The 112315-nt window shown below is 64.1% G+C and carries 106 protein-coding genes and 1 tRNA gene (1 of these 107 cut by a window edge); 47 read left to right on the plus strand and 60 right to left on the minus strand.

What is annotated here, in order from left to right:
• Positions 1-160: 160 nt before the first annotated feature.
• From ABID58_RS24745 to ABID58_RS24755, 3 genes are all read left to right on the plus strand, one after another.
• The gene (locus tag ABID58_RS24745) at positions 161-1006 is read left to right on the plus strand and encodes a CmcJ/NvfI family oxidoreductase (protein WP_354035320.1); all 846 of its coding nucleotides are present in this window, start codon (positions 161-163) and stop codon (positions 1004-1006) included.
• 101 nt (positions 1007-1107) lie between these two features.
• A complete protein-coding gene (locus tag ABID58_RS24750) occupies positions 1108-1422 on the plus strand; it encodes a septal ring lytic transglycosylase RlpA family protein (RefSeq protein ID WP_148753077.1) in 315 nt (104 codons plus the stop codon).
• A gap of 49 nt (positions 1423-1471) precedes the next feature.
• Positions 1472-2641: a Gfo/Idh/MocA family protein gene (locus ABID58_RS24755; RefSeq protein ID WP_354035321.1), complete on the plus strand. Its 1170-nt coding sequence runs from the start codon at positions 1472-1474 to the stop codon at positions 2639-2641.
• Positions 2642-2830: 189 nt separating this feature from the next.
• On the opposite strand, the gene ABID58_RS24760 is transcribed toward ABID58_RS24755, so the two are convergent.
• Entirely contained in the window at positions 2831-4141 is a 1311-nt protein-coding gene (locus ABID58_RS24760; protein ID WP_354035323.1) for an ABC transporter substrate-binding protein, read from the minus strand.
• A gap of 469 nt (positions 4142-4610) precedes the next feature.
• Here ABID58_RS24760 and ABID58_RS24765 point away from each other — a divergent pair, with 469 nt between their 5' ends.
• The 4 genes from ABID58_RS24765 to ABID58_RS24780 all read left to right on the plus strand — a co-directional run bounded on the left by ABID58_RS24765 (position 4611) and on the right by ABID58_RS24780 (position 9413).
• On the plus strand, positions 4611-5741 hold the full coding sequence (locus ABID58_RS24765; RefSeq protein ID WP_148755974.1) for a sugar ABC transporter substrate-binding protein: 1131 nt from the start codon (positions 4611-4613) through the stop codon (positions 5739-5741).
• A 63-nt stretch (positions 5742-5804) separates the two neighbouring features.
• Positions 5805-7352, plus strand: a complete 1548-nt coding sequence (locus ABID58_RS24770) for a sugar ABC transporter ATP-binding protein (protein ID WP_354035325.1) — start codon at positions 5805-5807, stop codon at positions 7350-7352.
• Positions 7345-8457, plus strand: coding sequence for an ABC transporter permease (locus tag ABID58_RS24775; protein WP_148755976.1), 1113 nt, complete (start codon positions 7345-7347; stop codon positions 8455-8457). Before ABID58_RS24770 ends, ABID58_RS24775 begins: the two co-directional genes overlap by 8 nt.
• Positions 8454-9413: an ABC transporter permease gene (locus ABID58_RS24780; RefSeq protein ID WP_354035326.1), complete on the plus strand. Its 960-nt coding sequence runs from the start codon at positions 8454-8456 to the stop codon at positions 9411-9413. The genes ABID58_RS24775 and ABID58_RS24780 overlap by 4 nt, the downstream gene beginning before the upstream one ends.
• A gap of 33 nt (positions 9414-9446) precedes the next feature.
• Here the strand turns inward: ABID58_RS24780 and ABID58_RS24785 are convergent, their stop codons facing one another.
• The 10 genes from ABID58_RS24785 to ABID58_RS24830 all read right to left on the minus strand — a co-directional run bounded on the left by ABID58_RS24785 (position 9447) and on the right by ABID58_RS24830 (position 21035).
• Entirely contained in the window at positions 9447-10346 is a 900-nt protein-coding gene (locus ABID58_RS24785) for an SMP-30/gluconolactonase/LRE family protein (RefSeq protein WP_148755978.1), read from the minus strand.
• A 192-nt stretch (positions 10347-10538) separates the two neighbouring features.
• Positions 10539-11777: an ABC transporter substrate-binding protein gene (locus ABID58_RS24790; protein ID WP_354035328.1), complete on the minus strand. Its 1239-nt coding sequence runs from the start codon at positions 11775-11777 to the stop codon at positions 10539-10541.
• Between the two features lie 41 nt (positions 11778-11818).
• On the minus strand, positions 11819-13300 hold the full coding sequence (locus ABID58_RS24795; RefSeq protein ID WP_354035329.1) for an ATP-binding cassette domain-containing protein: 1482 nt from the start codon (positions 13298-13300) through the stop codon (positions 11819-11821).
• Positions 13300-14226, minus strand: a complete 927-nt coding sequence (locus ABID58_RS24800; protein ID WP_148755981.1) for a branched-chain amino acid ABC transporter permease — start codon at positions 14224-14226, stop codon at positions 13300-13302. The genes ABID58_RS24795 and ABID58_RS24800 overlap by 1 nt, the downstream gene beginning before the upstream one ends.
• Before the next feature lies 1 nt (position 14227).
• Positions 14228-15103, minus strand: a complete 876-nt coding sequence (locus ABID58_RS24805) for a branched-chain amino acid ABC transporter permease (protein WP_354035330.1) — start codon at positions 15101-15103, stop codon at positions 14228-14230.
• A gap of 92 nt (positions 15104-15195) precedes the next feature.
• Entirely contained in the window at positions 15196-16440 is a 1245-nt protein-coding gene (locus tag ABID58_RS24810) for an ABC transporter substrate-binding protein (protein WP_354035332.1), read from the minus strand.
• 228 nt (positions 16441-16668) lie between these two features.
• Positions 16669-17847, minus strand: a complete 1179-nt coding sequence (locus ABID58_RS24815; RefSeq protein ID WP_354035333.1) for an NAD(P)/FAD-dependent oxidoreductase — start codon at positions 17845-17847, stop codon at positions 16669-16671.
• The gene (locus ABID58_RS24820) at positions 17814-18932 is read right to left on the minus strand and encodes a D-alanine--D-alanine ligase family protein (protein WP_354035335.1); all 1119 of its coding nucleotides are present in this window, start codon (positions 18930-18932) and stop codon (positions 17814-17816) included. Before ABID58_RS24820 ends, ABID58_RS24815 begins: the two co-directional genes overlap by 34 nt.
• 50 nt (positions 18933-18982) lie before the next feature.
• Positions 18983-19726, minus strand: a complete 744-nt coding sequence (locus tag ABID58_RS24825; RefSeq protein WP_354035337.1) for a 3-deoxy-manno-octulosonate cytidylyltransferase — start codon at positions 19724-19726, stop codon at positions 18983-18985.
• An 85-nt stretch (positions 19727-19811) separates the two neighbouring features.
• A complete protein-coding gene (locus ABID58_RS24830) occupies positions 19812-21035 on the minus strand; it encodes an SMP-30/gluconolactonase/LRE family protein (protein WP_354035338.1) in 1224 nt (407 codons plus the stop codon).
• 244 nt (positions 21036-21279) lie between these two features.
• Between ABID58_RS24830 and ABID58_RS24835 the strand changes: the two genes are divergently transcribed.
• The 5 genes from ABID58_RS24835 to ABID58_RS24855 all read left to right on the plus strand — a co-directional run bounded on the left by ABID58_RS24835 (position 21280) and on the right by ABID58_RS24855 (position 26103).
• Positions 21280-21525 carry a hypothetical protein gene (locus ABID58_RS24835; protein ID WP_354035491.1) on the plus strand — a complete coding sequence of 82 codons (246 nt, stop codon included), beginning with the start codon at positions 21280-21282 and terminating at the stop codon, positions 21523-21525.
• A gap of 722 nt (positions 21526-22247) precedes the next feature.
• Positions 22248-23810, plus strand: coding sequence for a 2-isopropylmalate synthase (locus ABID58_RS24840; RefSeq protein WP_148755988.1), 1563 nt, complete (start codon positions 22248-22250; stop codon positions 23808-23810).
• A 224-nt stretch (positions 23811-24034) separates the two neighbouring features.
• On the plus strand, positions 24035-25036 hold the full coding sequence (locus tag ABID58_RS24845) for a TRAP transporter substrate-binding protein (RefSeq protein ID WP_354035340.1): 1002 nt from the start codon (positions 24035-24037) through the stop codon (positions 25034-25036).
• A gap of 227 nt (positions 25037-25263) precedes the next feature.
• Positions 25264-25860, plus strand: coding sequence for a Spy/CpxP family protein refolding chaperone (locus ABID58_RS24850; protein ID WP_354035342.1), 597 nt, complete (start codon positions 25264-25266; stop codon positions 25858-25860).
• A 167-nt stretch (positions 25861-26027) separates the two neighbouring features.
• Positions 26028-26103: transfer RNA gene (locus ABID58_RS24855), tRNA-Lys, on the plus strand.
• Between the two features lie 207 nt (positions 26104-26310).
• On the opposite strand, the gene ABID58_RS24860 is transcribed toward ABID58_RS24855, so the two are convergent.
• A complete protein-coding gene (locus tag ABID58_RS24860) occupies positions 26311-27069 on the minus strand; it encodes an SDR family NAD(P)-dependent oxidoreductase (RefSeq protein ID WP_354035344.1) in 759 nt (252 codons plus the stop codon).
• 164 nt (positions 27070-27233) lie between these two features.
• Here ABID58_RS24860 and ABID58_RS24865 point away from each other — a divergent pair, with 164 nt between their 5' ends.
• Genes ABID58_RS24865 through ABID58_RS24890 form a run of 6 tightly spaced genes read left to right on the plus strand, consistent with a single transcriptional unit; the run spans position 27234 to position 33099 of the window.
• A complete protein-coding gene (locus ABID58_RS24865; RefSeq protein WP_354035345.1) occupies positions 27234-28493 on the plus strand; it encodes an extracellular solute-binding protein in 1260 nt (419 codons plus the stop codon).
• 2 nt (positions 28494-28495) lie between these two features.
• A complete protein-coding gene (locus ABID58_RS24870) occupies positions 28496-29437 on the plus strand; it encodes a carbohydrate ABC transporter permease (protein WP_354035346.1) in 942 nt (313 codons plus the stop codon).
• On the plus strand, positions 29430-30278 hold the full coding sequence (locus ABID58_RS24875) for a carbohydrate ABC transporter permease (RefSeq protein WP_354035348.1): 849 nt from the start codon (positions 29430-29432) through the stop codon (positions 30276-30278). The genes ABID58_RS24870 and ABID58_RS24875 overlap by 8 nt, the downstream gene beginning before the upstream one ends.
• Before the next feature lie 22 nt (positions 30279-30300).
• The gene (locus tag ABID58_RS24880) at positions 30301-31398 is read left to right on the plus strand and encodes a Gfo/Idh/MocA family protein (protein ID WP_354035349.1); all 1098 of its coding nucleotides are present in this window, start codon (positions 30301-30303) and stop codon (positions 31396-31398) included.
• A gap of 10 nt (positions 31399-31408) precedes the next feature.
• Entirely contained in the window at positions 31409-32053 is a 645-nt protein-coding gene (locus ABID58_RS24885) for a ThuA domain-containing protein (protein ID WP_354035351.1), read from the plus strand.
• Entirely contained in the window at positions 32050-33099 is a 1050-nt protein-coding gene (locus ABID58_RS24890) for a LacI family DNA-binding transcriptional regulator (RefSeq protein WP_354035352.1), read from the plus strand. Before ABID58_RS24885 ends, ABID58_RS24890 begins: the two co-directional genes overlap by 4 nt.
• Positions 33100-33136: 37 nt before the next feature.
• On the opposite strand, the gene ABID58_RS24895 is transcribed toward ABID58_RS24890, so the two are convergent.
• The 4 genes from ABID58_RS24895 to ABID58_RS24910 form a co-directional block, all read right to left on the minus strand.
• Entirely contained in the window at positions 33137-34126 is a 990-nt protein-coding gene (locus ABID58_RS24895) for a Gfo/Idh/MocA family protein (protein ID WP_354035354.1), read from the minus strand.
• A 10-nt stretch (positions 34127-34136) separates the two neighbouring features.
• Positions 34137-35186, minus strand: a complete 1050-nt coding sequence (locus ABID58_RS24900; protein WP_354035356.1) for a Gfo/Idh/MocA family protein — start codon at positions 35184-35186, stop codon at positions 34137-34139.
• Between the two features lie 9 nt (positions 35187-35195).
• Positions 35196-36275 (minus strand): N-acetylglucosamine-6-phosphate deacetylase, encoded by a 1080-nt coding sequence (locus ABID58_RS24905; protein ID WP_354035358.1) that lies wholly within the window; start codon positions 36273-36275, stop codon positions 35196-35198.
• Between the two features lie 65 nt (positions 36276-36340).
• Positions 36341-37123, minus strand: a complete 783-nt coding sequence (locus ABID58_RS24910; protein ID WP_354035359.1) for a glucosamine-6-phosphate deaminase — start codon at positions 37121-37123, stop codon at positions 36341-36343.
• A gap of 131 nt (positions 37124-37254) precedes the next feature.
• On the opposite strand from ABID58_RS24910, the gene ABID58_RS24915 reads away from it, so the two are divergent.
• From ABID58_RS24915 to bamA, 6 genes are all read left to right on the plus strand, one after another.
• Positions 37255-38289 (plus strand): LacI family DNA-binding transcriptional regulator, encoded by a 1035-nt coding sequence (locus tag ABID58_RS24915; RefSeq protein WP_148756001.1) that lies wholly within the window; start codon positions 37255-37257, stop codon positions 38287-38289.
• A 60-nt stretch (positions 38290-38349) separates the two neighbouring features.
• On the plus strand, positions 38350-39726 hold the full coding sequence (locus ABID58_RS24920; protein ID WP_354035360.1) for an extracellular solute-binding protein: 1377 nt from the start codon (positions 38350-38352) through the stop codon (positions 39724-39726).
• 65 nt (positions 39727-39791) lie between these two features.
• Positions 39792-40679 (plus strand): carbohydrate ABC transporter permease, encoded by an 888-nt coding sequence (locus tag ABID58_RS24925; protein ID WP_354035362.1) that lies wholly within the window; start codon positions 39792-39794, stop codon positions 40677-40679.
• Positions 40676-41533 (plus strand): carbohydrate ABC transporter permease, encoded by an 858-nt coding sequence (locus tag ABID58_RS24930; RefSeq protein ID WP_354035364.1) that lies wholly within the window; start codon positions 40676-40678, stop codon positions 41531-41533. Before ABID58_RS24925 ends, ABID58_RS24930 begins: the two co-directional genes overlap by 4 nt.
• A gap of 40 nt (positions 41534-41573) precedes the next feature.
• Positions 41574-43142, plus strand: a complete 1569-nt coding sequence (locus tag ABID58_RS24935; RefSeq protein WP_354035366.1) for a GMC family oxidoreductase — start codon at positions 41574-41576, stop codon at positions 43140-43142.
• A 116-nt stretch (positions 43143-43258) separates the two neighbouring features.
• Positions 43259-45775 (plus strand): outer membrane protein assembly factor BamA, encoded by a 2517-nt coding sequence (gene bamA, locus ABID58_RS24940; RefSeq protein ID WP_354035368.1) that lies wholly within the window; start codon positions 43259-43261, stop codon positions 45773-45775.
• On the opposite strand, the gene ABID58_RS24945 is transcribed toward bamA, so the two are convergent.
• The 6 genes from ABID58_RS24945 to ABID58_RS24970 form a co-directional block, all read right to left on the minus strand.
• On the minus strand, positions 45772-47004 hold the full coding sequence (locus ABID58_RS24945; protein WP_354035370.1) for a Zn-dependent hydrolase: 1233 nt from the start codon (positions 47002-47004) through the stop codon (positions 45772-45774). The genes bamA and ABID58_RS24945 overlap by 4 nt on opposite strands.
• A complete protein-coding gene (locus ABID58_RS24950) occupies positions 46997-47782 on the minus strand; it encodes an ABC transporter ATP-binding protein (protein WP_354035371.1) in 786 nt (261 codons plus the stop codon). Before ABID58_RS24950 ends, ABID58_RS24945 begins: the two co-directional genes overlap by 8 nt.
• The gene (locus tag ABID58_RS24955) at positions 47779-48552 is read right to left on the minus strand and encodes an ABC transporter permease (protein WP_354035492.1); all 774 of its coding nucleotides are present in this window, start codon (positions 48550-48552) and stop codon (positions 47779-47781) included. The genes ABID58_RS24950 and ABID58_RS24955 overlap by 4 nt, the downstream gene beginning before the upstream one ends.
• Positions 48553-48622: 70 nt before the next feature.
• Positions 48623-49567: an ABC transporter substrate-binding protein gene (locus ABID58_RS24960; protein WP_148756008.1), complete on the minus strand. Its 945-nt coding sequence runs from the start codon at positions 49565-49567 to the stop codon at positions 48623-48625.
• 106 nt (positions 49568-49673) lie between these two features.
• Positions 49674-50402 (minus strand): histidine utilization transcriptional repressor HutC, encoded by a 729-nt coding sequence (gene hutC / locus ABID58_RS24965; RefSeq protein WP_148756009.1) that lies wholly within the window; start codon positions 50400-50402, stop codon positions 49674-49676.
• A complete protein-coding gene (locus ABID58_RS24970) occupies positions 50399-51757 on the minus strand; it encodes a formimidoylglutamate deiminase (protein WP_354035373.1) in 1359 nt (452 codons plus the stop codon). The genes hutC and ABID58_RS24970 overlap by 4 nt, the downstream gene beginning before the upstream one ends.
• Positions 51758-51855: 98 nt before the next feature.
• Between ABID58_RS24970 and hutI the strand changes: the two genes are divergently transcribed.
• Genes hutI through hutU form a run of 3 tightly spaced genes read left to right on the plus strand, consistent with a single transcriptional unit; the run spans position 51856 to position 56322 of the window.
• On the plus strand, positions 51856-53070 hold the full coding sequence (gene hutI / locus ABID58_RS24975) for an imidazolonepropionase (RefSeq protein ID WP_354035375.1): 1215 nt from the start codon (positions 51856-51858) through the stop codon (positions 53068-53070).
• Positions 53067-54626 (plus strand): histidine ammonia-lyase, encoded by a 1560-nt coding sequence (hutH, locus tag ABID58_RS24980; protein ID WP_354035376.1) that lies wholly within the window; start codon positions 53067-53069, stop codon positions 54624-54626. Before hutI ends, hutH begins: the two co-directional genes overlap by 4 nt.
• Before the next feature lie 25 nt (positions 54627-54651).
• Positions 54652-56322 (plus strand): urocanate hydratase, encoded by a 1671-nt coding sequence (gene hutU, locus ABID58_RS24985; protein ID WP_354035378.1) that lies wholly within the window; start codon positions 54652-54654, stop codon positions 56320-56322.
• Between the two features lie 9 nt (positions 56323-56331).
• Here hutU and blaBJP read toward each other — a convergent pair whose 3' ends face one another.
• Both blaBJP and ABID58_RS24995 read right to left on the minus strand, forming a co-directional pair.
• Complete coding sequence (gene blaBJP, locus ABID58_RS24990; protein ID WP_354035380.1) at positions 56332-57222, minus strand: BJP family subclass B3 metallo-beta-lactamase; 891 nt, start codon at positions 57220-57222, stop codon at positions 56332-56334.
• A gap of 68 nt (positions 57223-57290) precedes the next feature.
• Positions 57291-57437, minus strand: a complete 147-nt coding sequence (locus ABID58_RS24995) for a hypothetical protein (RefSeq protein ID WP_354035381.1) — start codon at positions 57435-57437, stop codon at positions 57291-57293.
• A 50-nt stretch (positions 57438-57487) separates the two neighbouring features.
• Between ABID58_RS24995 and ABID58_RS25000 the strand changes: the two genes are divergently transcribed.
• Positions 57488-58804: an alpha/beta hydrolase gene (locus tag ABID58_RS25000; protein WP_354035383.1), complete on the plus strand. Its 1317-nt coding sequence runs from the start codon at positions 57488-57490 to the stop codon at positions 58802-58804.
• 15 nt (positions 58805-58819) lie between these two features.
• Here ABID58_RS25000 and ABID58_RS25005 read toward each other — a convergent pair whose 3' ends face one another.
• Entirely contained in the window at positions 58820-59674 is an 855-nt protein-coding gene (locus tag ABID58_RS25005; protein WP_354035384.1) for a hypothetical protein, read from the minus strand.
• A 163-nt stretch (positions 59675-59837) separates the two neighbouring features.
• On the minus strand, positions 59838-60110 hold the full coding sequence (locus ABID58_RS25010) for a hypothetical protein (protein ID WP_354035386.1): 273 nt from the start codon (positions 60108-60110) through the stop codon (positions 59838-59840).
• Positions 60111-60350: 240 nt separating this feature from the next.
• Between ABID58_RS25010 and ABID58_RS25015 the strand changes: the two genes are divergently transcribed.
• The gene (locus ABID58_RS25015; protein WP_354035388.1) at positions 60351-61160 is read left to right on the plus strand and encodes an ABC transporter substrate-binding protein; all 810 of its coding nucleotides are present in this window, start codon (positions 60351-60353) and stop codon (positions 61158-61160) included.
• Here the strand turns inward: ABID58_RS25015 and ABID58_RS25020 are convergent.
• Entirely contained in the window at positions 61134-61832 is a 699-nt protein-coding gene (locus tag ABID58_RS25020; protein ID WP_148756019.1) for an ABC transporter permease, read from the minus strand. The two genes, ABID58_RS25015 and ABID58_RS25020, sit on opposite strands and share 27 nt — an antisense overlap.
• Before the next feature lie 896 nt (positions 61833-62728).
• On the opposite strand from ABID58_RS25020, the gene ABID58_RS25025 reads away from it, so the two are divergent.
• The 4 genes from ABID58_RS25025 to ABID58_RS25040 all read left to right on the plus strand — a co-directional run bounded on the left by ABID58_RS25025 (position 62729) and on the right by ABID58_RS25040 (position 66928).
• A complete protein-coding gene (locus ABID58_RS25025) occupies positions 62729-63580 on the plus strand; it encodes a 3-hydroxybutyryl-CoA dehydrogenase (protein WP_148756020.1) in 852 nt (283 codons plus the stop codon).
• A gap of 136 nt (positions 63581-63716) precedes the next feature.
• Positions 63717-64181 (plus strand): group III truncated hemoglobin, encoded by a 465-nt coding sequence (locus ABID58_RS25030; RefSeq protein WP_354035390.1) that lies wholly within the window; start codon positions 63717-63719, stop codon positions 64179-64181.
• Between the two features lie 228 nt (positions 64182-64409).
• Positions 64410-65063 (plus strand): QcrA and Rieske domain-containing protein, encoded by a 654-nt coding sequence (locus ABID58_RS25035; RefSeq protein ID WP_148756022.1) that lies wholly within the window; start codon positions 64410-64412, stop codon positions 65061-65063.
• 140 nt (positions 65064-65203) lie between these two features.
• Positions 65204-66928 (plus strand): methanol/ethanol family PQQ-dependent dehydrogenase, encoded by a 1725-nt coding sequence (locus tag ABID58_RS25040; RefSeq protein WP_354035391.1) that lies wholly within the window; start codon positions 65204-65206, stop codon positions 66926-66928.
• Positions 66929-67017: 89 nt separating this feature from the next.
• On the opposite strand, the gene ABID58_RS25045 is transcribed toward ABID58_RS25040, so the two are convergent.
• From ABID58_RS25045 to xoxF5, 7 genes are all read right to left on the minus strand, one after another.
• Positions 67018-67278 carry a hypothetical protein gene (locus tag ABID58_RS25045; protein WP_354035393.1) on the minus strand — a complete coding sequence of 87 codons (261 nt, stop codon included), beginning with the start codon at positions 67276-67278 and terminating at the stop codon, positions 67018-67020.
• 52 nt (positions 67279-67330) lie between these two features.
• Positions 67331-69643, minus strand: a complete 2313-nt coding sequence (locus ABID58_RS25050) for a xanthine dehydrogenase family protein molybdopterin-binding subunit (protein ID WP_354035395.1) — start codon at positions 69641-69643, stop codon at positions 67331-67333.
• Between the two features lies 1 nt (position 69644).
• Complete coding sequence (locus tag ABID58_RS25055) at positions 69645-70097, minus strand: (2Fe-2S)-binding protein (RefSeq protein ID WP_148756026.1); 453 nt, start codon at positions 70095-70097, stop codon at positions 69645-69647.
• Positions 70098-70708: 611 nt separating this feature from the next.
• The gene (gene gfa / locus ABID58_RS25060; protein WP_148756027.1) at positions 70709-71269 is read right to left on the minus strand and encodes an S-(hydroxymethyl)glutathione synthase; all 561 of its coding nucleotides are present in this window, start codon (positions 71267-71269) and stop codon (positions 70709-70711) included.
• A gap of 33 nt (positions 71270-71302) precedes the next feature.
• Positions 71303-72412 carry an S-(hydroxymethyl)glutathione dehydrogenase/class III alcohol dehydrogenase gene (locus ABID58_RS25065; protein ID WP_354035396.1) on the minus strand — a complete coding sequence of 370 codons (1110 nt, stop codon included), beginning with the start codon at positions 72410-72412 and terminating at the stop codon, positions 71303-71305.
• A gap of 61 nt (positions 72413-72473) precedes the next feature.
• Positions 72474-72962: a c-type cytochrome, methanol metabolism-related gene (locus tag ABID58_RS25070; protein WP_354035493.1), complete on the minus strand. Its 489-nt coding sequence runs from the start codon at positions 72960-72962 to the stop codon at positions 72474-72476.
• A 111-nt stretch (positions 72963-73073) separates the two neighbouring features.
• A complete protein-coding gene (gene xoxF5, locus ABID58_RS25075; RefSeq protein WP_354035397.1) occupies positions 73074-74879 on the minus strand; it encodes a lanthanide-dependent methanol dehydrogenase XoxF5 in 1806 nt (601 codons plus the stop codon).
• A gap of 515 nt (positions 74880-75394) precedes the next feature.
• On the opposite strand from xoxF5, the gene ABID58_RS25080 reads away from it, so the two are divergent.
• Positions 75395-76363: a helix-turn-helix domain-containing protein gene (locus ABID58_RS25080; RefSeq protein WP_148756030.1), complete on the plus strand. Its 969-nt coding sequence runs from the start codon at positions 75395-75397 to the stop codon at positions 76361-76363.
• Between the two features lie 48 nt (positions 76364-76411).
• Here the strand turns inward: ABID58_RS25080 and ABID58_RS25085 are convergent, their stop codons facing one another.
• The 4 genes from ABID58_RS25085 to ABID58_RS25100 all read right to left on the minus strand — a co-directional run bounded on the left by ABID58_RS25085 (position 76412) and on the right by ABID58_RS25100 (position 79907).
• Complete coding sequence (locus ABID58_RS25085) at positions 76412-76837, minus strand: hypothetical protein (protein WP_354035399.1); 426 nt, start codon at positions 76835-76837, stop codon at positions 76412-76414.
• Between the two features lie 102 nt (positions 76838-76939).
• Positions 76940-77863, minus strand: coding sequence for a substrate-binding periplasmic protein (locus ABID58_RS25090; protein WP_354035400.1), 924 nt, complete (start codon positions 77861-77863; stop codon positions 76940-76942).
• The gene (locus ABID58_RS25095; RefSeq protein WP_148756033.1) at positions 77860-78204 is read right to left on the minus strand and encodes a c-type cytochrome; all 345 of its coding nucleotides are present in this window, start codon (positions 78202-78204) and stop codon (positions 77860-77862) included. The genes ABID58_RS25090 and ABID58_RS25095 overlap by 4 nt, the downstream gene beginning before the upstream one ends.
• Before the next feature lie 38 nt (positions 78205-78242).
• Positions 78243-79907, minus strand: coding sequence for a methanol/ethanol family PQQ-dependent dehydrogenase (locus tag ABID58_RS25100; protein ID WP_354035401.1), 1665 nt, complete (start codon positions 79905-79907; stop codon positions 78243-78245).
• A 334-nt stretch (positions 79908-80241) separates the two neighbouring features.
• Between ABID58_RS25100 and lanM the strand changes: the two genes are divergently transcribed.
• The 4 genes from lanM (at position 80242) to ABID58_RS25120 (ending at position 82128) form a co-directional block, all read left to right on the plus strand.
• The gene (gene lanM / locus ABID58_RS25105) at positions 80242-80634 is read left to right on the plus strand and encodes a lanmodulin LanM (RefSeq protein WP_354035403.1); all 393 of its coding nucleotides are present in this window, start codon (positions 80242-80244) and stop codon (positions 80632-80634) included.
• A gap of 170 nt (positions 80635-80804) precedes the next feature.
• Positions 80805-80885 carry a pyrroloquinoline quinone precursor peptide PqqA gene (gene pqqA / locus ABID58_RS25110; protein WP_012029362.1) on the plus strand — a complete coding sequence of 27 codons (81 nt, stop codon included), beginning with the start codon at positions 80805-80807 and terminating at the stop codon, positions 80883-80885.
• A gap of 24 nt (positions 80886-80909) precedes the next feature.
• Entirely contained in the window at positions 80910-81815 is a 906-nt protein-coding gene (locus tag ABID58_RS25115) for a DUF6662 family protein (RefSeq protein ID WP_354035405.1), read from the plus strand.
• A gap of 103 nt (positions 81816-81918) precedes the next feature.
• Positions 81919-82128 carry a hypothetical protein gene (locus ABID58_RS25120; protein ID WP_148756037.1) on the plus strand — a complete coding sequence of 70 codons (210 nt, stop codon included), beginning with the start codon at positions 81919-81921 and terminating at the stop codon, positions 82126-82128.
• A 9-nt stretch (positions 82129-82137) separates the two neighbouring features.
• Here the strand turns inward: ABID58_RS25120 and ABID58_RS25125 are convergent, their stop codons facing one another.
• From ABID58_RS25125 to ABID58_RS25145, 5 genes are read right to left on the minus strand one after another with little or no spacing between them, the layout of a single operon-like run.
• Positions 82138-82485, minus strand: a complete 348-nt coding sequence (locus ABID58_RS25125) for a hypothetical protein (protein WP_148756038.1) — start codon at positions 82483-82485, stop codon at positions 82138-82140.
• Between the two features lie 26 nt (positions 82486-82511).
• Positions 82512-83306: a pentapeptide repeat-containing protein gene (locus ABID58_RS25130; RefSeq protein ID WP_354035406.1), complete on the minus strand. Its 795-nt coding sequence runs from the start codon at positions 83304-83306 to the stop codon at positions 82512-82514.
• 48 nt (positions 83307-83354) lie between these two features.
• A complete protein-coding gene (locus ABID58_RS25135; RefSeq protein WP_148756040.1) occupies positions 83355-84095 on the minus strand; it encodes an ABC transporter ATP-binding protein in 741 nt (246 codons plus the stop codon).
• Positions 84085-84822 (minus strand): ABC transporter permease, encoded by a 738-nt coding sequence (locus ABID58_RS25140; protein WP_354035407.1) that lies wholly within the window; start codon positions 84820-84822, stop codon positions 84085-84087. The genes ABID58_RS25135 and ABID58_RS25140 overlap by 11 nt, the downstream gene beginning before the upstream one ends.
• A 1-nt stretch (position 84823) precedes the next feature.
• Positions 84824-85771, minus strand: coding sequence for an ABC transporter substrate-binding protein (locus ABID58_RS25145; protein WP_354035494.1), 948 nt, complete (start codon positions 85769-85771; stop codon positions 84824-84826).
• Between the two features lie 120 nt (positions 85772-85891).
• Here ABID58_RS25145 and ABID58_RS25150 point away from each other — a divergent pair, with 120 nt between their 5' ends.
• On the plus strand, positions 85892-86251 hold the full coding sequence (locus ABID58_RS25150; protein ID WP_354035408.1) for a hypothetical protein: 360 nt from the start codon (positions 85892-85894) through the stop codon (positions 86249-86251).
• A 14-nt stretch (positions 86252-86265) separates the two neighbouring features.
• Here the strand turns inward: ABID58_RS25150 and ABID58_RS25155 are convergent, their stop codons facing one another.
• Positions 86266-87075: a quinoprotein dehydrogenase-associated SoxYZ-like carrier gene (locus ABID58_RS25155; RefSeq protein WP_354035409.1), complete on the minus strand. Its 810-nt coding sequence runs from the start codon at positions 87073-87075 to the stop codon at positions 86266-86268.
• A gap of 97 nt (positions 87076-87172) precedes the next feature.
• A complete protein-coding gene (locus tag ABID58_RS25160) occupies positions 87173-88051 on the minus strand; it encodes a quinoprotein relay system zinc metallohydrolase 2 (RefSeq protein WP_354035410.1) in 879 nt (292 codons plus the stop codon).
• Positions 88052-88229: 178 nt separating this feature from the next.
• Here ABID58_RS25160 and ABID58_RS25165 point away from each other — a divergent pair, with 178 nt between their 5' ends.
• On the plus strand, positions 88230-89108 hold the full coding sequence (locus ABID58_RS25165; protein ID WP_502916430.1) for a substrate-binding domain-containing protein: 879 nt from the start codon (positions 88230-88232) through the stop codon (positions 89106-89108).
• Positions 89105-89662: a PQQ-dependent catabolism-associated CXXCW motif protein gene (locus ABID58_RS25170; protein WP_354035411.1), complete on the plus strand. Its 558-nt coding sequence runs from the start codon at positions 89105-89107 to the stop codon at positions 89660-89662. The genes ABID58_RS25165 and ABID58_RS25170 overlap by 4 nt, the downstream gene beginning before the upstream one ends.
• A gap of 167 nt (positions 89663-89829) precedes the next feature.
• On the opposite strand, the gene ABID58_RS25175 is transcribed toward ABID58_RS25170, so the two are convergent.
• From ABID58_RS25175 to ABID58_RS25200, 6 genes are all read right to left on the minus strand, one after another.
• Complete coding sequence (locus tag ABID58_RS25175; RefSeq protein WP_148756488.1) at positions 89830-90129, minus strand: copper-binding protein; 300 nt, start codon at positions 90127-90129, stop codon at positions 89830-89832.
• Between the two features lie 136 nt (positions 90130-90265).
• Positions 90266-90880: a hypothetical protein gene (locus ABID58_RS25180; RefSeq protein ID WP_354035413.1), complete on the minus strand. Its 615-nt coding sequence runs from the start codon at positions 90878-90880 to the stop codon at positions 90266-90268.
• Complete coding sequence (locus ABID58_RS25185; protein WP_148756486.1) at positions 90877-91725, minus strand: lanthanide ABC transporter permease protein PedC; 849 nt, start codon at positions 91723-91725, stop codon at positions 90877-90879. Before ABID58_RS25185 ends, ABID58_RS25180 begins: the two co-directional genes overlap by 4 nt.
• Positions 91722-92528 carry a lanthanide ABC transporter ATP-binding protein PedB/LutE gene (locus tag ABID58_RS25190; protein ID WP_148756485.1) on the minus strand — a complete coding sequence of 269 codons (807 nt, stop codon included), beginning with the start codon at positions 92526-92528 and terminating at the stop codon, positions 91722-91724. The genes ABID58_RS25185 and ABID58_RS25190 overlap by 4 nt, the downstream gene beginning before the upstream one ends.
• The gene (locus tag ABID58_RS25195; protein ID WP_354035415.1) at positions 92525-93508 is read right to left on the minus strand and encodes a YVTN family beta-propeller repeat protein; all 984 of its coding nucleotides are present in this window, start codon (positions 93506-93508) and stop codon (positions 92525-92527) included. Before ABID58_RS25195 ends, ABID58_RS25190 begins: the two co-directional genes overlap by 4 nt.
• Positions 93493-94674 carry a lanthanide ABC transporter ABC transporter substrate-binding protein PedA1 gene (locus ABID58_RS25200; RefSeq protein WP_354035416.1) on the minus strand — a complete coding sequence of 394 codons (1182 nt, stop codon included), beginning with the start codon at positions 94672-94674 and terminating at the stop codon, positions 93493-93495. Before ABID58_RS25200 ends, ABID58_RS25195 begins: the two co-directional genes overlap by 16 nt.
• 127 nt (positions 94675-94801) lie before the next feature.
• Here ABID58_RS25200 and ABID58_RS25205 point away from each other — a divergent pair, with 127 nt between their 5' ends.
• The gene (locus ABID58_RS25205; protein ID WP_354035417.1) at positions 94802-95305 is read left to right on the plus strand and encodes a DUF3280 domain-containing protein; all 504 of its coding nucleotides are present in this window, start codon (positions 94802-94804) and stop codon (positions 95303-95305) included.
• Between the two features lie 33 nt (positions 95306-95338).
• Here the strand turns inward: ABID58_RS25205 and fghA are convergent, their stop codons facing one another.
• Positions 95339-96184 carry an S-formylglutathione hydrolase gene (gene fghA / locus ABID58_RS25210; RefSeq protein ID WP_354035418.1) on the minus strand — a complete coding sequence of 282 codons (846 nt, stop codon included), beginning with the start codon at positions 96182-96184 and terminating at the stop codon, positions 95339-95341.
• Positions 96185-96272: 88 nt separating this feature from the next.
• Positions 96273-96893, minus strand: coding sequence for a response regulator (locus tag ABID58_RS25215; protein ID WP_354035419.1), 621 nt, complete (start codon positions 96891-96893; stop codon positions 96273-96275).
• A 204-nt stretch (positions 96894-97097) separates the two neighbouring features.
• Between ABID58_RS25215 and ABID58_RS25220 the strand changes: the two genes are divergently transcribed.
• Together ABID58_RS25220 and ABID58_RS25225 are read left to right on the plus strand one after the other, a co-directional pair.
• A complete protein-coding gene (locus tag ABID58_RS25220; RefSeq protein WP_148756479.1) occupies positions 97098-98456 on the plus strand; it encodes a histidine kinase in 1359 nt (452 codons plus the stop codon).
• A gap of 165 nt (positions 98457-98621) precedes the next feature.
• Complete coding sequence (locus ABID58_RS25225; protein ID WP_354035421.1) at positions 98622-101087, plus strand: TonB-dependent receptor; 2466 nt, start codon at positions 98622-98624, stop codon at positions 101085-101087.
• A gap of 23 nt (positions 101088-101110) precedes the next feature.
• On the opposite strand, the gene ABID58_RS25230 is transcribed toward ABID58_RS25225, so the two are convergent.
• From ABID58_RS25230 to ABID58_RS25245, 4 genes are all read right to left on the minus strand, one after another.
• Positions 101111-102829, minus strand: a complete 1719-nt coding sequence (locus tag ABID58_RS25230; protein ID WP_354035423.1) for a S8 family serine peptidase — start codon at positions 102827-102829, stop codon at positions 101111-101113.
• A gap of 76 nt (positions 102830-102905) precedes the next feature.
• Positions 102906-103364 carry a hypothetical protein gene (locus tag ABID58_RS25235; RefSeq protein WP_148755778.1) on the minus strand — a complete coding sequence of 153 codons (459 nt, stop codon included), beginning with the start codon at positions 103362-103364 and terminating at the stop codon, positions 102906-102908.
• A gap of 80 nt (positions 103365-103444) precedes the next feature.
• On the minus strand, positions 103445-104203 hold the full coding sequence (locus ABID58_RS25240) for a hypothetical protein (protein WP_148755777.1): 759 nt from the start codon (positions 104201-104203) through the stop codon (positions 103445-103447).
• A 529-nt stretch (positions 104204-104732) separates the two neighbouring features.
• Positions 104733-105824: a M48 family metalloprotease gene (locus tag ABID58_RS25245; RefSeq protein WP_354035424.1), complete on the minus strand. Its 1092-nt coding sequence runs from the start codon at positions 105822-105824 to the stop codon at positions 104733-104735.
• 309 nt (positions 105825-106133) lie between these two features.
• On the opposite strand from ABID58_RS25245, the gene ABID58_RS25250 reads away from it, so the two are divergent.
• The 3 genes from ABID58_RS25250 to ABID58_RS25260 all read left to right on the plus strand — a co-directional run bounded on the left by ABID58_RS25250 (position 106134) and on the right by ABID58_RS25260 (position 109486).
• Complete coding sequence (locus tag ABID58_RS25250; protein WP_354035425.1) at positions 106134-107597, plus strand: GH1 family beta-glucosidase; 1464 nt, start codon at positions 106134-106136, stop codon at positions 107595-107597.
• 72 nt (positions 107598-107669) lie between these two features.
• On the plus strand, positions 107670-108902 hold the full coding sequence (locus tag ABID58_RS25255) for an acetyl-CoA C-acetyltransferase (protein WP_148755774.1): 1233 nt from the start codon (positions 107670-107672) through the stop codon (positions 108900-108902).
• 281 nt (positions 108903-109183) lie between these two features.
• Positions 109184-109486 (plus strand): HU family DNA-binding protein, encoded by a 303-nt coding sequence (locus ABID58_RS25260; protein WP_008139488.1) that lies wholly within the window; start codon positions 109184-109186, stop codon positions 109484-109486.
• A gap of 75 nt (positions 109487-109561) precedes the next feature.
• On the opposite strand, the gene ABID58_RS25265 is transcribed toward ABID58_RS25260, so the two are convergent.
• The 3 genes in view from ABID58_RS25265 to ABID58_RS25275 are tightly spaced (at most 8 nt apart) and all read right to left on the minus strand, a layout consistent with a single transcriptional unit that may run on beyond the window.
• Positions 109562-109717 carry a hypothetical protein gene (locus ABID58_RS25265; RefSeq protein WP_354035427.1) on the minus strand — a complete coding sequence of 52 codons (156 nt, stop codon included), beginning with the start codon at positions 109715-109717 and terminating at the stop codon, positions 109562-109564.
• 4 nt (positions 109718-109721) lie between these two features.
• Positions 109722-112103 carry an endopeptidase La gene (lon, locus tag ABID58_RS25270; protein ID WP_354035428.1) on the minus strand — a complete coding sequence of 794 codons (2382 nt, stop codon included), beginning with the start codon at positions 112101-112103 and terminating at the stop codon, positions 109722-109724.
• 8 nt (positions 112104-112111) lie between these two features.
• On the minus strand, positions 112112-112315 hold the 3' portion of the coding sequence (locus ABID58_RS25275; RefSeq protein ID WP_354035430.1) for an Hsp20/alpha crystallin family protein. Its footprint extends 180 nt past the window's final position; only the last 204 of its 384 coding nucleotides appear in the window; its start codon lies beyond the right edge, outside the window; its stop codon occupies positions 112112-112114.

The raw sequence follows: 112315 nt of genomic DNA on the forward strand, positions 1-112315 counted from the left end.
GCGCACGACAATCATCGCGGCAATCATCACCTCGCCGCGACACCGACTCGCCATCCTGATTGTCGCGCGCTTCCCACCCAGATTGTCGCGCTATAACCTCCCTTGCGCCGCGCCCCACTCCGTCAAAAATCACTCAGACGACCACATCGGGAGACCGGCCATGGGCCTGCAAGAAACAAAAATCGAATCGCTTCCCTTCGTCACAGCTGAACTCAACTACCTCGCGCCGGTATCCGGCAAGCCGCGCACTTATGCCTTCGATCCGCCGCCGGGCGAGCCGAAGAGCACCTCGCTGCCGGAGCCGCATCAGGTCCCGATTTTCGATGCGCGGCTGATTGCGGACAATGTCTCGCTCGATCGCGAAGGTTTTGCGCTGGTACGCCATCCCAACCAGGTGAAGGACTTTTATAACGACGAGGAAATCCGCACCGTCTACTACCCCGCCGTCGAGGCCTTCCTGCGCGCGACACTGAAGGCCGATCGCGTTTTCATATTCGACCACACCGTGCGCAAGCGCGTCGAGGGTGCTCCGGATATTCGCGACGGTGGCCCACGCCAGCCCGCGACGCGCGTCCATGTCGACCAGACCGCCGTCTCCGGCGCCAACCGTGTACGCGAGCATCTGCCCGACGAAGCCGAGGAGCTGCTCAAGGGCCGCGTCCAGGTGATCAATCTCTGGCGGCCGATCCGCGGTCCCTTGCGCGATTCACCGCTCGCGATGGTCGATGGCACCACGGTTTCTCCCGACGATCTCGTCGCCTCAGACCTGATCTATCCCAATCGTCGCGGCGAAACCTATTCGGTAAAATACAAGCCGAACCATCGCTGGTTCTATTTTCCGGAGATGACGGCGGACGAGGCGCTGCTGCTCAAATGCTATGATTCAGCAACCGACGGCCGCACCCGTTTCGCTCCGCACACCGCCTTCGTCGATCCGACCACGCCGGCCGATGCTGCGCCCCGCGAGAGCATCGAGGTGCGCACGCTGGTCTTTCACAAACAGTAACAATGTGTGATGGCACTGCCGGGCATCGCCCGGCAGTTCCCGGAACCAAGTGGAACCGGGCGGCGTTGCCGCGCGGGCCAGGGCCAATCAGGAGCGGTGCCGTGCGAGCGCAGCCGACACTATTGTATTGTCTGACCACTTTCTCGCTTTCTGCATTTTCCATCGCCCACGCCGAAAGCGGACTTGCCTCATATTACGGATACGGGAAGGCCGCGAGGAATGGCGAGCTGACCTGCGCGCACCGGACGCGTCCGTTCGGCAGCGTGCTCAGGGTGTCCTACAGCGGGCGGACGATTCAATGCCGCGTCAATGATCGCGGTCCCTTCATCCGCGGCCGCATCGTCGATCTCTCGGTGCCCGCCGCCCGCGCGCTCGGCATGATGAGCGCAGGCGTGGTGCGGGTCTCGGTGGAATAGGCTTGCAAGCGCGCTATAGTGCCGCCCAAAGCAAGGGGCGGGGAGCGCTATGGCAAGGATCAAGGTCGGAGTCGTCGGCTGCGGCTTCGTGTCGGAGCTGCATATGCATGCGTTCCGGCGCGTCTACGGCGTCGACGTCGAGGTTGCGGCGGTCGCTGCGCGCGGCGATCACGTCGTCGAATTTGCTGCCCGTCATGACATCCCGCGGGTCTATCGCAGTTTTGCGGAATTGATCGCAGACCGCGCGCTCGATGTCATCGATATCTGCACGCCACCCAATCTTCATGCCGGGATGATCGTCGCCAGCATGCAAGCCGGCAAGCACGTCATCTGCGAAAAGCCGTTTGCCGGCTATTTCGGCCGTGAGGGCGACCAGCAGCCGATCGGCAAGCACGTGCCGAAGGCGCTGATGTACGAACGCGTGCTGGAGGAGATGAACGCCACCCGGGCCGCGATCGAGCGCACCGGCAAACTCTTCATGTATGCCGAGGACTGGATCTACGCGCCAGTCGTGACCAAGACCGCCGAGATCCTCAAGGCGACCAAGGACAAGATCCTGTTCATGAAGGGCGAGGAGAGCCATTCCGGCTCGCACGCGGCGCATGCCGCGCAATGGGCGATGACCGGCGGCGGCTCGCTGATCCGGATGGGCTGCCATCCGCTCTCGGCCGTGCTCTATCTCAAGCAGGTCGAAGCGAAGGCGCGTGGCGAGACCATCAAGGTTGCAAGCGTCACCGGCGATGTCGGCAACGTCACGGCTGGTCTCAAGCCGGAGGAGCGGACCTACATCAAGGCCAATCCGGTCGATGTCGAGGATTGGGGCACGCTGACGGCGACCTTCTCCGACGGAACCAAGGCCACGGTGTTCTCCGGCGACATGATCATGGGCGGCGTGCGCAATCTGATCGAGACCTACACCAGCGGCGGCTCGTTGTTCGCCAACATCACCCCCAACACGCATCTGATGAGTTACCAGACCAGCGAGGAGAAACTCGCAGGCGTCTACATCACCGAGAAGGTCGACCGCAAAACCGGCTGGCAGTATGTCTGCCTCGAGGAGGAATGGACGCGCGGCTATCTCCAGGAGATTCAGGATTTCATGGAATGCGCCGCCACGGGACGCCAGCCGCTGTCGGACCTCGCGCTGGCGTACGAGACGATCAAGGTGAACTATGCCGGCTATTGGGCGGCGGAAGAAGGGAGAAGGGTGGTGTTGTAGGGCACCGGCAGCGCCGCGATGTCACCTCGCCCCGCTTGCGGGGAGAGGTCGGATTACATCGACGATGCAATCCGGGTGAGGGGGACTCTCCGCGAGTCCAACTGCCACCGTCCTTGGGGAGGCAGCCCCTCACCCCAACTCTCTCCCCGCAAAGAGCGGGGCGAGGGAGCGCAGTCCCGCTGCGGCGCCTCACGCCCCGTAGGTCGAGCCCTTCGGCAGCGGAAACACCGGGTCTTGTGTCCGAATATTTGTGGGCCACACCACCGAGATGTGCTCGCCCGCGTTCTGCATCACCACCGGCGTCGAGCGTTCGTTCTGGCCGGAGAGCGGCGTGCCCGGCGGGAAGAATTTTACGCCGTATCCCTGGATAGTGCCGCCGGCGGGGATATCGACGTCGAGCGCGGCCTTGCGAATGGCCTCCGGCTCGAAGCTACCATACTTCTCTTTCGCCACCGGCAGCACGTTGTTGAGCAGCACCCAGGTCTGGTTGAAGCCCATCGAGCAGTGCGGCGGCACGTCGGTCGCGCCGGTCTTGGCCTGGTAGCGCGCGACCATGGTCTTGATCAGATCACCGATGCCGGGCGCGAGCTTTGCCGGGTCCAACAGTTGTGCCGGCACCGGATCGATGTTGCAGAAATTATCGATGTCGGCGCCGAAGGTGGCGCGCAGCTTGTCCAGCTGGCTGTAGCCGGCGCCGGCGCCGAACAGCATCTTGAAGCGCAGGCCGCTCTCGCGCGCCTGGCGCAGGAACAGGGTGATGTCAGGGTTGTAGCCGGCATGCGAGATCACGTCGGCTTTGGCGCGCTTGATCTTGGTCACGAGCACCGAGAGATCGGGCGCCGAGGCCGAATAGCCTTCCTTCAACACGATCTGGAGCCCGGCCTCCCTGGCATAGGCCTCGTCCGCGGCGGCGACTCCGACGCCGTAAGGGCCATCCTCGTGGATCAGTGCGATCCGGACGTCCTTCGGCTCCATGCCGAGCTTCGCCTTGGCGTGCTCGCTCATGAAGCCGGCAAAGGCCTGGCCGTACTGGTCCGAGTGGATTTGCGCGCGAAACACATATTGCAGGTTCTTGTCCTTGAACACGGCCGTCGAGACCGCGGTTGTGATCCAGAGGATTTTCTTCTGCTGCTCGACCTTCGCGGCCATTGGCACCGCATGCGCGCTGGAATAGACGCCGTTGATGATGTCGATCTTCTCCTGGCTGATCAGCCGTTCGGCTTCGTTGATGGCGACATCAGCCTTGCTCTGGGAGTCGGCCGCAACCGGCACGATCTTGGTCTTGCCGCCGATGCCGCCCTTCTCGTTGACGAGATCGATGGCGATCTGGGCGCCGACCGAGGAGGCGACCGAGCCGCCGGCGGCAAATGGTCCGGTAAGATCGTAGATCAGGCCGATGCGCAAATTCTCGGCTTGCGCCTGGGCCCGGGTCCAATCGAGGCTGAGTGTGGCGGCGGCAGCCGCCGTACCCTTCAGCAGCTGCCTGCGTGAAGTCGGCATCCTATCCCTCCCTCCGAACCGTCGTTTGCGACTGGTTTTATGTTTTTTGGCGAGTATTTGGAGGGCGCTCGTGAAAGTCAACATGCACCGCACCAGGCAGATCGCGGCCGTGCGTGGATCAGATCGGCATTTTTCCCTGAGTATCATTCTTTTTGTGGAGCGCTCAGGAAGAGACCGCTCCGCTGTCCCTCACCACGGATCGTTCCGTTGCCTGCATCATGCGCGGACGCGAACATCCGCTTGTCGCGCGTGTGCTTTCAGCTTCGGCCCGACGCGACGTCGTCTCCCGCAATCGTGATGGTCTCGCTCCCGCGCGCTCGCCGCAGGCCAGGCTTACGACCGGCATTCGGCTTGTGCGCATCGGAGATTGCGTGCCATCCTAGCGGGGTAAATTGCACGGGAAGCCCAATTCCCGGCTTGGCCATCGTGCCGCGTTAAGGGTCGAAACAAAAGCTCAGGGAGAAGAGACATGGTGTGGACGCTTCGTTTTGCGGGGCTCGCTTGCGTTGGCCTGTTGCTGTCCCCGGTCAGTGCCTTGGCAGGGCCGAAGGTCGTGTCCGGTCCGGGCGCCGATCCGGGTTGCTTCAAGCCCTGGTCCGCCCAAACCAAGTTCTTCCAGTGGGACAAGAAGCCTGGTCCCTACAAGATCGCGCTCGTCAACGGCTTCGTCGGCAACACCTGGCGCATCCAGATGGTGAAGACTGCAAAGGCCTTCGCCTCGCAGCCGGGCATCAAGGAGAACATCAAGGAGTTCAAGGTCGTCTCGACCGGAACCGATGTTGCAGCGCAACTCGGCGCGATGGAGGACTTCATCAATCAGGGTTTTGACGCCATCGTCACCATCGCGGTGGCCCCCGATGGCTTCGACCGCATTATCCGCCTCGCCGACAAGAACAATGTGGTCGTGGTGCCCTTCGACAACGTCCTCGACACCGACAAGGTGATGATGGTCAACGAGGACCAGAAGGAAATGGGCCGCATGTCGGCGAAGTGGCTCATCGATGAGAGCGGCAAGAAGGCGGGCGACATCCTCGAGGTCCGCGGCCTGCCGGGCAATTCGGTCGACCGGGACCGCCATCTCGGCTTCCGCGAGGTCATGGAAGCGCCGGGCAACAGCTTCAAGATCACCGAAGTGGTCGGCAATTGGGATACCGGCACCTCGCAGAAGGTGACGGCGGACGCGCTCGCGGTGCACGGCCATTTCGACGGCGTGTTCACGCAAGGCGGCTCCGACGGCACCGTGCAGGCGATGATGTCGGCAAAGCACCCCTTCGTCCCGATGTCGGGCGAGGGCGAGAACGAGTACCGCAAGCAGATCGCCGATCACGCCAAGGACGGGCTCAAGGGCATGTCCTATGGCCAGTCTCCGGCGCTGGTCGCCATCGCCACCAAGGCGGCGATCTCTGCGCTGCAGGGCAATGTGATGCCGCAGCTCATCTCGATCCCGATCCCGGTCGCGACCTACAAGGATCTGAAGCCCGGCACCAACTACTGGCCGGACCTCAACGCAAACTTCTTCGCGCCGAACCAGTTCGCGCCCTGCGGCGTCAATTTCACGGCGCCGGAGATCATGTCGCAGAGCGAGAAGAACACCCAGTGAGCGCACCGGAGATGTCCCGGTTGCGGCCCGGCCTTGGCCGGGCCGCCACCGCGTGAGCCCGCCATGCCGGACGCTACTCTAAGCCAATCCGCCTTCCTCACCCTGTCCGGAATCTCCAAGCGTTACGCCGGAGTGCGGGCGCTCGAAGGTGTCGACTTCGCATGCGAGCGCGGCAAGATCCACGCGGTGCTGGGCGAGAACGGCGCCGGCAAGTCGACGCTGATCAAGGTCATCGCCGGCGTCGTCCAGCCCGATACCGGCACCATGCGGCTCGGCGGACACGATGTGACCTTCGCGACACCGTCCGCCGCCAATGCAGCCGGCGTCGTCTGCATTTTCCAGGAATTGTCGCTGATGCCCGACCTCTCGGTCGCGGACAACATCTCGATCGCGTCGCCGCCGCGCCGCTTCGGCCTCATCGACGCGCGGGCGCAGCGCCGCCGCGCCGAGGAGCTGCTGGCCGAGATCGGATGCGAGGACGTCAATCCCCTGATGCGCGTGCGCGACCTGCCGCTGTCGCGCCGCCAGGTGGTGGAGATCGCCAAGGCGCTCGGCAAGAAGCCGCAGCTCTTGATCCTCGACGAAGCCACATCGGCCCTCACCAGTGCCGACGTCGAGAAGGTGTATGCCATGCTGGCACGGCTCAAGGCCGAAGGCGTTGCCATTCTCTACATCTCGCACCGGATGCACGAGGTCGAGGCGTTGGCCGACCGTGCTTCCGTGTTCCGCAACGGTCGTCATATCGAGACCTTCGACCAGGGCAGGAGGTCGACCGCCGATATCGTTCAGCTCATGATCGGGCGCGACATCGCCACCCAGTATCCGCCCAAGCCCGCGCGCGGATCGACGAAGCCGGTGCTGACCATCGAGAACCTGAGCTGGGACAAGCGCCTGGATCGCATCTCGCTCCGCGTCGGCGCCGGCGAGATCATCGGCCTCGGCGGGCTGGATGGCCAAGGGCAAAAATCCTTGCTGCTCGCGCTGTTCGGCGTGCTGCGTGGCGTCTCCGGGCAAATCACCGTCGAAGGCCGCGAGGTGCGTCCGGGCTCGCCGGCGGCGGCGAAGTCGGTCGGCATCGCGCTCGTGCCGGAGGACCGCAAGACCGAAGGCCTGATGCTGCCGATGTCGATATCGGACAATCTGGTGATCGCCTCGCTCGACGCGATCTCGACCGGACCTCTGGTCGACCGCGCGCGCGAGACCGATGCGATCAAGCGCGCCATCGCGCGGCTGCAGATCAAGATCGGCGCGTCCGGCGACGCCGTCGCCACGCTCTCCGGCGGCAACCAGCAGAAGGTCGTTCTCGCCAAATGGCTGATGACCGATCCCAAGCTCATCCTGCTCAATGATCCCACGCGCGGCATCGACGTCGGCACCAAGCAGGAGCTTTACCGGCTGATGCGCGAGCTCGCCGACCAGGGCGCTGCCATCCTGTTCTACTCGACCGACTATGACGAGCTCATCGGCTGCTGCGACCGGGTGGCGATCATGTATGACGGGCGCATCGTGCGCGAGCTTGAAGGTGATGAGCTCACCGAGACCAACATCATCGCCAGCGCGCTCAACATCGACGCCGCGACGCCGGACACATCCGGAGCCGTCCATGCTTGACGATGTCGCTATCAGGATTCGCCAGAACATCGGCATCGTCACCGCCGTCCTGTTGTTCTCCATCCTTTATCTGCTCTACAACCTCGCCCACCCCAAGGGCTTCTCGTCGGCGGTTCTGGTGCAGAACGGCGACGAGATCTTTGCACTCGCCATGCTGGCGATGGCGCAGACCGTGCCGGTGCTGGCGTCGGGGCTGGATCTCTCGGTTGGCGCCGTCATGACCATGGTGGGGTGTTTCGCGAGCTACCTGCTCACGGGAGCGGCGGGGGGCAGCCCGTTGCATCTCGAGATCTTCGGCCTGCATCTCGGCCTTGGTATCTTTCCCGGCGGCGTGAGCGGCATCCTGCTCGGGATCGTCATATGTCTTGCGACCGGCGCACTGGCCGGCTTCGTCAACGGCTGCGTCGTCGTTTATGGGCGCATCCAGCCGATCATTGCGACGCTTGCGACCGGGGCGGTCTATATCGGCATCGCGCTGTTCCTGCGGCCGACGCCGGGCGGCAAGATCGACGAGGATCTCAACTGGGCGCTGACCAACTCGCTCGGGGATTTCGCCGCGACCGTCCATATCTTCGATGATGGCGGAGCCGGCTGGTTTGCGCCGGTGGCCTGGATCCCGGTGCCGTTCGTGCTGCTCGTCCTGATCGCGCTCCTGGTCTGGGTGCCGTTCCGCCGCTCCGTGCTTGGCCGGGCCGTCTATGCGGTCGGCTCGGCCGAAGGCGCAGCCTACATGTCCGGCCTTCCGATCGAGCGTGCCAAGATCGCGGCCTTCACGCTCGCCGGCTTCTTCGCTGGCTGTGGCGGCCTGTTCCTCGCCATCCAGACATCCTCAGGCAATGCCGACATCCCGCAGGCCGGCGCCTACACGCTCAACTCGATCGCCTCCGTCGTCATCGGAGGGACCTCGCTACTCGGCGGGACCGGCAGCGCGATCGGCTCGATCTTCGGTGCGATGGTGCTGCGCGTCATCTCGTTCTTCTTCCGCATCTTCGACATCGCCCCGCTGTTGCAACCGCTGTTCGAGGGCCTGATCCTGCTGGCGGCGGTCAGTATCGGCGCGCTCGGCGTGCTGCGCGTCAAGAATACGCTGGAGCTGTTCCGATGAGTTCGGCCTCCCTCAGTCTCTCTCGCGATGACCGCCCGATCCTGATCGCGGCCCTGTTCATCCTCGTCATCCTGGTGGCGGGAACGATCTATACATTTGCGCGCTTCGGCAGTGCGCCGCTGCTGTCACCGGCCTATCTGCTGCAGCAGCTCCAGATCGGCGCCTTCCTCGGCATCGTGTCCGCGGGGATGATGATGGTGATCCTGATCGCCCAGATCGACCTGTCGGTGCCGTGGACGCTCGCCGCGGCCGCGATGATGGCGACAACGATCGGCGGCTCGCTCGCGATTCCGGTCGGGCTTGGGGTCGGGCTTCTGGTCGGTCTCGTCAACGGCATCGGGGTTGCCTATCTGCGCGTGCCCTCGATGATCTTCACGCTTGGCGTCAACGCGGTGATGCGCGGCCTGATGGTCGCCCATACCGGCGGCTACGCGCCGCAGACCGGCGCCACCGACCTGATGCGGATGCTCGCCGGCGACCGCACGCTCGGCATTCCCAACGCCTTGTTCGTCTGGATCGCCGTGTCGGTACTTGTCACGATTGTTCTGCAGCGCACGACGCTTGGCCGCTACGTCTATGCCATCGGCAACAAGGAGGCGGCCGCGTATCTGGCCGGCGTCGATACCCGCCGCATCACCGTGATCTGCTTCGTCCTGTGCGGTGTCGCAGCCGCGCTCGCCGGCGTTCTGCTCGCCGGCTACTCCACCAAGGCGTATCAGGGCATGGGGGATGCCTATTTGCTGCCGTCGATCGCGGCGGTCGTGATCGGCGGCACCAACATCCTTGGCGGCCGCGGCCGTTATCTCGGGACACTGATCGGCGTCGTGCTGATCGTGCTTCTCAACAGCGTGCTGTCGATTATGGACATGCCCGAGGCCGGCCGCCAGGTGATCTATGGCCTCGTCATCATCTTCATGCTGCTGGTCTACGGGCGCGGCGAACGTATCACGAGTTGACGCGACACGTTCTGCTGGGTCGCGATCGTTCCCCTACACCGCCGCCCGTGTATTGAGGTAGATCGAATACAGCGAGGTCTGTCCGCAGATGTAGAGGCGGTTGCGGCGCGGGCCGCCGAAGCAGACATTGGCGACGATCTCGCCGATCGGGACCGTACCGAGATGCGTGCCATCCGGCGCATAGCAGAACACGCTGCGCCCCGCCGACGTCCAGATGTTGCCATGGATGTCGCAGCGGAAGCCGTCATAGAGCCCGTCCGGGCAGGTTGCAAACAGCGAGGCTTCCCCGACTGTTTGCCCCTTGACCTGATAAGACCAGATCGTCGGCGGCAGCCCGCGGACATGAGTCGCGCCGGTGTCGGCGACATAGAGTCGGGTTTCGTCCGGCGAGAAGGCTAGCCCGTTGGGCTGCACCCGGTCGGAGACGACGCGCGTGATGACGCCGGAGCTGCCGTCGATCCGGTAGACGTTGGAGGCGCCGATCTCGGACGGACTTTGTTGCCCTTCATAGTCACTGTCGATGCCGTAAGTCGGATCGGAGAACCAGATCGAATTGTCCGACTTGACCACGACGTCGTTGGGCGAATTCAGCCGGCGGCCCTCGAACGCATCCGCCAGCACGGTGATCGAGCCATCGTGCTCGGTACGGGTGACGCGCCGCATGAAATGCTCGCAACTGACCAGCCGCCCCTGGCGATCGGTGGTGTTGCCGTTTGAATTGAAGCTCGGCGCGCGGAACACCGACACCGATCCGTCGGTCTCGTCGAAACGCATCATCCGGTTGTTCGGAATGTCGGACCAGATCAGGTAGCGCCCGGCCGGAAAATAGGCGGGGCCTTCGGCCCAGCGGCAACCGCTGGTGAGTTTCTCGAGATTGACATGGCCGATGACGAGCCGCTCGAAGCGAAGGTCGTGCGCGACATAAGGGAGCATGGGTCCTCCTTGATGGCCGCAGATTCTTGGAGCCGCCTGCGTGCGTCCTTACTGTGATCGACCCTGCCGAATTTGCAAGTGTGCTTCGCGTCAAGGGCGCATCGAGCGAGAGATGAAATGCCCGGGACATCTAGCGCGAAGACGCGCTTCTGCCCGGGCATCACATCGTTGCGGTGGCCTTGTTCCGCTTTCTTACTGCGACAGCTTCACAAAGTTCGGAAACTTCAGCTTGCCTTCCGCGATCTTCTCCGGCCAGACCACGACCTGCTTCTGGTCCTGCCACTGGAAGACGAGGCCGGTCACCGCGCCCGCGCCGGACTTGATGCCGTGGGTGAACTCGTCGTCCTTGCCGTAAAACTTGATCTGGCCGATCGTGCCCTCGAGGTCGGTCTTTTCCATCTCGGCGACCATCTTGTCGGGATCGGTCGAGCCGGCGCGCTTGATCGCGTCGGTGATGATGTAGACCTCGTCATAGGCGGTGTAGCCGGTATAGGCCGGCGGCGTGCCGAACTTGGCCGCGAAGGCCGCCGCGAACGGCTTCGTCTTGGAGGTGACGGCAACATCAGGCGTCGCGACGGCCAGCGACGGCACGCCGTCGGCGGCGCCATTGGTATCCTTCCAGAAGGTCGGGCTCAGTGCCTGCGCGCTGATGCCGAACATCGGGATCGGCACCTGCTGGTTCTTCCACTGCACCGTCGGCTGCACGCCGACATGCGAGATGCCGGTGACGATCACATCAGGCTTCTTGCCTTCGATGTTATTGAAGATCGGCGTGAAGTCGGTGGTATCGGGCGAGAAGCGCACATGCTCGACCACCTTCAGTCCGGCCTTGGGCAGGCAGGCCTCGTAGCCGACATCGAGCGGCTTGGTCCAGGCGGCGTCCTCGCTCATGATCGCGACCGTCTTGAACTTGAGCTTGTCGACGAGGAGATCCTTGGCGGCGTCGCAGACGATCTGCGCTTGCGCGGCCGAGGTCAGGTAGCCATGGAAGGTGTACTTATTCTTCTCATAGTCGTTGTGGATCGCCTTGGTGATCTCGTTCGAGGCGGCGCCGGGCGTGATCAGCGGCATCTTCAGGCGCGCCGCCCAGGGCTCGAGCGCGAGCACGACCTCGCTGATATAGCTCGCGATCACGGCGGAGACCTTGTCCTCGCTCACCGCACGCTGGAAGGCGCGCACCGAATCGGCCGAGGAGCTCTTGTTGTCATAGGTGACGATCTCCACCTTGCGGCCGAGGATGCCACCCTTGGCGTTGATCTCGTCGGCGGCAATCTGTGCGCCGCCGGGCGTGGCCGCACCCGCGATCGACTGCACCTCGGCGATGACGCCGATCTTGATCGGATCGTTCGACTGCGCGGAGGCGGGCGCGGCGAGGCACAGCGCCAGCGCGGAGGTGAGGAGGTGAGAGCTCAAAATGCTCGATGATCGCATGGTCGTTTCCCTTTCGCTTGTTTGTTGTTGATATGCGCGAGCTAAAGAAAATCGGCGCCGGCCTCGGCGGCGAAGCGGCCGGGATCGCCCTCCCAGACGATTCTTGCGTGCTCCAGCACATAGACGCGGTCGGCATGAGGCAGAGCGAAGGTCACGTTCTGCTCGCCGAGCAGCACCGTGATCGACGTGGTCTGCCGCAGCTTCTCCAGCGCCTTGGACAACAGCTCGAGGATGACGGGCGCGAGGCCCAGTGTCGGCTCGTCCAGGATCAGGATCTGCGGCTGCATCATCAGCGCGCGTCCGATCGCGAGCATCTGCTGCTCGCCGCCGGACAGCGTCTGCGCCAGCTGGCCCTGGCGCTCCTTCAGGATCGGGAATAGCTCGAACAGCCAGGCGAGCTGCGCGGCGCGCTTGTCATCGGTGAGATGTTGCCCGCCGAGATCGAGGTTTTCGCGCACACTCATCTCGCCGAACAGTTCGCGTGATTCCGGACATTGCACGAGGCCGCTGCGGGCGATCTTGGCCGGGCTGGTGCCGCGGAGCTTTTCGCCGCCGCGGATGATCTCGCCGCTATAGGGCAAGAAGCCGGAGATGGTGTTGAACAGCGTGGTCTTGCCGGCGCCGTTGAGGCCGACAACCGAGACGAACTCGCCTTCATGGATGTGGATCGAGACATTCTCCAGCGCCTGCGCCTTGCCGTAATGGACGCTGACATTCTCGACCTGGAGCAGCGGCACCTTGTCCTTGAAGCCGGTCTCGGGCCGTGCATGGGTCGCGATGGCGCCGCCGAGATAGACCCGGCGCACGGTCTCATTCTTCATGACGTCGTCGGCCTTGCCGGTGACGATTTCCTCGCCGAGATACATTGCGAGCACGCGGTCGACCAGCGCCGCGACGCTTTTGACGTTGTGGTCCACCAGCATCACCGCGCGGCCCTCGTCGCGAAAGCTACGGATCAGGTCGGAGAAGACATCGACCTCGGCGCGAGTGAGGCCGGCGAAGGGCTCGTCGACCAGCACCACTTTTGGGTCCCGCGCGATTGCCTTGGCGAGCTCGAGCCGGCGTAGATCGGCGAAGGGCAGCGTCGGCGGCCGGCGGTTCATGACGTTGCCGAGCCCGACGCGATCGGCGATCCATTTGGCGCGATCGAGCAGCGTCTTGTCCGGAAACAGCATGAACAGGCTGTCCGGCAACAGCGCCACCATGATGTTCTCCAGCACCGTCTGCCGGTTCAGCGGCCGCGAATGCTGGAACACCATGCCAAAGCCTTTGCGCGCGATCCTGTGCGCGGGCAGGCCGGCGACGTTCTCCCCCTCGAACACGACTTCGCCCGCGGTCGGGCGCTCGATGCCCATCACGCTCTTCATCGCGGTGGATTTGCCCGAGCCGTTCGGCCCGATCAGGCCAAAGATCTCGCCGCCATTGACCTCGAAGCCGAGGTTCTTCACCGCCGTCAATCCGCCGAAGCGCTTGGTCAGGCCGCGGACTTCGAGCACGGGACGGTTTGAAAGCCTCTGGTCCATTACGAGCGAGCCTCGCGCGAGAGGGCCGCTCCGAGGAAGCCGCCGGGGAAGAACAGCACGACGAGCAGCGCGACCGCCGAGACGATGAAGGTCGCGAGCTCGCCGGTCGGGCGCAGGAATTCGCCGGCGACGATCAGGAAGATCGCGCCGAGTGCGGCGCCGAGCACGGTGCGGCGGCCGCCGAGCACGGCCGACACGATCACGTTGACGCCGACCGCGACGTCGACGACGGTGCCGACCGAGGCGGTGCCGAAGTAAAACACCAGCAGCGCGCCCGACAGGCCTGAGAAGAACGCGCTGACGATGAAGGCGGCGAGCTTGTGCTTGACGATGTTGAAACCGAGCGCGCCGGCCTGCACCGGATCCTGACCGCTGGCTTGCAGCACGAGCCCAACCGGCGATTGCGACAGGCCATAGAGGATCGCCGCCGAGATCGTCATGAAGCCGAGCGCGATCCAGTAATTGGCGCCGGCGCTGATGGTGATGACGTCGGGGATGGTCAGCCCGATCTCGCCGCCGGTGAGGTCGGCGAACACGACGATGAAGTTCTGCAGCATCAGGACCGCGACCAGCGTGGTCAGGCCGAAATACGGCCCGCGCACGCGCAGCGCCGGCAGCGCCAGCACGAGGCCGGCGATGACGGAGGCGAGCGCGCCCAGCACGATGCAGAGATAGACCGACCAGCCGAACTGGGCATTGAGGATGCCGGCAGTGTAGGCGCCGACGCCGATCAGGAAGGTCGGTCCGAAATTGACCTCGCCCGCGAAGCCGAACAGCAGGTCCCAGGCCATCGCGAACACCCCGAAATAAAATGCGACGGTGAGGAGCCCGAGCACGTAGCCGGAGACATAGAGCGGCAGCGTAGCTGCGATGATCACGAGCGCCAGCGAGACGAAGAACAGGCGCGAGGTAAAGAAGCCGGCCATCTCAGCGCCTCCCCAGCAGGCCCTGGGGCCGGATGTACATCACGAACACGAGCAGCAGCAGCGCCGGAATGGTGCGATAGGCCGGCGAGACCAGATAGGCCGTCAGCGTCTCGAGATAGCCGACCACAAAGGCCGCGATCAGCGAGCCGGAGACGCTACCGAGGCCGCCGAGCACGACGATCGAGAATGCGCTCGCGGTCAGCGGACCCACGCTGTAGGAGCTCACCCCTAAGAACATGCCTAGCAGCACGCCGGCGATGCCGGCGAGGATGCCGTAGATCGCCCACACCACGATGTAGATGTTGGTGAGCTCGAGCCCGAGCAGGGTGACGCCGCGCGGGTTCATCGAGGCCGCCAGCACCGCCTTGCCAGTGCGGGTGCGGTTCACCAGCAGCCACAGCAGCGCGATGACGAGGCAGCACACGATCGCGGTAAAGATCTCGTTCTTCGGCGTGCGGACGCCGAGGATCTCGACGACGCCCTCGACGATCGGCAGCACGGTCTTGGCGTTGTTGGTGAAGAAATAGGCGATCAGCTCCTGGATCATGATGCCCCAGAGCAGCGTTCCCGTGAGGACGAAGATCTCCTTCTCCTCGTTCGGGATGCGCCGGGAATCCTGGATCGGCTTCACCACCGCAAAGTAGGTGGCGAACGCCGCGAGCAGGGCGACGCCCACCCCGATCAGCGCGCCGGCATAGGTGCCGACATTGAGCACGCTGGCGGCGGCCCAGGCCGCCACCGCTGCCGCCACCATGATGGCACCGTGGGAGAGATTGAGCACGCCCGAGACGCCGAAGATCAGTGTGAAGCCGGTGGCGCCGAGAGCGTAGAGAGCGCTGATGGCAAAGCCATCGATCAGAATCTGGAAAGCTCGCATCTATGATTGGCCAGGAGTCTCACTAGAGGAAAAGGTGCTGCGGAGGGCCGCAAGTGGAAGCTCCCGGGAAGTGATCCCGGGAGCATGTCGGATCAGTTGCTGAGCTTGATGAAGCTCGGGAACTTGATGTCGACCTTGGCGACGTCCTTGGGCCAGACCGCGCTCTGCTTGCCGTCCTGCCATTGCAGCATCAGACCGGTGATAAGGCCCTTGCCGTATTTGATCGAATGCGTGAACGGATCGTCCTTGCCGTAGAACTGGACGCGGCCGATCGTACCTTCCCAGTCGGTCTTCTCCAGCGCCTCGACCAGCTTGTCGGCATCGGTCGAGCCGGCGCGCTTCACGGCGTCGGCGATGTAATAGACCTCGTCATAGGCGGTGTAGCCGGCATAGGAGGGATAGTTGCCGAACTTCTTCTTGAAGTTCTCCGCGAACGGCACCGACTTCGGCGTCACCGCGACGCCGGGCCCGGAGACGCCCTGATAGAGCACGCCTTCGGCGGCCTGGTTGGTGTCCTTGCCGAAGGTTTCGTTGGTCGCCTGCGAGGAGATGCCGAACATCGGGATCGGCACCTGCTGGTTTTTCCACTGCACCGTCGGCTGCACCCCGACATGCGAAATGCCGGTGATGATCACGTCGGGCTTGGCGCCCTCGATCTTGTTGAAGATCGGCGTGAAGTCGGTGGTATCGGGCGAGAAGCGGATGTGGTCGAGCACCTTCAGCCCGATCTTGGGCAGGCATTCCTCGTAGCCGACATCGAGCGGCTTGGTCCAGGCGGCGTCCTCGCTCATGATGACCGCCGTCTTCATGTGCATCTTGTCGACGAGCAGGTCCTTGGCGCCGTCGCAGACCGAGAGCGCCAATGCCGCCGAGGTCAGATAGCCGTGGAAGGTGTACTTGTTCTTCTCGTAGTCGGCGTGGACGCTCTTGCTGATCTCGTTGGAGGCGGCACCCGGCGTGACGAACGGCGTCTTTAGCCGCGAAGCCCAGGGCTCCAGCGCCAGCACCACTTCGCTGATATAGCTGGCGATGACCGCGTTGACCTTGTCCTCGTTCACCGCGCGCTGGAACGCGCGCACCGAATCTGCCGAGGAGGAGTGATTGTCGTAGCCGATGATCTCGATCTTGCGGCCGTCGACGCCGCCATTGGCGTTGATCTCGTCGGCGGCGAGCTGCGCCGCCTGCGGGATCGATGCGCCGGCGATCGCCTGCGCTTCCGCGATCACGCCGATCCTGATCGGATCGGCCGCAAAAGCCGGGCCTGACGCTGCCAACAATGCGCCGATGGCGACCGCACCAAGTGCACTTCGCAATGCACCAGAGAGTGCTTTATTCATGTTGTTCTCTCCCTTGAACCAAGCTTCTTTGAGCTATTGGGCGGGACTATAACGACGAGAGAATCCCCGGCAAGTGAAACTGTATTCAGGATTGTACGTTGGGGACTAAAGTCTAGCGCTTGCGCAAATATCGGGCAGAGCGGATCGATATTCCGCGCGCAGGCATGCAGATTTCGGCGGCGGGCATGCATGAGCATCCGGGGCCACAAGAAAGGATCGCTGAGCTGCTTAGCGCGCTTGCAGCAGCGATGGATCGAGCGGCACGAGCCGGGCGGGATCGAACGGCGCGAGATCCATCTGGCGCGTTCCGCCTTCGGCGATGAGCTGCGCCATGGCCTCGCCGGTCGCGGGCGCATTCAGGATGCCCCACACATTATGTCCGGTCGCGACGTAGAGACGGTCGCTCTGCGGCACCCGGCCGATCAGCGGCAGGCCGTCCTCGGTCACGGGACGGAAGCAGGCCTGCTGCGCGATGATCTTGTCAGGGCGAAACAGCGGCGACAGCCGCTCCGACATGGCTTGCAGGCGCGCAATCGCATCGCGGTCCGGCGTCACGGCCGCCGGATCGAGCGGCAGCGGCGCGATGTCGGACAGCGCCGTGATATGCGTGCTGCCGTCGGTGCGTGGAAAGACCTCGATCGACACGGCGCCGCCATCCGTCTCGCATTCCAGGAACAACGCATCGGCCGGCACGTTGGAGCCGAGGTCGTAGACGATGCTCGGGCTACGCTGGCCATAGACAGCGGGCAGGCTCATCCATTGCGCCGCGAGCAGCGACCATGGTCCCATCGCAATCACGATGGCATCCGCTTCGATGGTGCTGCCTTCGACCTCGACACCTTTCGCGCGCGTCCCATGCGGATCGCGAACGATGCCGGTGAGGCGGCCGGGGCGAAGCTTGGCGCCTTGCGCGAGCGCCGCCGTCATCACGGCCGACGTGAACTTTCGCGGATGAACGATCGCGGTCGTCTCGGTCGTGCCGATGCGCTGTGCGATGACGATGCCATCGCTGAGCCAGCCAAGTGCGGATGGCGCAGTCCGCCGCGGATCGCCATCGGGCGCCACGTAGCCGCCATATGCGCTCATCGGGCGGTAGCCCCAATCGCCCGCGATCTCTTCCGGCAGCTGCGCGTGAAGCGCAAAGCTGCGCCGCGCCAGCGCATCGAGCGGCGTGCCCGCACACCAGTCACATGCCAGAAAACCGCCGGCCTTGCCGGAGGCCGCGGCCGCCACTTCCGTCCGTTCGACGACGATGACATCGACGCCGAGGCGGCGGAGGAAATAAGCTGTGCAGACCCCGATCACGCCGCCGCCGCAGATCACAACGCGCATGGCTTTATCCCTGACCTGGGGCCTACCGTTGAGGAGACAACCTAGCTCGAATAGCCGCGTTCCAGGGCATGACACTGCTGGTATCGCTCCAGCGCCAGATGGACGAGGCGCGTCAGCAGCTCTCCATACGGCACGCCCGAGGCCTCCATCATCTTCGGATACATGCTGATCGACGTGAAGCCGGGCAGGGTGTTGATCTCGTTGAAGCAGAATTCGCCGGTTTGCCGGTCGAGAAAGAAATCGACCCGCGCGAGGTCGCTGCATTCGAGGGCCGCGAACACTTGCACCGCGAGCGCGCGCACGCGCTCCATCTGCGCCGGGTCGAGCCTGGCCGGAAGATCGACGCGGGCGCCGTCGGGGTCGAGATATTTGGCCTCGTACGAATAGAATTCGTGATGGGCGTTCGGATTGAGCTCGCTGGCGACGCTCGCAAACAGCGTCTCGCCATCAAGCACCGCGACTTCGATTTCGCGCGCGTCGATGCCCTGTTCGACCAGCACCTTGACGTCATAGCGAAAGGCATCATCGAGCGCCGTGCCGAGTGCATCCCACGTCTTGACCTTGTGAATGCCGACACTGGAGCCCATGTTGCACGGCTTGACGAACACCGGGAGGCTCAGCCCCTCGACCGCCTTGGCGAGAGACGCGAAGCGGTCCGCAGCGAAGGCCCTGCGGGTGAGCACGCGATAGGGCGCGACCGGAACGCCGGCGAATTCCGCGAGCCGCTTGGCGACGTCCTTGTCCATGCTGACGGCGGAGGCGAGAACGCCCGACCCGACATAGGCGACCTCGGCCAGCTCCAAAAGGCCCTGCATGGTGCCGTCCTCGCAAAGCGGACCGTGCATGACCGGAAACACGACGTCGATCTCGATCGGGCCGGTTGCGCCTTCGGCAATCGGCATGAGAACGCCGCGTCCATCGGCTCCGCGGGCGAGCCGCATCTCGGGCGCATCGGGCAGGATCGGCAAGGCCGCCTGCGCCGGATCGATTCCAGCAAGATCGTTCCATTGCCAGCGACCCGTCTTGTCGATGGAGACCGGGATCACCTCAAAACGCGCGCGCTCGAGATGCCTGAGCACGGAGGCCGCCGATTTCAGCGAGACCTCATGCTCACCGGACCTGCCGCCATAGAGAACAACGACGCGAATTTTGTCTGCCATGGCTCAATTATCACGCGCCCTGTCTGGAAGTCACGTGTTGCCTGCGGAGACTAGATCGACCTGACCGTCAAAAGTTCTCGGGCGCGCTCGAGATCGGCCAGCGTGTCCAGGCCTAACGGCTCCGTCTGGATCACCTTCGCGTCCATCCGCATGCCGTGCTCGATCGCTCTGAGCTGTTCAAGGCTTTCGCGCTGCTCGAGTACGCCGCGTGCGAGGCTGACATATTTCGTCAACGCCTCGCGCCGATAGGTGTACATGCCGACGTGATGATAGTGCTTCCCCGCTCCTGAGGGGATCACGGCCCGGCTGAAGTAAACCGCGCGACCGATGGTTTCTCCCGGGTGGATCGCAAGGGCGATCTTCACAACGCTCGGTGCCTGAAGCTCGATCGGATCCTCGATCTCGGTGGCCAGCGTGGCAATTGAACAATCGGCATGCCGGGACAACGGCTCCATTGTCGCACGTATCGTCGCCGGATCAATGGTCGGCAGGTCACCCTGAAGGACAACGACGACATCGTATGCCGCTTCCGCGTCGATCAACTGCAGTGCCGCGTGCGCACGATCCGACCCCGTCGGGAGGGTTGGGTCGGTCAGGACGGCCCGTCCGCCCAAATCGTCGATGACCTCCACGATGGCTTGATCGCCACAGGCAACGACGACCGGGCCGATATCGGCCTCGAGACCTCTTCGCCAGACGTGGGCGATCATTGGCTGACCGTTGATATCCGTCAGCGCCTTGCCTGGGAGCCTGGTCGAACCAAGCCGGGCGGGTATGATCACGATCGGACGCATCGAAACCTTCCGCTCCCTGAATGGGCAAATGTCTGAGGCGCCAGCGGGGCACGCCGGCGCCTCGTCGCAATTCAGATCACACCGCTCAGCCCGGCCCCGCACCTTGCGTCGCGGTGAACACCGCGTAGAGCGACTGGCTCGCGGCCATGAACAGGCGGTTGCGCTTCGGTCCGCCGAAGCAGATGTTGCCGCAGACTTCCGGCAGTCGAATGCGGCCGAGCAGCTTGCCCTCCGGCGACCACACCGTCACGCCGTTATAGCCGACCGCGCGACCGGCATTGCTGGAAGCCCAGACATTGCCGTTGACGTCGCACCGCACGCCGTCGGGTCCGCACTTCACGCCGTCGATCACGCAATCGGAGAAGCTCTTCAGGTTGGACAGCTTGTTGTCGCTGCCGACATCGAACACGAAAATCTCGCCCTTGCCGCCGGGGCCGGTGTCGCCCGGTCCCTTGCCGGTCGAGACGACGTAGAGCTTCTTGAAGTCGGGCGAGAAGCACAGCCCGTTCGGATCGGGCACCTGCTCCTCGGTGACGACGAGATCGACACGGCCGCTTGGATCGATGCGATAGCAATTGGTCGGCAGCTCGCGCTTGCCAGGTGTAAAGCCGGCCGGCTGTCCGATCCGCGGGTTGAGCTTGCCGGGCGCATTGCTCGGTCCGCCCGCCGCATCGGGCTCACCTTCATAGAGCTGGCCGCCATAGGGCGGATCGGTGAACCAGTAGCTGCCGTCGGGATGCGCGACGACATCGTTCGGCGAGTTCAGCCTCTTGCCGTTGTAATTGTCGCACAGCACGGTGGCGGTGCCGTCATGCTCGTAGCGCGTCACCCGCCGGGTCAGATGCTCGCAGGAGAGCTGACGGCCCTGGAAGTCGAACGAGTTGCCGTTGGAATTGTTGGAGGGCGCGCGGAATACGCTGACGCGGCCGTCGTCCTCGCTCCAGCGCATCTGCCTGTTGTTGGGAATGTCGCTCCAGAGCAGATAGCGGCCTTGGGCGCTCCATGCCGGGCCTTCCGCCCAGAGCACGCCGGTGTAGAGCCGCTTGATCGCGGTGTTGGGTTGCGCGAGATCGTTGAAGGACGGATCGACCGCGATGATATCGGGGTCCCAGAAATAGGTGGTCGGTGCGCCGCGGGGGCCGAAGTCGCGCGGCGGTGTGGTGATCGTTGTCGGCGGGGCGGCAGGTCCGGTCTGGGCTCGCGCGGTGCCTGTTCCGGCCATGGCGGCCGCGGCACCGAGCGCAAGTCCCTGCACCAGCGTTCGTCGTGAAAGCGCAACATCCTGCTCACGCTGCTGTTGGCGTGTCATTCGCGTCCTCCCGGGTCATGTTCGGCTAGCCGGTTGATCCGGCCGAGCAAGTGCAAGGTTAGTCCCATTCATCCCCGGTTGCGAGGGCGGCCAGGAATATGTGTGAACCGCTGTTCGGCCCGGTGTGACGCGACAATTCGCGTGCCTTTGGGGAATTAACCGAGCCCCAGTTTGGGCCCCGTCAAGCCTTGACGTCGCCTCTATTGCTGCGCAGAAAACCTTGGGAGAAAGGCCGCAGCAAATGGTGCAGGGTGTCATTACATTGATCGTGTTGCTCGGGATCGCGTATGCGGCCGGCTATTTCACGCGCGATTTCCAGTCCCGCAAACGGCGTGCATTGGCTCGCCGCTCGGGCGGCTACAGGCAACCGGACTGGCTTAGCCCCACCGTTCCCGCCAACACCAACGAAACTCCGTCCCCCGCCCTCGGTGAACTCGGCCAGATGCTGGATCGCTGGGAAACCAGGGCCCGCTCGCGTCGCACGGGGTAGCTTTCTAGAGACAACAAGCTCGACCGTCATCCTTGCGTGACCGCGACGCGGTTGTCGCTGGAGGTATGCGCCCTAACAATGATGGTGAGCATGGCCCGCACTCACAAAAGCAATTCCGGCATTGCGAGCGAAGCGAGGCAATCCAGACTGCCCGTCGCTGAAAGACTCTGGATTGCTTCGCTTCGCTCGCAATGACGTTGAGGAAGTTGCGCGCAACACCTCCTATCGTCGTCCTCCCGAAAGCAGGACTGACTATCCAAGGCGGAAGTTTGGTGAAGACCGGTCGTTCAGACCGTCAGCCATCGATAGACCTTCGCGGCATGTTCCTGGCTTTCGCCGGGATGACACCGTGAAGCGGTGGGTCACCCATACTGACCATCTTTTGGCGTTGCAGTTGCGGCCATTTCTCGTCTAGAAACGACGCACTGAGCCTCCCGGCAACCAACTGTCAACGGTTTTGCCCGAGGATTTGGGGCTCAAAAGGGTCTGGCAATGCTGATTCGCGGCCAAATCGATGGGATTTCGAGGGAGGTGGCTCTGGCCGCCGCCACGATCCCGGCCGCGCTGCTGCCCACCCTCCTGATCGGCGGGCTTCTTCTTACTTGCCCCTGAGGGCCGGCTGGGCGCCACGCGCCTGGGCGCTCAGGGGTTGGTCGAGATCACCGGACACCTTAAGCGCCCAGCAGAACTGTCGGCGCGAAAGCTCAAAAGGAAATTTGATAATGGCCCCCGCGAACAAGTCCGATAAGGACCGCGTCATCATTTTCGACACCACACTGCGCGACGGCGAGCAGTGCCCCGGCGCCACCATGACTTTCGAGGAGAAGCTCGAGGTCGCGGAACTGCTGGATGATATGGGCGTCGACGTCATCGAAGCCGGCTTCCCCATCACCTCCGAAGGCGACTTCCAGGCGGTGAGCGAGATCGCCCGCCGCTCCAAGAACGCCGTGATCGCCGGCCTGTCGCGTGCGCACCCGGCCGACATCGACCGCTGCGCTGAAGCCGTGAAATTTGCGAAACGCGGCCGCGTTCACACCGTGATCGCGACCTCGCCGCTGCACATGCGGGTGAAGTTGAACAAGACCCCGGAGCAGGTGCTCGAGACCTCGGTCGCGATGGTCGCGCGCGCCCGCAACCAGATCGACGACGTCGAATGGTCGGCCGAGGACGGCACCCGCAGCGAGATGGATTATCTGTGCCGCATCGTCGAAGCCGTGATCAAGGCCGGCGCCACCACGGTGAACATCCCCGATACCGTCGGTTACACCACGCCCGACGAATACACCCACTTCATGAAGACGCTGATCGAGCGCGTGCCGAACTCCGACAAGGCGGTGTTCTCCGTGCACTGCCATAACGACCTCGGCATGGCCGTGGCGAACTCGCTGGCCGGCGTGGTCGGCGGCGCGCGCCAGGTCGAGTGCACCATCAACGGCATCGGCGAGCGCGCCGGCAACGCGGCGCTCGAAGAGATCGTGATGGCGATCAACGTCCGCAACGACAAATTCCCGTTCTGGAACAAGATCGACACTACGCAGCTGACCCGCGCCTCGAAGGTGGTGTCGGCGGCGACCTCGTTCCCGGTGCAGTACAACAAGGCCATCGTCGGCCGGAACGCGTTTGCGCATGAGAGCGGCATTCACCAGGACGGCGTGCTGAAGGACGCCTCGACCTACGAGATCATGCGGCCCGAAATGGTCGGCCTGAAGCAATCCTCGCTGGTGCTCGGCAAGCATTCCGGACGCCATGCCTTCGTGCACAAGCTGGAGGAGATGGGCTACAAGCTCGGTCCGAACCAGCTGGAAGATGCGTTCACGCGGATGAAGGCGCTCGCCGACCGCAAGAAGGACATCTACGACGAGGACATCGAGGCGCTGGTCGACGAGGAGATGGCGGCGTCGCACGACCGCATCAAGCTGACCTCGCTGACCGTGATCGCCGGCACCCATGGCCCGCAGCGCGCGACCATGAAGCTCGACGTCGACGGCCAGATCAAGATCGAGGAGGCCGAGGGCAACGGTCCTGTCGATGCCGTGTTCAATTGCATCAAGCGCCTGGTGCCGCACGAAGCCAAGCTCGAGCTGTACCAGGTCCATGCGGTGACCGAAGGCACCGACGCGCAGGCGGAGGTGTCGGTGCGGCTGTCGCATGAGGGACGTGCGATGACGGCGCGGGCGGCGGATCCGGATACGCTGGTGGCGTCCGCAAAAGCCTATCTCGGCGCGCTCAACAAGATCGTCATGAAGCGCCAGCGCGACACCGTGACGACGGCCGCGGCAAGCTGAGAACGTAGGTCGTCATTCCGGGGTGATGCGAGGCATCGAGCCCGGAATCTCGAGATTCCGGGTTCGGTCCTGCGGACCGCCCCGGAATGACATCGCTGGTGGTGGCGAATAGCTGCCCTGCTAACGGCCAATAGCGGCTCAATGTGTGAGCCGCTATTGATGCTCCCGGCTCGAGGATAGGAGCGCCCGTATTGGGCAGCCCAAGAGAATAACAGGGAGAGATTATGCGCACCTTCGCGATCGCGGCATCCGTCGCGGCATTGGCCTTGACCTTTGCCGGCCCCGCCAGCGCCGACCCGATCATCATCAAGTTCAGCCATGTCGTCGCGACCGACACCCCGAAGGGCAAGGCGTCCGAGAAATTCAAGGAGCTCGCCGAGAAGTACACCGGCGGCAAGGTCAAGATCGAGGTCTATCCGAACTCGTCGCTCTACAAGGACAAGGAAGAGCTCGAGGCGCTTCAGCTCGGCAGCGTGCAGATGCTGGCGCCGTCCAACTCCAAGTTCGGCCCGCTCGGCATCCGTGAGTTCGAGGTGTTCGATCTCCCGTACATCCTTCCCGACCTGAAGACGCTGCGGAAGGTGACGGAAGGCCCGCTTGGCGCGCGGCTGCTCAAGCTGCTGGACTCCAAGGGCATCACCGGCCTTGCCTATTGGGACAACGGCTTCAAGCAGATGAGCGCCAACAAGAAGCTGGTGACGCCGGCCGATTATCAGGGCGTCAAGTTCCGCATCCAGTCCTCGCGCGTGCTGCAGGCGCAGTTCAAGGCGCTCGGCTCGCTGCCGCAGGTGATGGCGTTCTCGGAAGTCTACCAGGCGCTGCAGACCGGCGTGGTCGACGGCCAGGAGAACACCTGGTCGAACATCTATACCCAGAAGATGCACGAGGTGCAGAAGTACATCACCGAGACCAATCACGGCTACATCGGCTACGTCGTGATCGTGAACAAGAAGTTCTGGGACGATCTGCCGGCCGACATCCGCGACCAGCTGTCGAAGGCGATGAAGGAAGCGACCGACTTCAACAACGCGCAGTCGCAGAAGGAGAACGATGACGCGTTCGCCGAGATCAAGAAGAGCGGCAAGAGCGAGATCATCAAGCTCACGCCGGAGCAGGACGAGGCGATGCGCAAGGCGATGGAGCCGGTCTACAAGGATGCGGCGAGCCGCGTCGGCCAGCCGCTGATCGACGAATTCCTGAAGGAATCGAAGAGCACGACGAACTAGCACGACGAACCGAGCGCACGTCGAGCGAATCCAAACGAAATATGAAGGTGGGCTTCCGTGCGGGCTGCACGGAGGCCCTTTTTGTTGCGAATGATGTCCGGGCGGTGGCTGAACGGACGTTCAAGTGAATTATACCTCTGAAAGAACGCCCTCCCTGTCCAAGTTGTAAGTTGCACCTTGGCCTCGCGACCCTCATCTTCAGGACATCCTTCCAGAGGAGGTACGTCATGAGGAAGTTCACAATCGCCGCCATCGCCGTGCTCAGCATCGCCGGGTCGGGCGCGGTCTATGCCCAATTTCATCGCCCGTGGATGGAGCACTTCCGCCACATCCGCATGAACCCCGAAGACCGCGCCGCCTTCGTCGACGCGCGGATCGCCGCCGTCCATGCCGGGCTGAAGCTCAACGCCGACCAGGAGAAGCTGTGGCCGCCGGTCGAGGCCGCCGTGCGCGACTTCGCCAAGCTGCGCATCGACCGCGCCAATGCGCGGATGAATGCCGGCCCCGGCGATGCTTCGAAGGATGCCGACAAGCCGGAGGATCCGGTCGCCCGCCTGCGCCAGCGCGCCGAGGACATGAGCGCCACCTCCGCGGCCCTGAAGAAGATCGCCGATGCCGCCGATCCGCTCTACAAGACCCTGGATGACGGCCAGAAGCGGCGCCTCGCCGTCTTGACCCGCCACCGCGGCCCGTTCGGCGGCGGCGAGGACGGCCCGCCCCACCGCTTCATGGAACGCGGCATGGACCGCATGATGGAGCGTGGCATGGACCACTTCCGCGGCGGCGACCGCGACGGCGGCCCGGATCGGGAAGGGCGCCTGTGAGCGCACCGGGATTCCCCGGGTATTAACCTCTGAGAAGCCGCTGGAATCCGGCGGCTTTTCGCATTTCCGGGGCTGTGGAAGAACCTTGGAAAACATGCGCCACATCGCTTGCCAGACCCGGATCGCTTTGCTAAACGACCGGCCTCGCAAGGCATTGACCGCCTTTCGGGCGCATAGCTCAGTTGGTAGAGCAGCTGACTCTTAATCAGCGGGTCCCAGGTTCGAGCCCTGGTGCGCCCACCAAGCATTCCAAAGACTTACGACGGGGTCGCGTAGAACGGTGAGAGAACGTTCGACCACGCGTTGAGGGTCAATCGGTCAAACGTTTGAGAATTACACCCTCAGTGGTCGGTGTTGCGCTAGCTCGCCGCGCGATTGCAGGCTTACGTGCTGCGTTGGCAGCAGCACTATCGCGCGGAGTAGCCCGAACAACGGCGCATACTCAAGGCATCACACCCAGCCACCATCGACGATATAGTGCTGGGAGGTGCAGGCGGAGGCCTCGTCGGAGGCGAGGAACACGGTGAATTTCGCGACCTCGTCCGGCACCAGCCTGCGCTTCAGGCACTGTCGCTGCTGAAGTTCGATCTCGCCCGCCGGCGTCATCCATTTCTCGAGCTGGCGCTCGGTCATGATCCAGCCCGGCGCGATCGCGTTCACGCGGATATTGTAGGGACCGTAGTCGCGCGCCAGCGAGCGCGTCAGGCCGATCACGCCCGATTTGCTGGCGGTGTAGGCGGCCATGCCGCCTTGTCCGGCGATCCACGACACCGAGCCGAAATTGATGATGGCCCCGGCATTCGCAGCCTTCATGTCCGGCAGCACGGCTTGCGACGCAAAGAACTGGTGCTTCAGATTCACCGCGACGCGCTCGTCCCAATATTCCGGCGTCATCTCCTCGGTCTTGTGCCGTTCGTCATGGGCGGCGTTGTTGATCAGGATGTTGATCGCGCCGTGCACCTTGCGTGCCGCCGTCACGCCAGCCCGCAGCGCGGGGATGTCGGTGAGGTCGACGTGTTGGAAATGCGCGGCCAGACCCCGATCGGATAGCTCGCGCGCCAGGCGTTGCCCCTCCTCGACCTTGATGTCGAAGAATACGACTTTGGATTTCTGCTCCGCGAAGCGCCGCACGATCGCAGCGCCAATTCCCGCTGCACCTCCGGTGACGAGCACGACCTTGCCGGCGAGGTCGGAATAGGTGGCAGCCATGGGCACCTCAGCTTGTTTTGGGCAACGCGACGGGCCGCCCCCGATTCTTTTCCAGACCTTAGCCATTCCTTCCGTGAGGTGCATAGGTCAGATTTTCAGTTGCGTACCTCAGAAACTGAGGGCAGGATTGCAGCCAACGAATAAAAGCCGGTTGGGAGGATGTGATGAGACTGCTCGAGAAGCTGGGACTCGCCGCGACTGCATGCTTGCTTGGCGCCAACGTCGCCGCAGCCGACACCACGGTGAAATGGCTCCACATCGAGGTTAATCCAGCCCAGGTGAAGATCTGGGAGGAGGTCGCACGCAGCTATGAGGCGTCGCATCCGGGCGTCAAGGTCGAGATGCAGTTCCTCGAGAACGAGGCCTATAAGGCCAAGCTGCCCACCATCCTGCAATCCAAGGACCGGCCGAACATCATCTACAGCTGGGCCGGTGGCGTCCTGAAGACACAGATCGAGGCCGGTGTCCTCGACGACATCACCGATCAGGTGAAGGGCTATAGCGACAGCCTCACGCCGGCGGCACTCGCCGCATTCACTAGCAATGGCCGCGTCTATGGCCTGCCCATCGCGCTGTCGCAGGTCGGCTTCCTCTGCAACAAGGAGCTGATGGCCAAGGCGAAGGTTGATCCCGCCGGGATCAAGAGCTGGGACGATCTGCTCGCCGCGGTGAAGACGTTGAAGGCGGCCGGTGTTACGCCGATCGTGGTCGGCGGCGCCGACAAATGGCCGCTGCACTTCTACTGGACTCATCTTGCAGTGCGCGTCGGAGGCAAGGCGGCGTTCGATGCGGCGCTGCGCGGCGAGAATGGCGGCTTTGCCGGCGAGACCTTCCAGAAATCCGGAGAGCTGTTCAAGCAGCTCGTTGATCTGCAGCCGTTCCAGAACGGTTTTCTCGGCTTCAAGAACCCGCAGGCCGTCGGCTATTTCGGCGATGGCAAGGCCGCGATGACGCTCGCGATCTCGACCGTCTATAATTTGCAGCGCGCGCTTGCCGCCGACAAGGTCGGATTGAGCGAAGACAAGATCTGCTGGTTCGATTTTCCGGTCGTCGCGGGCGGCAAGGGCGCGCCGACCGATACGCTGGGCGGCATCACCGGCTGGCTGATCACCAAGGACTCGCCCAAGGAAGCGGTCGATTTCCTGAAGTACTTCATCTCGAAGGACGTGCAGACGCGGCTTGCGGCGGGCAACTACATTATCCCCGTGGTCCAGGGCGCGGACGCCGGCCTCAACAATTCCTTCATGAAGCTGATCGCAGCCAATCTCGCGAAGTCGAACTACCACCAGAACTTCTATGACCAGAGCCTCGGCCCCTCGGTCGGTCGCGTCGTCAACGATGTCACAGCGGAGATCGCCGGTGGCAGCATGAGCCCGCAGGACGCAGCCAAAGCGATCGAAGCGGCGCGGAAGCAGGGCAACTGACGATGACGCGGCGGATCGCGATCGTGTCGGCGGTGGGCGTTACCGGCGAGACGGTCCCGCAGGCCACGACACGCGGCCCGAGCTGGGACGGACGCTTCACCGTCCTGATCCTGTTCCTGCCGCCGGCATTGCTGCTGTTCACGCTATTCGTGGTGCTGCCGATCGGCCAGGCGGCCTGGTATTCGGGCTTCAACTGGAATGGATTCGGCCGGCCGACCAACTGGATCGGCTTCGACAATTACCGCTTCGTGCTGGAGACACGCGCTTTCTGGCTCGCGCTGCGCAACAACGGACTGATCATCGCAGTCTCGCTCGCGGTCCAGCTGCCGCTGGCGCTCACGCTGGCCCTGATGCTCGCCGAGCGCTTTCGTGGCGCGGTGGCGCTGCGCATGCTGTTCTTCATGCCCTACATCCTGGCCGAGATCGCGACCGGGTTGATCTTCTCTTTTGTTTACGACGGAGACTACGGACTGGTTGCCTCGATCTGGCGCACATTCGGCGCCGAGGCGCCGCATCTGCTGGCCTCGACCGACACCGCGATGCTGGCGGTGCTGATCGTGATCGTCTGGAAGTACTTTGGCTTCCACATGATGCTATTCATCGCGGCGCTCCAGAGCCTCGACAAGAGCCTGATCGAGGCGGCGCGGATCGACGGCGCGACGCGCTCGCAAGCCCTGCGCCATGTGGTCATCCCCTTGCTCTATCCGACGATCCGGCTCTCCGTGTTCTTCGCCGTCGTCGGCTCGCTGCAGCTGTTCGATCTCGTCATGCCGCTGACGCGCGGGGGGCCTGCGGATTCCTCCAACACGATGGTGAGCTTCCTCTACAACAACGGCATCTCGCGCATGCGGGTCGGCTATGGCAGCGCCATCGGCGTCATCCTGTTCGTGATCTGCGTGACCTTTGCCTTCACCTACAAGCGATGGTTCATGCGCGATGAGTAGTGCCGAGACCACCCGCGCGCCGTTCGATCCCGCCGTGCTGTTCAAGGCGGCGTTCCTCACGGCTGTCGCCATCTTCGTGCTGGTGCCGCTGCTTGCGACCTTGCTCGGCGGCTTCAAATCGCTCGGCGAATTGCGGGTGAATCCATTCGGCTGGCCCACGCACTGGGAATGGCAGAATTATGCCGACATCCTGTTCTCCGGCCGTTACTGGCAGCTCTTGCGCAACTCGCTGATCATCTCGACGCTCACGGTGACATTGACCCTGATCACAGCCTCGATGGCGGCGTTCACCTTCGCCCATGTCAAGTTCTACGGCTCGTCGATGCTGCTGAGCTACCTGACGCTCGGCCTGCTGTTTCCGGCGGCGACCGCCGTACTGCCGTTGTTCATCAAGGTGCGCGATCTCGGACTGCTCGATACTTACTTCGGCGTCGCGCTGCCGCAGGTGGCCTTCAGCCTTGCCATGAGCGTGCTGCTGCTGCGGCGCTTCTTTAGGGATATTCCCCATGAGCTGCTCGAAGCAGCGCTGGTCGATGGCTGCAGCTATGTCAAATTCTTCCGCTACGTGACGCTGCCGCTGTCGCGGCCGATCCTGGCGACCGTCGGCACCATCACCTTCGTCAACAGCTGGAACGCCTATCTGCTGCCGCTGGTGATGCTCAACACCGATGCGCTCTATCCCTGGCCGCTCGGCATCATGGTTTACCAGGGCGAGTATTCGTCCGAGTGGCACCTGATCCTGGCCTTCATCACCCTCACCATCCTGCCGACGATCATTCTGTTCCTGCTGGCACAGAAGCACATCGTCGCCGGCCTCACTGCAGGCGCGGTCAAGGGATGAACGGTATCTCACGGAGATCACAATGAGAAAAGTCGGCGTCGGAATCATCGGCTGCGGCAATATCAGCACCGCCTATCTGAAAGCGGCCCAGCGCTTTCCGGTCATAGAGATCAAGGCGCTCGCCGACATGCGCAGCGACGCGGCCGAGCGTCAGGGTGCCGCCTTCGGGCTGCCGGCGATGCGGGTCGACCAGCTGCTCAAGCGCGACGACGTCGAGATCGTCATCAATCTCACCGTGCCGCTTGCCCACACCGACGTCAGTCTTGCGGTGCTGAATGCCGGCAAGCATGTCCATTCCGAGAAGCCGCTCGGCATCAACGTCGCGGAGGCCCGCAAGGTGATGGACCTCGCCGCGCAGAAGGGCCTTCGCGTCGGCTGCGCGCCCGACACGTTCCTCGGCGGTGGGCACCAGACCGCGCGCAAGCTGATCGACGACGGCGCTATCGGCACGCCGGTGGCGGGCAGCGCCTTCTTCGGCTGTCCCGGCCACGAGCGCTGGCATCCGGCGCCGGGATTTTATTACTTGCGCGGCGGCGGACCGATGCTCGACATGGGGCCGTATTACATCACCGATCTCGTGCAGCTGCTTGGCCCGGTGGCGAGTGTGATGGGCTCGACCGCGCGCCCGAAATCCGAACGTCTGGTCACCAGCCAGCCGATGAACGGCACCTTGATCCCGGTCGAGGTTTCGACCCATGTCGCGGGCACGCTCGAATTCGAGAGCGGCGCGGTCGTCTCGATCGCGATGAGCTTCGATGTGCCGAAGCACCGGCACGCGCCGATCGAGATATTCGGCGACAAGGGCAGCATGCTGGTGCCGGACCCGAACCGCTTCGGCGGCGAGGTGCAGGTCGCGAAGACCGGCGGCGAATGGGAGACGGTGCCGTTGACACACGGTCATGTCGAGGGCGAATTCCGTTCCATCGGCGTCGCCGACATGGCCTCCGCGATCCTGAACAACCGGCCGCATCGTGCCAGCGGCGCGCTCGCCTTCCATGTGCTGGAGGTGATGGAGGCATTCCAGACCTCCGCCGACGAAGGGCGGCGCATCAAGATCGAGAACCGCGTCGAGCGGCCGGCGATGCTGCCGGCCGGGCGTGAAACCGGACAGATCGACTGAGGGAATGACCATGCGCAAGGCATTGATTGTATGGGGTGGCTGGCCGGGACACGATCCCGATCTCTGTGCCTCAATGATCCGCGGCTGGCTGAAGGCGGAAGGCTTCGAGGTCCGGATTGAAACGACGACGGAGGCATTCGGCGATCCTGCGATCCATGATCTCTCGTTGATCATCCCGATCTACACCATGTCGAAGATCGAGAAGGCGGACGCGCTCAATCTCTGCGCGGCGGTGCGTGGCGGCGTCGGGCTCGCCGGCCATCATGGCGGCATGTGCGATGCGTTCCGCGAGTCCGTCGACTATCAGTTCCTGTGCGGCGGGCAATGGGTCGCGCATCCCGGCAACATCATCGACTACAAGGTCGACGTGACGAAGCCGGATGATCCCGTCATGAAGGGCCTGAAGAGCTTCGAGCATCGTTCCGAGCAGTACTACATGCATGTCGACCCCGCCATCGAGGTGTTAGCAACGACGACCTTTACCGGCGAGCACGCATCCTGGATCGACGGCGTGGTGATGCCGGTGGTCTGGAAGAAGCGATACGGCGCGGGCAGGGTGTTCTATTCCTCGCTCGGCCACCGCGCCTACGAGTTCGACGTACCGGAGATCCGGACGTTGATGACCCGCGGCATGCTGTGGGCGGCGCGCGAATGACAGCTGGCGCGACGCAGCCGGCGGTTCGCGCCACGCTGGAGGACGTCGCACGTGCGGCGGGCGTTTCGCTTGCCACCGTCGATCGCGTTGTCAACCGGCGCGAGGGCGTGCGCGCCAAGACCGTCGCGCGTGTCGAGGCCGCCGTCGCCAAGCTCGGCTACCGCGCGGACGTGGCGGCCGCACGGCTCGCACGCGGGCAGAGTTTTCGCTTCGCCTTCGTGCTGCCATCCGGCAGCAACAGCTTCATGACCAACCTGACTGAGCAGGTCCAGCGCACCGCGGACTGGCTCGCCGGCCAGCGCGGCTTCATCGATATCCTCCATGTCGACGTGTTCGATCCAGATGTGCTGGCCGGCGCGCTGGAAAACCTGTCGCCGGCCTATCAAGGCGTCGCCGTCATCGCGCTCGACCATCCAAGGGTGCGTGCCGCGATCGACGAGCTCATCGCGCGCGAGGTCGCCGTGGTGACCCTTGTGTCGGACGCGCCGAGCTCGCGCCGCCTGCATTATGTCGGTATCGACAACCCGGCCGCGGGGCGGACTGCATCGACGCTGATGGGGCGCTTCCTTGCCGGGCGCGAGGGGACGGTCGCCGTGATCGCGGGATCGTTGTCGCTGCGCGATCACACCGAGCGACAGTTTGGCTTCCACCAGATCCTGTCCAGCGAGTATCCGAACCTGCGCGCGCTACCGGTCATCGAGGGGCGCGACGACAGCGAGCGAACGCGCCAGCTCACCGCGGCGTTGCTCGCGCGTCATGCCGATCTCCGCGGCATCTATTGCTGCGGTGCCGGAAACCGTGGCATCGCCGATGCGCTCGAGGCCTCCGGCCGCGCGCGCGAGGTGGTCTGGATCACCCATGAGCTGACGCAGTACACGCGGCGTTTCCTGGTCCGCGGCACGCTCGATGCCATCATCAACCAGGACCCGGGCCATGAGGCACGGTCTGCGGCGCGCGTCCTGCTCGCGCATTGTTCCGGCGAGCCGATCAGCCCCGATCAGGAGCGCATCCGCATCGACATTTTTCTGCGGGACAATCTGCCGTAACGTCGGGCATCGTCGCGGCAACTCCTGGTCTTGCGCCTCAACTCCACCGTATGGGTTTGCCGCCTTGCTTCGCACTTTCCTCGGCGAGGATCGCGATGCGCGTGGCGCGCAGGGCATCCTTCGCCGAAATCTGCAGGGCTTCGCCGCGCGCGAGGTGATCGAAGGCGAAGCCGGCAGGCGGGGCGCCCGGGGGAAGGTCGACGTCGTGTCGAGGGCGTGTCGCCGTTTCAACGAGGAGCCTGTTTTCCGCGAAGAGAACGTCCGCGCGCCCGCGTGTCCCTGAGATACGCATGGCATAATCGCCATGGCGGGGAGAAGCTTCCGGCTGAATCCAGTCCACTTCGATCGAAAATTGCGGGCCGTTGTCGCATGCGAGGATGGCGCGTCCCAAAGCGGGAAAGCTCGTCGTGCCGGCCGCCGGGGTGGGCGAGACCCAGCCGCTGATCGTGCCGCTGGTTTGCCCTGTCAGCCAAAGTGCAAGATCGATGTCGTGGACCGTCAGGTCGGCGAGGATGCCGCCATAGGTCGATGGCTCGAACATCCATGCCGGACGACGGCTTGGCACGAGCTTGTGCGGCCCGGTCGAGTTGATCGATACGATGTCTCCTAACTCGCCACCTTCAAGAACCGAGCGGAGCGCGAGCGTGACCGGATAGAAGCGCTTCTCGAGCAGAAGCGTCAGCAGGTTGCGCCCGGCAAGGGCGTTCTCAATCAGGGCGAGCTGGGGAAGCGTCACCGCCATCGGCTTGTCGACGATCGCAAAAATATTCCGGCGCAGCAGTTCGGCTACGATCGGCGCTCGAAGACCGAACTCAGTGAAAACAGCCACGGCCTGGACCTTGTGCGCCTCCAGCAATGCGACCGGGTCGGCGTAGCCGGGAGCCTGTGTGCGTCGCTCGAGCTCGGCGAGGCGCGCGGCGTCGTGATCGGCGACCGCAGCGATCCTGACGTCGGTCCTGACAGCGATCTCCGAGAGCACGTATTCGACATGCGGATGAGCCGCACCAATGATGGCAATGTCGAGCATGGAAGAGGCATCACCTGGCATTGAGGGCCATCTCCGGCAAGACGTCGTTGGGGGTGACGGCCCGGCCTTCCGCGGCCGAGCGATAGATCGCGGTGACGACGCGCGTAGCCTCCAACCCATCCCTGAACGGAGTGGCGGGTGCCCGTCGCTCCCGGACCGCCTGGACGAAGTCGCGCCATTGCGCGATATGCCCCTCGATTCCGATCGCCTTGGGATCGTTGGCGGCACTTCCTGGTCCCGTCGCGCTCGCAGGCTGTGGGATATCGGGAAAATCCCAGCGGACGATGCGGTCGTGTGCAAGCTCGCAGCTGCCCCGATCGGTGAACAGGCGCAGCATGGCCGGCCGCCCCGGCGGAAGTGCCGTGCTCGTCACGATCACGCCCAAAGTGCCGGATGCGAAGGACAGCAGCGCCGCCGTCGTGTCCTCGATCGCGTGAGAATGTCCGAGCGTCGCAGTCTTGCCTTGAACGCTCGCCACTGGTCCGAACAGCCAAAGCATCAGGTCCAGATTGTGGACGCCCTGGTTGAAGAGCGAGCCGCCGCCGTGACCGGCTTCGGCGCGCCACGGCTTCTCCGCATAGTAGGCGTCGGAGCGATACCAATGGATCGCCGCCTCGATCAGGCGCGGTTGTCCGAGGCTGCCTGCGTCGAGCTGCTTCTTGATCGCCAAATGTTGCGGTTCGAGCCGGCGCTGCGAGACCACGCCGCAGGTCAGCTGCGAGCTCTCGGCCGCACGGACCAGCGATGCGGCCTCGGCGGGATCGACGCAGAGGGGTTTCTCGACCAGCACATGTCGTCCGGACCTGATGGCGGCAAGTGCTGCGTCATGATGAGCGCCGCTCGGAGTGCAGACAACGACGGCGTCGATGTCTGCACCGGCCAGCATGGCGTCGGTGGTTGCAAATGCCGGAACAGGCGCGCCGTCGATGCATGCGGCAATCTGCTCGGGGGTACCGCCGGCGACAGCGGCCAAAACTGTCTCGTCGAGCGCCCTGATCGCCCGCGCGTGTGTTTCACCGATCGCGCCTGGACCGACCAACCCGATGCGAAGTTGGCTCATCTCAATTCCTCAATGCTTGGCTGGAAACGGCTGACCAGCGACATAGACGGTCTCGGGAATGATGGACCCGTCGTCTCCGAGACGAAATCGAAGCAGATCCGCCGGCGCGCCGACTGTCAGAGCTGGCAGCTGGAATGGTGTGCGTGGATTGATCGTTGCCAGCCTGAGTGCCTCGGCCAGCGTCAAGCCGGCCATTCGCCTGGCCGTCGCGACCCCGAACGGAAGGCTGGCTGCTGCGCCCGCCAGAAACGGCGTGCCGGCGACCTCCAGCCGGCCGTTCGCCTTCAGCTCGACGCGTCCGCCCACCGGCACGTCATAGATCGCCGGCGGACATCCCGCGAGCGCGACGGCGTCTGAAACCAGCATCGATCGTTCGAGGCCCTTTGCGCGCAGCATGGCCTTGAAGGTCTCGGGCGGAAGGTGGTGGCCATCGGCGATGAAGCTCGCCCAGAGCCTGTCTTCCGCCAACTGCGTCCAAATCGGATTGGGGTGCCGCGGCAGCTGGGCCGCGATGCCGTTGCCAAGGTGCGTCGACAACATCGCTCCAGCCTCGACCGCGGCGGAGATCTGAGCTGTCGTAGCATTGGTATGGCCGAGCGCGACATGAACTCCGCGCGAGCGAAGCCCTCGCACATAGTCGGCCGTCTCCGGCCAGTGCGGTGACAAGGTCACCAGGCCGACGAGGTTTCCGCTGGCGGCTTGCCAGGCGTCGAACTCAGCGAGATCCGGTGGTCTGACGTGTTCGGCCGGGTGCGCGCCGCGAGGACCGTCCTCCGGTGCGATATGAGGCCCTTCAACATGGACGAAGGGGATCGCGTGCCTGACCAGCGGATCGCTGTCGCGCGCCTGTGCGATCGCCTTCAACGCATCGATGAGCGCAGCGCGTGATGCCGTGATCAACGTCGGAGCAAAACGCGAAACGCCGCTGCCATGGACGGCGAGGGTGAGATCGCGAACCGTCTGCGGATCGGTGCCGCCATTGAGGTCATGGCCGCCGAAGCCGTTCAATTGCAGATCGAACAGTCCGAGCGACAACCAATGCCCGTCATCAGGGCCGCCGGGGGCGATGTCTGAAATATGGCCATCCATAAATGTGATCGTGCGAGGTTGCCCGGTCTCCGGATCGCGACCCCAGACCTGCGTCGTAACCACGCTCATGCGCGTGCCGGTGCTTGCAGTGAAAGCCGTAGTGGTGCGGAATCACGGTCGAGATACAGCGTGCATCGCGGATGCGTACGCAATGCGCTCGCCGGACAGGCAGCACCTATCGGGCCGTACAGGGACTGCTCGACGGCGGCGCGCTTGGCCGCGCCGGGCACTACGCAAAAAAGCTGATGAGCGTCCAGCAATCGGGGAATCGTCAGGGTGATCGCGTGTGTCGGAACGTCGCCCAGAGTCGCAAAGCACTTGTCGTCAACCTGCTGCTGACGGCAGATCGCGTCGAGCTCGACGATCTTGACCTGCCTGGTGTCGAGCAAATCCGCGACGGGCGGATCGTTGAACGCCAGATGCCCGTTGACGCCGATGCCGAGGCACACGATGTCGATCGGAGCCTCGGCCAGAAGGGCGGTGTAGCGCGCCGCCTCGTGGTCCGGATCTAATTCTTGTCCGATCAAATGGGCGGCGCCCAGAGGGACGCGCGAGAAGAAATGGCGGGTCAGCCACACTCCGAAGCGCTCGGGTGCGTGCGCCGGAAGCCCGAGGTATTCGTCCATGTGGAACGCGATCACGCGTCGCCAATCGACATCGCGCTCTGCTGCCAACGCGTCCAGCATCTCTGCCTGGCTCGGAGCGGCGGCGAACACCATCCTCACCCTGTCTTGCCGCGCGAGGCGATCGCGCAGCGCGGCTGCGATGTCCAAAGCCGCAGCCCGGCCCATCGCATCCCGCGTCTCTGATATCGCGATCCCTGGAGCGACCGAAGCCATCATGCTCATCCGTGGTTCTTGCCGGGGCCTGTCACTCCGTGCGATCGAGGATGTAATGCAATCGGTTGCATGTCAAGCTTGCGCCCCGGCGACGATCAAGGCATGTGTAGTATCGAGATCCCGCATAGGAGACGCCCCCGGTGAAACGCGATTCCGACGGCAGGGAGCAGCGTGCCAAGATCGCGCCGACCATCAGTCAGGTCGCAAAGATCTCCGGGGTCTCGCGTGCAACCGTATCGCGCGCCTTCACGCGCCCGGGAATGCTGAGCGAGGAGACCGTCCGGCGCGTCAAGGCTGTCGCCGACAAGCTGGGATATGTGCCCAACCAGGTCGCGCGCGCACTTTCGACCGGGCGGCATGGCAATGTCGCGCTCATTGTCTCCGACGTTGCGAATCCGTTCTTTCCACCTTTGATCAGAGCGGCCCAGCTTCATGCCGACAGGGCGGGACTGTGCGTCTTTCTGGGCAATTCGGACGAGGATCCCGCCCGTGAGGAGTTGCTGCTCGGCCGCTTTATCGGCCAGGTGGAAGGACTTGTCCTCGCCTCGTCCCGCCTGGACGAAGCGCAAATCCGGATCTATGCGGCGCGCCGTCCGTTGGTGCTGATCAATCGCGATATCGAGGGAATTACGCGGGTCTTGATCGACACGGCACCAGGCGTTGCAGCCGCGATCGCACATCTTGCCGAGCTCGGGCATCGGCACATCGCCTATGTCAGCGGCCCCACGACGTCATGGTCCAACCAGCAGCGGCGCAACGCGGTCCGCAAGGAGGCGGCGAAACGCGGGCTCAAGGTGATCGCCATTCCGGCCCGCCCGCCGTCCTACGACACCGGCCGGCTTGCCGCCGCCCCGATCGTCGCCAGCGGGGTGACCGCGGCCATCGCGTTTGACGATCTCGTTGCCCAGGGTCTGCTGGCGGGGCTTGCTGCCCTCGACGTCGACGTGCCCAGATCGTTCAGCGTCGTCGGCTGCGATGATGTCCTCGGCGAAACCACTTACCCGCAGCTCACGACAGTGTCGGCGCGCTGCGCCGATGCCGGCGACGTCGCGGTCGGCCTCCTGCTCAGCCAGATGAGCGGTGGCGCGTCGGGCGAAATCCGCCACAAGCTGAACTCTCATCTCGTCGTTCGCGCGAGCACCGGTCCGGCGCCGGCGAAACGAAAAAGCCGCTGACGATTTGGTCAATAGCCTTCGAAAGCGGCAACGGATCGCAATTGACACGCAACCGGTTGCATGACAGCCTTTGATCGGGATTTATGTAGTTCTGGGAGCGGGGACATGGCCTTCATCGCGACATCGGTTGGCACGTTCGGATATCCAGCCTCTCCCGGGAAGAAGCGTCATGCATGGCTGTCGGCTGCTCGATGGCTGGCGGTGGCTGTCGCCCTGCCAATGCTGGCGTCGCCGGCGTCAGCGGAGAAGCTGACCATCTGGAGCGGCTGGCCCGACCTCGTCCCATTCTATAAGCGCGTCGGAGACCAGCTGAAGGCGAAGTATCCCGATCTCGACATCAGCGTCGAGGCAATCGCCTTGCGTGAGCATGAGAAGCGGCTGGCGCTGTCGCTTCCATCCGGCGCGGCCGGAGACGTCATCGAGATGGAGGTCGAGGCGGCGCGATATCTGGAGGCCGGCCTGATTCCGGAGCCGCCGGCCTCGATCGTGGAGTTCGTCAAAGCCAATTACGACATGACGCGCGTGAAGACCGCCACTTATGAGGGCAAGATCTACGGCGTCCCGTTGTTCCAGGGGCAGGGCGCGCTGTTCTACAACACCGACATGTTTGCCAAGGCCGGCCTTAATTCGCCGCCCAAGACGATGGCGGACTATACGGCCTATGCGCAGAAGCTTGTCCAGCGTGACGCGTCCGGTGCGCCGACGGTCAGCGGCTGGAGCCTGCGTCTCAGCGGTGGTGGTTCAGGTATCGCAGAGAAGTACTGGACGATCCTCTATAATTTCGGCGGGACGTTGCTGGAGGAGAAGGGCGGGAAGTGGCGCGCGGCCTATGCGAACGAGGCCGGCCGCAATGCGCTCAAGCAGTATCTCGACAACGTCGTGACCTATCGGACGGTGTCGCCTGAGATGAAGGCGGACGCTGAAGCCTTCGAGCTCGGCCAGACCGCGATGTTCATCCGGGAGTCCTGGGTGATCGGCGACATCGCCAAGAAGGCGCCCAACCTCAAATACGCGACGGCGCCGTTGCCGAAGGGAACGTTGATGGTGCCGGTGGACCTCTACGTTCCCAACAAGGGGCCGAAGAGCCAGATCGCCTGGGATTTCGTTCAGAAGGCCAATGAGCCGGAGAATCTGCTTTGGCTGCTCGAGAACACGGCGTGGGTGCCCAATCGCAAGGGGCTCGACTACTCTGCGGTCCTCGGCAAGATCCCCCAGCTCGGCGCGTTTGTGAACACGCCCGCCGACCACGTCTTCTTCGCCGTTCCGGCGATCAGTCCGGCGAGCGAAATCCTCACCCGGCTCGCGGCTCGGCTCGAGAAGGCATTCACCGACAAGTCGCTGGCAGGAAACGATGCCGGCATCGATGCTTTCCTGAAATCTGCGGCTGAGGAGAGCGACAAGATCCTTGCCCGGGAAGATCTGCTGGCCAAACCGTGAGATCGCAGTCGATGGTCGCGACCACACAGTTGCAGCGCTAGCCGGCGGCCGCTCCGGGAGACTCCATGCGTTCCAAGCCGAAATGGCTATTTCCGGTTCTGGCGCTGCTCCCGGTTCTCGGCCTCTACGCTTGCCTGCGGATCTATCCGATCGCCGAGACACTGCGTCTCAGCCTGTTCAAGTGGAACATCATCTCGCGGCGCAAGCCGTTCGTCGGACTCGACAACTTTGTCGAGTTGATGAGTGATCCGCTGTTTCTCGAAGCGATCTTCAATACCACCATCGTTGCCTTCGGCGTGCTGGTGATCACCATCCCCGTCGGGTTAGCACTCGCCGCGCTGATCAACAGCCGGCAGGGGCTGCGGCGCAGTGGCTTCTACGAAACCTCGATCTTCCTGCCGCATGTCGTGTCGCTGGTGCCGGCGGCGATGGCCTGGAAATGGATCTTCGATGCGCGGCTCGGGCCCCTCAACGCCCTGATTGGATGGTTCGGAATCCCGGCCCAGGCCTGGTTGTTCGACCCTGCCTTATCGCTGGTGTGTCTGATCGTTCTGTGCTCCTGGCAGTCAATTGGCTACGCGGTCCTGATCTTTCTGGTCGGATTGAAGAACGTTCCGGAGGCGCTGTACGAGGCGGCGCGCTTGGATGGCGCATCCGCTCTCCAGGCATTCCGTTACGTCGCAATACCTCTGTTGAGACCGGTGATGCTGTACGTGTCGGTGATCACGCTGATCTCGTCGTATAACATTTATGCGCAGGCCTTCGTCCTGGCCTCGGACGTCCAGGGCGCGCCGGGGCATCTCGTTCGCGTCCTCGTCCTCGACATGCTCGAAAACAGCTTTCGAAATTACCGGGTCGGCTATGCCGCGGCCGAAGCCGTGGTCCTTCTCGTGATCGTGCTCGTCCTGACCGGCGCGCAGTTCAGGCTGTTTCGGGATCGGAGCCGCGCGTGAGCGATCCAGACCATCCGTCCAGCGATGTTGACCGGAACACGCCTGCCGGCCTCGCGATCGACGTCGTTCTTTTCGCTGTCGGCCTGATGATGCTGCTGCCGCTCGTCTTCCTGATCAGCAACGCGTTCAAGACGCCGCCGGAGCTGCTGGCCTGGCCACCAACCATCATTCCGGACCGGCCGACGCTGGAGAACATCCTCGGCGTGCTGCACGAAACGCCACTGCTTCATTGGATCGGCAATACGCTCATCTTTGCAGGGATTTCGACGGCCAGCGTCGTCACCACCTCCGCCATTGCCGGCTACGTGCTCGGCAAGTTCGATCTGCCTTGGTTCCCTGCCGTCTTCGGCATCATCATCGCGACATCGGTCGTTCCCTTTGAAGTGTACATGATCCCGCTCTACCTGAACGTTCAGGCTGCAGGCATGCTGAACACGCTGCCCGGACTCCTGGTCGGTTATCTCGTGATGAGCTTCGGCATCTTCCTGGTGCGGCAATATGTGACGACGTCGATTCCGGACGAGCTGCTGGAGGCCGCGCGGGTGGATGGGGCAGGCGAGGGATGGATCTTCCTGCGGATTGTGATCCCGCTGATGCGGGGCCCGTTGGGAGCGCTGGCCGTGCTGGCGTTCTTTCAGGCCTGGACCGCGTTTGCTTGGCCGCTCGTCGTGACGACCAACAAGGATACCTATACGCTCGAAGTTGGGCTGGCGCTGTTTCAGACCGGCTTCACGGTGGATATCGGTCATCTCAGTGCGGCCGCGGCGCTCGCTCTCGTTCCCAGCGCGCTATTCTTCTCGCTGATGCGTCGAAATTTCGTGCGTGGCGTGGCTGGAACGGGTTTGAAGGAATGATCGCCACGTCCGATTGGGCCGTGATAGGAGCGCACAGGACGTGATTGAACAGGAATACGATACGATCATCATCGGCGGAGGTTCTGCTGGAGCGACGCTGGCTGCGCGCCTGACCGAAGATCCATCGCGTCGTGTGCTGCTGCTCGAGGCGGGGCAGGATCTCCGCACCGCGACCACGCCGGAACACATTCGCATCCCGAACCCCATGCGCGCCATCGGTGACGACGACTTCCGCTGGCCGAAGCTGTTGGCGCGACGCACCGAGCGGCAGCAGCCGCTGTTGCTCTGGCGTGGCCGCGCCATGGGCGGCAGCTCGACGATCAATGGCCAGATCGCAATCCGAGCCGTTCCCGACGACATCGACCGCTGGGCGGCTGCAGGCTGCACTGGCTGGTCGTGGGACCACCTTCTGCCCTATTTTTGCAAGCTCGAAACGGACAGGAATTTCCCCGACGCACGCTATCACGGCGATCGCGGTCCGATCCCGGTGTATCGCGCTCCGATCCCGGATTGGGGTAACGTCGACCGCGCTCTGCGCGCGTCGGCGCTTGGCCTTGGCTATGGCTGGTGCGAGGATCACAACGCGCCAACCGGCACCGGCGTCTCGCCCTACGCCATCAACAGCGAGGGCGGCTTACGAATCTCCACCAATGACGGCTATCTGGAGCCGGCGCGTGATCGCGCCAATCTCGACATCGTCGGTCACGCGCTGGTCGACACCATTACCTTCGAAGGCAACCGGCTGCACGCCAACGGCGTCCAGGTTCGCGTGAACGAACAATCCTACGCGCCCCGCGCGACGCGTGACGTTATCCTCTGCGCCGGCGCCATCCATTCGCCGGCCATCCTGCAGCGCTCCGGCATTGGGCCCGCCGCCCTGTTGGAGGGGCTCGGCATCCCCATCCGCGCGGACTTGCCGGTGGGCGAGAATTTGCTGGACCATCCGATCGTGAACGCGCTGCTGCATTTGCGCGAAGGCAGCCAGGCCAGCACGCTGATGCACCGGCACACCAATTGCTGCCTGCGCTACTCGTCCGGCCTCGCAGGCGCCGGCGACAACGACATGATCATGATCGCCGGCAATCTTGCGCGCTCGTCGCAATCGATGGCCGATGTCACGCTGGGACGGATCGCCGTTTCCGTCTATCAGGCTTTCAGCCAAGGTTACGTTCGCATCGTCACGACGGACCCCGAGGTCGATCCGGCGGTCGAGGAGCGCATGCTGTCCGACCCTCGCGATCTCCAACGCCTGCGCGACGGCGTCCGACGCCTGCGTGATATCTGCCTGCAGCCTGCGCTAACCGATATCGCTGACCGCGTCGACTATGGCGCCAGCGGACGCTCCATGGACGAGCCGTTCAGCGACGCCGAGTTGGATGATTGGCTGTTCGCCGAGTGCAGCGACGCGCAGCACGCCAGCGGCACCTGCAGAATGGGCGCACCGGACGATGCACGTTCAGTCGTCGATCACGAATGCCGGGTGATCGGATGCACGGGATTGCGCGTGATCGATGCCTCGATCATGCCGGAAGTGCCGCGCGCCAACACTCATTTGACCACGGTCGCCATCGCTGAGCGCATGGCAGATCGGTTGAAGGGCGTAATATAAGACGCACGTTGCGGCTCAATCAAACTTAATCCGCAGAAACAGTACAGCAATCTGAAAGCCACACCGCGGCCATAGCTTTCCCGTTTCAGAGCAGTCAGGTGCTCTTGAGGTGTGGAATGTCGTTTTTGCGGGCCTGGCTTGTCGCGGTGGTCGTGGGTGGCGTGTCGATTGCAGCCTCACTTCCGCTGGTGCTGTTGCCGCAGCCGGCCGCGGCGGCGCAGGCCACGGATACGATCGTGGTCGAAGGCAATCGCCGCGTCGAGGCCGAGACGGTTCGCTCCTACTTCAAGGCCGGCCCCAACGGGCAGTTCGACCAGGTGGCTCTCGACGACGGCCTCAAGGCGTTGATCGAGACCGGCCTGTTTCAGGATGTGAAGGTTATCAGGGCCGGCGGCCATATCGTGGTGTCGGTGGTGGAAAACGCCGTGATCGGCCGCATTGCGTTCGAGGGCAACAAGAAGATCAAGGACGAGCAGCTCTCGGCCGAAATCCAGTCCAAGCCGCGCGGGACTTTCTCGCGCGCGATGGTGCAGTCCGACACGCTGCGGATCGCCGAGATCTATCGCCGTTCGGGCCGCTACGACGTCCGCGTCACGCCAGAAATCATCGAGCAGCCGAGCAACCGCGTCGATCTCGTCTTCACGGTCGAGGAGGGCGCCAAGACCGGCGTCAAATCGATCGAGTTCATCGGCAACAGCGCCTTCTCGTCCTACCGCCTCAGGGACGTGATCAAGACGCACGAATCGAATCTGCTGAGCTTCCTCAGCAGCGGAGACATCTACGATCCGGACCGGGTCGAGGCCGACCGCGACCTGATCCGCCGCTTCTATCTCAAGAACGGCTTTGCGGACGCGCAGGTCGTGGCGGCGCTGACCGAATATGATCCGGACAAGAAGGGCTTCCTCGTCAGCTTCAAGATCGAGGAAGGCCAGCAATATCGCGTCGACACGGTCGACTTCCGCTCCAGCATCGCCAATTTCGACGCGACCACGCTGCGCAACTTCTCGCGCGTCAATGTCGGCTCGCTCTACAATGTCGAATCGGTAGAGAAGTCTACCGAGGAGATGCAGATCGAGGCCTCGCGCCGCGGCTACGCGTTCGCCGTGGTGCGGCCGAGCGGCGACCGCAATTTCGAATCACACACCGTCTCGGTGGTGTTCAACATCGACGAAGGGCCGCGCACCTATATCGAGCGCATCAGTCTGCGGGGCAATACCCGCACGCGCGACTACGTGATCCGTCGCGAGTTCGACCTCTCCGAGGGCGACGCCTACAACCGCGCCCTGGTCGACCGCGCCGAGCGCCGGTTGAAGAACCTCGACTATTTCAAGAGCGTCAAGATCACCACGGAGCCCGGCTCGTCCAGCGACCGTGTGATCCTGATCGTCGACATGGAGGAGAAGTCGACCGGCGACTTCTCGGTCTCGGGCGGCTACTCCACGACCGACGGCGCGCTTGCCGAAGTCTCGGTCTCCGAACGCAACCTGTTCGGCAAGGGGCTTTTCGGCAAGGCGTCGGTGACTTACGGCCAATATGCCCGCGGGGTATCGCTGTCGTTCGTCGAGCCGTATTTGCTCGACTACCGGATCGCGCTCGGATTCGACACCTACTGGCGTCAGCAATTGTCGAACAGCTATACGAGCTACGGGGTGACGACGCTGGGCTTCTCGCCGCGCCTGGGCTTCGCGTTGCGCGAGGACCTGTCGCTCCAGCTCCGCTACTCGCTCTATCAGCAGAGCATCACGCTCGCCAGCGCCTACAACAATTGCAATAACAACGCAGCCAACACATCGCGGGCCTTCAACCCGACGCCGGCCTACATCCAGAATGTCCTGGGCGGGGTTGATCCGACGAATTCCACGAGCTCGGGCCTCTACGGTTACGGTTGCTATGGCGATGGCGAAACCAGCCTGCCGGTCCGAAAAGAACTGGCGAGCGGCCCGACCTGGACCTCGGCGCTGGGCTACACGCTGACCTACAACACGCTCGACAACACCAAGAACCCGACCGACGGCCTGCTCGTTGACTTCAAGCAGGATTTTGCCGGCGTTGGTGGCGACGTCACCTATCTGAAGACAGCGCTGGACACCAAGTATTACACGCCGCTGGTCTCCGAGATCGTCAGTGTGATCCATCTTCAGGGTGGCGTCCTCAGCAAGATCGGCGACAACGATCTGCGCATGCTGGATCACTTCCAGATGGGCCCGAACCTTGTGCGCGGCTTCGCCTCCAACGGCATCGGTCCGCGCGACATCACCTATGCCAGCTACGGCGCCACGGGCGATGCGCTGGGCGGCACGAAGTACTGGGGCGCGTCCATGGAGCTGCAGATGCCGTTCTGGTTCCTGCCCAAGGAGGTCGGCCTGAAGGGCGCGGTCTATGCCGATGCCGGCTCGCTCTGGGGTTATCAGGGACCGACCTCGTGGACGGCCACCGGCGAGGTCAATACCAAGGCCTGCCCGACCTGTGGACTGCAATATGACGACAGCAGCATGGTGCGCTCGTCAGTCGGCGTCGGCCTGATCTGGGCTTCGCCGTTTGGACCGCTGCGCTTCGACTACGCCGTGCCGCTCACGAAGGGCAAATACGACGTGGTGCAGGAGTTCAGGTTCGGCGGCGGAACGTCGTTCTAGCCGGCCAAAATCCGCCGGCATGCATCAACAAACACCTGCGCGCCCATGACGATGTCGGCATCGGCGGTGTTCTCGGTCCAGTGGTGGCTGATGCCGCCGATCGAGGGCACGAACAGCATGCCTGCGGGCATGATAGCCGCGAGCATCTGCGCGTCGTGGCCGGCGCCGCTCGGCATGCGCACCGATCGTCCGTCCGCCACGGCCTTGCTCGCCGCCTCGATCGCATCCTGGAAGCGGGAGTCCATCATGGCAGGTGCGCCCAAGCGGATCCGCTCCACGGTCACGGTACAGGGGCCTTTGGCATTGGCCTCGTCCGCCAGCGTTCGCAGCAGCTCTTCGAGCCGCGCGATGACGGCCGGGTTGTCATCGCGGATCTGAAACAGCATTTCGGCACCGCCGGGAATGATGCTCGGCGCGCCCGGATCGAGCGTGATGCGGCCGGTAGTCCAGACCGTACGCGGTCCGCACGCAGCCGGGAAACGCTGGTCGACCGCCACGCAGAATTTAGCCAGCGCGAGGCCGGCATCCTTGCGCACGGCCATGCGCGTGGTGCCTGCGTGGTTCTGCTCACCGGTGAAATTGATGCGGTATTGCCAGATGCCGACGATGGAGGTCACGACGCCGATCGCGAGCCCGCCGCTCTCGAGCGTGTCGCCCTGCTCGATATGCGCCTCGAGATAACCGACGTGCCGTCCCGGCTCGGCAGCGATGCGCGCGCGTCCGGCAAGCCCCATGTCGGTCAGCGCGTCGCGCATGGTGCGGCCATTGGTGCGGTCCCGCGCGGCGTCGATCTCCGCCTCGGTCACCTGCCCGACATAGGAACGCGAGCCGAGGAAGCTGCCGAAATGACCTTCCTCGTCGCACCACGCAGCCACTTCGACCGCGCCTTTCACGGAGGGATCCGTGTTGAGCACGCGCGCCGCCTCGAGCGCATAGACGACGCCGAGCGGGCCATCGAGCCAGCCGGCATAGTTCTGGCTTTCCAGATGCGAGCCCGCCAGCAGCTTCGGTCCAGCCTTCGCGCTGGTGCCGAGGATATTGCCGATGCCGTCGATCGCACCAGTGAGGCCGGCTTCGGGCAGCTTCTGCACCAGCCAGTCCAGCGATTGCTTGTGCGGCTCGGAGAAGGTCGGCTTGTGCACGCCGGTCTTGTAGGCGCCCAGGCTACGCAGTGCATTGAGATCGGCGAGGACGCGCTCGCCATTGGCGCGTGGCTTGGTGTCAGGCATGTTCGGCAACCTTCAGCGCCTCGGTGCGGATCTCTTCGACCAGGCGTTCCTTGAGCTGGACGAATTCCGGCGTGGTCTTGATCTTGTAGGAGCGTGGATGCGGCAGGTCCACATTGATCTCGGCCTTGATCCGGCCGGGACGCGCACTCATGACGATGACGCGGCTGCCGAGGAAGATCGCCTCCTCGATGTCGTGGGTGACGAACAGCACCGTCTTCTGGTCGCGCTCCCAGATGCCCAGCAGCATTTCCTGCATCAGGGCGCGGGTCTGGTTGTCCAGTGCGCCGAAGGGCTCGTCGAGCAGCAGAATTTTTGGGTCGTTGGCAAGTGCGCGTGCGATCGCTGTGCGCTGCTGCATGCCGCCCGAAAGCTGCTTCGGCCAGTGGTTCTCGAAGCCGGACAGTCCGACCTGGCCGATGAAGGCGTCGGCGATCTTGTTGCGCTCCGCCTCGGACACGCCACGCTCGCGCAGGCCGAAGGCGATGTTCTCGCGCACGGTGAGCCAGGGAAACAGCGTGTAGGACTGGAACACCATGCCGCGATCGGCGCCGGGGCCGGTGACCTCGCGCCCGTCGAGCGTGACGCGCCCGCTGGTCGGACGGTCGAGGCCGGCGACGATGCGAAGCAGCGTGGACTTGCCGCAGCCCGAGGGACCGAGGATCGTGACGAAGTCGTTGTTGCCGATGATGAGGTCGGTCGGCTCCAGCGCTCTGGTCGGCGCGTTGCCGTGGCGTGCCGGGAAGATTCGCGAGACCTGCTCGATCTTCAGCGTGGTCATGCGAGCCTCCATGGAAACAGCCAGGCGTTGAACGCCTTGAACATGAAGTCCGAGAGGAGGCCGATCAGCCCGATCACGATGATGCCGAAGATGATCTGGCCGGTATTGAGAAGCGCCTGGCTGTCGGTGATCATGTGGCCAATGCCGGAGGACGAGCCGATCAGCTCGGCGACGATGACGTAGGTCCAGGCCCAGCCCAGCACCAGCCGCAGGATTTCCGCAATCTCAGGGGCGGAGGAGGGCAGCAGCACGCGGCGGATGATGCCGCGGTCGCTGGCGCCGAGCGTGTAGGCGGCTTCCACCAGATCGCGCCGCGTCGTGCCGACGGTGACTGCAATCATCAGGATGATTTGGAACACCGAGCCGATGAAGATGACCAGCAGCTTCTGCAGTTCGCCGATCCCGGCCCACAGGATTAACAGCGGGATGAACGCCGAGGCAGGCAGATAGCGCGCAAAGGAGACGAACGGTTCGAGGAAGGCCTCGATCGGCTTGTAGGCGCCCATGAGGACGCCGAGCGGCACTGCGATGATCGCGGCCAGCGCAAAGCCGCCGACGACGCGCCAGATCGTCATGCCGATGTCATACAGGAAGCCTTGCTTGGCCAGGAGGTCATAACCTTCCTGCACCATGGTCAGCGGATTGGCGAGGAAGGTCTTCGATACATGGCCGCCGAAAGTCGCCCAGGACCAGAGGGCGACGAACAGCACGAAGAACGCGAGGCCGTAGGCCACGCGCTGCTTCGATGTCACGGAATCCAGGGGACGCATCAACTATCTATCCGAATGGTCGATCAGGCTCCGGTCCCGCCTCGCGGCGGGACCGGCAGCTCGTTGAAGCTTACTTGATGAAGCTCGCGTCGTAGAGGTCTTCGACCTTCGGTGCGGCCTTGATGATGCCGATCTCGAGCAGAAGCTCGGCGGCATCCTTGTTGAAGGCGAGGAAGTCGCCCGCGAAGAACTTCTGGTTCGCGGCCTTGTCCTGCCAACGCAGGTACTTTGCCGAGTTGCCGAACGCCTCGCCGGTCTGCTTCACGTCGGCGCCCATGATCTCATAGGCCTTGGCCTGGTCCTTGGCGATCATCTCGAGCGATTCGAAATAACTGTCGGCCAGCGCCTGCGCTGCCTTCGGGTTCTCGGTAAGGAATTTCGGCGTGCAGCCGAACGTGTCCATCACGATCGGGTAGTCCAGCGTGGTCGCGATGATCTTGCCCTTGTCGGGTGCGGCGCGCACGGTCGACAGATACGGCTCGTAGGTCATCGCGGCGTCGTTCTGGCCGGAGACGAAGGCCTGCGCGGCCGCGGCCGGCTCGAGGTTCACGACGGTGACGTCCTTCACCGTGAGGCCGTTCTTCTTCAGCATCCAGGCCAGCGCGAAATAGGGCGAGGTCCCAGGCGCGGAAGCCGCAACCGTCTTGCCCTTCAGCTCCTTGATCGACGTGACGTCGTTGCGCACGGCCATGCCGTCGGCGCCAAAGCTCTTGTCGAGCTGGAAGATCTGCTTGGTCGCGACGCCGTTGGCGTTCCAGGAGATCCAGGTCTCGACCGTCGTCGCTGCGCACTGGACGTCGCCGGAGGCAATCGCGAGGTGGCGGTCCTTCTGCGGGATCTTCTTGATGGTGACGTCGAGGCCGTTCTTCTTGAAGATGCCGGCTTCCTTCGCCAGCGTCAGCGGCGCGAAGCCGGTCCATCCGGAGATGCCGACACCGACCTTGACGTCGTCGGCGAGCACGGGAGTGGCGGCCGTAAGCGCAATGATTGTCGCAAATACTTTCGAACTACGCATGATTGTCGTCCTCTTGCCGATCGATGGATTGACGTCCTGTTGATCTCTGTCGGTCTGTGGGGACCGTTGCCCGAAGCGTTGCACGATTTGTGCCGACATCGTTCTCTCAACCTCCCTTGAATCGGGCGACAAGGCGGTGAGAGTCACCGGGATAGAGCAGGCGCACCGCGGTGATGGTGCGCGCGCTACGCCAGGTATAGCGGTCGATCACCAGGCAGGGCGCGCCGACGGCGATGTCGAGCGCCTCCGCGGTGCGATCATCCGCGACAATGGCGCTGATCGTATGCTCGGCCTCTGTCCACGGGACATGATGAAGCAGCCACGAGCCCGGCGGCTCGCGCGAGAAATCCGCCGTTGCAGCATTCGGCACAGAGGCGAGATCGATCAGCCGGTCCTCGACCGCAAAGGGCACATTGTCGGCGCTGTGACGGCAGGCGATCGAGACCACCTTGCCGGCTTTCTTGACGCCAAGACGCTCGCGGTCGGCAGCGGTCGCGGCGCGCAGCTTGCGGCTGATCAACTCGTAGCCGTAACCGCGCCCGAGTGCGGTGATCTCGGCGCGGATGTCGGCAATCTTGAGCACCGCCGACTGGTGCTGCGGCCGCCGCACGAAAGAGCCGGCACGGCGGCGCCGCTCGATCAGGTCGGCCTGGGCCAGCTCCGACAGCGCCTTGTTCACCGTCATGCGCGAGCAGCCGTAACGTGCGACCAGCTCGTGCTCGAAGGGAATGCGATGGCCCGGCGGCCATTCGCCGGTCAGAATCCGCTTTTCGATATCGGCGCGGATCCGCTTGTAGAGCGTCGGCTTGTCGGCAGCATCAGTTGCGAGGCTCATGCGACGAGCCTCCGCACCGATGCGTTGAAGCGTTCGCGTGCGGACCGGCGCAATTGGTGCTGCCCGCCTTCAACGACCTTGTTGCCGCCGGCCCAGACGCAATCGATCGCGCCGTGGCCTGCCGCAAAGATCCAGCCGTCGATCACGGCGTCGCGCGTGCGTCCCGCCAGCGACGGATGCGCGGCGTCGAGCGTGACGATATCGGCACGCACGCCCGGCGCGAGGCCCGCAGCCGGCTGCGCCAGCGCCCGGGCCCCGCCCGCAAGGGCATCGTCGAACAGCGTGCGCCCCGTCGAACGGCCGACGCCGCCGGACAGCACGTTGCGCGCGCGATGCTTGAGCCGCTGGCCATATTCAAGCTGGCGCAGCTCTTCGGCGACGCCGACGAGCACGTTGGAATCGGTGCCGACACCAAACGCGCCGCCAGCGTCAAGAAATTCGCGTGCCGGAAAGATGCCGTCGCCGAGGCTCGCCTCGGTGACAGGGCAGAGACCTGCCACCGCGCCGGTCTTCGCGAATGCGCTGACTTCTACATCCGTCATGTGGGTCGCATGAATGAGGCACCAGCGTTGATCGACCGGGGCATGCTCAAGAAGCCATTGCACCGGGCGTCGTCCCGACCAGGCCAGGCAGTCCTCGACTTCCTTCACCTGCTCAGCGGCATGAATGTGTACCGGCCCGCCTTCGGCGAGTGGAATGATCGCCGCGAGCTCGTCCGGCGTCACCGCGCGCAGACTGTGCGGCGCGATCCCGATATTGGCGCCCGGCAATGCCGCAATGGCCTTGCGCGAGGCAGCCATCAGTGTGGCGAACTGATCGACCGAGCAGATGAAGCGGCGTTGACCATCGTGAGGCGCGGCGCCGCCGAAGGAGCCGTGCGCATAAAAACTCGGCAGCAGCGTCAGGCCGATGCTTGAGGCTTCAGCAGCCCCTGCAATGCGCGCGGCCATCTCGGCGGGATCGGCGTAGGGCGAGCCGTCGCGATCGTGATGCAAATAATGGAACTCGCCGACGCGGGTAAAACCCCGCTCCAGCATCTCGACATAAAGCAGTGTCGCGACAGCGGCAACATCGTCCGGCGTCATCGCTAGCGCAAAGCGATACATCGTCTCGCGCCAGGTCCAGAATGTATCGGCCGAGTCGCCGCGCAGCTCGGCAAGTCCCGCCATGCCACGCTGGAAAGCGTGGCTGTGCAGGCTCGCAAGTCCCGGAAGCGCGATGGCGTGGCGCTCGTCGCCCGCGGCCGGCGCTACGCCCGGCGTCACCTCCGCGATCGCGCCGGCGGCGATGACCACCTGCACGTCATTGGCCCAGCCCGAGGGCAGGAGCGCGGAGGCGAAATGCAGTCGGGACATGATGACACGCCGGCTGGACAGAACCGGCTTACGATTATATGTCTAGACATATAAGTCAAGCATCCCAGGGCGCAGGGACTTCGCGAAGGGACAGTGGCATGGCAGAGCGCTTCGACCGGATCTGGCACAACGCCCGGCTCGCCACGATGCGGCCCGACCGTCCCGATCTCGGCGAGATCGAGCATGGCCTGATCGCCATACGCGACGGCCACGTCGTCTATGCGGGCGCGGCCGCAAACTTTCCGGTGGATGCGGACGCCGTCCAGCGGATCGATTGCGAAGGGCGCTGGATCACGCCGGGCCTCGTCGACTGCCACACCCATCTCGTCTATGGCGGCAACCGCGCGCACGAGTTCGAGCTGCGCCTGAAGGGCGCGAGCTACGAGGAGATCGCGCGTGCCGGCGGCGGCATCGTCTCGACGGTGGCCGCGACGCGCAAGGCGAGCGAAGCCGAGCTGGTCGCGAGCGCGCTGTTGCGGCTCGATGCGCTGATCGGCGAGGGTGCCACCACGGTCGAAATCAAGTCCGGCTATGGGCTCGACACCGAGACCGAGATGCGCCAGCTCTCGGCCGCCCGCAGCCTCGGCCGTCAACGGAGGGCCTCGATCCGCACCTCGTTCCTCGGCGCGCACGCGCTGCCGGTGGAGGCCGACGGCGACAAGGATCGCTATATCGATCTCGTCTGCAACGAGATGCTGCCGACCATCGCAAAGGCGGGCCTTGCCGATGCCGTTGATGCGTTCACGGAAGGCATCGCGTTCTCGGCGGAGCAGACGGCACGGGTGTTCGAGGCGGCAAGGGCGCTTGGGCTGCCGGTCAAGCTCCATGCCGATCAGCTCTCGAACCTCGGCGGCGCTGCGCTCGCTGCAAAATTCTCCGCGCTCTCCGCCGATCATCTGGAGCATACCGACGAGGCCGGCGCTGCGGCGATGGCGAAGGCCGGAACGGTGGCCGTGCTGCTGCCCGGCGCCTTCTACTTCATCCGCGAGACGCAAAAGCCGCCGGTCGAAGCCTTTCGCAAGCATGGCGTTCCCATGGCGCTCGCGACCGACTGCAATCCCGGCAGCTCGCCACTGACCTCGCTGCTGCTCGCCATGAACATGGGTGCGACGCTGTTCCGGATGACGGTGGCCGAATGTCTCGCCGGTATCACCCGTGAAGGCGCGCGGGCACTCGGCGTGCTCGATGAGACCGGCACGCTTGAGGCCGGCAAATGGTGCGACCTCGCGATCTGGGACATCGAGCGTCCCGCCGAGCTCGTCTACCGCATCGGCTTCAATCCGCTGCACCGCCGGGTGTGGAGGGGCCAATGATGGAGCCGCGCGCAGCGATCGTCGTCAAGCCGGGAACGGTGAGCCTCCACGACCTCGCGCGCGTGCTGGCAGGTGCGCCCGTGATACTCGATGCCGCGTTCTGGCCGCGCGTCGAGGCGGCCGCGGAGATCGTTGCGAAGGCCGCGCAGGCCGCTGCTCCCGTCTATGGGATCAACACCGGCTTCGGGAAGCTGGCGTCGAAGCGGATTCCGCCGGACCAGACCGCGCTGCTTCAGCGCAACCTCATCGTCTCGCATTGCTGCGGTGTCGGCCCGGCGACGCCGGAGCCGATCGTGCGGTTGATGATAGCGCTGAAAATCGTCTCGCTCGGGCGCGGTGCCTCCGGCGTACGCCGCGAGGTCATCGAGCAGCTCCAGGCCATGCTGGCGCGGGGCGTGTATCCGCTGGTGCCACAGCAGGGCTCGGTCGGCGCCTCCGGCGATCTCGCGCCGCTTGCCCACATGACGGCGGTGATGATCGGCGACGGGCAGGCGATCGTCGACGGCAAGGCGGTGCCGGGCAGTGAGGCGCTCGCCGCGGCCGGCCTTGCGCCGTTGACGCTCGGCCCCAAGGAGGGCCTCGCGCTGATCAACGGCACGCAGTTCTCGACTGCCTATGCCATTGCCGGCGTGCTGCGCGCATTTGGCCTGCTGCGCGCCGCCCTTGTCACCGGCGCGCTGTCGGTCGATGCGGCGATGGCCTCGACGGCGCCGTTCCGTCCCGAGATCCAGGCGCTCCGCGGTCATCCCGGGCAGATCGCCGCGGCTGCGACCCTGACTGCGCTGCTCGACGGCAGCGATATCCGCCTGTCCCATCTCGAGGGCGACGAGCGCGTGCAGGATCCCTACTGCCTGCGCTGCCAGCCGCAGGTCGCGGGCGCCGCGCTCGACCTGATCACGCAGGCCGCGCGCACGCTGATCACCGAGGCCAACGCTGTCACCGACAATCCGCTGGTGCTGGTCGAGACCGGCGAGATCGTCTCCGGCGGCAATTTCCACGCGGAGCCGGTGGCCTTTGCCGCCGATACGATCGCGCTGGCGCTGTCGGAAATCGGCGCGATCAGCGAGCGGCGCATCGCGACGCTGGTTGACCCCGCGCTCAATTTTGGCCTGCCGCCGTTCCTCACCCCCGATCCCGGAATCAATTCCGGCTTCATGATCGCCGAGGTGACGGCCGCCGCACTCTACGCCGAGAACAAGCAGCGTGCGGCGGCCTGCTCGATCGACTCGACGCCGACCAGCGCCAACCAGGAAGACCACGTCTCCATGGCCGCCCATGCCGCGCGGCGGCTCTCCGACATGGCCGACAATCTCGCCGCGATTTTAGGCATCGAGCTTCTGGTCGCAGCCCAAGGCATCACGCTGCGCGCGCCGCATGCGACCAGCGCGCCGCTCGTCGCTGTCATCGCGGCGCTGCGTGAGCAAGTGCCCGCGCTCGGCGCCGACCGCTACATGGCCGGCGATCTCGCCAAGGCCGCCGCGCTGATTGAAACCGCCGCGCTGCCGGCCGCGGCGCTCACGGCGCTTCCAATCGATCCGTTCCCAAAACTTGACTGAACAAGACTCGTCTGAAGAGGTCTTCATGAACCGCCGACTGGACAATGACCGCACCATCCGCGCCCCTCGCGGCAGCGACATCAGCGCCAAGAGCTGGCAGACGGAAGCACCGCTCCGTATGCTGATGAACAATCTCGATCCTGATGTCGCGGAGCGCCCGAGCGAGCTCGTCGTCTATGGCGGCATCGGCCGCGCCGCGCGCGACTGGGAGAGCTTTGACCGGATCGTCGCGTCGTTGCGCACGCTGGAAGCCGACCAGACGCTGCTGGTTCAGTCCGGCAAGCCGGTTGGCGTGTTCCGCACCCATGCCGATGCCCCGCGCGTGCTGATCGCGAACTCCAACATCGTGCCGCATTGGGCGACGCTCGATCATTTCAACGAGCTCGATCGCCTGGGCCTGATGATGTACGGCCAGATGACCGCGGGCTCCTGGATCTATATCGGCAGCCAGGGCATCGTGCAGGGCACCTACGAGACCTTTGTCGAGGTCGGCCGTCGTCATTATGGCGGCAGCCTTGCCGGCAAATGGATTCTCACCGCCGGTCTCGGCGGCATGGGCGGCGCGCAGCCGCTGGCGGCGACCATGGCCGGCGCTTCGATGCTTGCGGTCGAATGCCAGCCGAGCCGCATCGAGATGCGCCTGCGTACCGGCTATCTCGATCGTCAGGCCGCAACGCTCGACGAAGCGCTGGCGATCATGGCGGAGGCCGCGAAGACGAAGAAGGCGGTCTCGGTCGGCCTGCTCGGCAATGCCGCGGAGATTTTTCCGGAGCTGGTGCGTCGCGGCGTCAAGCCCGACATCGTCACCGACCAGACCAGCGCGCATGATCCGATCAACGGCTACTTGCCGAAGGGCTGGTCGCTGGCCGATTGGGAAGCCAGGCGGGCGTCCGATCCGAAGTCGGTGGAGCGTGCGTCGAAGACATCGATGGTCGAGCACGTTCAGGCCATGCTGGATTTCCACGCGCTGGGAATCCCGACGCTCGACTACGGCAACAACATCCGCCAGATGGCGCAGGATATGGGTCTCAAGAACGCCTTCGACTTCCCCGGCTTCGTGCCCGCCTATATCCGTCCCCTGTTCTGCCGCGGCGTTGGGCCGTTCCGCTGGGCCGCGCTCTCGGGCGATCCCGAGGACATCTTCAGGACCGACGCCAAGGTCAAGGAGCTGATGCCCGACGACAAGCATCTGCACAATTGGCTCGACATGGCCAGGGAGCGCATCAAGTTCCAGGGCCTGCCGGCGCGGATCTGCTGGGTTGGCCTCGGCGATCGTCATCGCCTCGGCCTTGCCTTCAACGAGATGGTCGCGCGCGGCGAGTTGAAGGCGCCGATCGTGATCGGCCGCGACCATCTCGACAGCGGCTCGGTGGCAAGCCCGAACCGCGAAACCGAGGCGATGAAGGACGGATCGGATGCCGTGTCCGACTGGCCCTTGCTCAACGCGCTATTGAATTGCGCCAGCGGTGCGACCTGGGTCTCGCTGCATCACGGCGGCGGCGTCGGCATCGGCTATTCGCAGCACGCCGGCATGGTGATCGTCGCCGACGGCACGCCGGAGGCCGCCAAGCGCATCGCGCGCGTGCTCTGGAACGATCCGGCCAGCGGCGTCATGCGCCATGCGGATGCGGGGTACGACATCGCGATCGACTGCGCCCGTGACAAGGGGCTAGAGCTGCCGAGCCTGACGAAGTAGCGGCAGCCTTCACTTCGCCAGTTGAAGCGCGGCCGTCTGCTTGGCGAGCTGCTTGTCGAAATCCTCCGACAGGCCTGTGGCGTAGGTCGCGAGCTCTCCGGGCTTGACGAACGGATTTGGCGTCTGGCTCTTGATCTGCTGCGCGCGCTTGTCCTGCATGCCGTAGACCTCGGGATGCGGCCCGAGCAGCACGTCGATCTTCATCGCCTTGGCCTTGGCGAAGGTCGCGCGGTAGTCGTCGACGATGCCGGGATAGGTCGGCTGGCCGACCAGCCGGTTCAGCGCCACGGTGCCGCTGCAGAAGAACAGCACCCGGCGGTCCTGGTCGCCGTCCTTCACCGTCATCTCCCAGCTGGTGCAGCCCGGCGAATGGCCGGGTGTCTCATGCGCCGTCAGCGTGGTGTCGCCGAGCGTCACCTTGTCGCCTTCCTTCACCGTGCGATCGACCTTCACCGGGGCAAATCCGAGGTCCGCGTTCTTCTCGTCGCCCGGATAGTAGCCGCCTTCGAGCAGCGGCTTGTCGCGTTCGCCCGCGACAAGCTGCGCGCCGCTGTCCTTCTTGATCTCGGCAAAGCCGCCGGTGTGATCGAGATGGGCGTGGCTGTTGAGGATGTATTTGATGTCGGCGACCTTGAAGCCGAGCTTGGCGATGTGGTCCTTGATCATGCCGGTCGACTGCGGCATCGCGGTGTCAATCAGGATCAGGCCCTGCGACGTCTTGATGACATAGACGGCGATGCCGTCGGTGCCGACATAATAGATGTTGTCGATGAGCTGGAATGGCTCGAACGGCGCTGTCCACTTCACCATGACCGCCGCCAGGAAGTCCTTGATGGTCTGGGCCTGCGCGGCAGGTGCGAAGAATGCCAGCGCGCACAGCGCGGCCGCGAGCTTTCTCATGGATTGTCCTCCCGGTTGTTGTTGTCGTTGCGACCGCAGGTGACGCCCGCGGATCGACCAGGCGCACGCTAAATGCTGCGCGGTGGGGCAGCAACGGCCTGATGCTCGAAAAATTCTGCGTCATGCGCGGAATAACGGTCGCTGTCCGGTTTGAGCATGGCGGCGATTGCTGCACTGCGCCGATCGCGTTTGACCGCGTGCGGGCCGGCCGCCATACTTTGCCTCAAGACGAGCCAGCAAGGACTCGTCAGCACCGGGAGCTGAAATGACCAAATCATTGTTCGTCCTGACGGGGGCGCTGATGTCCCTCGTCTGCTTGGCTTCGACAGCCTTCGCGCAGCCGGCCTGCGTGACCCAGAACATGGCCGTGCCGCCGGGCGCCAACACCACCGACAAGGCGGCGCCGTTCTTCATCGACACCACCGGCCTCGATTTCAAGACCACGCCGCCGACGCGCGATCCCTCCAATCCCAACTATCCGCGTGCGACCGAGCTGCCCGACGGCACGCTGCCGCCACCGGGTGCGGAAGGCAATTTCATCATTGGCCCCACCCACAATCCCGCGCCCGAGACCATCGCGAAGGAGGGCGTGCCGCGCGGCACGACAAAATCATTCACGCTCTCGTCGAAGGACAGCACGATCTACAATCCCGGCCTGATCCGCGACGACGTCGCCGGCTGCACCAATTCCTCGATCATGACGACCGTGACCGCGCCGGACGACAAGTCGAACATGATCGTCACCACCAGCCATCCCGGCATCTGGTCGCGCACGATCGACGTCTATGTGCCGGCGCAATACGTACCCGGTACCGAGGCGCCCTTCATCGTGATCGGCGACGGCGGCTCTGCCGCCTACAAGGATCTCCCGGCCACACTCGACAATCTGATCGCGCAGCGCCGCGTGCCGCCGATGATCGCGATCCAGATCGGCAATGGCGGGCAGGATGCGCAGGGCAGCCAGCGCGGCCGTGAATATGACGCGGTGTCGGGGGCCTACGCGCAGTTCGTCGAGCGCGAGGTGCTGCCGCTCGTCGAGCAGAACGCCGGCGTCAAGCTCACCAGGAACCCCGAAGGACGCGCCACCATGGGGCTGAGCTCGAGCGGCGTGGCAGCCTTCACCATGGCCTGGTTCTATCCCGATCTCTATCATCGCGTGCTGGCGTTCTCGCCGACCATGGTCAACCAGCAATGGCCGCATGATCCGTCACTGCGTGGCGGCGCCTGGGAATATCACAGCGCGTGGACGGGACCGGCGGGCCCGAACCTGATCTCGAAGGCGGGCGTGCTGACGCCGGCCGAACCGCCTGGCGTGCCGCTGATCGTCGCCGCGCCGACCAAGCCGATCCGCTTCTGGTATTTCGGCGGCGACCAGGACCTGTTCTATCCCAACCCAACCATTCCCGACGGCATGCACGACTGGACCTTGTCGAACGCCGTGATGGCGAAGGTGCTGGCGGCGAAGGGTTACCACTACCAGTTCCTGTTCGTGCGCAATGCCAAGCACGTCGATCGTCCGACGATCGCGCAAACGCTGCCTTCGGCGCTGGAGTGGGTCTGGAAGGGCTATCCGATCCCTTGAGTCATCGCAGAAGGATCAGGCGAGGGCGGCCTGACGTTCCCGCACCGCCTCGCGGGTGCGATCGGCGCCACGCGGCTCGGCGAGCCGGGTGAAGCTGCGCTGGCCGGCATGCACGGGGGCCTCGACAATCACGCCTTCGCAGACGATCTGGCCGCCGAGCATCCTGAATTCGAGCTTGTCGTAGCGCGGCATCGTCTCGCCGGGCTCTGGCGGCAGCAGTCCGATGCGCCCCTGGATGTTCAGCGTGGCATCGCCGGTGCCGTGAAGCCGCGGATTCCACATCCTGATCCCGGTCCCGGCCCAACGTTGCCGGATCAGCGCGGCGCGATCGGCGGGCTCCACGGCCATTGCACGAGCCTTCGGCGCGTCGGCGATCGTCTCCTCTGCGACAACGGCTGCGACGGGCGTCTCATCGACGGCAACCGGTTCGGGCTCCACGGAAGCGACGGATGCGGGTTCGTCTTCCGTGACGAGCTCGGAGGGCTCGACCGAAACCGTCTCCGTCGCGACAGGCGCGATGAAGACCAGCTCCTCAAGGACCGGCTCGACATTGGCCGGAAGTTCCGCAGATGCCTCGCTGATGATTAGGGGCTCAGGCGCCTCGATGGCTTCGACTTCGACAGTCGAGACCGGGACCTCTTCGACGACGTCGGGTTCAACATCCGTCGAGTGTTCCGCAGGCGGATCACTGCTGATGACTTCGGGCGCGTCGACCGTCCCGCTCGCAACACCAACCGAAGAGATCGAAGCTTCTTCCTCGATGACCGACTCTTCATCCGCAGCGCTATGCACCACCTCGAGACTGCCGCTGTGCGGCAGAGGCCGTAGCCGGTTGAACGCCCATTTCACCGCAGGAATGCGGCTCAGCAACGATATCAGTCTCGAAAGCACTGGGAGTTGTCCAAGAGATACTCAGGCCGTAGGCAATCGCTGATTCGCCAGCAATGTGAAAAACTGCCCCGGCCGTCACACCCCTGTCAATCTAGGCGGGACCAATTGCAGAACATCTGCACAGTCTCGCGCGCCGCGGCGTTCATTCGAAATGCATCGATGCGAGTGGATCTTGGTTGCGATCGGGCTGGTGCGTTGGCGCAAGCGGGATGGCCGCGCGCTCGGTCTTGCGGATGTGTGGATGTGCGAGGGCGTGCTTGCGGACGAGCGCCATGGTGAGCGCTTCGCATTCCGCCTGTTCGCCGCGCCACGCGCAGTCGATGCTTGATGACTGTTCCGGCCAGGCCCGCGCCGGGCCGGCGATCGCAAGCGACAAAATGATCCGCAAGGCGGCGACGATGCTTGTCTTTGTCATGGGACGCTCCAAACCGTTCTATCGAATGGATCGGGCGAAACGGACGATATTCCGCGCTACCACATCATCGTGCGGCAGCTCACGCGAGGTTCAACGGCCGTGAGGCAGGCGTGAAGGCGTTCCCTTCGCGAACCGGTCCGGCGCGCGATCTGCTCGACCTGCCGACGACGCCGAACGTCGGGCTTTCCTACGTCATCCTTCCCGACTAATTTGAAAGTCCATGGGCGTAAGGACGACGCAATGAAAAAGCTTGCCGCCATCGCAGCGGTTCTGGTCTGGTCGACATGTGCACTGGCGCAAGACCGCAGCATTACCGTGGCCTCGACGACATCGACGGAGCAGTCGGGGCTGTTCGGCTATTTGCTGCCGCTGTTCTCGACGGCCGAAGGCATCGAGGTCAAGGTCGTGGCCGTGGGCACCGGCCAGGCGCTGGACATCGGCCGGCGCGGCGATGCTGATGTGGTGTTCGTCCATGACAGGCCCGCCGAAGACAAGTTTATGTCCGAGGGGCAGGGCGTGAAGCGTTTTGACGTCATGTACAACGATTTCATCATCGTCGGCCCAAGGAGCGATCCCGCAGAAATCGCCGGTGGCAAGGACGTCGCTGAGGCCCTGCGTAAAATCGCGGCGTCAAAGGCGCCGTTCATTTCGCGCGGCGACAAGTCCGGCACGCATGCGGCCGAGCTGAGATTGTGGAAGGAGGCCGGCGTCGATGTCGCGATCGGCAAGGACGGCTGGTACCGCGAGATCGGCCACGGCATGGGCCCGGCACTCAACATGGCGTCGTCGTCGAGCGCCTACCTTCTGTCGGACCGCGGCACCTGGCTGTCGTTCAAGAACCGCGGCGAGCTTGCGATCCTGACCGAGGGCGACAAGCGGCTGTTCAATCAGTACGGCGTCATGCTGGTCAATCCGGAAAAGCATCCGAACGTGAAGGCGATGGACGGGCAAGCCTTCATCGACTGGCTAATCTCGCCCAAGGGGCAGGACGCGATCGCCGGCTACAAGGTCGGCGGCGAGCAGCTATTTTTCCCCAATGCGTCCCACTAGCAGAAAGGCGAGTGTCGAGACCGCCACGCTGAGCGCGAGCAGGATCAGCCCGAGCCCGAGTGCCAGCGGCAGGTCGCCCTTGCTGGTCTCCAGCGCGATCGCGGTGGTCATCGTGCGGGTAAAGCCACGAATGTTGCCGCCAACAATGATGATGGCGCCCACTTCGGCGATGGCGCGTCCGAACGCCGCGAGAAAGGCTGTCAGCAGCGAGGTCCGGCCGAGTGCGAACAGCAGGCCGATGCTGCGCAGCGTCGATAGTCCGTCGATCCGCGCAAGGTCGCCATATTCCGCCCACAGCAGGCTCGCCGGCCGGTGCACCAGCGCGACCACGATCGGGGTCGCCAGCAGCGTCTGTGCGATCACCATGGCCGCCGGCGTGAACAGCAGGCCGGCGGCGCCGAGCGGACCGGATCGCGACAGCAGAAGATAGAGCGCCAGTCCGACCACGACCGGCGGCAGGCCAAGCAGCGCATTGGTCAGCACGATGACGACCTGCCGCCCGCGGAAGCGGGTGATCGCAAGAAAGGCCCCGAACGGCGCGCCGATCAGCAGTGCGACGATGCTGGCCGTCAGGCTGACGCGCACCGAGAGGGCGACAATGCCGACCAGCTCGGGATCGGCTTCGCCAATCAGCGTGAAGGCAGCAACGACGGATCGTGCGAAGTCGTTCATCCGGCCTGACGCCCCGGTGCAGGGCCGAATGTCCTGGAATGGTCGATGTCGTGGCTGCGAAGTTGCTTCACACTTGGTCCCTGCCGTTCGTGCCGACAGGTTAGAGAATACAAGGTCTCCTCCGACGGGCAAAACACTCTGCCAACAGCGAGCTCCCGATTGTCAAGCCAGTATCACGAAAATATACCGCTTTACCGAAATTCGGAATTGGCGTATGTATCGTTCCAGCTTACCCGGCACGAGGGACGGATCGCGAGTCGTCCGGTACGTGGGTGAGTTGCGGTGGACGCGGGCGCGCGTCGGCACGCAGGGGTCGGGAGCAGGGCGAGCGGAGGATTGAGCCGAACCTCGTGAGCACTCGGCCGCGTGTGACGAACGGCGCGTGCTGCGTACGGCAAAACCGTGTGGTCCTGACTGTCGTCGCTACAGTCAAGCCTTGCGGAAGGCGGCAGCGGGCCAACCGGCTCCTCGTCGCCATCTTTTCGCAAGGCGACGGAGGCCAAAGGAATTCGGCTCCGGGGAGGGCACGGCATAAGCCGTCAAACCACTCGCGCAGGGAAGGTCGGGATGTCTCGGCTGCCCTGTACGCCGCTGTGCAGTTCTCCACTGCGCTACCCGCGCACAGCGGACCGCGGGTGCCAGCCGGCGCCCGGCCTTCCCTGCGCCCTCGGCAATCCCGGGGGCGAAAACGAGCCGCAAAACTCGGGCCAAAACGGTCGCGAGACCGCGAAATCATGCCCTTCGCGAGCGGAAAGGCGACTTTATTCTCGCCACGGATGCTTTAAGGAAGAGCCTGGATGCGGCGCAGCACTTTGGCGGCCGCGGATCGAAATTCGGGTCAAACCGGGCACGCCGTAGTCGATTGCGGGCTCGCTCAACGAGAAGGACGTCAGGCTATGATCAATACCGTTGGCATCATCGGAGCAGGCACCATGGGCAACGGCATCGCCCAGATCTGCGCCGCGGCCGGGCTTTCGGTCGTGATGGTCGACATCTCCGATGCGGCAGTGAACCGCGGCATTTCGACCGTCGGCGGCAGCCTCGAGCGCCTGGTCAAGAAGGAGAAAATGTCGGCGGCCGATCGCGAGGCGACGCTCAAGCGTATCACCGGCACGACCGATCGCGCAAAACTCTCCGATTGCGATCTCGTCATCGAGGCCGCGACCGAGAACGAGGAGCTCAAGGTCAAGATCCTGAAGGACCTCTGCGCCGCGCTGTCGCCGCGCACGCTGCTTGCGACCAACACCTCGTCGATCTCGATCACCAAGCTTGCCGCCGCCACCGATCGCCCCGACCGCTTCATTGGCATGCACTTCTTCAACCCGGTTCCGGTGATGGCGCTGCTGGAGCTGATCCGCGGCTTGCAGACCTCGGACGACACCCACGCTCAGGCGCTTGATTTCGCCCAGCGCGTCGGCAAGGTGGCGATCACGGCCAAGAACAGCCCTGGCTTCGCGGTCAACCGCATCCTGTGCCCGATGATCAACGAGGCAATCTTCGCGCTCCAGGAGGGCATCGCAACGGCGGAGGAAATCGACGCCGGCATGAAGCTCGGCTGCAACCACCCGATCGGGCCGCTGGCACTGGCCGATCTGGTCGGGCTCGACACCATGCTGTCAGTGATGGAGGTCTTTTATAAGGGCTTCAACGACCCTAAATACCGTCCGGCCCCCTTACTCAAGGAAATGGTCGATGCCGGCCATCTCGGCCGCAAGACCGGGCAGGGCTTTTACACTTACGGCGCCTGATTTGGCGCGGGCGGCGGGCTTAGCGCCCGTCGCTCACTCCCGCAATTTGCGCTGCGACAAAGACGCCGCGTGCAATTGGCCCGACAATGTCGAACGGGCGGCTCGCGGGAACAACAAAAAACGGAAAACAAAGGACATGTCGGATCGACTGAAGGCCGAGCGGGAAGCTGCGGCCGAACGGCGGAACCTGCTGACCCTGAATGCGATCGAGCGCACCGGGATCACCGAGGAGATGATCGGGGAACTCGTCACCCGTTTCTACGGCCGCGTCCGCGAGGACACGCTGCTCGGACCGGTGTTCGCAATCGTGCAGAATTGGGACGAGCATCTCGAGAAGCTCAAGGGGTTCTGGTCGTCGGTGGTGCTGATGAGCGGCCGCTACCATGGCTCGCCGATGCGGGCGCATATGCCGCTGAGCCTGGTCGGCGATCATTTCGACCGCTGGCTCGATTTGTTCGAACAAACCGCGCGCGAAGTCTGCCCGCCGCCGGCGGCTGCGCTGTTCATCGACAAGGCGCGTCGCATCGCCGACAGTTTTGAAATGGCGTCGGCCACCATCGCCGGCCGCATCGCGTCGCCGCGTCACGTGCTCAGGTCCTGAACACGACTGGTTGCGTCGCGCTGTTAAAAGCGCGTTGCACCAATTCCAACATGATCAGTCTGATCTGCAAAATGATCATGCCGATCGCGCGGCATGACGTTGAAATGGCAAAAACCCGTTTGAATGCGTTCAATCGCGTTCAATCAAAGCGAGCAAAGCCATATTGATGCATTGCGGCGCCAATTCTTCGCCTTCATTTCGGCAGAGTTCCAGCGCCTGCTACCGTGCATGTCGCGCGCATCATTCAATATCACTTTATCATCCCCCGGCAGCACTGCGGAACCCGAAGCCGATGTGAGCGCGGAGCAAACGCGGCGAACATTGCTGCTCGGTGCACTCGCCACCACCGCCTGTCTCGGCTGTTCCGCGCCAGCGCGTGCGGGCGAAGATCCGCCCGGCTCCGACGAACGTCCGCAGAAGGGCGACATGCTCGTGTTCTCCGAAGGCGATCACGAAGGAAAGCTCATCAAACCGGCTGATCTGACGGCTGGCGGCCCGCCGGTGCATGCCTGGCCGCAGGATCCCAAGACATCGGTGGTGCGCAATGCCTCGCGGCTCAACGAAATCCTGATCATCCGGCTCGATGCTGCCGAGCTCGACGAGCAAACGCGCGCGCGTGCCGTCGACGGCATCATCGCCTATTCGGCGATCTGCTCCCACGCCGGCTGTCCCGTCACCGCCTGGGTCAAGAGCGATGTCGGCGACAAGGAGGTGTTCAAATGCATGTGCCACAACTCCGAATACGATCCCCGCGCCAGCGCGCAGGTGGTGTTCGGGCCGGCGCCGCGGCGGCTCGCCGCGCTGCCGCTTGCGCTCGCTGACGGTTCGCTCAGCGTCGCGGGTGGATTCATCGGAAAGGTAGGTGGCGCGCAGCCGGGATGATGGACGTGCGGGTCGTGCCCGCGTCACAAGAGGCCGCATCCGCCGAGGGGCGGACGTCGGGACGAACGACAAGAATTCAAAACAAGAATTCAAACGGATGAAAAAGGGGAACGTCCATGAAAACGTCGAAGAAAACGTCCATGACCAGGAAGCAAATACTGCTGTCCGGCTTCGTCGCCTTCACGTGCCTTGTCTCGACCGCTGCAATCGCCGGACCGATCGAGAGCTACGCGCCCGTCACCCAGCAACGCCTCGAGAATCCGGAGCCAGGCAACTGGATGCTCTATCGGCGCACCTATGACGGGCAGGGCTATAGCCCGCTCGACCAGATCAACACCTCCAACGTTAGGGATCTCACGCCGGTCTGGACGTTTGCCACCGGCGTGGTCGAAGGCCATGAGGCGCCGCCGATCGTCAACAATGGCGTGATGTTCGTGGCAACGCCGATGGGGCAGGTGATCGCGCTGAACGCGAAAACCGGCGATGAATACTGGCGCTACAAGCGGCAGCTCCCGGACGATCTGTTCCAGCTGCATCCGACCAGCCGCGGCGTTGGCCTGTGGGAGGACAAGCTCTATCTCGCCACCACCGACGACCACGTCGTCGCGCTCGATGCCAAGACCGGCAAGGTGGTGTGGGACACCAAGGTGCAGGATTACAAGAAGGGTCAATACATGACCCTGATGCCGCTGGTCGTCGATGGCAAGGTCATCGTCGGCGGCTCCGGCGGCGAGTTCGGCGTGCGCGGCTATGTCGCCGCCTTCGACGCCAAGGACGGCAAGGAGCTGTGGCGGACCTTCACCATTCCCGGCGAAGGCGAGCCCGGCCACGACACATGGCAGGGCGACGACTGGAAGAATGGCGGCGGCTCGGCCTGGATGACCGGGACCTACGACAAGGAGACCAAGACGGTCTATTGGGGCGTCGGCAACGCCGCGCCGTGGCCCGGCGAGATGCATCCCGGCGACAATCTCTACACCTCGTCGGTGCTTGCGCTCGATCCCGGCAACGGCAAGATCAAGACCTATCACCAGTACCACCAGAACGATTCCTGGGACTGGGACGAGGTCGATGCGCCGATGCTGATCGACCTGCAGCGTGACGGCCGCAGCATCAAGAGCCTGGTTCATCCGGGCCGCGACGCAATCTTCTGGGTGCTCGAGCGCACACCGACCAAGATCAACTACGTTGCCGGCTGGCCGTTCGTCTCGACCGACGTCTGGAAGGGCATCGACGAGAACGGCAAGCCGATCCTCGATCCCGCGCACAAGCCGGTGGTCGGCAAGCGCGTCGAGTTCTGTCCGTCACTGTGGGGCGGCAAGGACTGGCCGTCGGCGGCCTACAGCCAGAAGACCGGCCTCGTCTACGTGCCCGCCAACGAGAATTTCTGCGGCGGCTTCACCGGCGAGAAGATCGCGCTCAAGCTAGGGGAGCTCTGGCTCGGCACCAAGCCGGAGGATATCGGCCTGAAGACCAAGCCGGGCGCCGATCATTTCGGCGAGATCCAGGCCTGGGATCCCGCGACCGGCAAGAAGGTGTGGCAGCACAACTTCCCGAAATCGCAGATGTTCGGTTCGGTCACGGCAACCGCGGGCGATCTCGTCTTCGCCGGCGGCACCAACGACCGCAACTTCCGCGCCTTCAACGCCAAGACCGGCGAGCAGTTGTGGGAGCAGAAGACCAACTCCGGCATCATGGGCATGCCGATGTCCTATGAGATCGACGGCACGCAATACATCGCGATCCAGTCGGGCTGGGGCGTGGACGCGCAGCGCATCCAGGACGCGCTCGCGACCAACAATATCGGCATCGAGTCCAACGTGCCGCAAGGCGGCGTGATCTGGGTGTTCGCACTGAAGAAATAAGCTCCGCAGGCGGATCGAAGACGGCGGAGCGAGTGGGGGCAAATGCGGCGGACGGCAACGTCCGCCGCATTTTGCGTGTGTGAACGTCGCTACTTCCCCTGGCGATCCACCTTGTCCTTCTCCTTCTGGTTCATCTCCTGAACCTTCGGATCGGCGCTGCTTTGCCCCGTTGTCTGGGTGGTCGAGGCGGGCGGCGCGCTGGCGTTGGGAAGCGAGTTTTGCTCCGGCGCGGTGGGGTGCGTCGCCGTGCTCGGCGGCGTGGCGGTGCTCTGGGCGAACGCGGCTGCATTCGTCAAAAGAAAGGCGCTCGACAGCAGCGAGACTGCGAGCGCCCTTGGAATGTCTGTCATCGATCTGCTCCAGTCAGATCGATGGAAACGGCGCGAGGCCGCGTCTGTTCCGTCAAGCCTCCAATTGCTTGCCGATCGGCAATGCGCGGATGCGCTTTCCGGTCGCGGCGAAGATCGCGTTCATCAGTGCAGGGGCGAACGGCGGCACGCCGGGCTCGCCGACGCCGCTCGGCGGCGTGTCGGGTCCGGGCGGGACGATGTAGACATTGGTCACCACGGGAGATTCGTCCATCCTGATGACCTGGAAGTCGTCAAAGTTCTTCTGCTCCACCTTGCCGTCCTTGAAAGTGACCGCGCCATATTTGGCGAGACTCAGGCCCATGATCGCGGCGCCTTCGATCTGCGAGGCGATGCGCTCCGGGTTGACATAGGTGCCGCAGTCGATCGCGGTATCGACCCGCGGCACCGTCAGCTTGCCCTTGTCGTCGACAGCGACTTCGACAATGGTCGCAATGTAGCTGACGAAGCTGCGGTGCACGGCGATGCCGAGGCCGTGGCCCTTCGGGACCTGTCGGCCCCATTCACCCTTCTCGGCGACCAGCTCGACCACCTTGCGCAGGCGCGCGGTGTCGATCGGGTAGCTGTCATAGGGCTCGCCGTAGTTCCACATGTCCTTGACGGCGGGCTTGACGATGCGTGGTGTGCCGATCAGTGCGAGCAGCGTCTCCTTCTGGTCGCGTCCGGTCGCATTTGCGATCTCGCCGACCATCGACTGCACCGCGAAGGCGCGCGGGATGTTCGAGACCGAGCGGAACCAGCCGATGCGGGTGAATGCGGCTGCCTCCGGGTTCTCGCAACTGATATTGGCGATCTCGAACGGCATGTCGACGAGGCCCATGCCGAGCTCGAAGGACGCCGCATGCTTGGCACCGGCAGCGAAGGTCGAGGCGATGGTCGGCGCCACGCTGCGGTGGCGCCAGGCGATCACCTTGCCGTCCTTGTCCAGCCCCGCCTCGATCCGCTCCACCGAGACGGTGTGCAGGAAGTCGTGGTGGAGGTCGTCCTCGCGCGTCCACTGCACCTTGACCGGCGTGCCGAGCTCCTTCGACAGCAGCGCCGCCTCGAGCGCAAAGTCGCATTTCGACTTGCGGCCGAAACCGCCGCCGAGCAGCGTGACATTAACGGTGACATTGCCCTCGGGGATGCCGAGCGTCTTGGCGACGTCCTCGCGCGTGCCGCCCGGGCTCTGCACCGGCGCCCAGATCTCCGCCTTGTCGCCCTTGACATCGGCGACCGCGACCGGCGGCTCCATGCTGACATGAGCGAGATGCGGCAGGTAATATTCGCCGATCACGACCTTGTCCGCCGCCTTCAGCGCGGCGTCCGCGTCGCCCTCCTGGCGCACGACGAGGCCCGGCTTGCGCGAGGCCTCCTCGAGCTCCCTGCGATAGGCAACCGAGTCGTATTTGCCGTTGGCGCCGTCGTCCCAGACGAGCTTCAGCGCGTCGCGGCCCTTGATCGCAGCGCCGGTGTTGCGCGCGATCACTGCGACGCCGCCGAGCGGCTGGAATTTCGACGGCCACGGCCAGCCGCGCACCTGCATCACCTTCTCGACGCCAGGCACTTTCAGTGCAGCGTCCGGATCAAACGAGGTGAGCTTGCCGCCGGTCACCGGTGGGCGGGCGATCACGGCGTATTTCATCCCGGGCAGTCGCACGTCGGCGCCATAGCGCGCCTTGCCGGTGGTAATGTCATGGAGATCGACGATGCTGACCTGACCCTTGCCGAGATAGCGGAAGTCCTTGGGGTCTTTCAGCTTGAGGCCTTCGATGCTCGGCACCGATTCCTTGGCGGCGTCGGCTGCGAGCTCGCCGAAGCCGAGCTTGCGGCCGCTGGCGCTGTGGACGACCTCGTGATTGACTGCCTTCACTTCCGTCGCCGGCACGCCCCAGCGCTTTGCCGCGGCCTGCTCCAGCATGGTACGGGCGGAGGCGCCGATCTGGCGCATCGGGATGAGATAATGCCGCGTGCTGCGCGAGCCGTCGGTGTCCTGGTTGCCGAACTTGACCTCGTCACCATGGGCCTGCTGCACCTTGACCTTGGACCAGTCGGCCTCCATCTCCTCGGCCACGATCAGCGGCAGGCTGGTACGCACGCCGGTGCCCATCTCGGCGCGGTGGGCGAGGATGGTGACGGTGCCATCAGGCGCGACCGCGACGAACACGCGCGGATCGACCACGACGCCATGCGGCATCTTGCCGGCGCCGGTCTCATAGGCGAAGGCCCGGCGCGTCATCACGGGTGCGGCGAGCACGAAGCCGCCGGTGACGCCGAGCCCCTTCAGGATGCTGCGGCGCGAAATCTTCTCGACCTTCAGATTCTTTTCGAAGCCACGAAGCTTCCGCGGATTGTCGATGAAATTCATGTCACACTCCCGTTGATGCGAGGTGGACGGCGTTCTCGATGCGCTGGTAGCAGCCGCAGCGGCAGATGTTACCGGACATCGCCTCGCGGATCTGGTCATGCGACGGCTTGGGGTTCTCCATCAGCAGCGCAGCCGCCTGCATGATCTGGCCGGCCTGGCAGAAGCCGCATTGGGGAACATTGACCTCGCGCCAGGCCTTCTGGACGGGATGATCGCCATCCGGATGCAGCCCCTCGATCGTGGTGACTTCGCGCCCCGCCACGTCGTTGATCGAGGTGATGCAGGAGCGGACCGCCTCCTTGTCGATGATGACGGTGCAGGCGCCGCACAGGGCCTGGCCACATCCGAATTTGGTGCCGGTCAGCCCGGCTTCGTCGCGCAGGAACCAGAGTAGCGGGAGATCCGGGTCGCCGTCCCAGCTCTGTTCCTGGCCGTTGATCTTCACCTTGATCATGATCGTCCCTCGCTCTTCATAAGCTTTGCCGATGTTGGACTGGCCGATGTCTGTCGGCACAATGGTCCGTGCGCTGTCGCAACCGCACTCCAGCCGGTTGTCCTGCGCGGGCAAATCCCGGCATGAAGCTGGAATACGAATCGCAATGTCCGGATGTGCTCGATACCTCCCGTTTTGTTCTTGATTGATTGAGCTCGCGCGGCATCGTGACGGCGCGACCGTAGCAGAGATCGCGCCGGACCGGCATTCACAGCCGGGTGTTCTCGACGTGAACAGATTGCATCCGGGGTTTGTCAAAAGCAGGGCGCGGCAACAGGTCGCGCGTCGCGCAATCACGGAATCTGAGGCGCGGTGAAAAAAGCTTCGTCCGCCAGAGGGACTGCGCGGACGAAGCAGTATGCCTCAGTCGAGGGAGGGAGAATCGCAGGGACGCTGACTTCAAGCAGGAAGAGGGCGGCACTGCGCAGTCATTCAGAGACCAGGACTGAGGGAGCGGAACGCGCTCGCATACGCAAAGTGCACTGGCGGCAAGCTCGCCGCAAACCATTCGAGAGCTGTCCGTCCCCTCTCTGGGGACCAGCGAGGGGACGGACAAGGTTCTGGCAGCCTTGTCAGGCGGCCTTGGCCTTCGCCGTGTGGGTCGCGATCGCATCCATCAGCGCTGGCGACAGGCAGTCATAGGGCTCGAGCCCAATTTCCTTCAGCCGCGAACGGATGCCGGCCATCTGCTCCGGCTTGACGCCGGATTCGATCACCGAGGAGACGAAGGCGGCGAATTGCGGCGCCTGCGAGCCCTGCTCCTGGAACAGCTCCGGATGGATAAAGTCGAGCCCGTAGAACGGATGGTTCTTGTTCTCGATGCGGCCGAACATATGCGTGCCGCACGCTTTGCAGGCGTGACGCTGAATCGCCGCCGAGGGATCGACGATCTGGAGCTTGTCGCCGTTCTCGAGCACGGTGACGTTCTGGCGCGGCACGACGGCCACGACCGAGAAGGTCGCACCCGCCGGCTTCCAGCACTTGGTGCAGCCGCAGGCGTGGTTGTGGGCGACGTCGCCCTTCACGCCGACCTTGACCTGGTGGTCCTTGCATTTGCAGGCGAGCGTGCCGCCGGCGAAGTGGCCTGTGCCTTGCTTGATACCGTTGTCGATCGAGGGATGGAGTGCAGTCATGGGTCGATCCTCCTTGGGGGTGACGCTTGCGAGCTAGAACACGACGACTGAACGAATTGATTTACCCTCGTGCATCAGGTCGAAGCCCTTGTTGATGTCTTCGAGCTTGAGCGTGTGGGTGATCATCGGGTCAATCTGGATCTTTCCGTTCATGTACCAGTCGACGATCTTCGGCACGTCGGTGCGGCCGCGGGCGCCGCCGAAGGCAGTGCCGCGCCAGTTGCGGCCGGTGACGAGCTGGAATGGGCGGGTTGCGATCTCCTTGCCGGCTTCGGCGACGCCGATGATGATCGATGTACCCCAGCCGCGATGGCAGGCTTCCAGCGCCTGGCGCATCACCGTGGTGTTGCCGGTGCAGTCGAAGGTGTAGTCGGCACCGCCGTCGGTCAGGGTCACCAGATGCGGGACGATGTCGCCGGTGATCTTCTTGGGGTTGACGAAGTGGGTCATGCCAAACCGGCGGCCCCATTCCTCCTTGGAGTCGTTGACGTCGACGCCGATGATCTTGTCGGCGCCGGCCATCTTGGCGCCCTGGATCACGTTCAACCCGATTCCGCCGAGGCCGAACACGACGACGTTGGAGCCCGGCTCGACCTTCGCGGTGTTGACGACGGCGCCGACGCCGGTGGTGACGCCGCAGCCGATATAGCAGCTCTTGTCGAAGGGGGCGTCCTCGCGGATCTTGGCCACCGCGATCTCGGGCAGCACAGTGAAGTTGGAGAAGGTCGAGCAGCCCATATAGTGGTAGATCGGCTTGCCCTTGTAGGAGAAGCGGCTGGTGCCGTCAGGCATCACACCCTTGCCCTGCGTCGCGCGGATCGCGGTGCAGAGATTGGTCTTCTGGCTCAGACAGCTTTTGCACTGACGGCATTCCGGCGTGTAGAGCGGAATGACGTGATCGCCGGCCTTCACCGAGGTCACGCCCGCGCCGATCTCGCGGATGATGCCGGCGCCCTCGTGGCCGAGGATCGACGGGAAGATTCCTTCGCTGTCGAGACCGTCGAGCGTGTAGGCGTCGGTATGGCAGATGCCCGTCGCCTTGATCTCGACCAGGACCTCGCCGGCCTTCGGCCCTTCCAGATCGACTTCGACGATCTCGAGCGGTTTTTTGGCTTCAAAAGCGACAGCGGCACGTGTCTTCATCGGTAACTCCTCAAATTCTCGCAGGATGCCAAGACTTAAGCCTCGGCCGGGCTGCAAACGTTCACTTCTTGCCCATGCATGAGTCTTCACTCTTGGTATAGGCGTCGTTCTTGTCCTCATGCTTGCCGGGACGGGCGCGGCCCCAGGCCTCGTCGGAGCGGGCGCGCAGATAGACGTAGAGATCGTCCATGTAGCAGGCGACGTTCGGGTTATCTCCGAAGGCCGGCATCACGTTCTCTGCGGCGGTGGAGATGTTCTTGCGGCCCGAGGCGACGACGCCGAGAAAATCGGCATAGTTCATCGTCTTGAGCGAATCCTTCAGTGCGGGCGCATAGGTCGAGCCCATGCCGTCCGGGCCATGACACACATGGCAGTCCGAGTGATAGCGGCGGTATCCGGAATAGGTGTACCAGTCGACGGAGTCGCCGTTGATCTTGTAGGTCGGGTTACCCTCCTTATCGAGCCATTCGCCAGTTTCGTTCTGCTTGACGGCGGTCGGGTCGCCCGAGCCGTCCGCGACAGCAATTCCTCCGGACGCAACGAAGATCATCGCAGCAATGACAGAGCAGATTTTACGCAAAAGGTGTTCCTCGAAGGCGTTCGGTGGAGACGAGCCGGCGCGTGGAGTTGATACACGCGCCGGAGCGATACGGAGGTGAGGCTAGTTCGCCGGCAGCGAGAACACGGTCAGCGTGCCGCCGAGTGCCGTGTAGTTACTGAGCGCCGCGTAGCCACCGACCGCGCCGAGACCTGCGGTCGGATCGGTCAGGCCGGCTGCCAGACCGATACCGGCCCAGCCGCCCACGCCGGAGAGCACTGCGACATACTGCTTGCCGCCGTTCTCGTAGGTGGTGACGTTGCCGATGATGCCGGAGGGAGTCTTGAACTTGTAGAGCTCCTTGCCGGTCTTGGCGTCGACTGCCTTCAGGTAGCCTTCGAGCGTGCCGTAGAACACGACGCCGCCGGCGGTTGCGAGCGCACCCGACCAGACCGAGAACTGCTCCTTGTTCGACCAGACGATCTTGCCGGTCTTGCCGTCCCAGGCGATGAAGTTACCCATATTGGTTTCACCTGGCGGCGGATACATCGAGAGCGTCGCGCCCACATAGGGCTGGCCCGCGGTGTAGCTGACCTTGAACGGCTCGTAGTCCATGCAGACGTGGTTGGTCGGAACATAGAACAGCTGCGTGTCGGGCGAGTAGGCCGCCGGCTGCTCGTCCTTGGTGCCGAGCGCCGCCGGGCAGATGCCCTTCACGTTGTGATCTTCGCCCGCCTTGTCGGTCGAAGCTGCGTCGAGCACCTTCGGACGGCCATAGGTGGCGGAGCTCTTGTCCATGTCGACGCCGGAGGTCCAGTTCACCTTCGGGTCGTACTTCTCGGCGACCAGCAGCTCGCCGTTGGTGCGATCGAGCGTGTAGCCAAGACCATTGCGATCGAAATGCGTCAGCAGCTTGCGCGGCTGGCCGTTGATCGACTGATCCGAGAGGATCATCTCGTTGACGCCGTCATAGTCCCATTCGTCATGGGGCGTCATCTGGTAGACCCACTTGGCCACACCGGTGTCAGGGTTACGTGCCCAGATCGTCATCGACCATTTGTTGTCGCCGGGACGCTGCTTCGGATTCCAGGTCGAGGGGTTGCCCGATCCGTAATAGACGAGGTTCAGCTCGGGATCGTAGGAGATCCAGCCCCAGGTCGCGCCGCCGCCGATCTTCCACTGATCGCCTTGCCACGTCTTCAGGCTGGAGTCCTTGCCGACCGGCTTGCCGAGTGCGGTGGTTTTGTCGTCAACCAGGATCTGGTCGTCCGGCCCTTCCGAATAGCCGCGCCAGGCGACCTTGCCGGTCTTGATGTCGTAGGCGGTCATGTGGGCCTGAACGCCGAACTCACCGCCGGAGATGCCGACCAGCACCTTGTCCTTGATGACCATCGGCGCGGAGGTGCCGGTCTCGCCCTTGCTGGGATCGCCGTTCTTGGCGGTCCATGCAACCTGACCGGACTTGGCGTCGAGCGCAACCAAGGTTGTGTCGGCCTGATGCAGGAAGATCTTGCCGTCACCGTAAGACAGGCCGCGGTTAACCGTATCGCAGCACATCACCGGGATGACGTTCGGATCCTGCTTTGGCTCGTACTTCCAGACGATCTTGTTCTCCTGCGAAAGGTCAATGGCGTAGACCTTGTTCGGGAACGGCGTATGGACGTACATCATGTTGCCGATGACCAACGGGCCACCTTCGTGGCCGCGCAGCACGCCGGTCGAGAAGGTCCAGGCGACCTGGAGCTTGCCGACATTTTGTGCGTTGATCTGGTTGAGCTTGGAGTAGCGGGTATTGGCATAGTCGCCCGTCGGCATCACCCAATCTTTCGGGTTCTGCGACATCTTGTTCAGCTCGTCATTGGCAGAGGCGCCGCCGACGGCGAGAGCCGCTGCGGAGCCAAGAAAGGTCGCCAGTAGCACCTTGCGCATAGTCATTCCTCCGTTGGTCGCGTTTTATTGTTTCCGAAGCATTGCTTAATCACCGGGCTTTTCGTCCGGCGTCTGCTCGTGCAGGGCGGTCACGTTGGGGACCAGAAACGATGCTGGGCTGTTTCCTCCTCAGGATGAGAGCTACAGGTCCGCGTGCAGGAGCGGCCCGTTTTTTTTGTTCCTGCCGTAATTCCTAACGACTTCGCTATCGGGAAACTTGCCCAAGAGAGAAGCCGCTTTGCTCGACAGCGCACGGAGGCAAAGTTTTTGATTTTGCAGTAGCGAATTCAGCGGCTTCCGCGCGGCTTGGCGCCGCGCGCCAACGCTCAGGTTCCGCTTGACGGCGTTGCAACTAAGGCGGAGGATTAACTTTCAAGGGCGGCAAAGGAACGATGGCGCTCGTTTCAAAGACCGCCCAAAGTTGAGGTAAACGTCACGCAATCAAGGCTGAGGGCTCCAGCAGGCGCTGGCCGCGATTCGCGTCGGATCTCCGGGTATCACCAGTGGCTGGATTAATGTCCGACACAATTCACACGCTCTCGACGACCGGACTGACGCCGAAGCGACAGATCCAGAGCTGGATCGACGGGCTGACGAGTCTGTGCGGGCACTTCGATGTCGATCCGCTGGAAGCAACCTCGCTCGAGGGACGCATCGACTACACCAGCGTCTCGCGCCTGAAGCTCTGTCAGATCGAGGTCAGCCAGCATCGCATCGCGCACACGCTGGCGCGCGCCAAGGCCAATGAGCACCCCTACATCAAAATTCACTTCCAGACATATGGCGTGTCCTATTTCGAGCAGGAAGGCCGCCACATCGAGCTGAACCCGGGCGACATCATCGCCTATGACGTCTCATGTCCGCATCTAATCGTCAGTCCCGCCTTCACGCGCCACGACGTGGTGATCGTGCCGAAGGCGCTGCTGCGCGATCGCGGCTTCCCGTCGCAGCGCATGCCGGCCTGCAAGCTGTCGGCGAAGACGGGGACAGGACGGATCGCCCATGATTTCGTCCATGCCACGTTCGACGAGGCGGCGAAGCTGTCGGCCAACAGCGCGGTCGGTGTTGCCGATTCGCTGATCGACCTGCTGCTGCTGCCGCTGCGCGAAGCCGACACGATGTTCGATCGGGTCGGGCCCGAGGCGATGTATGTGCGTGCCCAATTTTTCATCCGCGAGCACCTGCGCGATCCCGATCTGTGCATCGACCAGATCTCCGCCGAGCTCGGCTGCTCCAAGCGCTATCTGCACATGCTGTTCTCAGAGCGCGGCACCACGGTGAGCGATTACATCTGGCAGGCGCGCCTTCAGAACTGCCGCCAGGAGCTCGAAGCTCACGGCGGCAAGACCATCACAGACGTCGCGTTCTCGTGGGGCTTCTCCAGCTCATCGCATTTCAGCCGCGTGTTCCGGAAATATTTCGGTGTGGTGCCGTCCTCGATCCACAAGGGGCAACAGGGCGCTGTTGCCGTGGATCAGAATTAAGCGCGCCTCACGCTGCTGCTCGTCGCGGCTTGCTGGACACGCGATAGCTCACGCCGATATGGCGACGTAGGGAATGCTGGCCACGAGAGCGGCGACCAGCGCCGCGTTGCACAGCATTGCTTTCCAATGCAAATGACGCAGCTGGCGCACCGCGTCCGCATCGCCCGCATCTCTGGCACTAAGCTGGTCGTCTATCTGTTGCATGAACCACGGGCGGCCCCAGATCGCGACGACCGCTATCAGGCCGACGCCTGCCGCGAACAGCGGTCGTCCGGCGAAGATGAAAGCTACTGTCCCGATCACGCCGGCGACGCTCACCATCCTGAACTGGATGTTGAACATCCCGCGCAATAGCTGCGTGACGGGCGGGATGTCGAGCTTCACCAGCAGGAAAGCGGGCGACGCAAGCAGGAAATAGCCCACCGGGAAAAGCAGGATGACCAGGGCGGCAACGGCGACGGCATCAGGTCTCATGAGGGCTGCCTTTCTCGTTCGGGACGGCAAGGGCTTCCGGCGGCATCATACGGCGGCCGGTGCCGCTAGGCCAGCGGACGGGTTGCGGCGGGCGCTCTCGGCTCACCGCTGCATGATCTTCGTCCAGACGTCGCCGAGGATCGCCGGCTCGCGCGGCGGCAGATAGGTCAGGCCGGCTTGCTTGCCGAACTCGGCGATCTTGCCCTCGGCCGCAAGATCCGTCAGCGCTTTGTTGACGGCCTCGATCAAGGCAGGATCGCTGCCAAGCCCGACATAGCCGCGATTGGCCCCGATCGGATAATAATAGCCGGAGGCTGATATCGCGGTGTCGGGATGCGCGTCGCGATGGGCGTCGTAGCGCGCGAGATCGATCAGGGTCGCATCATAATCGCCGCGATCGAGCGCGCCCAGGAGGTCGTCGCGGGCGGGCACGAGATGGGTGATGTTGTCGATCAGCCGCCCCCTGTCGAAGGTCATGAGGATGGCGTCGCCCAGGGATCCGCTTTCGATCGCGAGGCGCAGGCCGGCGAGGTCGCCGATATCGCTGATCTTGCGGTCGCGCGCCTTCGGCCCGAGCACCACCGTCATCGGCGAATAGACGTAAGGCCGGCTCGGGGCGAGCACGCCGAGCGCAACGCGGCGGCGCCGGTCATCGCGCGTGGCGTCGGCGAAATCCGGCAAGCGCGCCGTCTTCAGGCCGGGCTTGACGAGGGAATCCGTCGTCAGCGCGTAGCCGCCAACCAGCGAGCAGCGGCCGTCGGACAGCAGCGCATTGGCCTCGAGCTGCGGACTCGAATCCTCATCCAGCTTGCTCTCGAACCACTGGATCCTGAGCGGGCGTCCCAGCCCCTCCGCGAGCGCCTGCGCCAGCAGCACGTCGAAGCCCGAGTCCGGCTTGCCGCGGTGATGCGCGGAGAGCGGCGGGCGGTCCTCGTCGAGACAGATGCCGAGGGGATCTGCCGCCCACGCCATTGCCGGAGCCGCAAGCATGATGGCGAGACCGAGCGCTGCCAGCCGGCCTGTCATGGCTTCCTCCGGCTGGAGATGAAGGCCCAGAGATTTCCGATCTCGTCGTCGTTCAAAATGTCGCCCCATGGCGGCATCTTGTTGTTCTTGCCATTCTTCACGGTGGTGACGAAGCGCGTCCTGTCGTCGGGAAAGGCGCGCAGGTCCGGCGTGATGGTGCCGGAATTCATCATGTTGGGGCCGTGGCAGTGCGAGCATTTTTCGGCATAGGTCGACTTGCCGTGATCGATCTGCGCCTGCAGCGGATTGCCGTTCGAATCGTCCGCGGCACGAACGGTCGCCGCAAGCGCGACCGTCAGCACCGCGACGGTGGCAAGGATCGCCACCGCCTTGTGAGCCATATCTCTCAACGTCTCTTGTCTCTCAACGTCTCTTGCCGTTACTGCTTCACCGCAAAGACCCACAGCGAGCCGCCGGGCGGCACCTTGGCCAGCCGCTCGTCGCCGGAGAACAGCGAGTAGACGCCGCCATAGCCGCTCGTGACGGCGATGTACTGCACGCCGTCCTGCTGCCAGGTCACCGGCTGTCCCTCGATGCCGGAGCCGGTCTGGAACTGCCAGAGCTTCTTGCCGGTGTCGGCGTCGAAGGCCTCGAACTCGCCGGTCAGCGCGCCCGTGAACACGACGCCGCCCGCAGTCGACAGCACGCCGGAGAAGCGCGGGATGTCACTTGCCGCCTCCCACTTCGCCTTGCCGGTCATCGGATCGATCGCCTTCAGATGGCCGCGCGCGCCGTCACCCCATTCCCAGGGATCGGTCAGGTCCATGCCGAGATACCATTCACCCTGCTTGAAGGTGGCCGGCTCCGACTTGTACCTGCCGCCGAAGGCGAGCGTGTTGGCGTAGGCCAATCCGGTCTGCGGGCTGAACGACATCGGCTCCCAGTTCTTGCCGCCGAGGATCGACGGATAGACGACGACCTTCTTGCCCTCGCGCGCATCCTTGACGACGTCGGTCTCGATCGGACGGCCGGTCTTCAGGTCGACGCCGGTGGCCCAATTCACCTTCACGTAAGGATTGGCCGCGAGCACCTTTCCGTTGGTGCGATCGAGCACGTAGAAGAAGCCGTTGCGGTTGGCATCCATCAGCACCTTGGTCGGCTTGCCCTCGACGTTCATGTCGGCGAGGACCATCTCGGCCACCGAGTCATAGTCGAACGGATTGTTCGGCGAGAACTGGTAATGCCACTTGATCTTGCCGGTCTTTGGATCCATCGCCAGCACGGAGCAGGTGTAGAGATTGTCGCCGGGGCGCACGGCGGCGTTGAACGGGCCGGGATTGCCGATGCCCCAATAGACCGTGTTCAGCTCGGGATCATAGGAGCCCGTGATCCAGGTCGAGCCGCCGCCGAGCTTCCAGGTGTCGCCTTTCCAGGTGTCGCCGCCGGGCTCGTCCGGCGAGGGGACCGAATGGGTGCGCCAGAGATGCTTGCCCGTGGCCGGATCCCAGCCATCGATGAAGCCGCGGGTGCCGAACTCGGCGCCGGAGATGCCGGTGATGACCACGCCGTCGGCGACCAGCGGGGCCACCGTCATCGAATAGCCTTCCTTGATGTCGGCCGCCTTCTGCCGCCACAGCTCCTTGCCGTCCTTGGCGTCGATCGCGATTACGTTGGCGTCGAGCGTGGTGCGGAACAGCTTGCCGTCGAACAGCGCGGCACCGCGGTTGATGATGCCGCAGCAGACGATGCGCGGTGTCTCGGCCGGATATTCGATCTTGGATTTCCAGATCTGCTTGCCGGTCTTGGCGTCGACCGCCATGGTCGCGTTGTGAGAGGTCACGTAGATCACGCCCTGGTACACCAGCGGCTGCGATTCCTCGCTGCGATCATCATTAAAGGAATAATTCCAAACCGGGACGAGGTTCTTGACGGTATCCTTGTTGATCTGGTTCAGCGTCGAAAAGCGCTGGAGATTGTAGCCCATCCCGTAATTGAGAACGTTCGACGTATCGGTTGCGCCTTTGACCAGTTGATCGGTCGTCTGTGCGCTCGCAACCGAGCATGCGGATATGACGAGGCTCGCGGCCATCGCAAAGCGTTTCATCCGTTCCTCCCAATATGCGCGCCTTTTGACGCTGCGATTGCAACACTCCGCCCGAAAGCAAAACCCGTCAATACGAAAGTCGAAAGCACGCTGCCGATATGTTAGACGCCAGATGCCAGGCTTGATGCGCCAATCCTCGAGAAATTTTGCGCGTCTTGCGCGGATGCGCTGCACCAATTTCCACGGCGCGAAGATTGGCGCAGCGCGAGAATTTTGGCCCAACCCGTTTCCGTCCCGGGCGAAGCATCGCAATTCGGCTTGAACCGGGGTCGGCTTGCGGACTTATCTTGTCGCTATCCCCGGCGAATCGGGGCTCATGGTCAGGGAGGTCCAAATGATATCGCGTCGCTCAGTTGCGCTTGCGCTCACGCTCGCTGTGGTCTCCGGTCCGGCCTGGTCGGCATCCGGCGGCGCGGTCAAAATGTTCGACACCGACAATGACGGCACGCTCGACTTGGCCGAGGTGAAGAAGGCGGCTGCCGCGCTGTTCGCAAAGCTTGATCCCGACCATGACGGGACGCTCGACGTGCGTGAGTTGCGCGGACGGTTAACGGCGAAAGAACTCGCCGCCGCCGACCCCGATCACGACGGGACGCTGACGCTCGACGAATATCTTGCCGTGGTGGAGCAGCGCTTCAACGCGGCGAATCCCGACAAGGATGGGACGCTGGATGCGAAGGAGCTGAACTCGCGTGCGGGTCGCGCACTGCTGCGGCTATTGCGTTGAGAACAGAAGCGCTTGACTGGGAGCGAAGGCGGTTTGCCCGAGAGTGAACTGTACGCGTGTGACGCGACAGTTCGCTGTGTTCGTGGTCCGATTCCAGACTTGCGCAGTTGCTGAGGCAGCCCTAGGTTTTGCCCGGCGCGATGTCGCGCTCAATACTTGGGGAGACCCGAATGGCTTGGAAAGCTCCGAAGATCGTGGAAGTGCCGGTCGGCATGGAAATCAACATGTACGCCTGCGCTGCGCGCAAGTAAGACTGACGACCTGCCGCGGCTTTGATGGCGGATGCCGTCGAAGCCGTGGTAGTGTTCGTGATGCGCATTGGAGCCCACACAATCTGGACGGCGGTCGCGTGTACGCTCACGCTCGTGCCAATGTGCGCCAGGGCCGAAGAGGGCTTCGATACCGAGCATATCTTCGGCTTCATGATCGGCAGCGATGTCGGCAATCCCGGCGAGCGCGAATTTCAGACCGAGACGACGGGACGCTTCGGCAAAGGCGGTGGCAGCTATCGCGCCCTTGGCCATGAGGTCGAGATCGAAATCGTGCCGCTGCCGAATTTTCGTATCGAGGTCGGCGGCACCGCCACGCTGCATGACATCACCGGCGTCCCTGATATCGACGACCGCCGCCAGTTCAATTTCCAGGGCCTCTCGCTCGACCTGCGTTATCGCCTGCTCGACCGCGAGAGGGCCCCGTTCGGGATGACGATCGCCACCGAGACCCATGGCGATCGCATCGATGAAGTCAGCGGCGCCAAGGGACGGATGTACGGCACTGCCTTCACGCTCGCCTTCGATCGCGAGCTGATCCCGAATTTTGCGATCGGCGCGCTCAATTTGATCTACCAGCCGGAATGGACGCGCTTCGAGGTGAGCGGGCTGTCCGAGAAGAGCTCCACCATCGGCGCGGCCTTTGCCGGCATGGTGCGCGTGCGCCCCAATGTCCTGCTCGGCGGCGAGCTGCGCTACTTCCGCCAGTATGAGGGCATCGGCCTCGGCGGGTTCTCGGGCCAGGCGCTGTTCGTCGGACCGACCGCCTACTTCCAGCTCTCCGAGCAATCGCGGCTCACCCTAAGCTGGAGCATGCAGGCCTGGGGCCGTCCGGCCGGAGCGGGAGCCAATCTCGACCTCGTCAATTTCGAGCGGCATCAGGCAAGGCTGGTGTTCGGGATTAACTTCTAGCAAAGCGGTTCCCGCCTACTTCTCACGCCGGATTGAAACTTCCGGCTCCTTGGAACGTATCCCTTTGTGTTAGCCTGAACTGCTTCCGCGCGAGGATCCCGGCATGAATCCGATCGACCTGGTGGTGACTGTGTGTGCGGTGCTCTCGCCTGCGACCTGCGAGGAGCAGCATATTGTGTTCAATTATGCGGGGTCGCCGACGCAATGCGCGATGGCCGCGCCGCCCTATATCGCGCAATGGGTCGGCGAGCATCCGAAGTGGCAGGCGGTGCGCTGGCGCTGCGAATATCCGCACTCGAGCGACAAGGCGTAAGTTGCCGCGCTACTTCGTGCAGTCCTTCAAATCCTTGTCGGCGATCGAGAACACCGCGTCGGCCTTGATCTCGATGTCGCGGACGATGCATTGCCGTGAATTGGGGTAGCTGACCTTGGCGTCGTAGTGGCCGGGCTCGACGCCGGTGATGCGCAGCCGCTCGTCGTGGTCGACCTCCTTGTCCTTGTCGTTCAAGGTCTGGTTCGGGCCCCATTCGGTCTTGCCGGCCGGCGAGAGCTGGAAGCCGGAAATGGTCTCCGTGGTCAGATTCCAGAGCCGGATGCCCTTGCCCTTGCTTTGCGCGGCGGCTTCGTCGGCAAACGCCAGCAACGCGATCAACACCAGACCCCAACGCATCAAATCGTCCTCCCAAAGCGCCGCCGCTATTGCCTGATCAGGCGCTCGCTGTTCTTTGCCTTGTCGAAATTTTTGGCGCGGTCAAGGCCGATCGGTGCAATCAGCCTGGCGGAGGCGAGATCGGCGCCCTCGAAATCGGTATCGATGACGGTCGCCCCGCTCAGGTCGGCGCCGCCGAGCTGGGCGTTCCGGAGCGACGCACCGGTCAGGTCGGCTCCCCTGAGGGAAGCAAACTCGAGATCGACGCGCGACAGGTCGGCGTTGCGCGCGTTCAGCCGTTCCAGATTGGCCGATCGCAGCACGGCGCGCATCAGCCCCATCGACTGGTTGCGCATGTCGGCGCCGAGATGCGCGTCGGCGATCGAGGCGCCGACCAGGCTTGCGCCGCTGAGGTCGGCTGCGATGTGCGCGCCGGTCAGATCAGCGCCGTCTAGGTGGGCGCGCGCCATCTGCGTGGCGAATAGGTTGGCGTCCTTCAGGCTCGCGCCCGTGAGATCCGCGTCGAGAAGCCACGCCTGATCGAGGATCGCTCGATCAAGACGGGCGCCGCTGAGTTTTGTCTTGTTGAGCCGTGCCGCGCGAAGCACCGACCTGGAAAGGTCGAGCCCCGAGAGATCGAGCCCCGACAAGCGCGTGCCGGTGAAGTCCGCGGGCGCGCCGGCGCCCGCTTTGGCCAGCACGGCCTCGACCTCCTGCCGGCTCATTTCAGCGGAAACCATGGCGGGTGAGGTGAGGTCGACGTCACGCATCATGTCCTGGGCGCTCGCCACGGTCGCGACGAGCGCGAAGCCAAGCGTCGTCAGAGCAACGGTTCGTCTCATCGTCAGGCTCCGCTGCCGGCCTGTTTAGCACACGGACCGTGCGGCTGCCTATGAGACATCCCGCCCGGCGCGTTCGCCGCCTTGTTCATCCTGGGCTCGCCGCGCAAGCCCGGCCCTGATCGCGGCAATCGCGGCGTCGCTGCGTGCCTCGCGAGGGATGCCGATGGGGACCTCGGCCAGAATGCGCGCCGGGCGGGGCGACAGGAAGAACAAGCGGTCGCCGAGACGCACCGCATCGTCCAGGCTGTGCGTCACGAGCAGCGTCGTGACGGGCCGGCTGGCGACCAGCGTCGCGATCTCGTCGCGCAACCGGCCGGCCAGCGCGTCGTCGAGCGAGGCGAGGGGCTCATCGAGCACCAGAACGTCGGGCTCGACCGCAAAGGCGCGGGCCAGCGCAACCCGTCGGGCAAGCCCCAGCGACAATTCGCCGGGGAAGTGGCTGCGATGCGCCTCCAGCTCCAAAATCCTGAAAAGCTCGGCGAGTTTTGCGTCGCTCACGTCGGGTGCCGCCAACCGCACATTCTGCTCGACCGAGCGCCACGGCAACAGCCGCGGCTCCTGGAACACCATGCCGATCCGCGCCTCCGGTGGGCGCGCGACATGGCCGTCGAAATCGCGGTCGAGCCCGAGGATGATGCGCAGCATCGTGCTTTTACCGCAGCCGGACGGGCCGATCAGCACGCCGACCTCGCCGGACTGCAGCGCGAATTTCATCGGCGCCAGCACCTCCTGCGTTCCGCCCGCAGCGCTTTTGAACGTCTTGCCTGTGATCTCGACCTCAAGCCGCACGGGGGCGCCACCGCGTTGCGCGGGCCTCGAACGGCTGCACCAGCGCCGTCTCGATCACGAGCACGACCGCGGCAAAGGTTAGGGAATAGGCCAGCAGCCGCGGCGTGTCGAACAGCTGGAAGGCGACGCCGATCTCGAAGCCGACGCCATTCGGCCGTCCCAGCAGCTCGGCGACCAGCACGATCTTCCACACCAGCGACAGGCCGGAGCGGGCGGAGGCCGCGATATAGGGCGCAAGCTGCGGCAGCACGACATGGCGGAATGCGCGCCAACGCGGCATCGCAAACACGCTCGCCATCTCGTCGAGCGAACGGTCGAGCGCGCGCGTGCCCTCGCGTAAGGTAACGACCGCCGTCGGCAACTTGTTGATGGCGATGGCCGCGATCGCCGCGGCCTCGGTGAGCCCGGCCCAGACATAGGCCAGCACGATCACCACCAGCGCCGGCAGGTTCAACAGCAGGATCAGCCAGGGATCGCCGAGCCGGTCGGCGAGCTTCACCCGCCCCATCAGATAGCCGATGGCGCTGCCGAGCGACATCGCCAGGACGAAAGCCAGCGCGACGCGTGCCAATGTCGCACCGAGATGCAGGAACAGTGCCCCGCTTGACGCTTCCGCGATAATGACATCGAGCACGGCGGACGGGGAGGGCAGCTTTGCGCCGCCGACGAACAGCGCGGCGGTCCACCAGATCGCGAGAAACAGGGCGAAGGAGAGAAGGCGCAGCACCTCAGTCTCCGGGCACTGCGTGATAGAACGTGCCGGGATCGAGCCCGGCCGCCGGACCGACCAGGTCGCGGCCGCCGATCTCGGCCAGCACGCGATAGAGCACGCGCGCATCTGCTTCCTCATCGTTGATGTTCCGGCGTGGAATGCCGTCACGATAGCGGTCGCGGTAGGTCTTGAGCATGGCCGGATCGCTCGCGCCGGTGAGCGGGGCGATCTTGTCCCAGGCCACATCCGAGGTGACCAGCAGCTGCTTGGCCTTGCGGGTCATGGCGATGAAACGCGCCACGGCGTCGCGATGGCTCGCGGCCCAGCTCTCGTCGAAGACGTAGCCGACGGCGGACACCGCGCCCTTGGCACCGAGTTTCGGCAAAATCTCCTCGATGCCGGCGAGGCGCCGAAAACCCTTGGCCTCGAGCTGGGCGCAGAAATTCCAGAAATTCAGGCTCGCATCCATCTCGCCGTCGAGCGCCTTGGCGGCGATCAGGGGCGGAGCGCCATAGGCGATGGTTGCATCCGATTTGAGGTCGATGCCGTCCTGCTTCATCCGTGCCTGCAGCAGCAGCCAGCTCTTGTCGATGGGGCCGCCGCCGACGCCGAGCTTGCGGCCCTTCAGGTCGGCAAGCGTCTTGATCGGCGAGGCCGCGGGCACCATCACCGCGCCGAGCGCGCTGGAATAAGGATAGAAGGTGAGCTTGGCGCCGAGCGAGCGCTCGCGCGACACCCAGAGCCAGTCCGACAACATGATGTCGGCATTGCCGGCGCGCAGCGCGATCTTGCCGGCCTCGGGGCTCGCAAGCTCGGTGACTTCCAGCGCCAGGTTGGCCTCCTTGTCGAGCCCGGCCTCGCGCATGGTGGCCAGTTCCCAGGAGAATGTTCCGGTCTTTTGCACCGCCAGGCGGATGGTGTCCGCGGCACGAGCCGAGGTGCCCAGCGTCAGTGCCAGCATCATCGCGAGCGCCAATATTCGTGCCAAAACTCTGATCACCTTGTGAGCCATTTCCTCGAAGGGAGTGCTTTTCAGGACAATACGCATAGCATAGCTTCCATCGCAACCAGTGGGAGGACGCTCATGAGTTTTGCGGGACAGGTACGACCGATTGTCGCCGCTATGATCGTGCTCGCGGCGACCGTCTACGCGGCGCGGGCCGAGGAGCCCAATGATTATCCGACGTCGGCGCGCGCGGAATATGTCTATGGCTGCATGAAAGCCAATGGCGAGACGCGGCAGGCGATCGAGCAATGCTCCTGCTCGATCGACGTGGTCGCCTCGATTGTCTCTTACGAGCGCTATGCCACCGCCGAGACCGCGCTCAGCATGTCCCAGGTCCAGGGCAATCTCGGCACCCAATTCCGGACATCAGAGCAGGCGAATTCGGCCGTGAATGATTTGCGGCGGGCGCAGGCTGAGGCTGAGGTGAGGTGTTTCTAGCTGAAGATAGAGACCTACGTCCCCGGCTTCTCCACGTCCCACTCATTCCGGAAAATGTGCCCATCCGTGTCCTTGGCCTCCGCGCGGAATCGCTTCGCGCCGTTGGACACGTAAGTGAAGCGCAGATTGGGATCTTCCGAGATCGAGATGCCGCCTTCGATCGACAGCACAAGGCTGTCGTCCTGCGTCAGCTTCAGCTGGTTGACGAAGAAGGCGGGAATATAGAGCTGCGTGACTTGATCCATCTGCAGGCCGGAATTGTTGGGATGGCCGATCATGATCTGCGCTTCACGGATGCGGCTCGCCGGCGCTTCCTCGCGGGCGAATTGCCGGTAGCGCATCTGGCCGAGGCGGTTCTGGGCCTCTTCCGCGTTCTTTCCCGCCGGCGCCGAGCAGCCGCCTGACGCCTTCACATAGGTCTTTGAGACGTAGAGCTGGCCGTCGCTGAGCTCCGCTACCGCATGAACGTCGGTGTAATTGTTGACACGCACGCGCGTGGAGATCTCGGTGATATTGGCATCCGCGCCAAGCTCGAATTTCGCGGCCATCGGCGCCGGGTTGCGGTCGATCACCAGCGTGATCGATCGGATGCGGCGCGCATCGCCCGGCGACAGCTTGCTGCGCAGGGTCACCGGCACGATGGCGGCATCCTCGGCGCGATAGGGCATCTCGATGGCGATGACATTGTTGCCATCGTTCATCGGACGGTTGCTGAAGATATCCTGCACCAGGCCCGGCCAGGGATCGTAGGCCTCTTCGGCGCTCGCCGGCAGCGCGAAGGCGATGCCGGCCAGTGCGGCGATGAGGCGGAGCGTATGGCCCATGATGATGGTCCTGTGCGGACGACGCAGTTATCTCGGAGTCAGCGTAGCTGATCTCGGAGTCAGCGTAGCTGATCCCGGAGACAACGTAGCGCGTCCGCTACTCCCATTCAATTTCCGAAAATGCTGCGGTTGCGTTGCGGGCGTTGTAGTCGTCGAACAGTTCCCAATGCGACCGCTCGGTCGCGGCTGCTTTTTCGGCGGCGGTTCGGATCGGCTCGCCCTTCTTGTTCGAGGCACGGACGTCCGACAGCAGTGTCGAGAGATAACGCCGCTCATCGGTCAAAGCCGCTGGCCAGTCGCTCACAGGGCCGTGACCGGGAACGACGCGGGCCGCCGGAACGCTCTCCAGCTCCTTCAGCAGGGCGAGCCAGCCGCGGATGCTGCCATCCACCACCGGAATGTGGCGGAGAAAGACCAGATCGCCTGCGAACAGCGTCTTGGTCGTCTCGTCGAACACGGTCAGGTCATTGTCGCTGTGCGCGGCCGGCCATGCCCGCAAGGTCAGCCGGCGCGATCCGAGATCGAGCGCCATGACGTCCTTAACCAGCACAGTGGGCGGCACGATCTTCACGGGATCGATCAGTTCGCCGCCCATGATGCGCCGGAAACTATCGAGATAATACGGCCCGCGCGTCGCCAGCGCCTGCGGCAGCTTGCTGTGGCCGACGAAGCTGGTTCCGTCCGCGATGAAGGCCGCATTGCCGAAAACGTGGTCCGGATGGCCGTGGGTGTTGATGACGTAGCGGATCGGCTTGCTGGTGCGGGCTCGCACCGCGGCCAGCAGCGCCTCGCCTTCACGAAGGCTGCCACCGGTATCGATCACGGCCACCGCATCCTCGCCGACGACGAAGCCGATATTGGCAATATCGCCCTCGTTCTCGCGGGTCATCAGGGCGATGGTCCCGGAGTGCACGAAGATTCCCGGTGCGACTTCGCTCACAGGCAATTCGGCCGCCCCGGCGCGTGCTACCGTCATGAGTCCTAGCAGGGACAGGGCTGCGATCTTTGACGTGAGATGCGACACTTTTCCGCCTCAGTTCAGGGCTTGCCGCATTGCACTGCAGCACAACAAGCCAACGCAAGGTTTGGCAAACATGGTGCGTCCTGCGTTGCATGGATAGCATTCGAATGAAATGAAATGAGGAGGAAGCGCGATGGAGGTCGGACGACATCGTCGCTGGTTGTTTTCACTGTGTGTGATGGCGGCATCTTGTGCGATCGGCGACGTCGCCCGCGCGCAGACGACCGATAGTGGTGACCTCTCGTTCGAGCTGGTCGACCCCAAGGTGCTGCGCGTCTGCGCCGATCCGCGCAATCTGCCATTCTCCAACGAGAAGGGCGAGGGAATCGAGAACAAGCTCGCCGAGCTGTTCGCGGACAAGCTTCAGAAGAAGCTCGACTACGTCTTCTTCCCGCAGGCCACGGGCTTCGTGCGCATGACGCTGGGTGCGCATCGCTGCGACGTCATCATGGGCTTCCCGCAAGGCGACGATCTCGTCCAGGGGACCAATCCGTATTATCGCACATCGTACGCGCTGGTTGCGAAAGCGGGCAGCGGGCTGGAGGACGTCGACACGCTCGAAGACCCGAAGTTGAAGGGCAAGCATGTCGGCATCGTCGCCGGCACGCCACCCGCGACCAACATGGCCATCGCAGGCCTGATGGGCGATGCAAAACCTTATCCGTTGATGATCGACACGCGCTACGACAATTCGGCGCAGGCCATGATCGACGACCTCGCTGCCAGTAAGATCGACGCCGGCGTGCTGTGGGGACCGATGGCAGGGTACTACGCCAAGAAGGTCGGTTCGCTGCACGTGACGCCGCTGGTGAAGGAAACCACCGGTCCAAAACTGGTGTATCGTATCGGCATGGGCGTGCGCGCCGTCGACCAGAACTGGAAACGGCAGCTCAACAAGCTGATTCAGGAGAACCAGGGCGAGATCAACAAGATCCTGCTCGACTTCGGCGTGCCGCTGCTGGATGAAAACGACCGGCCGCTCGGTGCGGGGACGGCCAAGAAGGCGCCATGAGGCGGCCTCTTGCCGCTGCGCTCGTCGCCGCCGCCCTGGCGGTGCCGGCTTTGGCGCAGCAGCAGGAGCCGTTTGAGCCCGAAGGGTATCGCACCGACAATTACCGCGCGCCGGTGCCGGCGACGCTGGAAGGCGCGCGCGTGCTGACGACGGCGGAGGCCGAGGCGATCTGGCGCGCAAAGAGCGGCGCCTTCATCGACGTGCTGCCGCGCGCGCCGAAGCCAAAGAACCTTCCAGCAAGCACGGTCTGGCGCGACGCACCCCGGAAAAACATACCCGGCAGCATCTGGCTGCCGGATACCGGCTACGGCGCGTTGCCATCGGCGATGGACGGTTATCTCCAGCGCGGTCTCGCGCAAGCGTCATATGGCGACAAGGCCACGCTGCTCGTGATCTATTGCCTCGCCGATTGCTGGATGTCCTGGAACGCCGCCAAGCGCGCGCTCGCTTACGGCTATTCCAACGTCGCCTGGTATCCCGAGGGCACCGACGGCTGGGAGCATGCGAAGCTGCCAACAGAGGAGGCACAGCCGGAGCCGCGGCCTGAGCAGTGAGTGGCTCGATTCCTCCATCATTGCGAGCGCAGCGAAGCAATCCAGAGTCCCTCTCCACGGAAAGATTCTGGATTGCTTCGCTGCGCTCGCAACGACGATGTGGAGGCCGATTGCATCCGTCAGCCGGATCGACCCGCGGCGAGCAACCTCCGCAGCGAAACCCAGCCCTACTGCTTCTGCAACTTCGTCAGTGTGCCGGAGCCATCCGCGTCGGTCGCGGAATACGTCACCCGATCGCCGGCATGGACGGTATCCAGCATCGCGGCGTCCTTAGCCTTGTACTGCTGCAACGCGCCGGCGCCGCCGGCACTGCCGCCGACCGTGCCCTTCTGCGTCTGCTGGATCGAGATCGTATTGTTGAGCCGATTGATGCTGGTGACCATTCCGGTCATGTCGTCGGCAAAAGCGGAGGACGCGAGCATGCTGATGGCTGCAGCGCCTGCGAGGATGAATCTTGCTGTTCCCATCGAGGCCTCCCGGCATTGGATGTTCACATCGACAAGCCATCCTAGATCGATTTGGTTCCGGCAGATAGCGTGGCAAACATTAATGATCGCATTGAAATCGCGGGAACTTTTGTGAAAGCCGCCAGCAGGGCTGACGCTATTCCATCTCCTGCTGGATCACGCGGCCGAGCGCAAACAGGCGCTGATCGATGGCGGTCGGAACCTCGCAGACGAAGCGCACCACCTTGCGGCGATCCTCGAAGATGCGGGTCTCCCAGATCAGCTGGTTGCTCATGGCATCGACCTTGGCGTCGTCGCGCGGCGTTGCGTCCTGGAGCGCCTGGAGCTGGATGGTCTCCTCGCGGATCTTGTCGGCGGCCTCGCGTTGCTTGCGGCTGACGCGTTCGAGCCCGCTCATGACTTGCGAGCGCTGGGCGTTGAGCGTGTCGAACAGGCCGGCGAACAGCAGTTTTGCGTTGGCGGTCTTGTCGGCCGCGGAGCCGCCCAAAAATTCCTTGATCGACCTCTCGGCCTCGTCCAGCGGCGTCTTGCGCGCGGCCAGCTTCGAGACCAGCGCGCTAACCTTGCTGTCGTCCTTCCACTTGCTCTCGGCGTCGTCGAGCGCAGGACCGGCCCAGACGGCGGCGAGCGAGATGTCCGGAACCTTGGCCTGCGAACAGGGCCAGTCGGGATAGCGCGGATCGGCTGCGCGCGCGGCGGCGGTCGAGACCGCGAACGCGAGGGCTGCCATGGCAAGTGTCCGAACCATCATCCTTCGCCTCCCGCAGGCCCGCGCCGCGCCAGCCCGCGCGAGGGATCATAGGCATAGATCGCGGCGGTCATGAAGACGATTGTGCAAACTCCGACCACGGCCAGCGAGATCCAGTTGATCTGTCCATACAGCGCGAAGCGAATCAGCTCGACCGCATGGGTGAACGGATTGGCCTGGCAAACATAATAGAGATAAGGGCTGCCCTCCTGCACCCGCCAGAGCGGGTAGAGCGCGGAGGAGGCAAAGAACATCGGGAAGATCACGAAGTTCATGACGCCGGCAAAATTTTCCAGCTGCTTGATGCCGGAGGAGATCAGCATGCCGAGCGAGCCCAGCATCAGCCCGGACAGGATCAGCGCCGGCAGCACCGTGAGATAGCCGATCGGGGGCGGCGTGATGTCCCAGAACCAGGCGATGATCAGGAACGCATAGACCTGGAGCAGCGACACCGCGGTGCCCGCGAGCAGCTTGCAGAACAGCAGGAAGCCGCGCGGCAGCGGGCTCACCAGCAGCGTGCGCATGTTGCCCATCTCGCGGTCATAGACCATCGAGAGCGAGGACTGCATGCCGTTGAAGAGCTGGATCATCGCCATCAATCCCGGCGCGATGAAGACCTCGTAGAGGATGTAGGTCTCGTAAGGCGGGATGATGGAGATGCCGAGCACCTGGCGGAAGCCGGCCGCAAAGATGAACAGCCACACCAGCGGCCGCACCAGCGCCGAGACGAAGCGCTCGCGCTGATGCAGGAAGCGCAGCCCCTCGCGCCAGACGATGCCGGTCAGGCAGGTCATGTACTCGGAGGCCGAGAAGCCGCGCGGCGCCTCGCGCGTGGTGATGCTGCTCATGCGCCGCCTCCCGGCATCACTTGCGCGCCGGTCAGGCGCATGAAGGCGGTGTTGACGTCCTGCGCGCCGGCCTCGCCGATGACGCGGCCCATCGGGCCCTGTGCCAGCACCTTGCCCTGGTGCAGCACCACGAGGTCGTCACTGGGCATGATCTCGTCGAACAGATGCGTGGCCCAGAGCACGCCGATGCCTTGCTCCGTCACGAGCTGGCGGACATGGCTGATGATGTCTGCGCGTGCCTTGACGTCGAGGCCGACGGTCGGCTCGTCCAGCAGCAACAGCCGCGGCCGGTGCAGCAGCGCACGGGCGATCTCCAGCCGCCGCATCTGCCCGCCGGAGAGATCGCGCACCTTGCTGCCGGCGCGGTCGGCGAGGCCAATGCGCGCGAGCAGCTCGGCGCTGCGCGCAGCCGCCTCGCGCCGGCTGATGCCGTGGAGGGCGGCGTGATAGAGCAGGTTTTGCGTCAGCGACAGATCGAGATCGAGCGTGCGCGGCTGGAACACGACGCCGAGCAGCCGCAGCGCCTCGCCGGGTGAGCGGCTGATGTCATGGCCGAAAATACCGACGCGGCCGGTCTGGATGCCGAACAGCCGCGTGATCAGCGAGAACAGCGTGCTCTTGCCCGCGCCGTTGAGGCCGAGCAAGGCGGTGAAGCTCGCAGGTCTCACGTTGAAGGAGACGTCGATCAGCGCCCGGCGCGGGCCGTAGGAATGGCTGACGCCGTCGATCGACAGCGCCGGCACCGCGGCCGGATCAGGCCGTGGCGTCTCGCGAGGTTCGGCGATGGGAGCGGGGCTGGTCATGGCGCGATCGTGATGCCCCAGGGCAGTTCGCCCACCTGAATGGTCTTGATCACCTTTTGCGCGGCGACGTCGATGACGGAAACGTCGTTGGACACGCCATTGGTGGTGAGCAGGTATTTTTCATCCGGCGTGAACGCCATGTGCCAGACGCGCTGGCCGACCAGGAGATATTTCGTCACCTTGCGCGTGGCGACATCGACCACGGCGACTCGGTTGGCGGGGCCGAGCGCGACAAACGCCGTTTTATCATCCTTGGTCATGCCGATACCGACCGGCTGGATCGCCTCCTTCCTCAAGCCGGGAATCTCGAAATTGACCTTGCCGATGACCTCGTGCTTCTGCGGGTCGACGATCGACACGGTGCCGCCGATCTCGGAGGACACCCACAATTCGGACGCGTCGTGCTTGAACTCGGCAAAGCGCGGCCGGGCATCGACCAGCACATTGGCGACGATCTGGCGCGACGCGGTGTCGATGAAATGCGCCATGTTGGTTGTCTCGGACGTGTTGATCAGAATCTTCCCGTCCGGGCTGATGGTCATGCCTTCGGGCTCGACGCCGACCTGGATGTCGCCGAGGCGCGCGCGCTTCTCCAGATCGATCACCGTCACCGTGTTGTCGTTCTCGTTGGCGACATAGAGTGTCTTGCCGGCGGCATCCTGGGTGAACAGTTCAGGGTCGGGCCCGGAGGGCAGGGTGTCGACAACGGCTTGCGTCTTGGCGTCGATCACCTGAATGGTGTCGTCGTCGCCGACCGCGACCATCACGAATTTTCCATCGCGGGTGAACTCGATGCCGCGCGGACGCTGGCCGACCTTGATGGTCTTGGTCACGGCCCAGCTCTCGGTGTCGATCACCGACACCGTGTTGCTCTTCTCGTTCGAGACATAGGCGATGAAGGCATGCGCGGGCGCCGCGACGAGCACCAATCCGGACAGCAATCCCACACGCAACATCCGTGTCCTCATTTCAGCTTGCATTTGCTCTCCGGGCGATCGTAGCCGAGCGTGTCGAGCTCGGAGACCTGGTGCAGAAATCCTTCCTGCGGCGACACCGACACCACCATGCGGCCGTCGACCAGCAGGATCGGCTGGCGGAGCTGGAGATTCCAGTCGCGCAGCGTCAGCTTGGTGCCCTTGAAGGCGGCGACGGAGAAGTCCGGTCCCTTGATGAAATCGGTGACCTTCTTGACGTCGCCGGAATTGGTGCGCGAGGTGGCCTCGCCAATCATGCGCACGGCAGTCCAGGCCTGCATGTCGAGCGCAGTCATGCGCCGCGAATTGAGCTTCATGAAGCGGTTCTGCATCTGCGTCGCGCCCCATTGGTCCTGCGCGGCGTCCCAGCTGCGCGGCACCAGGCCCGCCGAGCCCGCGACGGGGCGGGGATCCCAGGTGCGGTAAGGCAGATAGGCGGCGAATACCTCGCTCTCGTCGGCGGCGACCAGCACGTCGTAGGCGGGCGCGGCTTGCGTGAACACCGGCATCTGCCGCTGGATCAGCGTCACGCCCGAGTCCGTGCGGCGCGCGCCGCCGGTGTCCTCGAAGGTCCGCTCCTGCACGATCTTGGCGCCAAAGCGCGTGGCGGCGCGACGGAGTGCATCGGCGTATAGCTTGTCCTTGTCATGCGAGCCGACCACCAGCAGCCAGCGCGGCCATCGCTTCCACACCAGGTACTGGCCGAGCGCGTCGGCCAGCATTGAGCGTGTCGGCGCGGCGTGGATCACATTGGCGCGGCAATCGGCCTCGCGCAGCCGCTCGTCGATTGCGCCGGCGTTGAACAGCAGCGTGCCGCGGTCGCGCAAGGCGTCGGCGGCCTTCAACAGTGCATCGGCCGGCAGGTCGGTGACGATGAAGCCGTTGTGCTCGGCGAGCGCGGTCGCGGCCTGGACCACGTCCTCACCTTCCCTAATGCGGCGCTCCTCCAGCGTGAAGCGCTGGTTCAGGAATTTCCCTGTGGTGTTGTTGTCCTCGATCGCGAGCTTCGCGCCGGCGACGCCGTCATTGTCCGTGGGCTGCTCGACCAGCGAGAGCGTCGATCTGGTGCCGGCGACACCGAGATAGCCGACGCCGATCGTGACCGGGTCGGCCGCGAGCGCTTGCATCGCTGCCAGACACAGGCCGATCGGGCCGAGCAACCATCGGATCATGCTTCCTCCTGACGTCCTCCCCGGCTTGACCGTCGGTGAAGAATTGTCTCTCTTGAAGCATGACCGATTTGGCCGGGCATGCAACCCCGCATTTGGTCGTCGCGACACCACAGGCGGAATCACGATCATGCGAGCGCTGATATGTTTCGCGGCTTTGCTGCTGATGGGTTCGCAGGCAGCCGCCGATCCGCCAAAACTTGCCGTGTTCGATTTCGAGTTGATCGACACCAGCCTGCCCGGCGAGTTCTACGGCTCCCGGCCGGAAGAGGCGCGGCTCGCGCATATCAGCGACCAGTTGCGCAAGCAACTGGCCGACTCAGGCCGGTTCCAGCTGCTCGATATCGCGCCGGTGAGGGATGCCGCCAGTCACGCCAATCTGCAGGCCTGCGGCGGTTGCGACCTCAAGCTTGCCGGAGAGCTCGGTGCTGACCTCGAGATCACCGGCATGGTGCAGAAGGTCTCGAACCTGATCATCAATCTGAACATCTATCTGCGCGACGTGAAGACCGGCAACATGATCACCGCGGCAAGCGCCGACATGCGCGGCAACACCGACGAATCCTGGTCGCGCACGATGAGCTATCTGATCCGCAACCGCCTGCTCGCGCCGAATTACGGCAAGCCGGAGTAGGTGCAAAGCCCTCACAGGGGGAGAAGGAAGAAGCTACCCCTTCAGCCGCTCCGCATGCCAGTGCAGATGGTCGCTCATGAACGTCGAGATGAAATAGTAGCTATGGTCGTAACCCGGCTGACGCCGAAGCGTCAGCGGGATGTTGGCCTTGTTGCAGGCCGCCTGCAGCAGCTCGGGACGAAGCTGCTCCTTCAGGAAATTATCGGCCTCGCCGACGTCGACCAGAAAGCCTGCGTATTTCGCGCCATCCTCGATCAGCGCCACCGTGTCATGGCCGCGCCACGTATCCTTGTTCGGCCCGAGATAGCCGGTCAGCGCCTTGATACCCCACGGCACCTGCGACGGTGCCACGATCGGAGCGAAGGCGCTGGCCGCGCGATAGCGGTGCGGGTTGCGCAGCGCCACGGTCAGCGCGCCATGGCCGCCCATGGAATGGCCCATCACCGATTGCCGCTTGGCATCGACTGGAAAATGTCCCGCCACGAGCTTCGGCAGCTCGTCGGTGACATAGCTCCACATGCGATAATTGCGCGCGAACGGCGCTTCGGTCGCATCGACGTAGAAACCCGCGCCCAAGCCGAAATCATAGGCATTGTTGGCGTCGCCCGGCACGTCGGGGCCGCGCGGGCTGGTGTCGGGCGCGGCGAAGATCAGGCCGAGCTCGGCGCAGGCTTTGCGAAACTCGCCCTTCTCGGTGACGTTGGCATGGGTGCAGGTGAGGCCGGAGAGATACCAGACCACGGGCAGCCTGGTGCCGTCGGCATGCGGGGGAACATAGACCGAGAACACCATGTCGGTGCCGGTCGCCTGGCTCGCATGGCGATACACGCCCTGTACGCCGCCATAGGAAGTGTTGGTCGAGACAGTCTGGATCGTCATGCCGGTTTGCTCCGTGGCATCTCACCACATCAAGAATGCAATGCTCGTGTGTCCGAATTAGCGCGGGAACGCAAAGGCTGACCCAGGGTCAGGCGACACCGCTGTCGATCGCCAGCCGCACCAGCTCGACCGAGGTCTTCACCCCGAGCTTCTGGCGCATGATCGAGGAGGTGTTGGCGACCGTCTTGTAGGACGATTGCACCAGCCAGGCGATCTCGGACAGGCTCTTTCCCGCGCTGAGCAGCCGCAAAATCTCCATCTCTCGCGCATTCAGCTTCGACAGCGGGCTTTGCGCCAGCATGGGCCCTGCGAAGGCGATGCTGCGCGCGATCGCGCTCGGAAGATAAGTGCCGCCGCCGCCGACGGTGCGGATCGCCTCAACGAGATCGTCGGGGTCGCCGGTCTTGGAGACGTAGCCCTTGGCGCCGCATTCGATCGCGCGCGCGGCAAAGGCCGGGTCGTCGTTCATGCTGAACATGATGATGCGGGCATCAGGCGCGCGTTCGAGGATGCGGCGCGCAAGCTCGAAGCCGGAGACGGTCGGCAGGTTGATGTCGATGACGCAGAGGTCGGGGCGCTCGACGATGAACACGCACTCGCCGTCTTCGGCATCGGCGGCCTCCAAAATCTCGATCTCGCCTTCGTCGGCCAGCACCGCGCGGCAGCCGGAAGCGACAATGGGATGATCGTCGACTATCAGAATGCGCATAGGCGTTCCCCGTGACAGCGCATCCCCGTGAAAGAATTTGCCTGTTTTCGCGCCGCATGATTCCGGACGAGACGGACGCGCGCCTCATGTCGGGTCATGCAACCCGGCCGGGATTGCTGTACGCTTCCGATTAGATATCGGGCGCTTCGTCTCTGTCAACGCTATCGGACAGGCGCGAGCGATCCTTTGGGGCAGGCGAGAGCAATGTGGCAAAATCTATCCTTGCGCGGGCGCATCAACCTCCTGCTGGCGCTGCTGCTTGCGCTCGGGCTCGCCGTCAACATCGCCCGACAGGTGGCGGAGGCCGGTCCCCGCGTCCAGGCCGAGGACCAGAGCGTGATCCGGCTGGCGCGCGAGTTCATCGAGATGATCGTTGCCGATCTCAACGAGGCGCCGGATCCCGACGCCAGGCTGAGCCAGATCGCGCGTGACCTCAATCGGCTCCGCCATGTCAGCATTGCGCTTCGGGACGCAGGTGGGAACCCGTTGACGCCGCCGCGCACCGAGGCCGATGACGACACGTCCGGGCCACCGGCCTGGTTCGTCAGCCTGGTTCATCCCGAGCAGACCGCCGTCAACGTGCCGGTCTCGGTCCATGGCAAGCCTGGCTCGCTGGTGATTACCTCGCATCCCAATGACGAGATTGCCGAGATATGGGATGCCATCGTCACGCAGCTCGAGGTCGGTTCAGTCATCGCGCTGGTGCTGTTTCTGGTGATGATGACGGTCGTCGGCCGCGCGCTCGCGCCGCTTGAGTCGCTGACACAGACGATGGGTGAGCTCGAGGACGGCCGCTACGACGCGCGTGCAGTGCCCGACGGCGCGCCTGAGCTCGCTGCGATCTGCACCAAGCTCAATCATCTCGCGGCGACGCTTGGCGAGGCGGTCGAGGACAAGCGGCGGCTTGCCGAGCGCGCGGTGTCGCTCCAGGACGTCGAGCGCAAGGAGATCGCGCGCGAGCTGCATGACGAATTCGGGCCGTATCTGTTCTCGCTGCGCGCGCATGCCAGCGCTCTCGCAAAGCTCGCCGACGGACGCGCACCAAGTGCAGATGCAGTGCGAAAACACGGCGGAGCCTTGCTGGAGCAGATCAATGCGCTGCAGCAGTTCACCCGTCGCGTGCTGGAGCGCTTGAGGCCCGTCGGCCTTGCCGAGCTTGGCCTTGGCAAGGCGCTGGAATCGCTGTCGCGGCTGTGGCGGGAATCGCATCCCGACGTGAACATCGAGACGACGATCTCGCCGGCGCTTGGGGTTACGGGCGAGACCGCGGACCTGACGATTTATCGCGTCGTGCAGGAGGCGCTCACCAATGCGTTCCGCCACGCCGGCGCGACCGCGATCAATGTCGTGATCGAGCCGGCGGAGCAGCCCGGCCGCGACGGTCGCTGCTGCGCCCGGGTCCGGGTCAGCGACAACGGCCACGGCATGGAGCCGGGCCAGAAGCTCGGCTTCGGCCTCGTCGGCATGCGCGAGCGTATTCTGGCGCTGGGCGGCACGCTCAACGTGGCGTCGGGCGAGGGCGGCGTCACCGTAGAGGCGCTGGTTCCAACCGCTGCGGCCTGATCGCGTCCGGTTCGATCGGGAAGAATTCCCGATTTGGTCGGGAAAACGGGTACGGATTGTGCCCGACCTTTTGCGGCTGGTGCATGAGCCGCCGCCGAATACACTCGTCACAACCAACGGTGAAAACCAAAACAGCTGAAGGTTACGGGTGGGACAATACTAGGAATGCGCAAGCTGGGACACACGCGGCGTCTGCTGATGGCCTTGGTCGCGACCGGGTTGGTGTCCGGACTCTGTTTCGGGACCAGGGCCCGCGCTGCGCAGGACGAAGAGACCAACGTTCAAAACCTGCCCGCAGTCGAGGTGGTGGCGCCGCAGCCGACCCCGCGGCGCGCGTCGCCGCGGCCGGTCGCGCGGACGGCTGCGAGCTCCGGCAAGCCGAGGGAGGGCAGGATTTACGTCTACCCGACCGCGCCTGGCACCGGCAGGGGTCTCGATGTCGACAAGGTTCCGTCGGCGATCAACGCCGTTGACGCCAACCAGATCAAGCGCACCGGCTCGCTCAACGTCACGGATGCGCTGCGCGACAACATTGCCGGGGTCAGCATCAGCGAGGTGACCGGCAACCCGTTCCAGCCGAACGTCGAGTTTCGCGGCTTTGTCGCCTCGCCCGTGACCGGCACGCCGCAAGGACTCGCGGTGTACCAGAACGGCGTGCGGATCAACGAAGCGTTCTCGGACGCCGCCAACTGGGACCTGATCCCGACCGCGGCGATCAGGTCGGTGACGCTGGTGACCAATAACCCGGTCTTCGGCCTGAACGCGCTCGGAGGCGCGATCAATCTGCAAATGAAGGATGGCTTCACCTATCAAGGCGCGGAGCTTGATGCCATGGGCGGCTCGTTCGGCCGCATCCAGGGCTCGGCGCAATGGGGCAAGGTGGTCGACCAGAACTACGGCATCTACGCCGCGCTCGAAGGCCTGCACGACAACGGTTTTCGCAACTTCTCCCAATCGGACGTGCGGCGCTTCTACAGTGACGTCGGCTACAAGGCCGGCGACAGCGAATTCCACGTCAATATGGGGGTCGCCAAGAACGATTTCGGCGCCAACGCCACCGTTCCGGCCGAGCTCCTGGGTAAATATTGGGGCGCGACCTACACGACACCGCAAACCAGCGCCAACCGAGTCGGCTATCTCAACCTGACCGCCAGGGCCGACGCGACGCCGACCTGGACGCTCGAAGGCACCGCGCATGTGCGCAGGTACGAGCAGAAGATCATGGACGGCAATCCAACCAACGTCGGCGAGTGCACGGCGGACGCGACGTTGCTGTGCTTCGGCGACGGTGCGACGCCCGCGAATGGCACGAACGGCGTGCAGCTTGGCAATCCCTTGGCGCCGGGAACGATCCTCGGCGAGATCGACCGGAGCTCGATACGGTCGACCAGCTTCGGCGCATCGGGGCAGGCCACCAACACCGATCAGTTGCTTGGGCATGACAACCGCTTCGTGATCGGCACAAGCTATGATGCCAGCGTTACGCGCTACGGTGCCACCGCCGAGATCGGTTCGATCGGAGAGAACTATGTCGTGAGCGGCGGCGGCATCTTCCTGGGGCCGACCGGCACGATCGATACCGGGTTTGCCGGTCCCGTCTCGCTGCGGACCGTCAATCAATATAACGGCCTCTATGCGATGGACACGTTCAACGTCACGGATGCCTTCGCGATTACCGGCGGAGGCCGCTTCAACGTGGCGCGCATCTCGCTGGAGGACCAGCTCGGCACTGCGCTCAACGGCGACTACACCTACACCCGGTTCAATCCGGTGATCGGCGGGACCTACAAGATCACGCCGGAGCTGACCGCCTATGCCGGCTATTCCGAGGCCAACCGCGTGCCGACACCGCTCGAGCTCGGCTGCGCCGATCCGAACAATCCCTGTCTCATCGCGGCGTTTCTGGTCTCCGACCCGCCGTTGAAGCAGGTCGTGTCCAAAACGGTGGAGGCTGGCCTGCGCGGTACCAGGGAGCTGAACATCGGCACGCTCGGATGGAAGATCGGCGGCTTCCGCGCCACCAACTATGATGACATCCTGGCCGTCCCCGTTCCCGGCCGGACCGGCTTCGGCTATTTCACCAATGTCGGCAGGACACGACGGCAGGGGCTCGAGGCCGAGGTCAACATCAAATCACCGACGCTTCAGTTCCAGGCCAGCTACACCTTCGTCGATGCCCGCTTCCTCGACGCATTGACGCTCGGCTCTAACAGCCCGTTCGCCGATGCCGACGGAAACATCCAGGTCTTGCCCGGCAACCAGATACCCGCGATCCCGCGTCACCGCGTCAAGGTCGGTATCGACTACGCCGTTACCGATGAGTGGAAGGTTGGCGGCAATGCGCTGTTTGTCTCCAGCCAATACCTGGTCGGCGACGAATCCAACCAGTATTCCAAGCTGTCATCCTATACGGTCTTCAATCTGCACACGTCCTACCAGGTCGCCAAGAATTTCCAGATCTACGGCAAGATCGACAACGTCTTCGACAATCGCTACGCGACCTACGGACAGTTCTTCGACACCGGCGCTCTGCCGAACTTCACCAATGGCGGAAACCCCTTCACCGATCCGCGCTCGCTGAGCCCGGCAAGGCCGCGTGCGTTCTACGCGGGGGCGCGGGTGACGTTCTGAGGACTGCGGGGCCCGATCATTCTCTAAGGTCCCTCCGCTAGACCCGCCAGCGCCATCGCTGCTCTGAGTTCATGCACCGTCGCTGTTCCCCCGCCGGCAGCCTGGAACGCCAGAGGGGCCGGATTCAGCGGAAGCCGCGTCACGTTGGCAGGGCCGCGCAGCGGCTCGAACATCATCGCCTGGCTTGCGCCGAATGGAATCCGGTCGAGCTGCCGAATGGCGCTGCGCATCTCGCGCAATCCCGAATTCAGGGGCATGGCGAGGGGCCGCTGATCGGACCAGACGCCGAGCGCGCGGGCTGCATCCGGCAACCCGGCCCCGGTCTGCCATGGATGGCCGATGGGCTGCGCCGTATCCTTCAGAATTTGGAACAGGCGTTCGACCCGATGGGCATCCTTGGCGACGAAGCTGCCCTTGAAGTCGATGTGGTCGGCGAGGATCAAGGCTGCGAGCGCGGCGACGTAAGCCGCCGCAATCGAGGTGCCATCGCAGACCGCGTAGCCGTCCGGCGACTGGCAGGCAATGACCGCAACACCGGGCGCGCAGAGGTCGAGTTCGGACCCGCGGCAAGAAAACGGCGGTACAAACAACCCGCCCGCCGCCGTAGTGGCGGCTGCGGCCTGCGCCGCCTGCGGACTGTCTTCCGGGAAGCTTCCCATCTGTCCGACCGCACCGACCGCCACGACATGCGGAGAACAGGCCGGAAACAGCATGCCCTCTCCGGCGTTGCCGGCGGCCGCGATGATGCTGACGCCTTGCTGCTTGGCCATGGCAATGTGCTGCTCAACCAGCACGGAGCCGCGCTCGCAACCGACTCCGACGCACGCCACGTCGATGCCGTTTTGCAGGCAATCATCGAGCGCTGCGATCAGGTCGCTGCAACGGGCATCCAGGGGAAGCTTGCAAACATGCAGCTCGCTGTCCGGGGCGTAGCCGCGGATGCCGTGATCTGCCTGTGCGGCCGCATTGATGATGCCGGCGCAAGGCGTGCCGTGGCCGGTGACGTCCTTTGACCATGAGCGATCTTCGCCACTTCGGGCATCGGTACCGTGTTTGATGTCAGCCAATTGCTTGTGGCTGGTCGCCACGCCGTTGTCGATGAGCGCGATCTTGACGTCAGCTCCACGGCAGTGGTCAGGAACCTGATCGAAGTGCATCGCTTCGCCGCCCCAATCCAGCCGGCCATGTAGCGGCAACGGTTTCAGGGTGAGGGTGTTCACCGCATCGGCCTCGATATAGGGCCGCTGTTGCCACAAGCCCCAATGGCCGGAGCGCGCACTGACGAAAATGGCGGCGATTGTTTCCGGTACTTCGCCCAGCAGCGCAAGATCGACGTTGCCATCACGGTCGGTCCGTCCTTGAGCTGACGCCTGCTCGCCAACGAGCCGCACAGTTGCATGTTCCACAGGTGCACCTGCTTCGCCGAGAACCCGGATCGTCACCTTCAAGTCCGGCCCGAGCGCGGTCATCGTCGTGGCCGCCGGGATGAAAGAGGAGGCCGAGCCGGCAAAGGATGCAGCCCGCAGATGGCTGTCCGGCTCGATGATCAGGCTGCCGGCCGTGGAGCGGCGCAAGGCGGCGGCGGCTTCGCCGGGCATGCGCACGATCGCAATTGGCGGGCCACTGACGCCGCGCTGGTCGTGGGTCCACAGGATGTTGCCGAACTGGTTCAGTTGTTCGGCCAGCGTTTGAGCGCTGATGCCGGCGCCCGCCGGCGCGATCATGTATTGAGTGGTGCGCACTGGTTTGCGTCGATTGTCGCTCGAGGTCGGTCGCGCATCATCTGGACTCGTTGCCATGGCGTCGCCTCCTTTGATTTCAGTGGATAGAAGATTGCGTGCGATCGATCGAAGCCTGTCGCAGCAACGGAAGGTGGGGATCGGCTGCGCGGGCGGCTTCGATCGCGCGATAGGCGAAATAGATCAGGTTGAAGGCCTGCGCAAAATCCCGCTCGGTAAACTTGTTGGCTGCCTGGGTGACGATCGAGACGCAGTTTTCGAGGCCCGCATGCTGTGCGGCGTTGGCCTCGAGATAGGCAGAGAGCGAACGCAGCGATTCTGCGGTCATGTCTCCGATCATGTTTTCCGCAGCCTGATGATCGAGCACCGGGTTCGGTATCGGGAAGGTGCCGGGCATGGTCCGGAACGGCTGCTCGAACCCTTGGGACTGCAGGCGCAAGAGCAGCGGCATCAGATTGCTGAGCAGGCCCACGAGTTGCTGAATGTCTGACGAGTGCCGCTGTGACGCGGTTGCGGCAGAGGGATTGGAATCCGACATGAGGGTTCTCCTTCGGAGGAAGCGTTCGCAACGGCAGGCGCGACCGCCGCTTTTGGCGGCGGTCGCGCCTTACCGCACGGTCAGATCATCCGCTGCTGGCCGTAGGCCTGAAGGTTACCGATGACCTGGGGAATGACGCCGATCAACTGGCGGGTGATGTCGGCGACATCTTGCTGCGTTAGTTGTCGCTGCTGGCCAAAGCCGGTCGGACCGCCGAATGCCGCCTGGAACTGCGGCGCGCCGAACTGCGCACCCCACATCTGCGCCGGCTGAGTCTGCGTCGGATAGCCGAGACCGAATTGACCAAGGCCTCCGAATTGACCCTGACCGGGACCGCCGTGCATGGCCGAATGCTGCATTTGGGGCTGGCCCTGCAGCATTCCCACGATCTGCGGCACGATGGGCAGGATCTGTCGCACGACCTCGCTCACGTCTTGCGGACTTAGCTGCCGCGGCGCCTGGCCGTAAGCCGCATAGCCCATTCCCGCGAACGGAGTCTGAGCTTGCGCGAGAATTTGAGGTAGCGCGGGTACCAATTGGCGCACGACCTCATTCACGTCCTGTGGCGAAAGCTGGCGCTGTTGGCCGCCCCAGTGCTGCTGTCCCCCACCCATTTGCCCGCCCCAGCCGGGGCCATATCCAGACGCGCCAAAGGGCGGCTGACCGCCGAACTGCCCGTATTGCTGTCCATAGGCAGCCTGGCCCAGTCCAAGACCGCCTCCTCCATACTGTTGGCCGCCTTGCGAACCGAAAGCTCCGGATCCCCATTGTTGCGGACCGAACTGTCCAAATGGCGAACCATGCGCGAGGTTCTGTTGAAGGGTGTCATAGTAGGTCATCGCTTGATCTCCTTGCGATGGTTGGTGCCCTCAGCCCAAAATTCTGCTCAGGCCGGTCGCATGCGCGACCCCTTCGCTGGAAATGGCCGTCCATCACGCCGGTGAGTCGGCGTTGGACCTTCAAGTTCAAATGCTTGGCACGGAAGTCTCAGCCGCAAGCAATATCACCCGCTTGGGAGGCGCGAGCTGCGTCCCCTCAAGATGACAAGCCGACGGTGAAATGTTTTAGAGCGGCAAAATGATAGCCGTCGAGAGATATGGGAGCGGATTTTCCTCGCTGGCATGGTGGCCAGCCATTTATGTCTTACGTCCCGCTCAAGCGTTCGGCAATTACGCTGGCTTCTCCCCGGTTCTGCAATGAGCAGAGACGCGGAAAACGTACTCACCTCCAAATGGTTTCGCGCAAGCGCGGCGATATTTTGGCGGCAATCAAATTTCACAAAAGTTTCAAGCCGCGCGGATTTTCGTCAGCACTCTTTGCCTGGTTAGCGAGCCTTCCGATGTGCATCTGTGTCAACTTCAGCGAATGCTAATAGGCGAGGTTGAGCAATGTGCCGACGCGCTCGGAGGTGGCGGGATGGCTGCGAAGCAAGCGCATCGGATCATGCACGAATGCGGACGTGCGGCTTGGTGCAGAGCCGGTGTGATGGCGCTCCAGCTTGTCGAGTGCGGCGATGAGCGCTCGCGAGTCGCCGGTCAGTTCGAGCGCCGTTGCATCTGCATCCAGTTCGCGAACGCGCGACAGAGCGAGTCCAAGGAGCTGGCCGAGAGTCGGTGCTGCGCTCAGCAGCATCGCCAATGGCCGGCTTGACGTCATGCCACCGTGATGATGGCTGGTTCGCAGCAGCGCGAGACCGGCGAGCGAGGTCCAATCGATCGCGTGTCGCAACGCTGTCGCCCAGCCCATCGTCCGGGCGTCATTGTTGCGAATATGAGCGACTTCATGGGCCAATATCCCGGCAATCTCGTCGTGCGTCAGGCCGCGTAGCAGGCCTTCGGTCAACACGATCGCACTGCGTTCCGGTCCGCCGAGTGCATAGGCATTCATGTCGCGCGGTGCCGGCAGACAATAGAGATCCGGCAATCGCACCAGGCCGGCCCGGCTGCAAACTTTCGTCAGAATGGCGAACAGGTCCGGCACCGCGGCAGGGGACAGCAGGCGGGCGCCGAACCAGCGATACACATTCTCGCGCGAGAGGACCGTTTCGTCGGGACGGGGCGTGCTTCCCAACAGCGCCCGTTGCATGCCCTCGGCTCCGCCGGCGATCCAGCCGCAGATGGCCAGCAGCAATGTCATTGCAAGGATCGCCAATTGAGAAGATTGATGGTTCGCAGCCTGATGGGCGTGCCACCGAGGCCGCAACCGCCACTGGTCTCTCGCGTTCAGCTCGATACGGCATCGCAGGAAGAGGCCTGCCTCTCCGGACGGCCAATGGATCTCCACGGTGACGGTAGGGCCGCGCCGTAAAACGCGCAGCATCTCTCGCGGCGCAAGTCGCACCAAAGCGAACGAAAGGCCTGGGGTGAGGCCGGCAGCGACATCCTGGCCGGGCCGATCACCACGCAACGCCATCAGGCTTACGCCAGCGTGAATCATCCCTGTCCCCTCGTGCGCCTTCAAGGCGAAAAGTTACGGGTCTCCCGGTACCTTGTCATGCGAGTTTCATGCCTTGGACACAGAAAAGTCCCGGTATCCACAACGGGGGAACGTCCGATCCGCTTCGGTGCAAGCCGTCCGGATGAGACCTCAGGAACCGGGTTCTCTTCAAGCTAAACCATGGTTTGGTCCGATAACGCTTTATCGGCGCTCCACGTCGGAGACGACAGGTGTGAGCGCCGATTGCAGTCGAGACACCAGGGAGGTTGCTTCTCAAATCGGCCGGAACTCGTCATTGTGCCGTCCGAAAACGATGGAAGCGGAGCAGTACCAATGTCGGACAAGGTCTCGCGTCGCCAGTTCGCGAAAATCGCGGGGTTGTCCGCAGCCGGAATGACGGCCCCCCTGGAGCTCGCCGACGCCATGCCGGCAGCGGTGCCGCATAGCGCCGGCGGCTTTCCGCAAAATTTCCTCTGGGGCACGGCGACCTCGTCCTATCAAGTCGAGGGCGCGGTCGAGGAGGACGGGCGAGGAGCCTCGATCTGGGACAAGTTCGTCCGCATCCCCGGCAAGATCGAGGACGGCACCAACGGCGACCGCGCCAACGAGCATTATCACCGCTACAAGGAGGACATTGCACTCATCAAGGAGCTCGGCTGCAAGGCCTATCGCTTCTCGGTGGCCTGGCCGCGGGTGTTTCCGGACGGCGACGGCAAGCCGAACCCGAAAGGGCTCGACTTCTACAATCGCCTGGTCGACGAGCTCCTGAAAAACGGCATCGAGCCGTGGCTGACGCTCTATCACTGGGACTTGCCGCAATCGCTGCAGGACCGTTTTGGCGGATGGCGCTCGACCGAGACCTGCAAGATATTTGGCGACTACGCGGCCTATGTCGCCGAGCACCTGACCGATCGCGTCAAATGCGTGTTCACGCTGAACGAGAGCGGCCGCTTCGTCTATTTCGGCTACGGCATCGGCATCGATGCGCCGGGCTTGACCCTGCCGCAGGCTGAACTGAACCAGATCCGGCACAACAGCGCGCTCGCGCACGGGCTTGCGGTGCAGGCGGTGCGCGCTCATGGCCGACGCGGCACGCGCGTCGGGCCGGCCGAGAATATCGATGCCTGCATTCCCGCGATCGACACGCCCGAGAACGTCCGCGCCGCCGAGATCGCGCTGCGCGAGTTGAATGCCGGCTATCTCAACGTCATCATGACAGGCCGCTACACCGACGCATTCCTGAAATATGCCGGCGCCGCCGCGCCGAAATACACCGAGGCGGAATTAAAGATCATCTCGTCGCCGGTCGACTTCCTCGGCCTCAACATCTACGCGCCGCAGCACTACATCGTTGCGTCCGACCAGGGCGCGGGCTTCATGCCGCTGCCGATCCCGAAAGCGTTTCCGCACATGAATTCGGACTGGCTCCGCGTTGGCCCCGAGACGATCTACTGGGTGCCGAAGCTGGCTGCAAATATCTGGAAGACGGATGCGATCTATATCAGCGAGAATGGCACGTCCGGCGACGACCAGGTGATGCAGGACGGCAAGATCTATGACACCGACCGCATCATGTATCTGCGCAATTATCTCGCCCAGCTCCAGCGCGCCACCACCGAGGGCGTACCGGTGCGCGGCTACTTCCTCTGGAGCCTGATGGACAATTTCGAATGGGTGTTCGGGCTCAACAAGCGCTTTGGGCTCTATCACGTCAATTTCGACACCCAGGTGCGTACGCCAAAACTCAGCGCGAGCTTTTACCGCAACGTGATCGCAAACAACGCGGCGGGGGCGTAAACGCCGCGCATTGACTCCGCTCTCCCCGTGATTCAAAACCGCCTTCAACGCTCATGACAAGAGGACAACGCCATGACCGACGCGCTGATCATCGATGCCTGCCGCACCCCGCGGGGCGTCGGCAAGGCGGGCAAGGGAGCACTCTCCGGCATTCATCCGCAGCAGCTTGGCGCCACCGTGCTGCGCGCGCTCGCCGATCGCACCGGCATCAACACCGCCGATGTCGACGACATCGTCTGGGGCTGCAGCGCACAGGTCGCAACGCAGGGCGGCGATCTCGGGCGGATGTCGGCGCTCGATGCCGGCTATGACGTGCGCGCCAGCGCCGTGACGCTCGATCGCTTTTGTGGCTCCGGCATCACCAGCGTCAACATGGCGGCGTCCTCGATCATGGCTGGCGCGGAAGATCTCGTCATCGCCGGCGGATGCGAGATGATGTCGATGGAGGGGCGTCGCGGCGGCGGTCCGATGATGATGGATAGCGGTAATCTGCGCCTGCGTGCGCGGCACCCGCAGTCGCATCAGGGCGTCTGCGCCGATGCGATTGCGACGCTGGAAGGCATCACGCGGCAGGACGTCGATGCGCTCGGGCTCGAAAGCCAGAAACGGGCGGCGCAGGCGATTGCCGGTGGCCACTTCAAGAAGAGCCTCGTGCCCGTTCATCGCGAGGACGGCAGCCTCGCGCTCGACCACGAAGAATATCCGCGGCCGCAGACCACGATGGAAGGGCTCAGCAGCTTGAAGCCCGCCTTCCCCGCGATTGCCGATTATGCGCTGGACGACAAGGGCACGACCTATCGCGGCCTGATCCTGCAGAAATATCCTGATCTCAACATCGACTTCGTGCACCACGCCGGCAACTCGTCGGGTGTCGTCGATGGTGCCGCTGCGATCCTGTTGGCATCGCCGTCCTACGCCAAGGCGCATGGTCTCAAGCCGCGTGCCCGCGTGGTGGCGATGGCGAATATGGGGGACTCGCCGACCCTGATGCTGAACGCGCCGGTGCCGGCGACGCGCAAGGTGCTGGCGAAGGCCGGGCTCACCATTGATGACATTGATCTGTTCGAGATCAACGAGGCCTTTGCGGTCGTTGCGGAAAAATATATCCGCGATCTCAAGCTCGACCGCGCCAAGGTCAACGTCAATGGCGGCTCGATCGCGCTCGGCCATCCGATCGGCGCGACCGGCTCGATCCTGATCGGCACCGTGCTCGACGAGCTCGAACGGCGCGACCTCGAGCGTGGCCTCGTCACCATGTGCGCGGCCGGCGGCATGGCACCGGCTATCATCATCGAACGGATCTAGCCTTATTTTCTAGGGTGAAACGCGCTCCTCCTCGGGCAAAGAGGCCGGTCGTCGCTTGTCGAAAGCATCGAATCAGCTTTAGCAAGGCTGCTTGCGGGCCTTTGAAACAAGGCAAAAACCGCTGCCCGAGGCGCCTTCCGCTCAGGAAGCCGCTAAAATGCAGGGTTTTTTGCCTCAGGGGGCCAAAAAAGCCCGTAAAACCGCGACAAAACTGTGCAGAAGGCTCTAGGCCTTCGCCGGTTGGTCTAATATGCAACCGGCAACGAATCAGAGGAGACACGATGCCAGCCCAAATGTCCAAATCGCAGTTGATCGAAAAGATTGCGACCGCCACCGAGCTTTCCAAGCGCGACGTCAAGAGCGTCATGGAGACGCTGACCGACGTCGGCCACAAGGAGCTCAAGAAGAACGGCCTGTTCCTGGTGCCGGGCTTCGCCAAGTTCGTCGTCATCAAGAAGCCCGCGACCAAGGCGCGCAAGGGCACCAACCCGTTCACGGGTGAAGAGATGATGTTCAAGGCCAAGCCGGCCCGGAAGATCGTCCGCGCCCGCCCGGTCAAGGCTGCCAAGGACGCCGTGGCCTGATCACGCAAAGGCCCCCTCGATGAGAGGGGGCCTTTTGTACTGAGTATGTGACCGCGAGGGCTGAGGCGGAGGGGTTCAGCCCTTGCGGCGCTTCACCCGGACCGGGATCGGCTGAAGCCGCGGCTCAGGTCCTGCGAGCGCATCGCGCACCCGGTCGATGGCACGATCGAGCAACTGACGCAGCCGCTGCGTCTGCCGCGATCTTTTCGCTTCTTCCAGCAGTTTCTTCATCACATCACTCCGCCGCTTCGACCTTGGCCTCAGCCGGCTCGAGCGCCGCCGCGATGGCCTCGTCGACGCGCTCCAGCCAGATGAATTCGAGGTTGTCCCGGGCGCTCTTCGGGATGTCGTCGTAGTCCCGCTTGTTGCGTGCCGGCAGCATCACCCGCTTCAGTCCGGCGGCGGCGGCGGCCACCACCTTCTCCTTGATGCCGCCAACCGGCAGCACCAGCCCTCGCAGCGAGATCTCGCCGGTCATGGCGGTGTCACTCCTCACCGTGCGATTGGTGAGCAGCGACGTCAGGGCCGTGAACATCGCCACACCCGCGCTCGGTCCGTCCTTCGGGGTTGCACCCGCCGGCACGTGAACGTGGATGTCGCTCTTCTCGAACACCTGGGGATCGATGCCGAGTTGCGTGGCTCTGCTCTTCACCAGCGTCATCGCCGCCTGCACGCTCTCGCGCATGACGTCGCCGAGCTGCCCGGTCAGGATCATCCCGCCGCGGCCGGGCACGCGCGAGGCCTCGATGAACAGGATGTCGCCGCCGACCGGCGTCCAGGCAAGGCCGGTGGCCACGCCCGGAATGCTGGTGCGCTGCGCGATCTCGCCTTCGAAGCGCGGCTGGCCGAGCACGGTGCCGATGTCGTTCGGCGTCACCACGACCTTCGCAGCCGTGCCTTCGGCGACCTGCACCGCGGCATGGCGGAACAGCTTGCCGATCTCGCGCTCGAGGTTACGCACGCCGGCCTCGCGGGTGTAACCCTTGACGACCAGCTTCAGCGCCTCCGGCTCGATCTCGGCCTGCTCGGCCGTCAGGCCGTTGGCCTCCAGCTGCCGCCGTACCAGATACCGCTTCGCGATCTCCAGCTTCTCCTCCTCGGTGTAGCCGGCAAGGCTGATCAGCTCCATGCGGTCCAAGAGCGGACCGGGAATCTGGTCCAGCATGTTGGCGGTCGCGATGAACACCACGCGCGAGAGGTCGAAGGGCACGCCCAGATAATTGTCCCGGAACGTTCCGTTCTGCTCGGGGTCGAGGACCTCCAGCATGGCGGCAGAGGGATCGCCCTGCACGCCGCGGCCCATCTTGTCGATCTCGTCCAGCATCATGACGCAGTTCCGCGTGCCAGCCTTTTTGATGCCCTGGATGATGTTGCCGGGCAGCGCGCCGATATAGGTGCGCCGGTGGCCGCGGATCTCGGCCTCGTCATGCACGCCGCCCAGGCTGACACGCACGAAGGGGCGATCCATCGCGCGCGCAATGGATTGGCCGAGCGAGGTCTTGCCGACGCCGGGCGGGCCGACGAAGCACAGGATCGGGGCCTTGCCTTGCGGTGCGAGCTTGCGCACCGCCAGATATTCGATGATCCGGCTCTTGATCTTCTCCAGGCCGAAATGATCGGCATCCAGGATGCGGCGCGCTTCCTTGATGTCGATCGGCTTCTCCGCGGGCAGCGCCCACGGCAGCTCGATCAGCCAGTCGAGATAAGTGCGGACCATGCCGGATTCACCGGCGGCCTCGGGCATGCGCTCGTAGCGGCGAAGCTCCTTCTTCGCATGCGCATCCGCTTCCGGCGGCATGTTGGCCTTGGCGATGGCAGCCGTCAGCTCGGCGACTTCGGCGGCCTTGCCGTCGCCTTCGCCCAGCTGACGCTGAATGGTCGCCATCTGCTCGCGCAGGATCGCCTCGCGCTGCCGCTCGTCGAAGCTGGCGCGAGTCTTCTGGCCGATCTCGTTGGAGATGCGCAGCACCTCCAGCCGTTCGGCCAGATGCTTCGACACCTTCTCGACGCGCAGAGCGAGGTCGATGGTCTCCAGCACCTCCTGCTTGTCCTGCGGCTTGATGTCCATGAACGAGGTCGCCAGATCCGCCAGCGCGCCGGGCGCGGTGGTGTTCTGGAACATCGCGACCAGCTCGGGCGGCGCCTGCGGCAGCAGCTCGATCGCCTCGATGGCCTGGCGCTGCAGGTTCAGGGCCCGCGCCTCGATCTCGGGCGAATTCGTGATCGGCTCGGGGATCTGCTGGATGCGCGCGGCCGGGAACGGCGTCCCCGGCAGGAAGTCGAGGATGCGCGCGCGCTGCACGCCCTGGCAGACGATGTGATGGCTGCCGTCGGGCGCGGTGATGTAGCGCACGATGTTGGCGATGGTCGCGACGCGATAGAGATCGTCCGGGCCGGGCTCCTCGGTCTCGGGGCTACGCTGCAGGACGATGCCGATCGGCCGCTGCTCGCGCAGCGCCTGCTGTGCGGCGGCGACGGACTTCGGCCGCGCGATCGCGATCGGCGCGATGGCGCCGGGGAACAGCACCATCTCGCGCACGGGGATGATGATCAGTGCGTCTTCGGGGATCTTCACGTCAGGACTGGTCTGTGCGGTAGTCATCTGTTCGGTAGCCATGATCGACCTCAGGATTTGGCGAGGCGCAGAGCGACGCAACCGTCCATCACGAAGCGGCTGATGGCGTAGCGGCCAAGGGGCAATGCAATGCGTCGCTCAAAACGCCCCTGCGGCAGCTCGAGCCGGTGGATGCGGGCGTTGCGAAGCTCGGGCGGAAGCGTGCGCTGGCCGGAGATGATGAGCACGCCGTCCTCGATCACCGTCTCGACATT

The sequence above is a fragment of the Bradyrhizobium sp. S3.2.6 genome, assembly GCF_040546885.1.
Lineage (GTDB): Bacteria > Pseudomonadota > Alphaproteobacteria > Rhizobiales > Xanthobacteraceae > Bradyrhizobium > Bradyrhizobium cytisi.

Coding starts and splice junctions, on each gene's coding strand:
- ABID58_RS25175 (WP_148756488.1), bottom strand. CDS start 90,129: ATGGGAACAGCAAGATTCATCCTCGCAGGCGCTGCAGCCATCAGCATG.
- ABID58_RS24820 (WP_354035335.1), bottom strand. CDS start 18,932: ATGGCAGACAAAATTCGCGTCGTTGTTCTCTATGGCGGCAGGTCCGGT.
- ABID58_RS24945 (WP_354035370.1), bottom strand. CDS start 47,004: ATGCCTGACACCAAGCCACGCGCCAATGGCGAGCGCGTCCTCGCCGAT.
- ABID58_RS24760 (WP_354035323.1), bottom strand. CDS start 4,141: ATGCCGACTTCACGCAGGCAGCTGCTGAAGGGTACGGCGGCTGCCGCC.
- ABID58_RS24770 (WP_354035325.1), top strand. CDS start 5,805: ATGCCGGACGCTACTCTAAGCCAATCCGCCTTCCTCACCCTGTCCGGA.
- ABID58_RS25160 (WP_354035410.1), bottom strand. CDS start 88,051: ATGACGGTAGCACGCGCCGGGGCGGCCGAATTGCCTGTGAGCGAAGTC.
- ABID58_RS25200 (WP_354035416.1), bottom strand. CDS start 94,674: ATGATCCGATGGTTGCTCGGCCCGATCGGCCTGTGTCTGGCAGCGATG.
- ABID58_RS24885 (WP_354035351.1), top strand. CDS start 31,409: ATGCGCAAGGCATTGATTGTATGGGGTGGCTGGCCGGGACACGATCCC.
- ABID58_RS24825 (WP_354035337.1), bottom strand. CDS start 19,726: ATGCGTCCGATCGTGATCATACCCGCCCGGCTTGGTTCGACCAGGCTC.
- ABID58_RS24830 (WP_354035338.1), bottom strand. CDS start 21,035: ATGACACGCCAACAGCAGCGTGAGCAGGATGTTGCGCTTTCACGACGA.
- ABID58_RS24845 (WP_354035340.1), top strand. CDS start 24,035: ATGCGCACCTTCGCGATCGCGGCATCCGTCGCGGCATTGGCCTTGACC.
- ABID58_RS25015 (WP_354035388.1), top strand. CDS start 60,351: ATGAAAAAGCTTGCCGCCATCGCAGCGGTTCTGGTCTGGTCGACATGT.
- ABID58_RS25265 (WP_354035427.1), bottom strand. CDS start 109,717: ATGAAGAAACTGCTGGAAGAAGCGAAAAGATCGCGGCAGACGCAGCGG.
- ABID58_RS25170 (WP_354035411.1), top strand. CDS start 89,105: ATGAGGCGGCCTCTTGCCGCTGCGCTCGTCGCCGCCGCCCTGGCGGTG.
- ABID58_RS24955 (WP_354035492.1), bottom strand. CDS start 48,552: ATGCGTCCCCTGGATTCCGTGACATCGAAGCAGCGCGTGGCCTACGGC.
- ABID58_RS25145 (WP_354035494.1), bottom strand. CDS start 85,771: ATGATGCTGGCACTGACGCTGGGCACCTCGGCTCGTGCCGCGGACACC.
- ABID58_RS25155 (WP_354035409.1), bottom strand. CDS start 87,075: ATGGGCCATACGCTCCGCCTCATCGCCGCACTGGCCGGCATCGCCTTC.
- ABID58_RS25010 (WP_354035386.1), bottom strand. CDS start 60,110: ATGACAAAGACAAGCATCGTCGCCGCCTTGCGGATCATTTTGTCGCTT.
- ABID58_RS25100 (WP_354035401.1), bottom strand. CDS start 79,907: ATGAAACGCTTTGCGATGGCCGCGAGCCTCGTCATATCCGCATGCTCG.
- ABID58_RS24865 (WP_354035345.1), top strand. CDS start 27,234: ATGAGACTGCTCGAGAAGCTGGGACTCGCCGCGACTGCATGCTTGCTT.
- ABID58_RS25180 (WP_354035413.1), bottom strand. CDS start 90,880: ATGATGGTTCGGACACTTGCCATGGCAGCCCTCGCGTTCGCGGTCTCG.
- ABID58_RS24970 (WP_354035373.1), bottom strand. CDS start 51,757: ATGTCCCGACTGCATTTCGCCTCCGCGCTCCTGCCCTCGGGCTGGGCC.
- ABID58_RS24755 (WP_354035321.1), top strand. CDS start 1,472: ATGGCAAGGATCAAGGTCGGAGTCGTCGGCTGCGGCTTCGTGTCGGAG.
- ABID58_RS24860 (WP_354035344.1), bottom strand. CDS start 27,069: ATGGCTGCCACCTATTCCGACCTCGCCGGCAAGGTCGTGCTCGTCACC.
- pqqA (WP_012029362.1), top strand. CDS start 80,805: ATGGCTTGGAAAGCTCCGAAGATCGTGGAAGTGCCGGTCGGCATGGAA.
- ABID58_RS25065 (WP_354035396.1), bottom strand. CDS start 72,412: ATGAAGACACGTGCCGCTGTCGCTTTTGAAGCCAAAAAACCGCTCGAG.
- ABID58_RS25150 (WP_354035408.1), top strand. CDS start 85,892: ATGAGTTTTGCGGGACAGGTACGACCGATTGTCGCCGCTATGATCGTG.
- ABID58_RS24900 (WP_354035356.1), bottom strand. CDS start 35,186: ATGAGCCAACTTCGCATCGGGTTGGTCGGTCCAGGCGCGATCGGTGAA.
- bamA (WP_354035368.1), top strand. CDS start 43,259: ATGTCGTTTTTGCGGGCCTGGCTTGTCGCGGTGGTCGTGGGTGGCGTG.
- ABID58_RS25055 (WP_148756026.1), bottom strand. CDS start 70,097: ATGATCAAGGTGAAGATCAACGGCCAGGAACAGAGCTGGGACGGCGAC.
- ABID58_RS25040 (WP_354035391.1), top strand. CDS start 65,204: ATGACCAGGAAGCAAATACTGCTGTCCGGCTTCGTCGCCTTCACGTGC.
- gfa (WP_148756027.1), bottom strand. CDS start 71,269: ATGACTGCACTCCATCCCTCGATCGACAACGGTATCAAGCAAGGCACA.
- ABID58_RS24960 (WP_148756008.1), bottom strand. CDS start 49,567: ATGCGTAGTTCGAAAGTATTTGCGACAATCATTGCGCTTACGGCCGCC.
- ABID58_RS25095 (WP_148756033.1), bottom strand. CDS start 78,204: ATGGCTCACAAGGCGGTGGCGATCCTTGCCACCGTCGCGGTGCTGACG.
- ABID58_RS25050 (WP_354035395.1), bottom strand. CDS start 69,643: ATGAATTTCATCGACAATCCGCGGAAGCTTCGTGGCTTCGAAAAGAAT.
- ABID58_RS25235 (WP_148755778.1), bottom strand. CDS start 103,364: ATGTCGGATTCCAATCCCTCTGCCGCAACCGCGTCACAGCGGCACTCG.
- ABID58_RS25260 (WP_008139488.1), top strand. CDS start 109,184: ATGCCAGCCCAAATGTCCAAATCGCAGTTGATCGAAAAGATTGCGACC.
- ABID58_RS25080 (WP_148756030.1), top strand. CDS start 75,395: ATGTCCGACACAATTCACACGCTCTCGACGACCGGACTGACGCCGAAG.
- ABID58_RS25190 (WP_148756485.1), bottom strand. CDS start 92,528: ATGACCAGCCCCGCTCCCATCGCCGAACCTCGCGAGACGCCACGGCCT.
- lanM (WP_354035403.1), top strand. CDS start 80,242: ATGATATCGCGTCGCTCAGTTGCGCTTGCGCTCACGCTCGCTGTGGTC.
- ABID58_RS24780 (WP_354035326.1), top strand. CDS start 8,454: ATGAGTTCGGCCTCCCTCAGTCTCTCTCGCGATGACCGCCCGATCCTG.
- ABID58_RS25195 (WP_354035415.1), bottom strand. CDS start 93,508: ATGCAAGCTGAAATGAGGACACGGATGTTGCGTGTGGGATTGCTGTCC.
- ABID58_RS24805 (WP_354035330.1), bottom strand. CDS start 15,103: ATGCGAGCTTTCCAGATTCTGATCGATGGCTTTGCCATCAGCGCTCTC.
- ABID58_RS24905 (WP_354035358.1), bottom strand. CDS start 36,275: ATGGATGGCCATATTTCAGACATCGCCCCCGGCGGCCCTGATGACGGG.
- ABID58_RS24765 (WP_148755974.1), top strand. CDS start 4,611: ATGGTGTGGACGCTTCGTTTTGCGGGGCTCGCTTGCGTTGGCCTGTTG.
- ABID58_RS24785 (WP_148755978.1), bottom strand. CDS start 10,346: ATGCTCCCTTATGTCGCGCACGACCTTCGCTTCGAGCGGCTCGTCATC.
- ABID58_RS24910 (WP_354035359.1), bottom strand. CDS start 37,123: ATGAGCATGATGGCTTCGGTCGCTCCAGGGATCGCGATATCAGAGACG.
- ABID58_RS25250 (WP_354035425.1), top strand. CDS start 106,134: ATGTCGGACAAGGTCTCGCGTCGCCAGTTCGCGAAAATCGCGGGGTTG.
- ABID58_RS24775 (WP_148755976.1), top strand. CDS start 7,345: ATGCTTGACGATGTCGCTATCAGGATTCGCCAGAACATCGGCATCGTC.
- ABID58_RS24925 (WP_354035362.1), top strand. CDS start 39,792: ATGCGTTCCAAGCCGAAATGGCTATTTCCGGTTCTGGCGCTGCTCCCG.
- ABID58_RS24870 (WP_354035346.1), top strand. CDS start 28,496: ATGACGCGGCGGATCGCGATCGTGTCGGCGGTGGGCGTTACCGGCGAG.
- xoxF5 (WP_354035397.1), bottom strand. CDS start 74,879: ATGCGCAAGGTGCTACTGGCGACCTTTCTTGGCTCCGCAGCGGCTCTC.
- ABID58_RS25000 (WP_354035383.1), top strand. CDS start 57,488: ATGACCAAATCATTGTTCGTCCTGACGGGGGCGCTGATGTCCCTCGTC.
- ABID58_RS24745 (WP_354035320.1), top strand. CDS start 161: ATGGGCCTGCAAGAAACAAAAATCGAATCGCTTCCCTTCGTCACAGCT.
- fghA (WP_354035418.1), bottom strand. CDS start 96,184: ATGACGATCCAGACTGTCTCGACCAACACTTCCTATGGCGGCGTACAG.
- ABID58_RS24800 (WP_148755981.1), bottom strand. CDS start 14,226: ATGGCCGGCTTCTTTACCTCGCGCCTGTTCTTCGTCTCGCTGGCGCTC.
- ABID58_RS25045 (WP_354035393.1), bottom strand. CDS start 67,278: ATGACAGACATTCCAAGGGCGCTCGCAGTCTCGCTGCTGTCGAGCGCC.
- ABID58_RS24790 (WP_354035328.1), bottom strand. CDS start 11,777: ATGCGATCATCGAGCATTTTGAGCTCTCACCTCCTCACCTCCGCGCTG.
- ABID58_RS24795 (WP_354035329.1), bottom strand. CDS start 13,300: ATGGACCAGAGGCTTTCAAACCGTCCCGTGCTCGAAGTCCGCGGCCTG.
- ABID58_RS25070 (WP_354035493.1), bottom strand. CDS start 72,962: ATGATCTTCGTTGCGTCCGGAGGAATTGCTGTCGCGGACGGCTCGGGC.
- hutH (WP_354035376.1), top strand. CDS start 53,067: ATGATGGAGCCGCGCGCAGCGATCGTCGTCAAGCCGGGAACGGTGAGC.
- lon (WP_354035428.1), bottom strand. CDS start 112,103: ATGGCTACCGAACAGATGACTACCGCACAGACCAGTCCTGACGTGAAG.
- ABID58_RS24890 (WP_354035352.1), top strand. CDS start 32,050: ATGACAGCTGGCGCGACGCAGCCGGCGGTTCGCGCCACGCTGGAGGAC.
- ABID58_RS24920 (WP_354035360.1), top strand. CDS start 38,350: ATGACAGCCTTTGATCGGGATTTATGTAGTTCTGGGAGCGGGGACATG.
- ABID58_RS25115 (WP_354035405.1), top strand. CDS start 80,910: ATGGCGGATGCCGTCGAAGCCGTGGTAGTGTTCGTGATGCGCATTGGA.
- ABID58_RS25020 (WP_148756019.1), bottom strand. CDS start 61,832: ATGAACGACTTCGCACGATCCGTCGTTGCTGCCTTCACGCTGATTGGC.
- ABID58_RS25240 (WP_148755777.1), bottom strand. CDS start 104,203: ATGACCTACTATGACACCCTTCAACAGAACCTCGCGCATGGTTCGCCA.
- ABID58_RS25035 (WP_148756022.1), top strand. CDS start 64,410: ATGTCGCGCGCATCATTCAATATCACTTTATCATCCCCCGGCAGCACT.
- ABID58_RS25120 (WP_148756037.1), top strand. CDS start 81,919: ATGAATCCGATCGACCTGGTGGTGACTGTGTGTGCGGTGCTCTCGCCT.
- ABID58_RS25185 (WP_148756486.1), bottom strand. CDS start 91,725: ATGAGCAGCATCACCACGCGCGAGGCGCCGCGCGGCTTCTCGGCCTCC.
- ABID58_RS25215 (WP_354035419.1), bottom strand. CDS start 96,893: ATGCGCATTCTGATAGTCGACGATCATCCCATTGTCGCTTCCGGCTGC.
- ABID58_RS25205 (WP_354035417.1), top strand. CDS start 94,802: ATGCGAGCGCTGATATGTTTCGCGGCTTTGCTGCTGATGGGTTCGCAG.
- ABID58_RS24840 (WP_148755988.1), top strand. CDS start 22,248: ATGGCCCCCGCGAACAAGTCCGATAAGGACCGCGTCATCATTTTCGAC.
- ABID58_RS24810 (WP_354035332.1), bottom strand. CDS start 16,440: ATGAATAAAGCACTCTCTGGTGCATTGCGAAGTGCACTTGGTGCGGTC.
- ABID58_RS25130 (WP_354035406.1), bottom strand. CDS start 83,306: ATGAGACGAACCGTTGCTCTGACGACGCTTGGCTTCGCGCTCGTCGCG.
- hutI (WP_354035375.1), top strand. CDS start 51,856: ATGGCAGAGCGCTTCGACCGGATCTGGCACAACGCCCGGCTCGCCACG.
- blaBJP (WP_354035380.1), bottom strand. CDS start 57,222: ATGAGAAAGCTCGCGGCCGCGCTGTGCGCGCTGGCATTCTTCGCACCT.
- ABID58_RS25255 (WP_148755774.1), top strand. CDS start 107,670: ATGACCGACGCGCTGATCATCGATGCCTGCCGCACCCCGCGGGGCGTC.
- ABID58_RS25085 (WP_354035399.1), bottom strand. CDS start 76,837: ATGAGACCTGATGCCGTCGCCGTTGCCGCCCTGGTCATCCTGCTTTTC.
- ABID58_RS24895 (WP_354035354.1), bottom strand. CDS start 34,126: ATGCTCGACATTGCCATCATTGGTGCGGCTCATCCGCATGTCGAATAC.
- ABID58_RS25025 (WP_148756020.1), top strand. CDS start 62,729: ATGATCAATACCGTTGGCATCATCGGAGCAGGCACCATGGGCAACGGC.
- hutU (WP_354035378.1), top strand. CDS start 54,652: ATGAACCGCCGACTGGACAATGACCGCACCATCCGCGCCCCTCGCGGC.
- ABID58_RS24995 (WP_354035381.1), bottom strand. CDS start 57,437: ATGGCGGCCGGCCCGCACGCGGTCAAACGCGATCGGCGCAGTGCAGCA.
- ABID58_RS24880 (WP_354035349.1), top strand. CDS start 30,301: ATGAGAAAAGTCGGCGTCGGAATCATCGGCTGCGGCAATATCAGCACC.
- ABID58_RS25030 (WP_354035390.1), top strand. CDS start 63,717: ATGTCGGATCGACTGAAGGCCGAGCGGGAAGCTGCGGCCGAACGGCGG.
- ABID58_RS25090 (WP_354035400.1), bottom strand. CDS start 77,863: ATGACAGGCCGGCTGGCAGCGCTCGGTCTCGCCATCATGCTTGCGGCT.
- ABID58_RS25220 (WP_148756479.1), top strand. CDS start 97,098: ATGTGGCAAAATCTATCCTTGCGCGGGCGCATCAACCTCCTGCTGGCG.
- ABID58_RS24875 (WP_354035348.1), top strand. CDS start 29,430: ATGAGTAGTGCCGAGACCACCCGCGCGCCGTTCGATCCCGCCGTGCTG.
- ABID58_RS25165 (WP_502916430.1), top strand. CDS start 88,230: ATGGAGGTCGGACGACATCGTCGCTGGTTGTTTTCACTGTGTGTGATG.
- ABID58_RS25125 (WP_148756038.1), bottom strand. CDS start 82,485: ATGCGTTGGGGTCTGGTGTTGATCGCGTTGCTGGCGTTTGCCGACGAA.
- ABID58_RS24850 (WP_354035342.1), top strand. CDS start 25,264: ATGAGGAAGTTCACAATCGCCGCCATCGCCGTGCTCAGCATCGCCGGG.
- ABID58_RS25225 (WP_354035421.1), top strand. CDS start 98,622: ATGCGCAAGCTGGGACACACGCGGCGTCTGCTGATGGCCTTGGTCGCG.
- ABID58_RS24950 (WP_354035371.1), bottom strand. CDS start 47,782: ATGACCACGCTGAAGATCGAGCAGGTCTCGCGAATCTTCCCGGCACGC.
- hutC (WP_148756009.1), bottom strand. CDS start 50,402: ATGAGCCTCGCAACTGATGCTGCCGACAAGCCGACGCTCTACAAGCGG.